Origin of the sequence: Rossellomorea sp. GCM10028870, from assembly GCF_042666755.1 — a bacterium.
In the GTDB taxonomy this organism is placed as follows: domain Bacteria; phylum Bacillota; class Bacilli; order Bacillales; family Bacillaceae_B; genus Rossellomorea.
Genome location: NZ_JBHTGN010000006.1, coordinates 1 through 115,343, shown reverse-complemented (window position 1 = coordinate 115,343; position 115,343 = coordinate 1). Strand labels below are relative to the sequence as shown.

Here is a 115,343-nt window from a genome sequence, read left to right as displayed (position 1 = left end):
GAGCTGGATACAGCCATCGTTCAAGAGAGATTAAGCACATTTAAAGGAGTTAAACGCCGCTTTTCTGAAAAAGAGGTGGGCACTCAAATCCTGATCGACGATTATGCTCATCACCCGACTGAAATCAAAGCAACCGTGGATTCTGCAAGACAGAAATATCCTGAAAAAGAAATCATTGCTGTCTTCCAGCCTCACACATTTACACGTACGCAAACCTTCCTTTCCGAGTTTGCAGAAACCCTGAGTCTAGCAGACAAAGTGTACTTATGTGAAATCTTCGGTTCCGCAAGGGAAAATCATGGGAAACTTTCGATCAACGATCTTGGAAGCAAGATTGAAGGATGCGAGATTATAGATGAACAAGATACGACTGCCTTACTCAAACATGAAAACGCAGTGCTGATTTTCATGGGAGCAGGAGACGTACAAAAGTTCCAACAAGCGTATGAAAAAACGCTGGAGGAACAGGTAGCAGAAAATTAATATGGAAAAACCGGTTCTTATGGGAGCCGTTTTTTTCTATTTTGTAAGGTTGAATTGATTATGATAGGGAATTTAACTGTTTAAAAAAGCGGTGTTTTTAACAGGCAAAAAAAGGCTGAAATTCAACAGGCAAAAAATGAGTTGAATTTAACAGGCAAATATCCCAAGAATTTCAACAGGCAATCATTCTCAAGTGTTCAACATCCAATCAGTCGGCCCTCCAAAGATTCACACTACAATAAAAAGCCACCGTCATGATTCATGACGGTGGCTTTTCCGTTTACTTCAAATTCTCAGGATTCAGCACATCTAGTTCTTCAATGACAAATCGACCGTCTTTGCGAATTAATACATCATCGAAATAGATCTCGCCTCCACCATACTCAGGACGCTGAATCATCACCATATCCCAGTGAATGTTCGAGTGGTTTCCATTATACGCTTCTTCGTAGCATTCACCCGGTGTAAAGTGGAAGCTGCCATCAATCTTTTCGTCAAATAAGATGTCCTGCATCGGATGCTGGATGTATGGATTCACACCAATGGCGAATTCACCTACGTATCTTGCCCCTTCATCCGTATCAAAGATTTTGTTGATTCGCTCAGTGTCATTTGCAGTAGCTTCAACAATCTTACCTTCTTTGAATGTCAATTTTACATTTTCGAACGTAAATCCGTTATATGGAGATGGCGTATTGTAAGAAATCACGCCGTTCACCGAATTCTTCACAGGTGCACTGTACACTTCACCATCGGGAATGTTCAGGCGTCCCGCACATTTCACTGCAGGAATGTCCTTGATTGAGAATGTAAGGTCCGTCCCTTCTCCGACAAGGCGGACTTTATCCGTTTTGTTCATGAGTTCGACCAGGTTATCCATGGCACTGTCCATTTTGCTGTAGTCCAGGTTGCAGACATCGAAGTAGAAGTCTTCGAAGCCTTCTGTACTCATATTGGCGAGCTGTGCCATCGAAGCAGTCGGATAGCGGAGCACGACCCACTTTTTCTTAGGGACACGAATTTCTCTATGTACTTTTTTACCAATTGTATTTCCATGGATCTTCATCTTTTCGTCAGGTACATCCGATTGTTCACTGATATTATCACCTGAGCGCAAACCGATATACGCATCCATCTGTTCCATGACATTCGCTTCAAAGCTTGCAATCATGTTGTATTGTTCTTCTTGGGCACCCATCAATAATGCGCGGTCTACTGCGTGATCTTTAAGTGACACAAAAGGATATCCCCCGGCTGCATATGCTTCCTTAACGAGTGCTGTCACTAGTTCCCGTTGCAAGCCGAAGTTTTCGATCAATACTTTCTCTCCAGGCTGTAACTGCACGGAATATTGAATTAAATTTTTTGCCAGTTTTTCAATGCGTGGATCTTTCATGTTATCTTCCCCTTTGTATATAGTCCATTTTATTGTACCCTAAAACATGATTTAATGGATGCGATAAACAAAATGAGAAAAGCTAAAAGAAGAAATATTTTTTATTTTTTCATGCAGGAGAATTCATGAGAAAGGAAGAAATACTAGTATAATGTTTATTTGTTTATGATAAGGGTAAAGAATTTCTATACATGGAGGTGTGGCATATGGAAATAATTCTTTATCTAAGCGTGGCTGTAATAGCAGTTGCATTTTTTATTTTAGTTATGAGTGTAATGAAAACATTGAAGTCTCTAGGCTCAACTTTAGACAGTGTTTCAACTACATTGACCGGCCTTGAGAGTCAGCTTCAAGGAGTAACAAAAGAGTCCACAGAATTACTACATAAAACAAACCTATTAGCCGAGGATATCCAGAAGAAATCTGAGGATCTGAACACTGTTGTTTATGCAGTAAGAGATGTAGGGCACTCCATCCAGAACCTTAATAACTCGGTTAAGAAAGTAAGTACTTCCATTTCAACTGAACTTGAACGGAATCAAGGGAAGATTTCACAGGTTGTTCAGTGGGGAAATGCTTTCATTGAGTTAAAGGACAAATGGAAACAAAAACAGGAAAAACAGCCAACTCAACCTGATGAAGCTGTTCAAAACCAAACACCAAAAGAAGTTCGTTCTCAAGAAAAATTGATAAAAAGAGCAAGATCTTATAACAATTAGAGAGGGGAATTTTAAAATGACACAACAGTACAATCAAAACCAGAACCAGAACCAAACAAATGACAGCAACAACATTAATTCAAAGGACTTCATGATCGGAACACTGATCGGAGGAATCGTAGGAGCGGCTACAGCTCTACTACTGGCTCCTAAATCCGGTAAAGATCTTCGTCATGATATTAACGAACAGGCAGGCGTCCTGAAAGAAAAGACAGGTCAGTGGAAAGACACGGCTGTAGAAAAGAGCAATGAACTTGCAGCGGTTGCGAAAGAAAAATCTTCTGCCCTAACAAAATCAGTACAGGAGCAATCCAACAATGTGGTTGGCAAGCTGAAAACATACCGCTCTAATAATAACGAGCTTCAAGAAACAAATGATGAGCTGCAAGCTGTTGCTGTAGGTGAAACAACACCTGTTGAAGAAACAGAAGATGTGAATCAAAAGCTCGAAGAAACAAAAAAGGCGTTTGATGAAACTGAAAAAACATACAATCAATAATAATTGATTCCAGGGGCGGTGAAGTGATATGATTACTTCACCGTTTTTTTGTTGCAATTAAAAGCCAGGAGGCATCCGTTTGTCTCTTGTCTAATAAAGCACATGTATGAAAGGGAGTATGAATCTCATGCAAAAGATTGAAACCGTTCAAGAGTTTGAAAAGCTTTCTGAAACAAGTTCCCGCTTCTTTTTTATGAAGCACAGCTTAACATGTCCGATAAGCTCAAATGCTTTCAACGAATACCAAGCTTTCTTAAACAAGCATGAAGAAGAAGACGGCTACTATTTAGCCGTTCAGGAATCAAGGGAGCTATCCAGTCATATTGCTGAGAAGTACGGCATTAAGCATGAATCGCCGCAAGCCTTTCTTTTTATTGAAGGGAAACCAGGCTGGAATGCTTCACATTGGAATATTACTGAGAATGAATTAAATAAGTTGTAGGGGAAAGGACTCTGTTTTGACAGGGTCTTTTTTATTTTATGTGTACTTACTGATGATTTCGTTTGGGATTCCTAATAATTTTTGGTAATTCCCTCCCATGTGTTTATTTTCTATAATACAGGGAATTTACTCTATAAGAATAAAAAATTATCTAAAGTAAACTAGGAGGAACGATTCATGACACAGACTGTACCATATAAAACTCAAACAAGTAATACGACTACGAAGAACGGCACTTCCGGTGAGAAGAACGGTAAGTTATTAAAAGGCATGGTTGTGGGAGCTGTAGTAGGCGGCGCAGTGGCTATGCTTGATAAAACAACAAGAAAGAGAGTATCTTCGAGAACATCAAACGTGAAAGACTCTACGATGGGGATGGTGGCAAAGGTAAGAGAAAATCCATCGGGAATCATGAACGACTGGCAGGATCGCCTTAAAACGGCATCTACTGTATTAAAGGAAGCGATCAACGATGCACAGAGCCTTTATGAAAAGGTGAATGATGATGTGATTGATCAAGTGAATCAAGTAAAAGAAGATTCTTCTGAAATTATAGCCACTACCAAAGAAGCAGCAGAAGAATTGAAGGATATTGGTGGGAAAGTGAAAGAAGCGGGAGAAGAAGTGACAGGCGACTCGACCTCTTCTGTAAACGGCACTCAGCCTTCAACAAGCTCTATTTCTACAGATAATAACAATATCCATCCAACTAACCGTACGAGCAGCTTACCTGGCCAAGTTGGATCGTAAACAAAAAAACTGGCGTAAATGCCAGTTTTTTTCTGTCTGATAGTCAGCGTGTCCCTTTAGGCCACACGATTTCGAGTTCATCCCCCTGTTGGATTTCCTCATAAAAGGTGGTTTCCTCCCCATTTTTCAAGAGTACGAAGCTCCCATTCGCATGAGAAGGCATATTGACTTCAACTGAATTAAACAAGTCTTGGAAAATAAATGAGCTCATTTGTTGTGCTTCTATTTCAATTGTATCACCGGATAATAATCGATCATCCATTTTAAGATTAATCCCATTGCGATAAACCCGGCTGCTCTCTTTCATAAGTTCTACTTTCTTGCCGTTAAAAGTAATCAGGATAGTGGACCCCGGGGTGAGCTGTTTCTTGATGAGAAGCTCCTTTACCGTTGGTGTGGAACCAGGTTTGAATGAAACGATATCATTCTGCTGAATCCTTGATGAAAGCTTCGCCTCAATACCGTTTATGAATAGCTTTCCGCTATAGGCAGGGAAGAACGTTTCTTTTCCATTGATGGAAATATGATAGGGCTTTGTGCATTCTACCCATTCTTCATACCCAAAATGCTTTAACACGTCGAAGAGTGATTCCGTTAATTCGATTCGAATAGAATCACGATCCTGAATGGTATCATCAAGGGATGCAGGCTGATTGTTTCTGTATACGAGTGGAGTAACTACATAATTGTCATCGCCAATGACAATCTGTTTAGAAGAGGACGTGTCAATCAGATCACCGATGGTTACCCTGGGTTGAGTTCCGTCATTTCCTCTATAAACAGAAATAATATCGTTATTTTTAATGTTTTCATCAAGTGCACTAGGCAGACCATTTTTTCAATGAGGGGCGGGTGACCGTGACCTCCTGGCAAAGATATATCTTGACCATTGACTGATACAAAGAATCCACTTCCCGGTATCCCGTGCCATTTACTCAACTTTAACCCAGCAGCCAAAATGCAGTCACCGACCGTTAAGTCCTTTACTTCAAACAATCGGACAGGTTGATTGTTCACGTGAGCGGTGACGTATTGAACAGGGGCTTGTTTAGCAGCAATGGCAATTCCAATCGGGGTAACGAGGTCAGGTCCTTTCGTTACTTCATCCAATATGGTTATATTCTGAATCGCCTCTACGCCTCTTACAGCGACCCGATTATGAGGAAGCTGCAGGGATGCTGCCAATCGGTCGGGCAGTACAGGTGTTAGGCTGCCTCCTCCTACAAGCATGACAGCTTGTGGGGGCTTTCCATTGTTCAAACGGAGAATCTCCTTTGAAATCTCTTCTGCCAACCGATTCACAGCTGGTGTGATTTTCTCCACCACCTCATGTGTAGGATAACTCGTTTCAAAGCCAAGAATATCGGTAACAGTAATCAGATCTCTGGACTGAAGCTCCCTCTTTGCCTGTTCCGCTAATGGAAAATCCAACAATAATCCATGACTGAGGGCTTCCGTTATTTCATCCCCGGCTGTCGGGACCATCCCATAGGCAATGACAGTCCCCATATTGGTGATCGCGATATCCGATGTTCCTGCTCCGATATCAACGAGGGCTACATTGAGTCGTCTCATGGATTCTGGAATAAGCACATTAATGGCAGCGATGGGCTCTAATGTCAAAGCATCCATTTCAAGGCCGGCGCGATTGAGTGCCGCAATCAAGGATTCAACCACGACACGTGGGAGGAAAGTCGCGATAATCTCGACGGTGGCTTCATCCCCTTGCTGATCGATGAGGCTTCCGATTTCTTCACCATCCAAACGGTAAAATAGGACAGAATAACCAACACAGTAATAGTGGTAGCCCTTCGTATCATTTTCATTTTCTGCAGCTAATGCTTGAGCTTGCTGGACAGCACTTAACTCCAGATGGAGGATATCGTTTTTTTGAAGAAGGGGTTTTCCTTTAATATTTGATGAGCAAGATGCTATTTCCGTTTTCAGAGCTCTTCCGGCTGCTGCGACACACACTTTATAAAGGGGGCCATGTTTCTTTTCCAAACGCGCTTTAATGGAGTAAATGACCTCTGATACAGCAGGAACGTCATGAATCTGACCATCCAGCATGGCTCTCTTTTTATGCTCTTCTACTAAAATATCTGAAACTTGAAATATTCCGTCTATTTCTTCTAAAATAATCCCGACGACCGACCTGGTTCCGATATCTAATGCAAAAATTTTTTGCTTATTTTTCAATTAGTGTTCACCCACTTTAGCCTATTCTCATACAATACTAAAATACTTTAGTGCTTAAAAGCGTCTAATTAATAAAGAATTTTATCGTGACATTTTAGATATGTTCTATTATAATAAGTTTCAATATCAAAAATGTATCATACTTTCTTAAAACTATAACAGTTTTTACGTATGAACAGGATAAAAAAAGAAAGGGTGCTGTATTGTGAGTAATCAAGAGCTCGATCAATTACGAAAACAAGTCGACGAGATGAACCTAAAACTATTAGACACCATTAATGAACGTGCTAAACTAGTTCAGGAAATCGGGCGTGTCAAGGAGACTCAAGGAGTATACCGCTATGATCCTGTTCGCGAAAGAGGCATGCTAGATCTGATTAAAGAAAATAACAATGGTCCATTCGAACATTCTACCATTGAACATATTTTTAAAGAGATCTTTAAAGCCGGTTTAGAGTTGCAAAAAGACGATCACCGTAAAGCATTGCTTGTTTCCCGTAAAAAGAAACCGGATGATACGATTGTCAATATCAACGGAGATTCCATTGGTGATGGAAAGCCTCATTTCATTTTCGGTCCATGTGCCGTTGAATCTTACGAGCAAGTGGCTGAAGTGGCGAAGGCCGTTAAAGCAAAAGGACTTAAATTGCTTCGAGGCGGGGCATTCAAACCTAGGACTTCACCTTATGATTTCCAGGGCCTCGGGATTGAAGGCTTGAAAATTCTTAAAAAAGTGGCGGATGAATATGATTTAGCTGTCGTAAGTGAGATCGTTAATCCAGCCGATATCGAACCTGCGCTGGAATACATTGATGTGATTCAAATCGGTGCGAGAAATATGCAAAACTTTGAGCTGTTAAAAGCAGCCGGGGCAGTGAAAAAGCCCGTATTGCTTAAACGCGGTTTAGCTGCAACGATCGATGAGTTCATCAACGCTGCCGAATACATCATTTCACAAGGAAATGGAGACATCATCCTTTGTGAACGTGGAATTCGTACGTATGAAAAAGCAACAAGAAACACATTGGACATTTCGGCTGTCCCAATTCTTAAGCAAGAAACGCATCTACCGGTATTCGTGGATGTAACACATTCGACTGGACGTAGAGATCTATTGCTCCCAACGGCAAAAGCAGCACTTGCCATCGGTGCAGATGGAGTAATGGCCGAGGTTCATCCTGATCCTGCCGTTGCCCTATCCGATTCAGCTCAGCAAATGGATTTAGATCAATTTGATCATTTCTACCAGGAGCTATTAAAAGGCAGAACGATCGAAGTATAATGTATATAAGAGAAGGGTTGGATCCTATTCATGGGGTCCAACCCTTTGTTTTTGATTTTCGAAAGAAAAATACGAGTTTTTACGATCACTTTAGGCATTTTTTAAAGTAATGTCCTTTTGAAAGCCCAATTCTTTGTTTGGGAGTAGCGAATTACCTGAGTTTTTAATTGAAACATCGAATCTTCATTAGGGATATCGGTGAAAATTTTATTTTAACGGAGAAATTCTGGTTTTAACGGCGATATTTCAAATGTAACGGCGAAATCTAATTATTACATCGGAATTCAGATTTTTAACAGCGAACCCCCAAATATATCATCGAAATCTTCAATTTATCAGCGAAATCCCAAATATATCAGCGAAATCTTCAATTTAACAGCGAACCCCCAAATATATCAGCGAAACCCCCAACCAGTGACCCGGCAAAATACCCTCTGAAGATTCGTCCTATGCTTGTTTTCTCCACTAAACCTCCCCCGCTTCTGCAAGCTCAAGCTATTATGAACTTTTTATTAAGATAAGGCGGAGTCGTTGCAGGAATATAGAGACTATCGTATGATTATCTAGGTAATTGCAGATAAATAACCTATATACATTGAAAAAAACACTAACGTGAATATAAATATGTGCATTTTTTAACAAACTATTGTAATCGCTTTTTTCTTTAGGTTTATTTAGTGTAAAATAAGATAAATGAGTAGAAGAGTAAAGGAGAGTTAATGATGAACGTTACAATATATGATGTAGCAAGAGAAGCAAATGTTTCCATGGCAACCGTTTCACGTGTAGTCAACGGAAATCCTAATGTAAAACCGGCAACAAGAAAGAAAGTACTGGAGGTCATAGACCGCCTTGGATACCGTCCGAATGCTGTAGCAAGGGGACTGGCAAGTAAGAAAACAACAACGGTCGGAGTCATCATTCCGGATATCTCTAATATTTTCTATGCTGAATTGGCACGTGGGATTGAAGATATCGCAACGATGTACAAATACAATATCATCTTAAGTAACTCGGATCAAAATGCCGAGAAGGAACTTCATCTTCTTAACACGATGCTTGGAAAACAAGTAGATGGAATCCTGTTTCTTGGAGGTCACATTTCCGAAGAGCATGTTCAGGAATTCGAACGTTCTCCGGTACCAATCGTGTTAGCGGGGGCAGTGGAAGAAACAAACAAGGTTCCATCTGTTAATATCGATTACAAAGCGGCTTCTTATGATGCTGTTACGGAATTATTAGAAAAAGGGCATAAACGGATTGGATTTGTAAGTGGTCCTTTCCACGATACGATTAACATGAAGTTTAAGTTGGAAGGGTACCGAGAGGCCCTTGCCAAAGCCGGAGTGGAATATAGTGACGACCTGGTTGTTGAAGGTGAGTACACATATGATTCAGGACTTGAAGCATGGCAGAAGTTTTCTGAGCTTGCGGACAAGCCGACCGCTGTGTTCGTCGGAAATGATGAGACGGCCCTTGGAGTCGTTCACGGTGCCCAGGATCAAAACGTGTCCATCCCCGATGAAGTTGAAGTGATCAGCTTCGATAACACAAGACTGGCGCTTATGGTTAGACCACAGTTAACTTCCGTTGTTCAGCCTTTATATGATATCGGGGCTGTAGCGATGAGGTTATTAACGAAATATATGAACAAAGAAACGGTTGAAGAATCAACAGTTGTTCTTCCTCATCGACTTGAACATCGTAACTCAACAAAATAAGAAGTTTGTCGATATAAAAGATAAAGACAAACAGAACTTATTTTTGTAGGGAGAGTCAAAATGAAAAAGCTTGATGTTCTTACACCAATCGGGGTTGTAGTTGGGTTTCTATTCGTCGCTTTCGCCATCATTACGAACGCAGGTATTACAGGCTTCAGTTCCTTCATAGATCTGCCTTCCATGTTTGTTGTGATAGGCGGGTTGGTCGCTGCCATGTTGGTCAGCTTCTCTATCAAGGAATTGAAGCAAATGGGGAAAGTGATGAGAGAATCCTTTCGTGACGAGGAATACGATCTTCAAGGTCTCATTCGCACGTTTGTGACACTTTCAGAAAAAGCCAGACGTGAAGGCCTTCTCGCATTAGAGGCGGAAGTGGAAGAAGTGGAGGATCCTTTTATTCGAAAAGGTGTCCTGTTAGCAGTGGATGGCATTGAGCAGGACGTGATCGTAGATATAATGAATGCTGAAATCATCGCTTTAGAAGAGCGACATCGTAAAAATAAAAGTTTATTGGACAAGGCGGGGGAGTATGCACCTGCCTGGGGAATGATCGGGACCTTGATTGGTCTCGTTCTGATGTTAAAGAATTTAAATGATCCAACGTCATTGGGCCCGAATATGGCCATTGCCTTATTAACGACTTTATATGGATCGATCCTTGCAAATCTTGTCTTCCTGCCCATGGCATCCAAATTAGCGATGAAAACAGAGAAAGAAGTGTTTATGAAGCAAATCGTGATTGAAGGTGTTGTTGGAGTACAATCTGGTCAAAATCCAAAACTATTAGAAGAGAAACTAAGAGTGTTCTTATCTAATGAGGAACTGGAGATGTACTCGAGCAGGAAACAAGAGGAGGCTTCATTCGATGAAGCGTAGACGACAACAAGCGTCTCAGCCCACGGGTGCTCCAAAATGGATGGTGACCTTTTCTGACCTCATTACTCTTATTCTCGTATTCTTTATTTTATTGTTTTCTATGTCACAAATAGATATTGTGAAATTCAGGGCCATCGCTGATTCCTTTCAACAGCGTCAAATCCTCGAGTTTTACCCATCTGTCATTCCATTCGAGAACCCTTCTGGTGAACCTGAAATGGAAATGGAGAAAATGCAGCCTCAAAGCAGTGAACAAGCCGACAAAGAGTTAACTCAACTTTTAGCGGATATTCAGAGCTACTTAAATGAAAACAAATTAAGTGACGTTGTAGTTGCCACAAGAACCGAGAGAGGTGTCGTACTGGTTCTCCAGGAGCAAGCTCTATTTGCCTCAGGTGAAGCAACGGTCCTTGAGGACGCTTATCCGTTCTTAAATAAAGTGGGGGATCTTTTATCCAGAATCCCAAACTTCGTGAAGGTAGAAGGACATACAGATAATCGTCCAATCGGTACATATCGATTTCCATCAAACTGGGAACTCTCCTCTGCAAGGGCAAGCAGTGTAATTCGATACATCATTCAAACGGAGAACCTGGATCCGAAGCGCTTTATCGCCGTCGGATATGGGGACACACGGCCAATTGCCCCGAATGACACCAGGGAGAATCTCCAAAAAAACAGACGGGTCGAAGTGATCATTACAGACCCTGCTTACGAAGAACAATAAAAACCAAGGGCTTCTCAGTGGTGATGAGAGGTCCTTGGTTTTTTGTTGATTTGTTTAAAAAGCCGCCTCTTTTTTTCGATTAACTGCTAGGCTTTTTCCTCAGTTGCTGTCGGATGGAGTATAGGGCTTTTTCAACAGTTTGTTTATTTTTTTCCGTGATTTCCCCTTTTCGCGGAATCGGCTTGTATATGTCAGGTCTATCCCACCATTCAGATGGCAAGGTGACACCTGCCTTACTCTGCCAGCGTTCCGTCCACTTCCCAGGGAAGGAAGAGGCGAGGTCCATTCGACCGGTCATCTGCATCCAAATCATGCTCCATGCCCTTGGGACGACTCTCCAAATGTCATAGCCGCCCCCACCAACGGCAATCCATTTACCATCGCAATACTCATGAGCAAGCTCATGGGCGATACGAGGGATTTCCCTGTATATATTCATAGTAGCTGAAAGGTGGGTGAGGGGATCATAATAATGGGCATCTGCCCCGTTTTGAGTCAAAATGACGTCGGGCTTGAAGAATTCAATGACTTCACGGAAGGACGTTTCGTAGGCTTCGAGCCAAGATTCATCCTCTGTAAAGGCATCGAGGGGTATATTGAAGGAATACCCATATCCTTTACCGTGACCGCGCTCATTAATATTACCTGTCCCTGGGAAGAGGTAACGTCCCGTTTCATGGATGGACAGGGTACAAACGTCCGGATCATCGTAAAAGGACCACTGAACGCCATCTCCGTGATGAGCATCTGTATCGACATACAGGACCCGCGCCCCATATTTTTCCTGCAAATAGCGAATCGCCACTGAACTGTCATTATAAATACAGAAGCCGGATGCTTTTCCTTTGAAGCCGTGATGCAGACCACCGCCGAGATGGAGGGCATGCTTCGCTTTTCCCGTCATGACATAATCAACGGCCGTCAACGTTCCGCCCACTAAATAAGCACTTGCTTCATGCATTCCTTTGAACATTGGGGTATCTTCTGTACCAATACCAAACCCTTCTGCCTGATCTTGAGAGAGTTGGCCGACACTCGCTCTTTTGACGGCGTTTACATAGTTGGGATCATGATTAAGAAATAGTTCTTCGTCGGTAGCCATTCGTGGGGGGACAATTTCATCTGATTGAAGAGCATTTACTTCTTTGAGTAAGTCCATCGTCAAGGTCAATCGGGTTTGATTGAAAGGATGCTCATCAGAGAACCGATACTCAAGGAGTTCATCTGAATAAATGAAGACAGCATCTTTGGTCATGATGAGATTCCTGGCATGTTTGGCCATAACACGTCATATCCTTCTTTCTTGAGATCATCGATCACATTCATCGGATTCATCGTTCTTACGCGGAACACAAGTATTTTAAAGTTTTCGTCCTTTTTATCCGGATACACGAGGACACTTTGAATATTAGAGTTATTTCTTCTGATGATACCGGCCACTTCATAGAGAATGCCAGCTTTATGTGGGACTTTCACTTCAATTTGAGAGCCGGGTTGGTGGGCTCCCGTCAGTTGAATGAGAGTGTACAGCAGGTCTGTTTCAGTTATGATTCCTACGAGCTTTTTTTCCTTCAGGATAGGCAGGCAGCTGATTCGGTGCTCATAAAAAAGAGCGGCAACCTCTTCTACGAAATCCAATGGATGACCTGTGATCACATCTTTCTTCATGATCAACTTAAGAGGATTCTGTAACTCACTAGTAGAGGAGTCATCATGAAAAATAGATGGGGTACCGTCTTTTACATCACGGTCACTCACGATTCCGATTACTTCCAGAGCATCATTCGTAATCGGGATATGCTTGATTTTCTTCTCCCGCATTAGTTTTATGGCTGTTTCAATTGTATCGTCTGCCTTTAATGTTTCGACTTTCGTTTTCATGATTTCTTCTACAATCACGTTCTCCACCCCTTTAGAAAACTTGTCAGAACTCCATTAATACATAAAACGATTCATAAATCTCAGCTGATCAAATCGTTGGATGGAATCTGAATCCACTCTTTTACCGATTCTCGCCATTAAACAATTGGCTGGATGGGAGCTGATTTCAGGGTCATCAGTTGCGTAATACTCCAAACCGCCAGCGTTCATCATCTTTTCCATCACCTTACGATATTCCCATACGTTCAAGCCGGTTCCTTTAAGGTCCCAATGCCAATAGTATTCAGTCGTAATGACAATAAAATCTTCCATATGATCATCCATCATGGAAACCCTTAACAGGTTTTTCCCGACGGAAGCCCCGCGGTATTTAGGGATGACCTCGATTGCTCCAAGCTCGATAAGATTCTCCATTTTCCCTTGAGACCAGCGTTCAAGAGGATCAGGATATAAATATGTAACATACCCAACGATCGTATGATTGTCTCTCGCAATCAGAATTCGTCCTTCTGGTAAACCGGCAATCTCAACAAGGGCTTTATGTTGCTGAGCAGGAGGTCTGAAAGCGACCAAGTCTTCGTGAAAATCAAGACGTGCCAATTCTTCAGCGGAAATCGGGCCTTCAATGATGAGATTCCCTTTTGTTGTCTTTAATTCTGTTGCATTATAGGTTTTTTTCAATTTCATCTGGACACCACCTAAAGATATTCCTCAAGTACATTATACATGAAATGAAAAAATGTATAGCGCTTTCACGAAATTTTCAGACGTCTGCAGAGGAAATATTATTCTGCAATACCTATATAGAGCAGGGGTTTGAACCGTTTTTGTCCTAAAAATACTAGGGAGAACTTTATGGCAGATTTTTTAAAAAATTGAGAAAATATTAAATTTATACTATAATAAGATTGTAATTTCTTACATAAGGGGGATGCGGTATATGAAAGTGGAAGCGTTACCAGTGACAAAGGGAAACTATAATCTTGAGAGCTATGAAAATACGTATGAATCATTTGATTGGAAAGATGTTGAAAAAGAATTTTCATGGGCGGAAACAGGACGTGTTAATCTGGCTCATGAAGCAATCGACCGACATGCAGTATCTTTCAGGAAAAATAAAGTCGCTCTTTATTACCGAGATGCAGAACGTGATGAAAAATATACGTACTCTGATATGAAGAAGATGTCGAACAAAGCAGGAAATGTATTGAAGCGTTTTGGGGATGTTGAAAAAGGTGACCGTGTCTTCATCTTCATGCCGAGATCACCGGAATTGTATTTCTCCGTATTGGGTGCGATCAAGCTGGGTGCCATCGTAGGTCCTCTGTTTGAAGCATTCATGGAGGGAGCCGTCCGTGATCGATTAGAGGATAGTGAAGCAAAGGTACTGATCACGACTCCTGAACTATTAAAGAGGGTTCCGGTAAGTGAACTTCCGAACTTAAAGCATGTGTTTCTAATTGGGGATGAGGTACAGGAGGACGATGTTCATGTTGACTTCCTATCAAAATTTGCTGAAGCGAGCGATAAACTGGCAGTAGAATGGGTAGACCGGAACGATGGGTTGATCCTTCACTATACATCAGGGTCCACTGGAAAACCAAAAGGGGTCCTTCATGTCCATAACGCTATGATCCAACATTATCAAACTTCCAAATGGGTGCTCGACCTTCAGGAAGAGGATGTGTATTGGTGCACAGCTGATCCGGGCTGGGTCACAGGGACTTCATATGGAATCTTCGGCCCGTGGCTGACAGGTGCCTCGAACGTTATTGTAGGGGGACGCTTCAAGCCTGAGAACTGGTATAAAACGATCGAAGACTATGGAGTGACGGTTTGGTACAGTGCTCCAACGGCTTTCAGGATGTTGATGGGTGCCGGGGATGAAGTCGTGAAACAATTCGACTTAAGCTCTCTTCGCCATATCCTGAGCGTAGGTGAACCACTGAATCCGGAAGTTGTGCGCTGGGGAATGAAAGTATTCAATCTCCGCATCCATGATACTTGGTGGATGACGGAAACAGGCGGTCAATTGATCTGTAACTATCCGAGCATGGAAATCAAGCCAGGTTCCATGGGGAAACCATTCCCGGGAGTGAAAGCAGCGATTGTGGATGATCAAGGAAACGAAGTGCCCCCATACCGCATGGGGAACTTAGCGATCAAAAAAGGCTGGCCGTCCATGATGAACCAGATCTGGAATAATCCACAGAAGTATGACTCATACTTCATGCCTGGTGACTGGTATGTTTCTGGAGATTCAGCTTATATGGATGAAGACGGATATTTCTGGTTCCAGGGCCGGATTGATGATGTCATCATGACGTCTGGAGAACGAGTAGGTCCATTTGAAGTAGAAAGCAAGCTTGTAGAACATCCGGCAGTCGCCGAAGCAGGTGTTATTGGAAAGCCTGATCCGGTTCGCGGCGAAATCATCAAAGCGTTCATCGCTCTTCGCGACGGATATGAAGTGACAGATGAGCTAAAAGAAGAGATTCGTCAATTTGTTAAAAAAGGATTAGCTGCCCATGCGGCTCCTAGAGAAATCGAATTCCGAGACAAACTTCCGAAGACACGAAGCGGAAAAATCATGCGCCGAGTATTGAAGGCATGGGAGTTAGACCTCCCTACCGGTGATTTAAGTACAATGGAAGATTAATAGGTGGAAGAACCCCCGCTCGTGGAGCGGGGGTTCTTTTGTGGGTGCTTTTTTGGTTTGGGCGAGGGAGGGAACAAAAAAACGAGCGAAAAGTAAATACTTTCGCTCGTTTTCAACTTGTATCTAGTTCTGCTCAGCAGGTGGATCAGGCTCAGTCGGTGGCTCGGTTGCGCCGCCACCGTCACCGCCTCCATCGTCTCCACCGCCGCCATCACCGCCTCCATCATCAGATGGAGGTGGCGGTGGTGGCTCAGGCTTGTCTGGTTTAGGAGGGGGATCGGCTGGTTTATCACCAGGCGGTTTCGGATCCGTTGCCGGTTTTTCAGGCTTTGGCTCAGCCTCCGGTTTTCCGATTTGTACAGTATTGGAAGGTGCAGATTGTCTTCCGGCTACGTCTACGGAAACCACATAGAAATCACCATTTCCAACGGAAACTGAATAACTTCCGCCAGACTTGACACTGCCGACCTTGCCGCCAGATTTACTATATACACGGTATCCGACGACATCGCTGCTTGCGGATGACGTCCAAGTGATGGTATTTCCATTAGCACTTGCTTTTACCGTACCGGGAGCTGATCCGTCGTCAGAAATTTTATTTTCTGCAATCAGAACATTTTTGAATCGATTGTCACCTTCCGGAATGAGTTTGTTTGGATCTCCAGGTACAGAACCAAATACATTCTTCACAAAGTCAGGATTCAAGATCACTCCCGGCTGTGAAAATTCTTCCGGCGTATTAGGCAGAGCTAAATATTTCTTTCCGTTAACCATGACATAACGGCTCATTAGTAAGCTGTCATCGGTTTTGGTCGGTACATATTTAGCGTTGAATAAGTCACTTTTCACTAACCCGGCCTGACTGCATGCTTCTGATGGCAGCAATCCGGAAATGGAGCAGAAGGATCTCCTTACAATGCCTTCCGGTGCTGTAAACGAAGCATCGGGATCGATCAGCTCAGGAGCCAAGTCCCTCGTATCATTCAATAAGTATGACCATAAGCGGATATTACGTAATCCATAATGTCCATACTGTGCCCGGGATCCCGGTGTATTTAATGAAGAAGGTGTGTCATATCCGAACCAGGTTCCGAAAGTGATGCTCGGATTGGATGCGACAAACCAGTGATCCTTGTAATCCTGACTCGTTCCGGATTTCCCGGCCCAGTCTGAACCAAAGTTCAGGAATTTCTTCGCATAACGCCCCGTACCTAGTGAATGATCCAGGGTATCTCTCATCATATCGATGGTGAGGTAAGCAGTCTGCGGACTGAACACATCCACCGGTTCTACTTTATGCTCGTAAACCACATTGCCTTCTTGATCGACAATTTTATCAATCATGTAGGCATCAATGAATTTTCCGCCGTTTGCAAAAGTGGTGTAGGCATTTACGTTTTCTTCGACTGTTACACCACTTGTCGTGGCTCCCAGTGCAAGTGACAGGTTATTATCATATCGGCTGTTAAGTGATGAGAATCCCATTTTCAGAAGGAATTCTTTAAATGGATTTCGGTTATAGATATTGGCATATGTTCTTACTGCAGGTAAGTTCAATGATTCTGCAAGTGCATGTCTTGCAGGGAAAAGTCCGCGTTCATTAAGCGAGTAGTTTTCAGGCGTCCACCCATTGATGTTTACACCAACGTCAGGAATAGGGGATCCAGGTGAAATGTATCCGTATTCCAGTGCCGGGGCATACGCAAGTAATGGCTTCATGGTGGACCCGTTCGATCTCAGTGCCTGAGTGGCATGATTGATTTGTTCCGTTTTAAAGTCACGGCCGCCGATGAAACTGATGATGCGTCCCGTCTTATTTTCAATCATGATCGCTCCGACCTGAACCGGTTCCTGTACTTCCACTTCTTCTCCTGTTTCAGGGTCCGTTGCCGTTACAAACTTAGAAGGACCATACATTTCATAGGCATCTTTTGTTTTCTGCATTTGATCATAGATTTTTTTATTGATGGTTGAATGAATTTCATATCCGCTTTGACGGACATTACGATCCGCGAGCGTGCGGTATTTTTCTTCAAGCTCATCATTGTTTTCAAGGTCTTGTTTTGAATATCCGTCTTTCTCAGCCAGTACATCCGTCATAATATCCACTGCCCTGCTTTCCAGTTCAGCTGTCAGCCATGGATATTGTTCGCTCGGTGATGGTTTAGCCTTGATGAAATCTTTCGACAGGTCATAGGCAACAGCATCATTGTACTCTTTTTTCGTAATGTAACCTTCCCGGTGCATTCTGTAGAGTACAGTGTTTTTACGGCTCATTCCGGCTTCCAGATTCTCTTTCATTTCTCCGTTATTCGTGAATGGAGTGTAAGAGAAAGGAGCTTGTGGAAGTCCTGCAATGAAAGCAGATTGAGGCAAGGTTAAATCTTTGGCGTCCACTCCGAAGATCCCTTGAGCAGCCGATTGGACACCGGCGATATTCCGACCGGAAGAATTACGACCAAGAGTCGCTACATTCAGATACGCTTCCAGTATTTCGTCTTTCTCAAAAAATCTTTCTAAACGTAAAGCAAGAAGAATTTCCTTCGCTTTTCGTTCAAAGGATACTTCATTCGTCAGAATTTGGTTTTTGATCAGCTGTTGAGTGAGTGTACTTCCACCTGATTGGGTAGAGGAATTGGTGAATTCCTGAAGTACGGCACGCATGATTGCCTTGGGTACGACACCGTTATGATCTTTGAAGTATTCATCTTCCGTTGCAATGACAGCATTCCGCAGGTCTTCGGAGACATCTTTAAGCTTTACTTCTTCGCGCTCCAAGTCCGTCCGGAGTTTTCCCAGATAGACATTATCAGCGAAGTAAAGCTGCGACGTTTCTTCATAGTTGTAAATGTCCTTTTTCATTTGGTCATAAGGACGAATCGGTTCTTCCTTCACGAGAGAAGCGAAATAACCGGCTCCGACTCCTCCTGCAAATGCAAAGCCTAATACAAATAGAACGACAAGTATCAGGGATAGGTTCCAAAATACTCCGTATGTAATTCTAGCTCGTTTTTGAAATCCAGTATTTGAAAAGAACCTGATTGCAGGATCTAGTTTTTCAAGTAATTTGTTCCATTTTTCCTTCATATAATCATTCCCCCCAGAACATTCCCATTATAGCATATTTACGAGAGAGCTGTCGTAAAAAGTCAAATAAAAGGGTTGTTGGTCGGGCAGTATTTTTAGTAGGTTTATTGACTATTTATTTAGAATGTGGTAAAAACCTTATATAGCGAATGATTGATGATCTGGCTTCTTAGCTGGATGTATGAACTTAAAAAATGAATGTGTGATCGCAATGAGAGGAATAAGTAGTCTGCCTTCCCTGTTAAAAAGAGAGTCAGTGGTTGCTGTAAACTGACACAAATGGCAGATGAATTACATCCTGGAGCTTTTGCTGTGAACCTTTAGTAGCAGCAAACGGTTAAAGCCGTTATCTTTAATGAGTGAAGGATGTAATTCCTTAAATTGGGTGGTACCGCGCGACAGCGTCCCTGCATATTTGCAGGGACTTTTTTGTTGTCTTTTTTCGGGTATTGCCGTGCGTGTTTTACAAAAAAGGAGGAAAAAACATGGATTTGATAAAAGATTTGGAATGGCGTGGAATCACGTATCAGCAAACGGACGCTGAAGGGTTGAAGGACCTGTTGAATAAAGAAAGTATCTCCATTTACTGCGGGATTGATCCAACAGCAGACAGTATGCATATCGGGCATCTCCTGCCATTTTTAACACTGCGACGCTTTCAGAATCAAGGGCATCGTCCTCTCGTGTTAGTGGGGGGAGCAACTGGCCTGATCGGTGACCCGAGTGGGAAAAATGAGGAACGTAAATTGCAGACAATTGAAGCGATTCAAGGGAATGTAGCGAGCATTAAAGTGCAGCTCCAAAGCATTTTCGATTTCGAAGGGGAAAATGGTGCAGTGATGGTGAATAACTATGACTGGATCGGAGCAATGGATGTTGTTACATTCCTTCGTGATTTCGGTAAGCACGTGGGTGTGAATTACATGTTGGCGAAAGATACAATTGCATCACGCTTAGAATCAGGTATTTCGTTCACTGAGTTTACGTATACCATTCTGCAGGCGCTGGACTTTAATCATCTATACGACAACTACAATTGTAAGCTCCAAATCGGTGGAAGTGATCAGTGGGGAAATATCACGACTGGCCTTGAATTGATCAGACGTACCCATGAAGAAGAAACGAAGGCATTTGGTTTCACGATTCCACTCGTAACGAAAGCGGACGGAAGTAAATTTGGTAAAACCGAAAGTGGGGCGATTTGGTTAGATCCGAAGAAGACATCTCCTTACGAGTTCTACCAGTTCTGGATCAATGCGGCCGATGCAGATGTAGTGAAGTACCTGAAATACTTTACATTCCTTTCCCATGAAGAAATCGATGCATTGGCTCAGTCCGTTGATACGGAGCCACACCTACGCAAGGCGCAAAAGGCGTTAGCAGAAGAGATGACTAAGCTCATTCACGGTGAGGAAGCACTTGACCAAGCAATCCGCATTACACAAGCTTTATTCAGTGGTGATATCCAGTCTTTATCAGCTTCTGAAATTCTGGAAGGATTCAAAGATGTTCCTTCTTTTGAACAATATAAAGGAGAAGAAGTCGGATTAATCGATCTGCTCGTCAATGCAAAAATCTCGCCTTCCAAGCGTCAGGCACGTGAGGATGTTGGGAACGGTGCGATTTACATCAACGGTGAGCGTATCACGGATCTTCAGCATGTGATGGGCGAAGGTGACAAAATCGAAGGACAATTTACCATCATTCGCCGCGGAAAGAAGAAATATTTTAGAATTCAGTACGTATAATACTAGTATTGAATCTGACAGTGCGGTATCCGTTCCTCTTTTTGGAGCGGGTACCGTGCTTTTTTGTGTCCGGAAGGGGGATTTGAAAATATATTGTATTAATTGAAAATAAAAGTGCCATTTTTGAAAATATATCTTGAAAATTGAAAATAAACAGTCCATTTTTGAAAATATATCTCAAAATTTGAAAATAACTTCATAAGAAACGCTTCTCCTAATTCCATCACATACGTAAAACAGATGTGAACTCTTCGATTTTTACTAATAAATGTTCAAACAACTAAAGAAGTTAAAAAAAAACACTGCCCATAAAATGGACAGTGTTTTTCTCACAAAGATTAACGAGAGTAGAACTCAACGATAAGAGCTTCATTGATTTCAGCTGGTAATTCAGAACGCTCAGGAACGCGAGTGAATGTACCTTCTAATTTGTCAGCATCGAAAGTTAGGAATTCAGGAACAAAGCTGTTCACTTCCATCGCTTCTTTGATGATGTCAAGGTTAAGTGATTTTTCACGAACTGAGATTGTTTGACCAGGAAGAACGCGGAATGAAGGGATGTCTACGCGAGATCCGTTCACTGTAACGTGACCGTGGTTAACAAGTTGACGAGCTTGACGGCGAGTACGAGCAAGACCTAAACGATAAACAACGTTATCCAGGCGGCACTCAAGTAGCGCCATGAAGTTTTCACCGTGTTTACCTTGTAATTTGCCAGCTTGGTCAAATAGGTTACGGAATTGACGCTCAGTTACTCCGTACATGTGACGAAGTTTTTGCTTCTCTTGAAGTTGTAAACCGTACTCAGAGATTTTTTTACGTTGGTTTGGACCATGTTGTCCAGGAGCGTAAGGACGCTTTTCTAATTCTTTACCCGTACCGCTTAGAGAGATTCCAAGACGACGAGATAATTTCCAGCTTGGGCCAGTATATCGAGCCATGAATGACTCCTCCTTTATTGTTTTTATTTTGTTGTAAAATAAAAACACCTGTGAATAAACAATTATGTGCATTTTGTTTTCATGTACCTTCGCCCTAGCAGCAGAGGGTTACAAGATACACCTCAAGGTTAGAGGAACAAAATACGATCATAAAGGACTTCACTGAAGCTGCATTATTTTACACAAAGAATATTATATGATGCGAGAGAATAGAAGTCAAGTAAGTATTTTGGATTCGTAGATTTATGCAAAGGTGATCGGCTTAAATAGTCCATAAGTCATTTCTTGTGCTATAATAAAACTTGGAAAATATGTTAAATAGGTGAGTGTCGTTGAAAGAATCAAAAAGAGAAAAAACCCTTCGATTTGTATTGATCGGCCTGTGTATATTGGTTGTTTTAGGAGGGTTTGTTTATTCTTCTAACTCGAGAGAACACGTGATGGTTCCTGAACAACCGATCCATGCGGAAGTATTATCTGCAGGAAACGGAGAGCGGAATCCCATCATTGCTGTAGCGAAGATGGCTCAAGACCAGCCTGTCCTTATTATGTATGAACTTGATAGAGGAAATCAGTATTATTTTAAGGTAGTACATAGTGTGTCGTTAAAGAAAACCGTGAAAATGTTAGGGCTCACAAAAGATAAAAATGGGATCTGTGTCCAATTAGATAAGAAACAATGGGTGTTATTTTCGGAATCTTTAGAGGTTTTACAAGAGAAAAAGGATGCTCCTTCTTCAATGATTTCCAGTCAACACCCCTTTGAATATAATGAGCGTGACCAGTTGATAGACATTTCCTTTAATGAAGACAAAGACCCGATTCAATTGGATCTGTCAGATCGAAAAGCAGAACCTGTACAAGTCCATTCCTTAGCGGTGGATCAGTCATTATGGCTCGTTGTACTACAAGAAGATTTGGTACTGGCTCAGGGCCAGCGATGATAATAGTTTCACAAACCTTTTAGGTGTGGGTGAGAAAAATGTATGTAATTCATCATTCTTTACTTGAATATAAGTCAAAGCTTTTTGATTTAATATATGAAGAAATGTCAGCAGAGTCGGGGCATTCTGCTCAATTGCAAAAGTGGCTGACGATTATCAAAGACTGCCTTGATATTGATCGGGCATTTTTATATTTTTATAGCGAGTCTGCCTATTTCTTATACCACCCCGGTCACAATAGGGATGTTCCTCTCACTCTTGCTGAAACAAAGGAGGAATACATTCTTCCTCCTGTTATGGTCGAGGAAGAGGAACATTTCACCATTCGTTTTCACTTTACGAATAAAGATGGCAGTCCTTTAGCGATTCTTTTAGTAAAGAGGGAGGATCGGAAAGAAAAGGTGGATGAAGGCTGGCTCCATGCCTTTTGGGAAGCAAGCAATCAGTTTTTACAGCATACAGGTGGAATCCAGACCGTACTCGAAGATGAGAAACGGTACAGGGAATTATTTAAAGTAACAGAGATCTTTCACTCCACTAGGGATGTCCATACGCTTCTCGTACAGATCATTGAAACGCTGAAGCAAGTGTTCCCAATTGATGAATTTCACTTGTTATTGTCTAACGACCGGTATGAATTCGGGACTCTCCCCATTAAAAACTTTGACTTTGATCGTGCCAATGAGTCTGCCATGCAGGCATTTGTGAATGGGAATATTGAAGTCGGTGAACAGAATGTCCTATATGCACCTTTAAGAGGGAAGCAGGGAATCTATGGGGTGCTTGAGGTGAAGTCAAAATCCAATGCAACCTTCACGGACCAGAAGATAGAGTTCATTCGTTTGCTTGCCTATACGACAGGGAGCGCTCTTGAAAATGCCAAGCTCTATGAACAATCTAAACGGCTCATTACCGATCTGCAGCTTATTAATGAAACCTCCCACCAATTAAACTTGAATTTGCGTTTGACGGATACGGTTATGTTTTTAAAGAAGCAGATTAAACGTTCCTTTCAAGCATCAGCGATTGGATTTGTACTCCATCAAGAAGGGGAGTATAGAATCCTGGAAGAAAGCTCTTCTGTTTTTTTTGAAGAAGAAGGGGAAAAGTACATCTCTTATGTAAAGGAGAGAATCGAGAAGGAACGGGATGCGATCTTTTTAGGAGATGTGAGCGATCGATTTGATATGGGGGCGGCCTTTCCATCCGTCATGGCCGTGCCCATGATTCAGAATGAAGCCCTGCTAGGGTTTTGCGTAGTGTTACATAAAGAACCATACATGTTTTCATTTGATATGTATAAGCTGCTTCAGTCCTTTATCCATCACTCGACCCTTGCGATAACCAATGCAACCCTTCGTGAAAAGCTTGAGCATATGGTCATTACCGATCATATGACCAAACTATTCGCACGAAATTTTCTCGATGAGGAAATGGAATCTTCCATGGGTAAGGATTCATTGGGAACCTTCCTGTTAATTGATATCGATGATTTCAAAGCCATTAATGATAATTACGGACATCAAATTGGTGATGAAGTCATAATAGGGGTGGCGAACCTGATTAAAGGAATCGTAAGTCATCATGGATTTGTTGCCAGATGGGGAGGAGAGGAATTAGCGGTCTATTTACCTTCTCTTGATGTTGAGGATGGATTGGTGATTGCTCAACGCATTGTCGAACAGATTCCTATAAAAACGGATCCTTCCGTAACCCTGTCCTGTGGATTATCCACTTGGAGAGGATGGGATAACCAGTGCCCCAAATCTGTGAAGGAATTAGTAAAAAAAGCAGATGATGCACTCTATCATGCAAAGAATAATGGTAAGAACCAGGTTGTGAAAGATTGTGATGGAATGATCATGGAATAATGTTCTTCAACAAGCCGGAGTCGATATGGCTCCTCCGGCTTATTCTTATTGGGGGACAACCGTTGATAGCCCTTTACCACTTTAGTGTAACCGCTTTCTTTTTTGTCGTGGTTATCATATTCTAGAATAGTAGTTACTTAGACTTAAAGGGAATACTGGGAGGAATACTATATGAAAGAAGAGAAGCGTTTTGAAACAAGGGTGATTCATGAGGGGTATGCATCATCCCGGCATTTTGATAGTTTAGCGCCACCTTTATATCAAACTTCTACTTATACCTTTGCAAATGCGAAACAAGGGGAAAATCGATTTGCTGGTGAAGAGGAAGGATATATATATTCAAGATTGGGAAATCCGACAGTATCGATTCTGGAAGACAGAATGGCATCGTTAGAGGGTGGCGGGGCTGCCCTTGCCTTTGGTTCCGGTATGGCAGCTGTATCCGCCGTGTTATTTTCCTTAACCAAATCAGGAGATCATGTCCTATGCTCTCAAGGGGTTTATGGCTGCACGTTCGGCCTGCTTCAGCTGCTTCAAGAGAAATTTTCCATTCAACATGACTTTTCTTCCATGAGTACAGAAGAGGAAATCCGTGAGAAAATCACGGAACAAACGAGCTGTATCTATGTTGAAACACCAATCAATCCGACTATGCAGTTAATCGATCTTGAGCTTGTCGTGAAGGTCGCCCGGGAAAAAGGAATTCCAGTAGTGGTCGATAATACATTCTGTTCTCCTTATTTACAACGACCATTGGAACTGGGATGCGATATTGTCATTCATAGCGCGACGAAGTACATTGGCGGTCATGGAGATGTGGTCGCGGGGCTCGTTGTGGGATCACAGGAGAAGATGGCAGAAATTCGCATGACGACACAGAAGGACATTGGAGGAATCATTTCTCCTTTTGATGCATGGTTATTATTAAGAGGGTTAAAAACGTTGGCAGTGCGGATGGATCGTCACTGTGAAAGTGCTGAGAAGATTGCAGGTCTTTTAGCCGAACATCCGGCAGTAGAAACCGTCATTTACCCTGGCCATTCCAATCATCCTCAACATGAGGTAATGAGGAAACAAATGAAGAAAGCCGGAGGAATGATTTCCTTTACGATAAAAGGTTCGAAAGAAGAGGCCCAGAAGCTTATGGATGATCTGGAGATGATCAAGATTGCCGTGAGTCTGGGGGATGCGGAAACATTGATCCAGCATCCGGCGACCATGACTCATGCAGTCGTACCAGAGGAGTCTAGAAAAAGCATGGGAATCAGTGACACGCTCCTAAGGCTTTCCGTAGGATTGGAAGCACCGGAGGATATATGGGATGATTTATCGCAGGCGTTGGATAAGGCATAAGGGAAAAAGGAAGGAACCGGGTTGGCTGGTTCCTTCCTTTTTAGTCATGTGTTGTAATAGTGATTAGTGTACAGCTGATATTCACAATTTGGCACAACAAATGGTGAAAGTGGCACAACAAATGGTGAAGGTGGCACAACACCCGCCAAATTGGACAATATCCCGTACTCTTTCGTATATCAAGCCATGAACACCAGTCCAAATTGAATCATTCATCAAAAAAATGGATATGATAAAGCTCTTTTCCAATCTAAATAAAAAAAGGCCTTTCAGGTTATGAAAAACACCTGCAGGGTCCTATCATCATGTTCACGTATTAAAGGTGACGCATTAGTTCTTCCACAAAGATTTCCAGATACTTCTGATCCTCTTCATCAAATCTAGCTTTTTCCGGACTATCAATATCCAGGACTCCGATCAGTTTTCCTTCTTTCACAAGAGGGATGACAATCTCTGATTGAGAGGCTGCATCACAGGCGATATGTCCCGGGAATTGGTGGACATCATCGATCAGAAGCGTTTTTTGTTCACTTGCGGATGTACCGCAAACGCCTCTTCCTAATGGGATTCTCACGCATGCAGGCAGACCCTGGAATGGTCCTAATACCAATTGTTTGCTTTCTTCTTCATATAAATAAAAGCCTACCCAGTTAATACGGTCCATGAATTGATTTAAAAGGGCGGAAGCATTGCTTAAATTCGCTATTTGATTTGGTTCACCTTCTAATAAAGCTTTCAGTTGTTTCGTAACAAGACCAAAGCCCTGTTCCTTTGTACCTTGATATTTTTCTGCTTTAAACACCAACAACTCCCCCAATTCTACAAAATGTGCGTTATTTCATGTCCGTTTGTTCCCCGAAGCCTTCTATACAACAAATCCTGTCGAGAAATACTTAGAGGAAATCCACATGAAAACACGAATTCTTTGAGTAAACAAACTATAATAGAAACATCTATTGAACCATTTTTAGCATATTTCATCCTAACCTTCAATGATTAAGATTTTTTCATCATAAGATTTTTAATAGATTGAACCCTCGTCACTGTTTTTTTCATAAGCCTATCATATTTGAAAGAAGGGGAAATATGAAAAAACTAGATACCTCCATACCGACGAAAGAAGCTATTTTTCAAGCAGCCGTGTATTTGTTTTATGATCATGGTTTTGATGGGACCTCTGTCCGGGATATAGCAAAAAGAGCGAATGTAAACCCTGCTACCATCTACTATTACTTTAAAGGGAAGCAGGGAGTATTAGAAGCATGCTTTACTCAATTCTTTGAACAGTATCTGCGCTTTCTTCAGGAAGAAGTGGAAGCATTGAACTATGTAAGTGCTGATTTATGCTTAAAGCGGGCAGTGTACAAAATCTTGAAATTCCAAAGTGAACATCATCAATTATCCAGGTTCATCTGGAGGGAAGTTTCGATTGATTCACAGGTTGTGCGTGAAATCATTTCTTCTTATCTAATGAAAGAAAGATATTATATGAAGCGATTGTTTGAACAAGGGATGAAAGATCATGCCCTGAAGAAGCAGCCTGTCAGCTTTTTAGTGATTCAGCTCAAGTCCATGCTGACGATGCCGTTTCTCAATAGCCAGCAATTAAGGGAAGTATGGCAAATGTTTCCTCAGGAATATTATTTTATCGATCAATACTACAAGAATATTGATCAATGGATTGATTTATTACTCGTTTCAGAAGCGAAGGAAGTCATGAAGAAAGAGCTGATTATCTAGGCATGCATAACCCAAAAAGAACTCTTCTCGTCAGGTAGAAGAGTTCTTTATCTTTTATAATTGCATCTCTGCCCTACCTTGTTCTATACCGGCAGCTGTATGGGCATCAGACCCGTAAACGGTTTTGATTCCCAAGGAAAGAGCTTGTTGAATGATTTCTGTTGGGGGATAGGGCTCACCACAGAAGGGCTTCACCAGGCCAGCCCCATTATAATCCAATTCCAGATTTCTCGATGCTATTTCTTTTAATATCAAAGAGGTTTTCTCTGAAAAAGCATGAGAGGCAGGATACAGCTGTTGAAATTTCTTTACGAGGGTCATATGACCGATCCGTTTAGGCTTATAGGGTCCTAAGTCAGCTCTGATAGAATTTAATACTGTATCATAATAGCGTTCGTAAATCGCATCGACGGATCCGTAATGCTCAATCATAGACTTGAATACATCAGGACTGAAGTCAAGACAATCCCATCTTCCCTTGTGCTGCAAAAAATGGACAGAAAGAATACTATCATCCAATCGAGGACCGTAAGCACTTAAAAATTCTGCTGTTTCTTTCTCAAATCCTGCAATGTAATCTACTTCTAATCCTGAACGAATCGTGATTTTATCTTTATATTTCTCCTTAAGGATATCCAGAGTTTGAAAGTATTCTAAAAGATGCGATGGATCCATTCCGCTATCCTTCTCGGGTGTTGTATCTTCAAAGCCCTGGGGAAGTGGAGCATGCTCCGTAAATGTTATAGTAGAATAGTTTATAGTGAGCGCTCTTTCGATATACATTTCAAATGTATCGTCACTTCCATGGGGACAAAAAGGAGTATGGATATGCCCGTCCACTTTTATCATAAGTCTTCACGTCCTTGTATATTAGTATGAATAAGCACTGATAAATCAAATGATTGATTCCTTCAATTTCCCATGAACAACGAAAAGTAATATTAAAAATACATATAAAGAAGTCAATTTTTCCTTGAATTTGCTGAAAATGACTTTTATCACTGAAAAATTAGAAATTAATAGTCAAAAATTGTCGTTAACATGGTATCATTATAGCAATGAGAATTTATTAATGAAACATTCAAATTGATATAGATGTCTACTGAATAGTTGAACAGGGGGCTTAAGATGCAATACGTCATCGCTGGAATAATACTTATCTTAATCATATTCCTTATTGGTTTTATCTCTAGAAAAAAATATTACGCTGAAATTGATCGTTATGAAGCTTGGAAAATAGAAATTATGAACAAGCCGGTTTCAGATGAACTCTCCAAAGTGAAACAATTGAATATGACGGGGCAAACAGAAGAATTGTTTGACGGTTGGAGACAGGGATGGGATGAGATTGTTGCTGTGCAGCTTCCTGATGTTGAAGAACTACTATTCGATGCAGAAGAGTACACCGATAAATTTCGTTTTACTAAAACAAAAGCGACACTATCCCTGATCGACAAGGTTCTTACGGAAACGGAAGAGAAAATCGGGGAAATACTATCAGAATTAAATGAGTTAATTGGTAGTGAAGAGAAGAACCGTGAAGAAATTCAATCTCTTCAGGAAGAATATCGAGACAGTAAAAAACGGTTACTTGCGTATCGTCATACATATGGTCAAACAGCTAAGTACATAGAGAATATCTTAGATAGGCTCGCTGAACAAATGAATCAATTCAATGAATTGACAGAGCAGGGGAATTATCTGGATGCGAGAGAAATCGTGCTTAGCCTGGCACAGGAAATGAAAGATGTTTCCTACAAAATGGAGACGATTCCTAAGTTGATCACCGATTGTGAAAATCTTTTACCATCTCAGTTATCGGAGCTGGAAGCTGGATACGTAGAGATGAAAGATCAAGGATACATGCTTGATCATATTGAAGTCGGGAAAGAGGTTGCATCCCTGAAGGAAACCCTGCTCCACTTCAATAAAAATCTTGAAGAGCTTCAGGTAGAAGAGGTAGAAGAAGGAATTCAGGAAATTAAGGTGAAGGTCGAGACCCTTTACGATTTATTGGAAAAAGAAGTTCATGCCAAGCACTTTGTCCAACAGTATAAAGATCAAACGACTGAAGGATTGATCAGGGCGAAGGAAGATAATGAAGACATCCAATCTGAAGTAAGCTTAGTGAAACAAGGCTACCATCTTCATGATGCAGACCTTGGTACACCGAGCGAAATAGAAAAGAAAATCATTCAGCTTTCAAAGCGCCACGAATTGTTGATGAATAAAGAAGAATCGAATGTCACAGCATACTCCATTTTAAGTGATGAGTTAAAGGAAATCCGAAATGGCCTGGAAGAATTGAATCGGGAGCAAAGTGAGTTTTCCATCTACTTACAAAACTTACGTAAAGATGAATTGGCTACCCGTGAGAAAATCCAGGAGCTTAAGAAAAAAGTGTCTGAAGCAAGCAGAATGATTTCAAAGAGTAATGTTCCAGGATTGCCTGCAGATTACAAAGAGCTTCTCGATGAAGTCCATCGGAAGATTGAGCAAGTGAATGCCAGTTTAACTGAGAAACCTTTGAACATGAAGTTTGTACAAGAAACATTATTGGGTGCAGAAGACACTGTCGATCATTTCTATTCGAAGACACGAGATTTAATCGAAAACGTCCTTCTATCGGAGAAAATCATTCAATACGGAAATCGCTATCGCAGTAAGTACAGTTCTGTCAGAGATGGCCTTCAGTCTGCTGAAGAAGCCTTCCGTGACTATGATTACCGAAAAGCATTAGAAGAAGCCGCAACAACGATTGAAAAAGTAGAGCCAGGTGCTCTTAAGAAAATTGAGAAAATGATGGATGTTCATGAAAAATAATAATCTGCTCGACTGACTCACATATAAAAAGGACTGATTTAGAAGATTCATTCTAAATCAGTCCTTTTTCATGTTTACCATCCAGCTCCGGGGCTAGAGGCGACAAGCCCCGGGAGCGGCTTTAACTGGCTTCAATCGTCCGCTTTGTTTGTCCAACAAGTGCGGCAATCACGAATCCAATTATTGCACCGATCATCGCTGGTACTAACCAGCCGATTCCTTGTGCATAGAAAGGAAGGAATTCAAGTGATTGACTAATGGCTGTCACGTCGACTCCAGCGGTTTTGATGCCATCAATTAAACTGATCAAACCTGTTGGAATCAGGGCTCCCACGTAGACGAGAGAATAGCCGTTAAATCCGTTGTGCATGAATGACAGTAAGATCAATACGATTGCCAATGGATAGATGAAGATGAGTACCGGTAATGATACCGCAATCAGCTGAGTCAACCCAATATTGGCAATAATCATACTAAATGCAGACATGATGATCACTAATTTCGGATAGGATACAGGGAGAATCTTCGCGAAATATTGTGAACATGCAGAAACAAGTCCAACTGACGTAGTGATACATGCAAACGTAATCGCGAGTCCCAAGATGATCGTTCCCGATGAGCCGAATAAATGACTCGCCGCTGCAGATAGGATGGCGCCGCCGTTTTCCTGTGTTCCGATGGAATCTGTACTAGTTGCGCCAATGTAACTTAAGGATAAATAAACAAGTGCTAATCCGATAGCAGCGATCACCCCTGCAATGATCGTAATGCGTGTCAGGCTTGCTTTACTCGTCACACCACGGTCTTTAATCGAATTGATCACCACAATCCCAAACACTAAAGCAGCGATGGTATCCATTGTTAAATATCCTTCAATGAATCCCTTGAATAAGGGTCCATCCTGATAAGCTGGGTTCGGTGCCCCGAAATCCCCCATAGGTGTTACAATACTTTTCACTACCAGGATCGTAAGGATCACGATAAGGGAAGGGGTTAAAATCTTTCCTATTCTGTCTACGAGCTTAGAAGGATTCATAGCAAGCCATGCTGTCAATCCAAAAAAGATAATCGTATAAACGAGTAAAGGAATACCATATTTCGCAACATCTTCAGGTAAAAACGGGATTACTCCGATTTCATAAGCAACTGTTCCCGTTCTCGGTATCCCGAAAAATGGTCCGATGGCCAGGTACATCACGATTGTAAAAACCAGCCCGTATAATGGATGAACACGATTCGCAAGTGTTTGAAGGTCTCCTCCCGATTTGGCAATGGCGATAACGCCTAATAAAGGAAGCCCCACTCCAGTTATAAGAAAGCCGATAATACCTGTCCACACATGTTCTCCGGCTTGCTGCCCGAGAAATGGCGGGAAAATCATATTACCTGCTCCGAGGAAAAGAGCAAATAGCATTAATCCTATCGTGAAGATTTGGCTAAATGATAGCGCTTTCTCTTTCATATATACCCCTCCGTTTGTAATCGTTATCATAAGCAAAAAATATCTTATCATAAGATTGTAGAAAAATGTCGAAAAACTAAATAATCTTACAATTTAGTATATTTAAATAACTTCTGTCGTTATTTCCTTTATGATTCTCGCAAAAATTCTGTCATTTTTCAATGATTATTTTTGGAAATTGCAAAAAATTATAGAAAATTAGTATTACTACAATAATATCTTTCCCTGCATCATGAATATCATTTGGGTTCGGGATGATTTATGGTAAGATTAGTGATTGAATATGACTGCTGCGGGTTTCGCAGGTCACCACAGTAAAAGAGGGTGGAATCTTGATTTACTTAGATAATAGCGCTACAACCAAGCCATATAAGGAAGTACTGGATACATTTATTAAAGTGAACGAAAGTTACTATGCCAATCCTTCTTCCATCCATTCTTTTGGAGGGCAAATTGAGAAATTAATTCAGCAGTCCAGGGAACAAGTGGCTTCTTTATTAGATATAAAAAAGAAAGAAGTGTTTTTTACCTCTGGCGGCACAGAATCAAATAATCTGGCGATAAAAGGGACGGCTTTGCAATACGGTCACAGAGGGAAACATATCATTACGACAAAAATAGAGCATCCTTCCGTCCGGAGTGCCGTTAAGCAATTAGAAGAGCTGGGGTATTCTGCGACATATCTCGATGTTGATGACCAAGGCAGAATTCAACCTGAAAAAGTAAAAGAAGCGATTCAGGATGACACCATCCTTGTATCTGTCATGCAAGTGAACAACGAAATCGGAAGTGTCCAGCCTATCCGGGAAATAGGGAGGCTGCTAACGGACTATCCCAAGATCCTTTTTCACGTTGATGCTGTTCAAGCATGTGGGAAGGTCCCACTTATTCTCCACGAAAAGCTTATTGATTTATGCAGCATTTCCGCTCATAAAATTCATGGGATTAAAGGCACGGGAATGCTTTTCGTGAGGGAAGGACTTGAGCTTTCGCCGATCATATCGGGTGGGGAGCAGGAAGGTAATCTCAGAAGCGGTACGGAAAATACAGGTGGAATCGTCTCATTTGCAAAAGCATTAAGAATGCACCTGGCGGAAAGTAAACAGAAACTTCCTTTAATGGAAGAAAACAGACGGTATTTAAGAAGAGAATTGGAAAGCATGGAAGGTGTCTCTGTTCATACACCGGTGAGCGATCATGCCCCTCACATCCTTAACTTTTCTATAGAGGATTTCAAAGGTGAAGTGGTCGTTCATGCATTAGATCGACATGAGGTGTTTGTGTCGACAACAAGCGCCTGTTCATCAAAGCAAAGTAAGCCAAGTCAAACGCTTCTATCCATGGGTGTATCAGAGAATCTGGCGAATAGTTCCATTCGAATCAGCTTGTCTTTTCACAATACAATGGAAGAATGCCGACAATTCATACAGTTATTAAAGAAAGAAATAGCCCTATTACAAAAGACAATGAGGAGATCACGATGAATTATAATCGCATACTAGTAAGATACGGTGAAATTTCAACCAAAGGTAGAAACAGAAAGCAATTTACGGCTAAGTTACGGGAAAACATATTGGAAGCATTGAAGGATTTTCCGACGATCACGGTTTCGGCAAGCCGCGACCGACTGCATATTCAGTTAGGTGACGAGAACGGGGAGGAGATTATTCCAAGATTGGAGAAAATCTTTGGGATTCAATCGTTTAGCCCGGTTGTAAAAGTAGCACAGGATATTGAAGAAATTATGAAAGCAGGATTAGCTCTCGTTCAGAAGAGCTTCGAACCTGGAAAAACGTTTAAGGTGTCTGCCCGCAGAGCGGATAAAAAGTTTTCAATGGATACAAATGAATTGAATTACGAAGTTGGTTCTTACATCCTCCGCAATATGGACGGTCTAAAGGTCGATGTGAAAAAACCTGATATCAACCTTAACGTAGAAGTAAGAAAGGAGGGTGTCTATCTTTCATCCGAAACCTATCAAGGCTCAACGGGGATGCCGGTCGGCGCAAGCGGGAAAGCGATGCTGATGCTTTCAGGAGGTATTGATAGTCCGGTTGCCGGTTATTTAACGATGAAAAGAGGCGTCGAAGTAGAGGCCGTTCATTTCCACAGCCCGCCATTTACGAGTGAACGTGCCAAGCAAAAAGTAATCGATCTTTCCAAGAAGCTGTCTGCATTCAGCGGGAAGGTAAAATTGCATATCGTTCCATTTACGAAAATACAGCAAACCATCCATGATCAGGTTCCTGAAAATTACACCATGACTTCAACGAGACGGATGATGCTCCGGATTGCAGATCAGATTCGCCATAAGAACGAAGGATTGGCACTTGTTACCGGGGAAAGCCTCGGTCAGGTAGCGAGTCAGACCTTGGAGAGCATGCAAGCCATCAATGATGTCACAAACACACCGGTGCTGCGACCTCTCATCGCCATGGACAAGTTGGAAATCATCGATATCGCTCAAAAAATCGATACACATGACATTTCAATTCTTCCTTACGAGGATTGCTGTACGATTTTCACTCCACCTGCACCAAAAACAAGACCTAAAAAAGAAAAAGTGGAGTATTATGAAAGCTTTGTTGATTTCGACACCCTGATTAAAGACGCAGTGGACGAAACAGAAACCATCACGATTGATGGATCAACAGGTTCAAATGTAGAAAAAACATTTGACGAACTACTCTAAAATTTAGGATTATTTACCAACTATTTTCATTGCATGAAGCCATGTGTTTTTACACAATCTATATTCAACAAGGAGGTGAAAACACATGGCAAACAGAAGTTCAAATCAATTAGTAGCTCCAGGAGCTCAACAAGCAATCGACCAAATGAAATACGAAATCGCTTCAGAATTCGGAGTTCAACTTGGTCCAGATGCAACAGCACGCGCTAACGGTTCTGTAGGTGGTGAAATCACTAAACGTTTAGTTCAAATGGCTGAACAACAAATCGGTGGCGGATACGCAAAATAATTAAATACAATGGCTACAAGGAGCGAGACTCTCTCGCTCCTTTTTATTTTTTTCTTTTTGGCTCTGTTAAAGTCTAATGTTGTTTTTTACTATGATGAAAGAGGATGGGATAAAAGTGTTTTAGTCTAAGTAAAACACGACAACAAACTTTACGAAAAGAGCCTTTTTCTTTGCAAGATGATGTTTTTTGATCGGATGTTGAAAATCATTCCCTGATTTATGGGTAGTTTGTCGAAAATCCTCACAATTTGACTATAAACGAAATATAAACAAATAATTTAAAAAATTTAAATTATTTTGTATAATAAAGAAGTAGTATCGACAAACAAGGGGGAGTCATAATGAAGAGGGAAGAACTCATTGCACCGGAAAAGTACAATTTAGTAGAAGAAGTAGAGAAGTTTGCAAGTGATCAGGAAAAGCTTGCGATCAAGTGGGAAAACGAAGAAGGAACAAAGGAAGAAATTACATACACACAATTATTGAAAAATGTAAATAAGATTGGAAACGTTTTCTCGGGGGAGAACCTTGAAAAGGGGGATGTCATCCTGGTCATGGTTCCACGCTTAATCGAAGCGTACGCCGTGTATCTTGCAGCCCTTAAGTTCGGACTCGTTGTGATACCAAGCTCGGAAATGCTTCGGACAAAAGATCTGGAATATCGTATCGATCACGGGGATGTGAAAGGGATTGTAGCGTATTCTCCATTTGTTGAGCAGTTTGAAAATGTAAGGGGAATGGAGAATCTCAAGAAGTTCGTCGTGGGAGAAAAGCAGGAAGGCTGGATTGCAATAGAAGAAGAAATGAAAGTAGCCTCTGAAGAGTTAGCATTCGCTGATACCAAAAGGGACGATATGGCATTCCTTTCATACACGTCAGGAACGACTGGAAATCCTAAAGGGGTTGTCCATACACACGGATGGGCATATGCTCACTTAAAGACAGCGGCCCGTGAATGGCTATGCATCGAAGAAGGAGATACGGTTTGGGCAACGGCAGGTCCGGGTTGGCAAAAATGGATTTGGAGTCCTTTCCTATCTGTGCTTGGGTCTGGAGCTACAGGACTCGTTTATCAAGGGAAATTCGATCCTAATAAATATCTCCAAATGCTTCAGGACAATCGGGTAAATGTTCTGTGCTGTACACCAACAGAGTATCGCTTGATGGCTAAAGTGGATAACCTCGGAACTTATAAACTGGATCAATTACATAGTGCGGTATCGGCAGGAGAGCCGTTAAACAGGGAAGTCATTGATGCCTTTAAGAGGCACTTTAATATAGAAGTACGTGATGGATATGGCCAAACAGAAAATACGCTCCTCGTCGGCATCATGAAAGGCATGGAGCTGAAACCGGGCTCAATGGGGAAACCGACTCCAGGCAACAGAGTCGAAATCATCAACGAGGAAGGGTATCCATGTGAAGTCGGAGAGGTTGGTGATATAGCGGTTCATGTAGAAACACCTGCACTCTTCAAGAATTATTATAAAGATCCAGAACGGACTGCGATGCAATTCAGAGGGGATTACTACATTACAGGTGATAAAGCGAAAAAGGATGAAGACGGCTACTTCTGGTTTGAGGGACGCGGTGACGATATTATCATCAGCTCCGGTTATACCATTGGACCTTTCGAAGTGGAAGATGCCCTGGTCAAGCACCCATCCGTTCAAGAATGTGCCGTTGTAGGAAGTCCAGATGAAGTAAGGGGCCTGATCGTGAAAGCCTTTGTCGTCCTGCGGGATGATGTGGATCACCAGGATCCGGAATTGATTCCGGCCCTACAGCAGCATGTTAAAGACTTAACAGCACCTTACAAGTATCCACGTAAGATTGAATTTGTGAAAGAATTGCCGAAAACAACTTCTGGCAAGATCAGGAGAATTGAGCTAAGACAAAAAGAAATGAGTTCAGTTAAAAACTAGACAGGAATAGGGAGCCAATAGGGCTCTCTATTTTTTATGGGGACTATACACCTTTCCCCTTTCAGAATCTTCCTATAATATGGTACATTTGAAAAATAGACTTTTTATGAAGAAAGGAAAAACATCATGGGCACTTTATGGAAAAACGGAATCATTTACACAATGGAAAACGAAGGACATCATGTTGAAGCAGTTTACACGGAAAATGGAGTCATCAAAGGGCTTGGCTCATCCGACGAACTGGAACAGAATGAACAATTCACGATTGAGTCCGTAGTAGATCTTGGGCAAAAAGTGATGTTCCCGGGGTTTGTCGATAGTCATATGCATCTGATCGGTCATGGAGAAACGTTAATGAGGCTGGACCTTTCCAGTATGAATAGTAAGCAGGAAGTGCTAGAGGCAATTAAAGAGAAAGCAAAGGGCCTTGAGAAAGGTCAATGGGTCATTGGCGAAGGCTGGAACGAAAACCTCTGGAGTGATGCAGAGGTTTTAACAAAGCAGGAAATCGATGAAGTCGTACCGGATCATCCCGTCCTTCTAAAACGTATTTGCCGTCATGCCATGGTGGTGAATTCACCCGCTTTAAAAAATGCAGGAATCGATGAAGGCACTCCAAATCCTTCTGGAGGATTAATTGAGAGAGACGACAGTGGTGCACTAAACGGTTTGTTAAAGGATAAGGCTCAGGATCTGATGATCGATTCATTACCCCCAATCTCATCCGAATATCTGGTAGAAGCCCTGACAAAGGGGATCGAAAGCTGCTGGGAAAACGGATTGGTCGGTGGTCATACAGAAGATTTAAGTTATTATGGAAACTTTAAGAAAACGTATGATGCATTTGTAAAAACGATCACCGAAGGCAAGAAAAAATTCAGGTCTCACCTACTGGTTCATCATGAAGTGATTGAAGATTGGAAGGAAGATGGACACCACTTCCAGAGCGGCAATCAATATATTGAATTCGGTGCCATGAAGATCTTTGCTGATGGCGCTTTAGGCGGAAGGACTGCCCTGTTAAGCTATCCATATGCCGATGATCCAAGTACGACCGGTGTCAGTATCCATACAAACGAAAAACTTCTTGAGCTTTTGAAGAAAGCTAGAAAGTACGATCTTCCGATTGCCGTTCATACAATTGGTGATCAGGCTTTTGAAAATGTAGTGGATGCCATCATGGAAGAGCCCTCTCACTTTGGAAGACGGGATCGACTCATCCATGCACAAATCCTGCGGAAAGAACTGATCGAGAAAATAAAGGATCTTCCGTTAATACTTGATATTCAACCCAGGTTTGTCGCGTCGGATTTCCCTTGGGTCATTGATAGATTAGGTAAAGAAAACATGAAATATAACTATGCGTGGAAAACCCTGCTTGAAGAAGGCATTCCATGTGCCGGTGGATCTGATGCGCCGATCGAACCGATTAATCCGCTGTGGGGAATTCATGCGGCGGTTACGAGAACGAATCCATTGGACCCTGACAAAACAGTATATCGCCCGGAAGAAAAACTGACAATGTATGAAGCTATTTCCCTGTTTACAAAAGGAAGTGCCTATGCCTGTCATCATGAACAGGACAGAGGCCTCATACTCGAAGGCTATACAGCGGACTTTACCGTTTTAGACATCGACCCCTTCAAAGTGGATGCCGATCAATTATTAAACAAAGTGGTAGATATGACGGTTGTAGACGAGACCATCGTTTATAAAAAAAATAAATAATCATTGCCCCCAAAACTTTTCATGGATATAATGGAGATATTTCGGAAATAGAAATAGTTTTGGGGGTGTTTTTATGAAGCACGATCAAGCTGGAATCGTCTATACAGCTTTTTCTTATTTTTTATGGGGAATTCTCCCGATCTATTGGAAATGGTTAAATCATGTATCGGCAGATGAAATCCTTGCTAACCGCATTTTTTGGTCCTTTTGGTTTATGCTCTTATTCTTAGTCGTCAGTAAACGTTGGAAGGACTTTCAGGCATATATAAAAACATCGCTCACGAAAAAGAAGCAGCTGTTTGCCCTGCTGCTGGCTTCTTTATTGATTAGTACAAATTGGTTCATTTATATCTGGGCCGTCAATACAAATCAAATGGTGGAAGCGAGCCTCGGGTATTATATCAATCCCCTAGTCAGTGTGCTATTAGGGGTATTCATCCTGAAGGAGAGCTTGTCGAGGGCTCAAATGGTCTCCTTTGGATTGGCGGCGATCGGGGTTCTGATCCTAACGATATCCTACGGTGACTTCCCATGGATCGCTATTGGTCTAGCATTCTCCTTCGGCTTATACGGATTAGCCAAAAAACTCATCCAAGTCGAATCATCCATCGGACTGACCCTGGAAACCATGACCATAGCGCCATTATCACTACTCTACCTCGGCTACATGTTCAATGAAGGATCCCTGTCCCTTTTCCATGTATCATTAGGGACGGACCTCTTATTAATGGGTGCCGGTGCGGCAACAGCCATCCCTTTATTATTCTTTTCAAAGGGTGCTCAACAAATCCCGCTCTACATGGTCGGATTCCTGCAATACATTGCCCCGACCATCACGTTGATACTCGGCATATGGGTCTATAATGAAACCTTCTCATTCACCCATCTCATTTCGTTTACGTTCATATGGCTCGCACTAACGATTTTCACCGCTTCCAGAGTGCAATACGCCAGAAAGCGAAGACGTGAAGCGAGATTGTCCGCTTGATAAAATGCGAAACGCTCCAGCATGTGCTGGAGCGTTTTTTATAGGGACGGACCTTGCACTTGTTCACAGGTAATAGGGACGGACCTTGCACTTGTTCACAATTTGGCACAACAAACTGCAAAAGTGGCACAACAACCGATCAAAGTGGCACAACACCCGGTCAAACTGCCGCAACAAGAAACTTATTACACAATAATAATGCTAACGACTATCTTAATCGTTAAGAAATCCCCAACTATACGCAGACTCCGTTAAAAAAGCTCGCATATGATCAAAAATAACCCCATTCTTATCTATCAAGTACATAAATTCGTTCATAACGTCATTCTAACCACTTAGTAATGGATTCTTATAAAAACGAACGCTTCACTTTCTCCCAGAAGGAATTATCTTTTAATTTTACCGTTTTAATGATTTTATCGCTTAACTTCGCTTCGACTTTTTCCACGTGTTGAATACTGAGAGCCTCATTATCCATCCCCATTGCAGGGTAGTCATTACCGTCCTGAACGATCTTAAGGACCAAGCGGCGCTTATCGCTGAGAATGAAGGAAGACCCGAGGGTACGGTAGCGGTTATTATTCAAGGATGCCATCTCACTTACTTGAATACAAGGCAGCATCGGATCCACCACTGCTCCGCTGACCGATTTATTGTAAGCAGTACTTCCCGTCGGAGTTGCAATGATCATGCCATCTCCCCGGAACGTTTCGAAATGATTATCATCGATGAATACGTCCATGACAAAGGTTTTGATGATGCCGGAGCGGATGCTGAATTCATTCAAGCAATGGAAGGAAGTTTGGTTATCGACGGTTACTTCGATGGTCGGATATTTGCGTACTTCGATTTGCTCCGTTGTCATCGCTTCAATCATTTTAGACGTATCGTCAATATGGAAATCGCAATACATACTCAAAGTGCCACCTGTTGAAATGCCTGCATACAAGCAATCCTGCCTGAAGCCGGTTTGGCGGACGGCTTGAAGAAACGTTCCGTCCCCTCCGATACTGACGATGATGTTCGCTGTCTTTGGAGAATCGACAATGTTGAAATCATAACGCTTGGCAAGCTCGTATAAATGGTCCAGCTTTGCCTGCATCCCTTCCTCATGTAAGGCATAGAAATAAATATTTCGACGGTTATTCATCGTATGTACCTCCCTGAAATAAAAAATAAGATAATTTTTCCCATTTCCATGAAATTTTGCTAGAATCTAACTTAGTGAATATTCTATCATGTTTTTACATGAGAATGATATTCATATCCTTACATAAGATAGGGTAAACAAGGGAGGAATATACAAAATGAATGCAAAAAGATGGACGGCGTTAGGTATTGCTGTTGGGCTATTCTTTGTTTCTGTCGTAGTCAATTTCGCTACATCTGCGGCGACCAGTGATTTTGATAAAGCATTTGAAGATATGTTTGGTGGGACGGAGAATGCTTTCGGTGAAGAAGTGATTGAAGAAGGAAATGCACAGAAACGAATCGCTGTTTTAGAAGTGGAGGGTGTGATTCAGGATACGGGAGGGGCTACATCCTTATTTGAAAGCCCTGGATACAATCATGAACTATTTATGAAAAAGCTTGATGCGGTTCAAGAAGATAAATCTGTTAAAGGAATTATATTGAAAGTGAATTCCCCGGGTGGCGGAGTAGTGGAGAGTGCTCAAATCCATTCGAAGCTTGTAGAAATTATGGATAAAACCAAGAAGCCGATTTATGTTTCAATGGGAGGTACAGCGGCTTCCGGAGGTTATTACATATCGGCTCCAGCTACGAAGATTTTCGCCAGCAAAGAAACACTGACCGGTTCACTCGGTGTCATTATGCAAAGCATCAACTACTCAGAATTAGCAGAGAAATATGGGGTCGATTTCGTTACCATCAAAAGCGGACCATATAAAGACATCATGAGCCCGACCCGTGAAATGACGGATGAAGAAAGAAAAATAATACAGTCGATGATCGACAATTCCTATGAAGGCTTCGTGGATGTCATTGCGAGTGGACGCGATATGTCTGAAGCAGAGGTCAAGAAAATTGCAGACGGAAGAGTATATGACGGCATCCAGGCGAAAGAAGTCAATTTGATTGATGAATTCGGCTATGTAGAGGATACCATAGAAGCCATGAAAAAAGATCATAAGTTAAAAGGTGCTCAAGTATTTGAATACACTGCAGGCGATCCTTTCTCCGAATTCTTCAGTATGGGTGCAAAGAAAATGATCGGGCAGGACATGGAAGCAGCGGCATTGATGAAGCTGCTATCGAAACCAAATTCTCCACGATTAATGTACCTATACTCTGAATAAGGAAGGGTGAATGAAGTGAGTGACACACAAGATCGTTCTGTATTAAATGATGAGGAACGGGAGCGAATCGAAATTCATTCGCCATCTCCGCATCAATCAGGATCCATGAATCACGATGGATATTACTTAGCAGGATTCTGGATAAGGTTTTGGGCATATTTACTGGACCTTATCGTGATTGGAAGCATTACACGATTAGTCGTGAATCCAATCTTTAAATTAATGGATATTTCCCTTTCAGAGGGCTCGATGTTTGCTCCGATTTCGATCTTAACGAGTATCGTTTTTTATGGATATTTTATTTTAATGACGAAATACTTCAGCCAAACGATCGGCAAAATGGTGTTCGGCATTAAGGTGATCGATTTAAAAGGCCTGAAGCCTTCGTGGGGAACGATTCTATTTAGAGAATTGATCGGTCGTTTTATCTCTACCACGATTTTCATTCTCTATGTGGTTGTAGCCTTTACGAATAAAAAACAAGGGATACATGATCTGTTTGCCGACACGACGGTGGTTCAGGAAAAGAAGAAGCTGGAGTTTAAGCCAGCTCTGTAAATAATTGTTGTTTTGAAACCAAACCTGCTTATATGGGTTTGGTTTTTTGTTTCTAATTAATGTGAAAGGATGCATGGAATTAAAAAATCGATGCAATTAATTGGAAAGAGACGCAATTACGTAGGAGAACGACGCAATAAATCGGAAAAAGACGCAATTACGTAGGGGAACGACGCAATTAATCGGAAAAAGACGCAATTACGTAGGAGAACGACGCAATAAATTGGAAAACGACGCAATTAAGTAGAGGACGACGCAATTAATCGGAAAAAGACACAATTCCAAAGGGGAACGACGCAATTAATCGGAAAAAGACGCAATTACGTAGGGGAACGACGCAATAAATGGGAAAAAGACGCAATTAAGTAGAGGAACGACTCAATAAATCGGAAAAAGACGCAATTCCAAAGGGGAACGACGCAATAAATCGGAAAAAGACGCAATTACGTAGGGGAACGACGCAATAAATCGGAAAAAGACGCAATTAAGTAGAGGAACGACGCAATAAATCGGAAAAAGACGCAATTACGTAGGGAAACGACGCAATAAATCGGAAAAAGACGCAATTAAGTAGAGGAACGACGCAATTAATCGGAAAGAGACGCAATTACGTAGGGAAACGACGCAATAAATCGAAAAAAGACGCAATTACGTAGGGGAACGACGCAATAAATCGGAAAAAGACGCAATTCCAAAGGGATACGACGCAATTATTAAAAAGGGGATGTCCCATTTACCCTCGTGGGACCCAATAATCATTCAATGACCGGAACAAATACAATATCAAAAGTGATTTCTGCAAATAAAGCTCTCTTTATCCCGTTAAACAAGCCCCTTCCCCACACAAAATCTCTCCCCCTTAGTTTATTTTTTCAGGCAAAGGCCATAATAAGAGGTTGAAGGGTGTGAAAATATGAGTTGGTGGATTTGGGCATTAATCATCGTTATGGCACTTATTATGTTTATTTTATTTGTTCTCATTATTACGAAGCTGACCGTTACTCTCTCTTTGTACCACGGGAATGACAATGACCATTTCAAAGTGAAGCTGAGGGCATGGTTTGGCTTGCTAAAATATACAATCGATATCCCGTTAGTCAAACTCGATGACGATGGTCCGAATATCGTGTTAGAAGAAGAACAGAAAAGAGGCAACGAAAGCAATCCATCAAAGACAAAAGCTTCTAAAAAGAAAATCACTCCACAAGATTTTATAGATAGTTTGTATGATACGAAGGAGATCATCATACATGTTCAGTCACTTCACAGAATCATCCGGTCATTTCTCAAAAAGGTCAAACTGGATCATGTGCAGTGGAAAACGTTATTCGGCACTGGCGATGCAGCTTCAACAGGGACGTTAACAGGGACGATATGGGGGATGAAAGGGAGTATCATCGGGATTCTGAGCGGTTATGTGCGCCTTCAATCCATGCCCGTCATAGAGGTGACTCCGATGTTCCAGCACGCTGTGATCCAAACGCAATTTTCATGTATTATCCAGTTTCGGATAGGGAATGCTATCCTAGTAGGTTTCAAGATACTTCGGTACTGGAGAGGCGGTATGGCTAAGTTCAAGACAAAGCCCCTTTCCACACTTTCTGGAGAAAAACATTCAGTTTAATAAGGAGGTCTTTATATGTCAGAACATCCTATTGAAGGTCTAATGACCACGGCAATGGAAAATTTAAAAGAAATGATCGATGTGAATACGATTATCGGTGATCCCGTTGAAACACCCGATGGAAGTGTCATCCTGACAGTATCAAAGGTTGGCTTTGGATTTGCTGCAGGTGGAAGTGAGTTTATCATTGATGGTAAAGGAAAAGAGGATGGTGGCGGAAAAGGCGGAGACGGCGGCAGTGACAAATCATCCCCTAAACAGCAGCCATTCGGTGGAGGTAGCGGGGGCGGTGTCTCGATCACTCCGATCGCATTCTTGATCGTCAGCTCAAAAGGAATCAAGATGCTTCACTTAGATGAAAGCACTCACCTGATCGATCGCCTGCTGGATCTCGCTCCCGGTGCCATCGAAAAGATTCAGGGTATGATGAAAAAGGACGATAACAAGCAGGACAATAATAGTCAGGGTAATCACAATCAAAAACTTGATCTGTAAAAGATGGAGAGCTTACTCGAGTATGAGTGAGCTCATCTTTTTTTTGAAAAGAACCCCTATGATTTGCTTTACCGTATCGTTTTTCTGTACTATAAACATGTACATATTATTATGGAGGAGGAACAAATAATGGCAAATATTACGTTTAAGAACAATCCTGTCACTCTATTAGGTAATGAGGTAAAAGTAGGGGACAAAGCTCCTAACTTCACAGTATTAGCTAATGATTTATCGGAAGTCACACTGAATGATTCCAAAGGCAAGGTGCGTTTGATCAGTGTCGTTCCTTCCATCGATACAGGTGTTTGTGATGCACAAACACGAAAATTCAATGAAGAAGCAACAAAGTTTGATAATGTAGAAGTATTGACGATTTCCGTGGATCTTCCATTCGCTCAAAAGCGCTGGTGCGGGGCAAACGGTATCGAAAATGTTCAAACTCTATCCGACCACCGCGATCTTTCTTTCGGTGAAGCATTCGGCGTACACATCCAAGAACTACGTCTGCTTGCCCGTGCAGTATTCGTAATCGACAGCAACGATGAAGTGACGTATGTGGAATATGTAAGTGAAGCAACAAACCACCCGGATTATGATGCTGCCGTTGAAGCAGTGAAGAACGCTAAATAATTTTGTATTAACTGCACATTTTTTAGACATGCTGACCTCATTATCGGAAGGTCAGCATTGTTTTTTTTACAAACTCCTGGGACAAAGGTAAAATAGATGAATGAAATTGTGATAAAGGAATGAATGCCGATGATTAATTCGCCAGTCGAATCATTATTTGGAATAATCGATGAAACTGCTACACTGCTGCAAGAGGAACTGGCATGCAGTTATTTAGAAGCCGTTGCAGAAACGGGAGAAAACCTTTTTCAGGGGGACGTCCTGCAAGAGGAAGTCAGTGAACTGACTAAGAAACGCCTGAACAAGAAGTATGATGAAGTGAGTCTTTCTCAGCTTGAGAATGAAAATATCCGTAAAGCCTTTCAATTCGCGATCTTAAAAGGAATGAAAGAAAACGTTCAGCCGAATCATCAAATGACCCCGGACTCTCTTGGTTTATTTATCAGCTATTTAGTCAATAAATTCACCCGAGGTATGGACAAACTTACCATCCTGGACCCGGCGATCGGAACAGGAAACCTCCTGACGACGGTTTTGAATCAAATGCCAGGAAAAGAAACACAATCCATCGGGGTGGAAATTGATGAAGTATTGATCAAGCTCGCATACGTGGGGGCCGATCTTCAAAAACACCCATTACAGCTCTTTAATCAGGATTCAATCGAACCTCTGTTCATCGATCCTGTAGACCTTGTGTTATGTGACCTGCCAATTGGCTATTACCCGAACGATTTACGTGCACAGGACTATGAACTGAAAGCAGAAGAAGGCCACTCGTATGCCCACCATCTGTTTATGGAACAAAGCCTGAAGCACACGAAAGACGGAGGATACCTTTTCTTCATCGTGCCAAATGGACTATTCGAATCTCCATACAGCACACAGCTGCAAACGTATTTGAAAGAAAAGGCTGATATCCAAGGCTTCTTACAGCTGCCACTTTCCCTATTCAAAAATAAAAACTCAGCGAAGAGCATCCTGGTCCTTCAAAAGAAAAAAGAAGGCCTACAGCCTCCTAAAGAAGTATTGCTTGCTCAGCTGCCAAGCTTATCGAATCAAAGAGCCCTGCAGGACATCATGTCTAAAATCGATCAGTGGCTTGCACAGAATAAACAATAATATTTTACAGGACTGCCTCTTGGCGGTCTTGTTTTTTTTGTGTGTTTTACTCTTCTTCTTTTACGGGTATGAAGGAAACGAGGCATTCGATTTTGGGTCATCGACCGATATACGGATTTATCAACCTTTATAGGGATATATCGATCGTTATGCACGATTCGACAAAATTTGCACAAGCCCCTATCATCCATCTCCCACCGTTACTTCAAATTCTAACTTTTGCGAAAATATTTAATTTAACATGAAAACGATGTCATTTCAAGCTTTTTCTTGAAATAGATGGTAGTCAGTGATTTAATGGGGAATTGAGAGATAAAAAATGATTCAATGAACAGAATAAATAAGAGTCAAGAGATCGAAAAACAAAAGGAGCGATACAACGTGGCAAAAAAAGTGATTGCAATTAATGCTGGAAGCTCTTCTTTAAAGTTTCAGCTTTTTGATATGCCTGAAGAAACGGTCATTACCAAAGGTCTGATTGAACGTATCGGGTTGAACGATGCGGTTTTCAATATAACAGTGAATGATGAGAAGCGTGAAGAAGTAACAGATATTCCGAACCATGAAGTAGCGGTTAAAATGCTGCTTGAAAAGCTGACAGGCTATGGCATCATCAACTCACTTGATGAAATCGATGGAATCGGTCACCGTGTCGTACACGGCGGAGAAGTCTTCAATGATTCTGTACTGATCACAGACGAAGTCATTACGAAGATCGAAGAACTATCTGATTTGGCGCCTCTTCATAACCCTGCAAACTTAACAGGTATCAAGGCATTCCAAAACGTGCTTCCGAATGTTCCTGCGGTTGCAGTATTTGATACGGCGTTCCATCAATCCATGCCGGAAAGCTCATTCTTATACAGCCTTCCTTATGAGTATTATGAAGATTTCGGAATCCGTAAATATGGTTTCCACGGTACGTCCCATAAGTATGTATCTCAGCGTGCAGCTGAAATGCTTGGCCGTCCGGAAGAGCAAGTGCGCCTGATTTCTTGTCACCTAGGTAATGGTGCAAGTATCGCGGCAATCGAAGGCGGTAAATCAATCGATACGTCAATGGGCTTCACTCCTTTAGCAGGGGTTGCCATGGGTACTCGTTCAGGTAATATCGACCCGGCCCTTATCCCGTTCATTATGGAAAAGACAGGATCAACGGCTGATGAAGTATTAAACATCCTTAACAAGAAATCCGGTATGCTTGGTGTATCCGGGTTCTCAAGTGACCTGCGTGACATCGAACAACAGGCATCTGAAGGGAACGAGCGTGCGGAATTGGCTCTGGAAGTGTTCGCAAACCGTATCCATAAATATATCGGTTCATATGCATCCCGCATGTATGGTGTAGATGCAATTGTCTTCACAGCAGGTATCGGTGAAAACAGTACCCTTATCCGTGAAAGAGTTCTTCAAGGACTGGAATTCATGGGCGTATACTGGGATCCTGCACGTAACAAGGTCCGCGGTAAAGAAGCATTCGTCAACTACCCGCATTCACCTGTAAAAGTCATGATCATTCCGACAAACGAAGAAGTCATGATTGCACGTGATGTAGTGGAAAAAGGGAATATCTAATGTAAGCAAACAGGGTTGCCTTGATGGTGACCCTGTTTTTTATATAGGGAAAACAAATAACAGAGTATTCAAAAGACTTTCCTGGTGAGAAAAGAATTGTCGTCTATATATATGGTATACTATACGTAAATTACGGAATGTAAGGAGTGGGAGAAGTGAACTGGTCTGAACGAGATAAACAAGTATGGCAATCCATCAAAGCCTGGAAAGAAGAATTATATGAATACGAAGCGAATGATTTAGAACATACATATGTCAAATGGCTGGATTACGCATTTGAATCAATCCCTGAACATGTTCAGGACCAATTTTTTCAACGCCTTGATGGCTGGTTGTTTCACATGCATTCTCTTATTCAAGGCTCACAGATGCAAAACGACGCCCGTGAGCGCATCCTTGTCACGGCAAGAGCCTTTAATCAGGACGTTCAAACGGTTGAAGATCTTCACTTTTTAACGATTGATCAGCTTCACTACATAGCGGAACAGCATGCTGGCCGTCACCGGATCTATTCATTATTTCAAGGGGGGGTTACGGGAACCGGGGGGCTGGTGGCATTGGGCTCGGATTTGCCTGCCATGGCCGTCATCAATATCCGTTCGGTTCAGCTTATTGCCATCACCTATGGTTTTGATGTACAAACTCCTTTCGAGATGATGACGTCACTGAAGGTGTTTCATGCCTCGACACTTCCTTCCCGACTTCGTGCACTTGCCTGGGAAGATCTAATGGAAGATCTGAATAAAAAGGATTCTAATTACTTTTATGATGGATCAGAACAGCTGACAGACTACACGTGGCTGGAAGGGCCCATGAAACAAGCTCTGAAAGGGTTAGCCATCACAATGTTTAAAGGGAAGAAGTGGTCCGGGTTACCTCTTGTCAGCATCGCCATAGGGGCAGGGGTCAACTATCAGCTTTCGAGAAAGATCACTGATTTTGCGGAAAAATACTATCAATACCGTTATTTGCGTCAAAAGAAGAATCAATAAAAAGAAAAGGGGACGATGTGGACACATCGTCCCCTTTTCTTTTTTTAGCACTGGGTTTTTTCCGGGTTGGTTCGATACCAAATCCATAAGTCATTGATTTGTGATGCTCTTTGAGAGATCTCGCCATTAATTCTACATGATTTGTCAAAGTCCTCTTCCTGAGACAATTCTCCTTGAAGTTGTTCAATTTCAACTTCAATTTCATGAATTCTGTCAGGAATGGCTCCTCTCACACGCTCCCATTCCAGTAGAACAGATTCTTGTTCCTGTGACGAATAGGCATGCCATTCATTCGTGAGATATGGAAGATGTATTCTTAATCTTGAATTATATACGAAAAAATCTTTCACCATAGATTGTGAACTCCTTATGATTCATTCTACATTCATCCTACAATATTTCTCCTTATAAGCCCAGTACAAAGCGGATTGTGAAATCCTCTTATAAAATATTTATACAAATTCATGAATAAGTATTGATGATTCTCTGATAAACTGCTAATATAAATTCATCCTAAAGAATAATTATTCAATATATATAGATTAACAGGAGGAGATACGGATGAATAAAAAAGTGGTATTAGCCTACTCAGGTGGTTTAGATACGTCGGTTGCGGTTCAATGGTTAAAGGAAAAAGGATATGAAGTGATTGCATGTTGCCTGGATGTTGGAGAAGGAAAGGATCTGGATTTCGTTCAAGCAAAGGCGTTGAAGGTAGGAGCTTCAAAAAGCTATGTCATCGATGCGAAAGAAGAATTTGCGAATGAATATGCCCTTCTTGCATTACAAAGTCACGCTCTATACGAAGGGAAATATCCACTGGTATCTGCTCTTTCAAGACCTTTGATTGCGAAGAAACTTGTGGAAATCGCTGAACAGGAAAATGCTACAGCGGTCGCACATGGATGTACCGGAAAAGGGAATGACCAAGTGAGATTTGAAGTATCCATCGCTGCATTGAATCCTTCCTTAGAAGTGATTGCACCGGTTCGTGAATGGAAATGGTCACGTGAAGAGGAGATTGAATATGCGAAGGATAAAGGGATTCCTATTCCAATCAATCTTGATTCCCCTTATAGCATCGACCAGAATTTATGGGGAAGAAGCAATGAGTGTGGAGTTCTTGAAGATCCGTGGGCCGCTCCTCCAGAGGATGCCTATGATTTAACGTCCAGTATCGAACAATCACCAAACGAAGCGGATGTGGTCGAGATTACATTCTCGCATGGAGTACCTGTTGAATTAGATCACGTCGCATATCCACTTCATGAGATCATTTCCAAACTGAATGTCATCGCTGGTAAGCATGGGGTCGGACGTATCGACCATGTGGAGAATCGCCTGGTCGGGATCAAGTCCCGTGAAGTGTACGAATGTCCAGCAGCCGTCACGCTGTTAAAAGCTCATAAGGAGCTGGAAGATCTCACGCTTGTGAAAGAGCTTGCTCATTTTAAACCTGTGATCGAGAAGAAAATGACGGAATTGATTTATGAAGGATTATGGTTTTCCCCACTGAATAAAGCACTGAAAGCATTCCTTGATCAAACGCAGGTGTATGTGAATGGTGTCGCACGTGTGAAATTATTCAAGGGGCATGCGATCGTGGAAGGAAGAAAATCACCGAATTCTTTATATGATGAGAAACTTGCGACTTACACAAAAGCGGATGAATTCGACCATGATGCTGCCGTTGGATTCATTCAATTATGGGGTCTGCCGACAAAGGTTTCAGCAATGGTCAATGCTGAAAAGAAGGAGAAAGTGACTCTATGAGCAAGCTCTGGGGAGGACGTTTCACCAAGAAGCCGGAAGAGTGGGTGGATGAATTCAACGCATCCATCTCTTTCGATCAGGAGCTCGTTCTAGAAGATATTGAAGGCAGCATCGCCCATGTAAAAATGTTGAAAAAATGCGGGATCCTGACTGACAGTGAAGCAGATCAAATCCTGGACGGACTTCATGTACTCTACGAAAAGGCCGAAAAGAATGAACTTCAGTTTTCTGTCGAGTATGAAGATATTCACCTGAATTTGGAGAAGCAGCTGATTGATCTGATCGGAGAGGTCGGCGGTAAGCTTCATACAGGTAGAAGTCGTAATGACCAGATCGCGACCGACATGCACCTATTTCTAAAGAGACGCGTTGAGGAAATCGTTACACTAGTTGAGGATCTTCAGCAGGCAATCATTGTTCAGGCAGAAGAAAATGTTGAAACGATCATACCTGGGTATACTCATCTTCAGCGTGCCCAGCCGATTTCCTTCGCCCATCACCTTATGTGTTATTTCTGGATGATTAACCGGGATAAGGAACGACTTGTTGACTCTCTTAAAAGAATCGACATATCCCCATTAGGCGCAGGGGCACTGGCTGGGACGACATTCCCGATTGACCGGGAATTTTCAGCCGAGCTGCTTGGCTTTGGGGCATGCTATGAAAACAGTCTGGACGCCGTAAGTGATCGTGATTTCATCCTGGAATTCCTGAGCAACAGCTCGATTCTGATGACCCATCTATCCCGTCTGGCTGAAGAGATGATCCTTTGGTCCACAGAAGAATTTCGCTTCATCGAGCTAGATGACAGCTTTACGACTGGAAGCAGCATCATGCCTCAAAAGAAGAACCCTGATATGGCGGAGCTTGTCAGAGGGAAGACAGGAAGAGTGAATGGGAATCTTATTTCCCTTCTTACCGTTTTAAAAGGCTTGCCTCTTGCATACAACAAGGACATGCAGGAAGACAAAGAAGGTATGTTTGATACCGTTAAAACGGTGGTGGGATCCCTGAAGATTTTCACTGGAATGATCTCTACGATGAAAGTGAACACGAAACAAATGGAGAAAGCGGTAGGGAACGACTTTTCCAACGCGACGGAACTTGCCGATTACTTGGCGACGAAAGGGATTCCGTTCAGACAAGCCCACGAAATCGTCGGGAAGCTGGTTCTCTATTGTATTGAAAAAGGCTGCTACCTGAAGGATGTTTCTTTGGAGGAGTATGGTGAGTTTTCTTCATTGATTGAAGAAGATATTTATTCGATTTTGACTCCGTATTCGGCGGTTGAAAGAAGAAAGTCTTATGGTGGTACCGGGTTTGAACAGGTGAAGGTTCAGATTGAGAAGGGGAAATCTCCTGTGAAATCCTTCAGTACTCAATCTGTGTAAAAAAAGAGCCGTTGAATGTAGAGTCTATCTCCATTCAACGGCTCTTTTGGTTATGATAATAATTCCTCTTCTAATTCTTCTGTCCGAACTACGAGAACATCACAATGGGCAGCTCTTGTAATATGCTCGGACACACTTCCGATAAGGAATCGTTCGACGGCGTTGAGTCCGGTTGCGCCGCATATGATAAGGTCTGCTTTGACGTTCTTCGTTGCTTCTCTGGGGATGATCACTTTCGGGGAACCGTACTCGACATAGGTTTTCACTTTTGTTAACCCTGCTTCTGCAGCATCTGCTTTGTACTCATCTAACAATTCTTCAGCATACTTGATAGCTCTTTCTCCTACTGTGCGATCATAGGATTCGATCGCCGCAAAGGAACGGGTATCGATGACATGAATCAATGATAATGTTGCATCATTACGTTTAGCGATGGCAATCCCTTTTTTGAACGCCCATTCTGCTTCTTTGGATCCATCAACGGCTATTAATATGTTCTGATATTTTAAACTCATTGTTATCCCCTCCTTACCCTTATCATACTATATTTTTCCACTCATATCTGTAGCTAATTTTCGAACAATAAAAGGGAAACGACTACTTATTTATAAGGGGGAATCGACATGAAGAAGAGGGATCCGAAAGAGCAGTTTTCATATGACGAGCAGGCAAATGAACAGGTGAGCCAGCAGATCATGGATTCTTATACGAGCGGGGTCATTGATACGGAGAATGGTCAATATAGTACGTATGAGAATGAAGAGAATAAGAAGTAGGTAGTAAAGATACCTATTTTCTACAAGCTTTCATGCTTAGTTTAAAATATGTGGAGCTGAATAAAGGCAGTCGAGAGCAAGCAGGATATTTTCCTGCTTGCTTTTTAATGGATGTCATGGACTGATTTTTCTTATATCAATAAGAGAATGTTATGATTGTCCTTTCAGTTTTAATATTATTCGAAAACCCCTTTTTACAGTAAAATGAAGAGTAAGTGATGGGAAAATATGTTATACAGGAGATTCTACTTTGTTGTATAAGGGAGCTACAATAATGAAAGCAGTTATTCAAAATGAGTTCGGAAAATCAGATGTACTTGTATTCGCTGATGTGAAATGCCCGGAAATAACGGATGATGAAGTGTTGATAAAAACCGCATTTACCAGTGTGAATTATGCAGATATCAAGTCACGGAAAGGTACTAAAGTAGAGGGGAACTTCCCCTTCACTCTTGGATTGGATGTTACGGGAACCATTGTGAGGGCGGCAAAATCGTCTACCTTTTCCGTCGGTGACCGTGTCATCGCCTTTCCCATAGGTGGCTCATACGCAGAATATGTGAAGGCAAATCAACAATTGGTGTTCAAAATCCCTAACAGTCTTCCTCTTGAACAGGCTGCTGCCATGCCGACCGTATCAATCTTGTCTTACCTTCTCTTACATGAAGTCGGTCAAGTGAAAAAGAGCGATACGATCGTCATCCATAGTGCTGCCGGTGGCGTAGGTTCTATGCTTGTACAACTAGCAAAACTTGCTGGGGTAGAAACGATCATTGCAACAGTGGGGAACATTCGGAAAGAAAACTATGTGAAGAACTTAGGTGCAGATTTCGTTTGTACATACGACTCTTTTAAAGAGGAAGTCCTTACGAGCACATGTGATCAAGGAGCAAATGTCATTTTCGATTCAGTAGCAGGTGAAGTCACTTCCAGGAGTCTCGAGTGTTTGGGTCTATATGGAACCCTTGTTCAATTCGGCAACAGCAGTGGAAAAGCCGGTACCTTTAAAACAAGCGATGTTCATAGTTCCTGCAGAAATATAAAAGGCTTCAGCTTAGGAACGACCAGGAAACATCGACCGGGACTTTTGGCTCCTGTTGCTGATCAGGTAATAAAGTTATTTGCCTCCAAGAAAGTCATCCTGCCCGTCGCACAGATCTTTGAATTGAGAGATGCAGCAAAAGCGCATGAATTGATAGAGAGTCGTGATTATGAGGGGAAAGTGCTGATTAAGGTATAAATCCTTGCTGAGAAAGATGTCTCAGGTTAAAAGATCCGTTACCCTTGAAATTTCTTAGTAGGGAGTTAGAATGATGATGATTAAAGTGATTACGTGTAAAGTGAGCGAGGAAAGGAAGGAAGATTTTTTCGAAGAACAGAAAATTTGGAAAGCGCTGAGTCCGCTGAACGGATTTTTGGGTCAGGTTGGTGGGTGGAGTGATCAGGACCCTTCTACAGCCTGTATTTTTGCTTTTTGGGAAAATGAAGAAGCCTATCAGTATTTTATGGATAATGTACATGACGAAATCCTTCTCCATTCAAATCAATCGAGTACCTATAAGTCTATAGATGTATCATTATATGAGGAGAGTTTTACGGTCCCTGGTTCGGAAAAAAAGATAACTCATGTTTTAGAGAAAGCTAAATATGTTCGAGTGGCCAGGGCACTAGTGAAACCTGGACATGCAGATCATTTTATTGACATGCAAAAGACGATTTGGAATCCAGGAATGAGCGCAGCTGAAGGGTTTCTTGGGGGATCGTTTGCTATTTCTAAAAAGAGAGTGAGAGATTTTCTGGTGTTTACCTGTTGGGGAAATGAGAGATTCCATCAAAAATATGTGGAAAAGCATTTTCCAGCTTTAGTTAAGGAAACCAAAATGCAAACCGATGTGCAGGAGATTATGGGGGAAGAAGTTGTACTTGAAGAAGCGTGGCGAGTACTTCCCTTCAATAATGGTGGTTAATCTATCATAGTGATAAACTCGCCAACCTTTAGTGTGATGTATAGTACAATCTACCAATTTATAAGTAAAGGAATAACTAAAGAGTCTACCCGAAGACGTTATCTAATATTGTCTTCGAGTAGGCTTTTTTGTGAACAATGTCCCTACCTCACCCCCGACAACCCCCGATTAATAAACCGGTGCAAGATCCCCGCCATCTCTTCAGGCGTCTTATCCATGCCATTCTCCACCCAGTTTTTAATGACGTGAATGCTTCCGCTTACCATGAACATATTGATGTATTCATAGGTTTCTTGATCGATCCTGCTATCGGTGATCCAGTTTTTGAAGATGAATTCATGGGTGATGATCATGCCTTTTTTGAGAAAGTACATATCGCTGTTCTCGCTGAGAAGTGCCTCGCAGATGTCGCTTTTGTCGGCGATGTATTCGAATAGTTTTTCGGTCATTTGGAGGGCTTCTTCTTCTTTTGAAAAGTTGTATTGGCTCAGTGTGACGGTCAGGTCCTCGATGAATTCTTCTTCGATTGCTTCGAGCAGTTCGTATTGATTTGAGTAGTGGGCATAATAGGTGGATCGGTTGATGTCTGCTGTTTCGCAGATTTCTTTGATGGTGATGCTTGAGATTGATTTATCCTGCAGTAGTTTCAAGAGGCTGTCCTTTAAAACCATGCGTGTATATTTTTTTCGTCGGTCCATTTTTGAATTCAAAGATCAACGTTCCTTTCATGCTTTTTGTGAGATATCCAACACACAAGAATGATGTGTTGAGTATTGAACATTCCTTATGCAACTGTCCGTTGAATATCCAACACGGTGTTTATTATAATGATAAGGTGAAAATGTGAGAGATACAAGTGAGGTTGAGAAATGATAAATTTAGCAGCATGGATCATAAAGCATAAGAAAGCTGTGTTGATTGCGTTTATGCTGGTGACGATCCTGTCAACGGTTGCGCAGTTTTTTGTAAAGGTCAATTATAATATGGTCGATTATTTGCCCGATGATGCCCAGTCGACACAGGCCATGGACATCATGGAAAAGGAGTTCACGGGTGACGTTCCTGATACGCGGGTCATGGTTACGGGTGTGACGATACAGGAGGCACTCGAATTTAAAGAAAAGCTGGAGAACATTGACGGAGTATCGGATGTGATCTGGCTGGATGATATGGTCGATCTGAAGACGCCTTTGGAAGTGGCGGACAAGGAGACGGTCGAGAATTACTATAATGATCAGAATGCGCTGTTTTCCATCAGTGTCGCTACCGGCGATGAGGTCCGGATCACCGATGAAATCTATGAGCTAATCGGTAGTGATGGTGCGATTGCCGGTGAAGCGGCCAATACGGCAAGTTCTCAGAAAATGGCCGGAAGTGAATCGATGTACGCAGGGATGTTACTGGTTCCCCTCATTATTTTGATTCTGGTCGTCTCAACGACTTCGTGGATCGAACCGCTGTTCTTCCTGACTGCGATCGGGGTGTCGGTCCTCATCAACCTGGGAACGAATATCTTCCTTGGGGAGGTTTCCTTCGTCACCCAGTCGGTTGCTCCGATCCTGCAGCTGGCGGTGTCCCTGGATTATGCGGTATTCCTGCTTCACAGCTTCTCCGATTACCGGAAAGTGACGGATGATCCTGAAGAAGCGATGAAGCTTGCCATGAAGAAGTCGTTCCCGGCGATCACGGCAAGTGCGGCAACGACGTTCTTCGGATTTATCGCCCTTACATTCATGGAGTTTCAAATCGGATCGGATCTCGGGGTGAACCTCGTGAAGGGGATCGTCCTGAGCTTCATCAGTGTGATGGTGTTCCTGCCAGCACTGACGTTAGTTTTCTATAAATGGATGGATAAGACGAAACATAAGAGTTTTGTTCCAAGCTTCGCGGGTATCGGGAATAAGGTGCTGAAACTGAAGGTACCGAGCCTGATCTTTGTATTTGCCATTTTGGTTCCTGCCTTCCTGGGGCAAACGAATACGTCATTCATTTACGGGTCAGGTGAGCAGCCGGAAAACACCCGTGTCGGGAGTGACTTCAAGAAGGTGGAGGAGACATTTGGTGAGACGACACCGATCGTTCTTTTAGTTCCAAAAGGAGATACGGCCAAAGAAAAGGAGCTCGTGGAGGACATCGAATCCCTTGATTATGTGACTGGAGTCATGGCGTATGTTAACCAGGTTGGCTCTGAGATCCCTCCTGAGTACCTGGATAAATCGATCACCGATGAATTCTACTCTGAAAATTACAGCCGGATCGTCATTAATACGAATCAGGGTACGGAAGGAGAGGTTCCTTTTTCAATCGTAGAGAAGGTGGAAGAAGCGGCGGCGGATTATTACGGGGATAAAGCTCTGGCGCTTGGGGAGAGCGTGACGCTTTATGACATCAAGAATACCGTCAAAAAGGATAATGTGGTCGTGAATGTGCTGACAGTCGTGACGATTGCCCTTGTGCTTCTGTTCAGCTTTAAATCGATTACGATTCCGGTGGTGCTGCTCATCACGATTGAAGCGGCCGTATGGATCAATCTGTCGATTCCATATTTCACGAATACACCACTCGTATTTGTAGGCTACTTGATCATCAGTACCGTACAGCTTGCCGCGACGGTCGATTATGGGATTTTATTCACAGAGGCTTATACCCATTATCGAAAGGAAATGCCTGCTAAAGAAGCAATGGTGAGAACCCTGGATGAGAAGACATTCTCGATTTCGATTTCGGCAGCGATCCTTTCGAGTGTCGGCTTTATTTTGTGGATCACCTCCTCCAATCCGATCGTTGGATCCATCGGTCTATTGATGGGCAGGGGGGCGCTGCTAGCCTTTATCATGGTCCTCTTTGTCCTGCCGGCGATGCTGTTGGTATTCGATAAAGTCATTAAGAAAACAACGTATAAAGCAAATTATTATGAGGAGAAATGATGATGAGAAAAAAACAATTACGCTATTCTGCACTCGCATTGATGCTATTCTTGCCTTCATTTCTTAGTGTACCCGCCCAAGCGGCAATGGAAGGAAAGGTCACTTCGAAGGATGAAGTCGTGTACGCGACATTGGACGCAGCTGGAGACCTGGATTCGATCTATGTCGTGAATACCTTCGAGGTAGCTCGTGCCGGAAAGATCCTCGATTACGGGGAATTCAGCAGCGTCAAGAATCTGACGGATCTGAAGAAGCTTGAGCTGGAGGGGCAGAAGGTTGAAGTGGATGCCCCTGAAGGAAAGTTCACGTATCAAGGAAACATGAAAGAAGATACAAAGTTACCATGGGATGTGAAGGTATCATATAGCTTGGATGGGAAGAAAATGGATCCATCACAACTTGCAGGAAAAAGCGGACATCTAGAAATCAATATCGATACTGCTGAAAATAAGAATGCAGGTACCGTATTTTATGAAAATTATTTATTGCAGGTTTCCCTGAACCTGCCGAATACGTATGAGAACATCGAAGCGGCAGACGGAATGGTGGCGAATGCTGGGAAGAATAAGCAAATCACCTTTACCGTCATGCCTGGAAAAGAGAAAAAGCTAAGCGTGGAAGCGGATGTAGTGGACTTTGAGTTCGAAGGAGTTCAAATTGCGGCTGTCCCTTCCACACTCCCAATCGATACGACGGGAACAGAAAATATGACCGATGACATGTCGGAGCTATCTGGTGCCATCGGGAAGCTAAATACCGGGGTGGCCGACCTGAAAAATGGTGTGTCCCAATTGAACGATGGGGCATCGAGCCTGCGTGATGGTTCGGCTCAATATAAAAATGGCATCAGTGAATTGAACGGTTCTTCGTCTCAAATTGTCGGAGCCTCGAATTCTATCGGCGATGCACTGCGAACCATCAATCAGTCACTGGCTGCGAATCCTGCCGAAATGGATTTATCAGCTTTGAATGAGCTGCCGGCTGGTTTGGCACAATTGGCAGATGGCCTGACACAAGCCGCGAATGGGTTATCGACCCTGCAGAAGAACTATTCTTCAGCCTACGCTGCATTGGACGGTGCGATGGCGGGAATCCCTTCTTCCGAGCTCTCGGAAGAAGAGATTGCCGCATTATATGAAAGCGGAGCGGAGCCGCAGGTAGTGGATAAACTGGTGGAGTCCCATCAAGCTGCGCAAAAAGTGAAGGGGACCTATGCAAGCGTCAAGGAAGCCTTCGCTGCCGTGGAACCAACCTTGAATCAGGTGAGTGGTTCCGTCAACGAGATGAGCGGACAGCTGACGTCTATCTCGAATAATCTGTCTGCATCCTTGAAAGAAACGGATATGAGCGGGTTTGCTCAGCTGCAAAAAGGACTGGGTGAACTGTCCGCCAACTACGGCGACTTCCACTCCGGACTGGTCCGCTATACAAAAGGCGTGGGTCAGTTATCCACTTCTTACGGGAAGCTTCACTCCGGCATTGCTGAACTGGCTGGAGGAACAAACGAATTAGAAGATGGAGTCGCAGATCTTCACAGTGGAACGAGCAAATTGCATCAGGAAACGAAAAACCTTCCTGACAAAATGCAAGAGGAAATCAATAAGATGATGGCTGAATACGATAAATCGGACTTCAAGCCTGTATCCTTCGTTTCCTCCAAGAACGAAAAAGTATCTTCCGTGCAATTTGTGATCAAGACAGAAAGCATTGAAAAAGAAGAAAGAGAAACAAAGAAGGCAGTGCCTAAGAAAGAAAAAGGGTTTTGGGATCTGCTGATGGATTTGTTTAAATAACCTGAGAGTATTTGCTGATTGACACAAAGGTGGTTGGTTTTAGTAACCACCTTTGTGTCATTTTTTTATTTATTTTCAAGGGCACACTCTCGTTAAACGCTGTTCTCATACTACGCGTGGAATGAATTTAAGCTTCAAACAGGTGATTCATACATAACAAAATACTCCTTTGACATACCTGCTAAAGAAAATTCGACAAGGAGGATCAATTATTCAAAAAGAGGATTAATAAATCCAATCTAGGATTAATAAATCTGGAACAGGATCAATAATCCCAAATTAGGATTGAAATCGGCCAGTCAGGATCAATTCTGCGGCAAAGGGACGCCTCATCTGAATGAACTGCCCCAAATCCGTCCCCATTCATCCGTTAAAGAGCATATTCCAGCTGAAAAAAAGACAATCTACATCATAGGTCTCCAGACTGATATATTTTTATGTAACAGGTCAGAGGAAAGCGAAGGCCATCATATGGTACATTCATATCTGCATTCAAAAGAATAAACGATGAAATGGAGTTGAATAGGATTGCGAAAGAAAATTCAAATAATGATAGGCATCCTCCTTATATTGGGAGCATTGATAGCATGGTTCAGTCGTGGAGGAAGTGATACAGTGTATAAAGAAGTCCCTGAAGCAAAACAGTCAAAGGATTATAAACCTGAAATTCTTTGGCCGCGGACAGAGGAAGATAAAGAAATGGCAGGGGAAGCCAGTGGAGTAGCCGTCGATAGTAAAGGGGATATCTTCTATTTACATCGGGGAAGTTCGGAATATGGTGGAGAAAGCTTAATACAAGAACCTGCCCTCATTGTGATTGACGGGGAAACAAAAGAGGTGAAAGACCGTTGGGGAAAGAATATGTTTGCATCCCCTCATGGCTTGGAGATCGATGATGAAGATAATGTTTGGATCACAGATATAACGCTGAACAAGGTGTACAAGTTTACACCTGATGGTCACTTACTGGCCACATTTGGAGATGACTATCCATTTTATATGGAGGCTGCTCTGCGGATAAGGAATGTACTTCCAAATCTTCCAACCGGGATGACTAAGTACACATTTGCCCGTCCTACAGATGTCACCGTTATGGAAGATGGTTCATTCGCCGTAAGCGATGGTTATCGTAATAGAAGGATTGTAAAATTTGATTCTGATGGAAATTTCCTTTGGGAGAAGAATGACCTGGGGAACGGTACGGGTGAATTCAACCTTCCTCATGGAATTTCTCATGATCAGAAAGGGAACTTGTTTGTGGCAGATAGAAACAATGCAAGAGTTCAGGTGTTGAACCAGGACGGGGAATTCCTGGATGCGTGGGAACAGAAGGAAATAGGTCGTCCTTTCGGTGTGGAAGTAGGGAATGATGGAAACGTGTATCTCGTAGATGGCGGTGATGCACTTTATCCAAACACAGGAAGAGGATCACATCAAGTAGTGATAGTAAATAAGAATGGTGAAATCATCAACCGATTTGGAAAGTGGGGTTCAAAAGCCGGGGAAATGAAGGTTCCCCACGATGTCGCGGTGAATCAAAATGGGGATATCTTTGTGGCAGAACTTCAGAATAACCGGCTGCAAGTATTCAGGGTCAAGGAATGATGGTAGAAAAGGGCACAGACGTGTGCTCTTTTTTTATTGCTTTGAAAGGGCTTGCGAAATTTCTGAAATCTATTATACTATTAATTAATTAAATGAATTAATTAATTAATTAGGGGGTTATATTAAATGAATATGGTAAAAGCTTTATTGCTTATAGGGGCATTAATAGGTTTAGGTGGATGTGGACCAGAAGAGTCCTCCTCATCTGTAGACGAAAAAAAGATCAATTCAAAACCTGAAAATCTTATTGTTTGGGAGGATATTGGGAAATCAGATGCCTTGGCACCAGCTATTAAGAGCTTCGAAGAAAAGACGGGAATAAACGTAGAAGTTAAAGAAGTAGAAATGTCTTCTCAAATGAAGGAGAGAATCAGGTTGGACGGACCCGCAGGCACAGGACCAGATGTATTTACCCTTCCTCATGATCAGATCGGACAGCTGGCCATCGAAGGAATTTTGAATCCGATTGATGTGAACGAGAAAATACTTAATCAGTTTACTGATTCTTCTATCGATTCCCAGACCTATGACGGGAAGGTGTATGGACTGCCAAAGGCTGCTGAGACACCGGTGCTGATTTATAATAAGAAACTTATGGGTCAGGCACCGGCATCCATGGAAGAATTATATGCCTTATCTAAAAACACAGAACCAGGCCAGTATGGATTTCTAGCAGTTTGGAATAACCTTTACTTTGGCTTTGGAGTCATGGGAGGCATGGACGGTTATATCTTTGACGACGAGGGTGGAAGTCTCAATCGGAAGGATATCGGGTTAAATAATGATGGTTCCGTTAAGGGAGCGGAATATATCAAGAAGTGGTATCAAGAAGGAATATTCCCTAAAGGATTATTCGGTGAAAATGGTGGAGCCACGATGGAAAGCTTGTTTATAGAGGGAAAAGCATCTGCCGTAATGGCGGGTCCCTGGGCGTTTAATAGTTTCAGAGAAGCCGGTGTAAATATTGGTGTGGCTCCTCTCCCGAAACTGCCAAATGGCGAACCGATGAAGACGTTGATTGGTGTCAAGGGTTGGCATGTCAGCAGCTATTCATCTCATGCCAAATGGGCACAAATGCTGGTCGAACATTTGAGTAGTGAAGAAAATGCCAGAATCCGTTTTGAAACGACAGGAGAAATCCCACCTGTCAAAAGCCTCCTGAATGATCCGCTTATCCAAGATAACCAAGAAGCTAATGCTGTTGCGATTCAATCCACATATGGTGTCCCAATGCCGAATATTCCGGAAATGGGAGAGGTTTGGGGACCGATGGGGACAGCGCTTGAGTTGATCACGTTAGATAAGAAGCCAACGGAAGAAGCTCTTGATGAAGCCGTTAAGACGATTCAATCTTCCATAGAAGCAAATCATCAGTAAGGAGGGAGGCGAATCGATGAATAGTGTCAGAAAAGAAGAACTTGAGACCTGTGATCTTACTGAAAAGCCCTCACATTCTCAGAAACAGTCACCGGGCACAAAACATCGAAGGCTTGCTGCGGTGTTATCGATGATACCGGGGCTTGGTCAATTTTATAACCGGCAATTTGTAAAAGGCTTGATATTCCTCTTGATGGCTGGCTCGTTCTTTATTGCTTTTCATGATTTATTAGATATCGGGCTTTGGGGATTAGTGACACTTGGATCTGAACTGCCCCGTGATCATTCCATATTCTTGTTGATACAGGGAATCATTGCTTTGGTTGTTACGCTGTTGGGACTGGCGGTATATGGCTTCAACCTATATGATGCGTATCAAACAGGTAAAAAAAGGGACGAACGCCGTTCAATAAGCTCAGTAAAGGAGCAATACCGGAATCTGATTGACTCGGGGTTTCCATATATGATGTTAACCCCCGGTTTTCTCCTTTTGTTGTTTGTTGTTGTGTTTCCAATCATCTTCATGGTGCTCCTGTCATTCACGAATTATGACCTTTATCATTCCCCACCTGCCAAATTGGTAGACTGGACAGGATTTCAGAATTTCATTGATTTAGTAAAAGTAGATATTTGGAGGGAAACATTTCTCAGTGTATTTGCCTGGACCATTATCTGGACCTTTGCAGCGACAACTGGGCAAGTTGTGATTGGGAATCTGTTAGCAATCGTGATACAGCAAAAGGAAATATGGGGGAAGAGAGTATTTCGGACCATCTTTATATTACCTTGGGCGATCCCGGCTTTCGTTTCTGTCTTAATCTTCTCAGGTATGTTCAATGAGAGTTTTGGTGCCATTAATCAGAACATCCTTCATTTCTTTGGAGTTGATGCGGTTCCTTGGCTGACTGAACCATTCTGGACGAAGATTGCGTTAATCTTCGTTCAATGGTGGCTTGGCTTCCCATTCATCTTTGTGATGGTGACAGGGGTTATCCAGTCAATACCCGGAGAGTTGTATGAAGCTGCCGCAATGGACGGGGCTTCACGCTTTAGTCAATTTAAGAACATTACCCTGCCTATGATTCTATTTGCGACCGCTCCCATCTTGATTACACAATATACGTATAACTTTAATAACTTCAATGTAATCTATTTGTTTAATGGAGGAGGTCCTGCTGTTTCCGGTCAGAATGCAGGGGGAACGGATATCCTGATATCGTGGGTGTACGATCTGACTATGGCTTCTGCTCAATATGGTAAAGCCGCGGCCATTACAATGATTCTATCAATCATCGTCATTGTGATAGCTTTATGGCAATTCAGGAGAACAAAATCATTCAATGAAGAGGATATGATGTAATATGAAAGCAGCATGGTGGAATGGAATACGAATAACAATGTCATACGCATTTCTCTTTACAGCAAGCATCATCGTGCTTTATCCGGTCCTATGGGTCATTGGAGCTTCACTGAATCCCGGAGACAGTTTAACAAGCTCTTCCATCATTCCGGACAATTTCACGTTTGCTCACTATCAAACGCTGTTTGACCTTGAGAGTACCCCCTATCTTCTATGGTACTGGAACACCATTAAGATCTGTTTCATCACCATGATACTGGCCGTCATTTCTATTGGGCTGACTGCCTATTCGTTTTCACGTTATCGATTTAAAGGGAGAAAAAACGGCCTCCTTTTATTCCTGATTTTACAAATGGTGCCGAACTTCTCTGCTTTGATCGCGATCTATGTCTTTGCAAATATGACGGGTTTGATCGATACCCACCTTATCTTGATCTTGATATATGTCGGTGGATTGATTCCTATGAATACGTGGCTTGCGAAGGGGTACTTTGACACCATTCCCCAATCATTGGACGAATCGGCCACCATGGATGGAGCCGGTCATCTTCGCATCTTCTGGCAGATCATCATGCCATTGGCTAAACCGATACTTGCGGTGGTGGCTTTATTCAGTTTCATTACGCCTTTCACGGATTTCATATTGGCGACGATCCTGCTTAGATCCGAGGAGAAATATACCCTTGCTGTTGGACTTTATCAATTAATCAGTTCACAGTTTGGTAATTCATATACTCAATTTGCTGCAGGAGCTGTACTGATTGCTATTCCAATCAGTATTCTATTCTTCTCGTTGCAACGTTATTTCACTACCGGATTGACAGCTGGAGGAACCAAAGGATAACGGGATTCCATTGGTGATCAATGAGGAAGTCTGATATATTAGTCATATTAACGTTGGAAAAGGAATGGAATCATGGGATTAAAAGGGCAGAATACGCAAAGAACTAAACAATTTAACCGCTCCCTCGTCTTGAAGACGATGTTGAGAAACGGACCGATCTCAAGGCATCAGATTGCTGAGCTGACCAATTTGACCAGGGGGACCATTACGTATATAACCTCGGATCTTTTAGAAGAGGGCCTGATTCAGGAACAAGGGAGTCTCCCGGTTGAGAAGCAGGGGGCTGGCCGGAAATCCGTAGCCCTTACTCTACGGGATGAAGCCGCATGGGTGATTGGGATGCATATTGGGATGAAAGAAATCTCCATCGGGTTAGTCAGTCTGAACGGAAGGGTGAAGGATGTAGTCAGAAGCACACCTTCCAAAGAGTTTACGGTCGATGCCTACCTCCATTTTATAGTGGAAGAGTTAAAGACTTTCATTCATCGGCATTCAGATAATGTGATTACCGGATTAGGAATCGGGGTCAATGGGCCCGTGGATATTAAGAAGGGGACAGTTCTGGGAAACGAAGAGGAAGGCTGGCCGGAAATTCCCCTTTACGACTATTTACAGAACCACTTTTCGTTCCCGGTTTACGTAGACCGTGATGTCAGCTCCATGACGCTTGCAGAGAAGTTGTTTGGTGAAAGTAAGCATTTCGATCAGTTTATGTTTCTCTATGTGGGCCGCAGCCTTGGATCTGGGCTGGTATTAAATGACACACATTTCCGTAGTGGTATATCAGGTGGGGGAGAATTCGCTCACATGACATACCAACCCGACGGACGGCCATGCTGGTGCGGAAACAAGGGGTGTATCAATGAATATGCATCCTTGCAAGCTCTTGCCGAGGAACGGAAGAGTGACTCCATTGAGGAGTTAACACATTCTATCCTAGAAGGAAACGCAGAATCCATCGCTGCCCTGGAGGCTGCAGGAGAGAAGATTTCAGTTCCGTTATCCTCCTTCATCAATATCATTCATGTTCAGAGAGTGGTGATTGGAGGGCCACTGGAACGATATAATAAAGTTCTTGCCGATTTGATCAGCAGGGAAGTCAACAATCAGGCATACGTAGCTTCCTTACAGAAGGTCGATTTCCAGGCATCCAGTCTCGGCGAATATATTGAAGTCATTGGTGCAGGAAGCCTTGCCCTGCTGAATGGCATCTATCAATACAAAAGTTGAACATGCCATGCACGTGTTCAACTTTTTTTACCACTAATAGTTAATTCATTGAATCAATAAAAGGAGAACGAATTATGAACTCATCTATTCAAACAATTGAAAACGTTTCATCCGTTTATCTAGGCAATACCCGCAATGTCCATATCTACCTGCCCCCAAGTTATAAGGTGGGGAGTAAGCATTATCCAGTATTGTACATGCAAGACGGTCAGAATATCTTCCACACTGCATTTAATGGACAATCCTGGAGGATGCATGAGATAGCGGATGAGTTAATTAAACAAGGGGAAATGGAAGAAATCATTATTGTTGGAATAGAGAATCACCCGACTGAACGTTCCAATGAATACAACTTTTATTTTCATGGAGAGGGGGAAGTAGATGTGCCGTTCTCAACCACGCCTTTTTCTGCAAAGGGAAATCAGTATGAAACATTCCTGATTCATGAAATCAAACCTCTTATCGATCAGACGTACCGGACCAAGAAAACCGCTGAATGTACGGCATTGATGGGTTCATCCATGGGAGGAGCGGTCAGTTATCATATCGGCTTTCGTAACCCGGAAGTATTCAGTATGGTTGGCATCATGTCGCCTTATTTCTATTATCATCATAAGGAATTGAAACGAGAGATAAGCCTGGTGAATAAATTTTCAGAGAAAGTCCCATTAAAGAAAATCTGGATGGATATTGGGGCAGAAGAAGGTCCATTAATTGAAGTTGCTCAAGTGGAAGATATGGCAGCACACCTTCTACGATTGGGATACGAGCATGAAAAAGAATTCCTGTTTCAGATTGATCACTCTGGAAAACATACAGAAGATGACTGGGCGAAAAGGGTTCATGCCCCACTGCTCTATTTCTTTGGAACAGAAAAAGGAAAGGCTGTACTGATTGATGTATTAGAAAAGAAGGAGGAAGTAGGATGCTGAGAGAAGCTGTTTACCACCGTCCAAAAGGAAACTATGCCTATCCGTTGGATCACGACACTCTTCAATTCAGGATCCGAACGAAAAGAAACGATGTAGATTCCGTTTACTTGATATGGGATGATCCTTTCCGTGGTGAAGTTGTCGATCACGTGTGGAGCTGGATTCCTAAACAGATCGAAGAAATGAATAAGTGCGGCTCGACAGAATTATATGATTATTGGACAGTGAGTATCAGGCCCCGGGACAAAAGGGTGAAATATTCCTTCGAGCTTCGGGATTCAAAGGAAGTGCTTTATTTCACTGAGAAGGGCTTCTATCCATCACTGGACGAAGCCATTTCTTCGTTCTTCCTGTATCCTTATTTATTGAAAGAAGACGTATTTGCCGCCCCAGATTGGGTGAAAGATACAATATGGTATCAGATTTTTCCGGAGAGATTTGCCAATGGAGACAAAGGGAATGATATTCAGGGAACACTCCCTTGGGGAAGTGAGGAACCAAGTGAACACACTTTCTTCGGCGGGGATTTCCAGGGAGTCATCAATCATCTCGACTATTTGGATGAGCTGGGTATCACAGGCATCTATTTCACCCCCATCTTCAAAGCTCCTTCCAATCATAAATACGATACGGAGGATTACTTAACGATTGATCCCCAATTCGGTGATAAAGAGACATTTAAGCGATTGGTGAATGAGTGTCATAAGCGAGGAATCAAGGTTATGCTGGACGCGGTGTTTAATCACTGCGGCTTCACTTTTCCTCCCTTTCAGGATGTTTTAGAAAACGGTGAGAATTCCCGGTTCAAGGACTGGTTCCATATTGACGATTTCCCGCTACAGACAACACCGGTCCCGACATATATGACGTTTGGATACACCCATACAATGCCAAAGTTAAATACGGCGAATGAAGAAGTGCGCAGTTACCTGCTGGAAGTCGGGAGATACTGGGTGAAGGAGTTTGACATTGACGGCTGGAGGCTGGATGTTGCGAATGAGGTTTCCCATGATTTTTGGAGGGGATTCAGGAAAGAGGTCAAAAAGGTCAAACCGGATCTTTATATCCTTGGGGAGATCTGGCACGATGCCTTACCGTGGCTTCAGGGAGATCAATTCGATGCCGTCATGAATTATCCATATACGTCTCCGGCATTAGACTTCTTTGCGAAAGGTTCCATCACAGCCATTCAATTTGCCAATCAGACAACGGATGCTTATTTGATGTATCCGAAACCTGTCATGGATGCTGCTTTCAATCTGCTTGGAAGTCATGATACCCCGCGAATTGCCACTTTATGTGGCAACGATTCGAGAAAGGTTAGGGCATTGTTTACCTTCTTGCTCACTTCTCCTGGTACTCCGTGTTTTTATTACGGTGATGAAATCGGTATGACTGGAGCGATGGATCCGGGGTGCAGAAAGTGTATGGAATGGGATACAGAAAAGCAGGACCGGGAGCTGCTTACCTTTATCACCGAGCTTATTGATTTAAGGAAAAAGCACCGGGCATTAAGCAGTGAAGCAAGTATAGAATTCATTCAAAGCCCTATTGAGGAGGACGTGATTGGCTACAAGCGAAGCTGTGGGGATGAGACTGTCTTATGTTTTCTCAGCCGTTCAGACAGTAGCAAGTCCCTCACAATGCCTGATGACCTGATTGGAAAAACAGTGGAGGATTTACTGACTGGAGAAAATCCATTAACAGTGGCGTCCAAGATGGAGGTGGAGGCTTTCAGTATTAAAATTTTGAGAATCGTAGATGACAGTAAAAGGAGAAATAACTGATGACTGAAAAAGAAAAAATGTTAAATGGAGAGTACTATAATGCAAGAGATCCCGAGTTGATGGAAATGGCCAGGAAAGCAAGGGTTCTGATGGATCAATTCAACTTCTCCCCTCCAGACCAGGCAGAAAGAAAACAGGAGATTCTGGCCGGGCTTCTTGAAGCAATGGGAGAAAATGTGTGGGTGGAAAAGCCGTTCTACTGTGATTATGGACAAAACATTTCAATTGGAAAAAACACGTTTATCAATTTTAACTGTACTATTTTGGATACAAATAAAGTGACGATAGGGGAGAACGTTCTAATTGCACCGAATGTCCAGATTTATTCGGCCACTCATCCTCTCCGGGCATCTGAAAGAATCAATCTCCATCATGGTCCGGATGAAGCCCCTTACCGCACATTGACTAAGCCAATCTCTATTGGAGATAACGTGTGGATAGGCGGTAATTCAGTCATTTTGCCAGGAGTCACAATAGGAAACAATGCAGTTATCGGAGCCGGAAGTGTTGTGACGAAATCAATACCTGAAAACAGTCTAGCAGTGGGAAATCCTTGCAGAGTCGTAAGGGATATTTAGAAAATGAATAAAGAAACACCATAGTAAATCGGAAAAAGGCTGGGACCAGAGTGTTTTGGTCTAAGGAAAACCCGAACAAACCTGTTTAAAAGTAGCCAGGTTTGTTCGGGTTTTATATTTATTTTCGGGACAAGTAATTCCAGCTGTTTAAGAGGTTGGCTGGAGTGCAGGACGAAGACTCCCCCCAAATAGTGCTGTTTTAAATGCAACCACTCCTTTAGTCCCATTAAAAACCCCTATAGCAAATTGGAAAAACAAGTTATAAACTTTTTTCTATAGAATCTCTTGAACTAAATTCAATATACGTGACCTAAAGGAGTGCCAGCACAATGATTGAAGGCAAAATCATCAGCTTCTACCGTGAAAAGAGACAAATGACCCAGCGTGATCTTGGTATTGGGATTTGTTCAAGTACTCATGTCAGTAAGATTGAGAGAGGATTGACAGAGTATTCGATTGAAGTCCTGAACCTATTAGCAAACCGGTTACAGGTGGATCTAAAGAAAGAAATAGAGACTTATTATTCTATTAAATCAATGCTCCATGATTGGATGAATGCCATTATAATGCTGGTAAGGGGGCTGCATCGGATTACGAAGGTATTTATGCCAAAGGAAAAGCCGTCGTCATTGAGCGTAGTGATGAAGTGGAGTCCTATGATCGAGGGAAGGCAGCCATGGCAGCGGGAGCAAAGCTTCTCATCGTAGTCAACGATGCACCTCAAGAGTTGGTTGAGCCATACAGGAATGTAAATGAGAGTTATGATCCAATTCCCCTTGCCGTTACATCTGTAACGAGTGTGGATGGGAAAGAACTGATTGAAGCTTCACGTACTGGAAATCTGGTCCTGCCTGTTAAAGGGGCTCCAAACTCTCCTTATTCATATGACTTGATTTCAGTCTACACTGATTCTATCCCTGATGGACCACTGGTTTATGCCCCGAAACCGGAGGAACTGGCTAAAGTGGACACTTCCTATCATTCAGATCGGGAGGCTGCAGGAGAAGAATGGCGCTTTGATTTCCGTCCAAACCGTACGGTAGACCGCAAATTCAGGTGGGAACCAATTGAGTTTCCTCATCAAAGGGAAGAATGGATCTCTACGACTGAAGGAAGTTCATGGTATCAAAAAGCTGCCATGACAGGTTCTGATGAAGACTTTTGGGAAATGAGGGATGGGCTAACGGCATATGAAGCAGGTGACCGTTTAGATAAAACCTGGTTTGGTGCAGTGATAAGCCCATCTTTCGGAGAGGGATATTTCTCCCCTTTCCGTGAAAGGAACCGATTCTACTTTAACGTACCAGGTTGGGGCGATTCCGAGGCAGGGCATGCTGGCTCGAACCCCTATACACTTGATGATCAGAATTTAAAATTTTATCAGGGAGATACCCTTATCAAGGAAGCAATAGGACAAGGGCTCTCCACAAGTCATAATAATCCGAGCGAACGTACCCAATATCGACTCGTTTCAGATAACACTCGTAACCCTGAACGTTATGACACATCTGTAAGAACCCATACGGAGTGGACATTCTGGTCAGAGTATCAGGGGTTAGAGGAAACAACAGTACCGCTCATGGAACTTAACTTCAACGTAAAAACAGACATGGCAAATCAAGTAGAAGCCAACAGTACGACACAAATGACCCTATCAGCCGATCATATTGAAGACGCTGTGGGTGCCGGAAACGTGGAAGGAGCTACACTGGAAATCTCCTTTGATGAAGGCCAAACGTGGAAAGCGGTTGATTTGTCAGCTGAAGGTTTACAGTGGAAAGCCAATATCAAACATCCGAATAACCCGGGCGGATCCGTCTCCCTACGAGCAAGTGCATGGGACGATGCGGGCAATACGATCAAGCAGGAAGTCATTAAGGCGTACAGATTAAAGTAGTTGTTAGCTCATTTTATGGTGTTAATCAAATAGACAAAGAAAGGCGGGTAAGGTTGATCCTATGCTCGCCTTTTTGTCATGGAATGGCCAACATATTTAAAGGAAAACAGTAGACAATCAGAGAAAATAATACATGACGGATTCTCTGTGAGAAGGTATTATCTTAGTGTAGCAGACATGATTGCCAGAGGGTGTAGCTATATACCCTCTGACTCAACGATTATAAAGGGGGGCCTTGACGATGAATCTATTATATGAAGTGATTCCGGAAGAAAAGGCAGAATACTGTCGGGACCTGTGCAATGAACTGATGGACTTTCAACAATTAAAGGCTATTATTACTCCAGAACGGTTTGACAGCATGAATTTTGATACCAGGATGCTGCCATCGATCCAAAGTGCGTTACACAATTACATAGTGGTGGTGAAGGATTCTCATAAACATGACGAAATTGTCGCCTATGTGTATTCCAACATATCACCTAAAGAATCGTATTCAAATGACTTTGCCACGTTTTTCGATCTTTCATCGGTTAAGAAAGAGAATGTAGGATGTTTATCCCAATTTTATATTAAAGAGGGGTATCGGCAATTCGGTGTGGGATCCAGGCTTTTTACCATGTCTATGGATTGGTTGAAAACATTCGAGGATGTGGAAGATTATTTTGTGTTTACATCGAATGGGAATCAAGAGGCGTTGGAATTCTATCAGCGGAAAGGGTTCTCGGTTTCTCATGATATCCTGGATGGCTTTATCACGGTTTTACGAAGTCATAGGCGAAGATAGGGCCAATTTTGACTATCCAGTATGTAAAATATATAGTTGAAATCAGATAAGGTTAATCCTGAACGGCATCATTTTAAAGTAGGAGGGAACAAGATGGATGTATTTGCACCATATTTAGCAGGTATCGATAATCCCGACCATCGCAATCGAATGGAGGAAATCCTGAAGTGGATCATGGAGAAATTCCCGCAAATGGAACCAGTGATGAAATGGAATACCCCTATGTTTACTGATCACGGGACATATATCATAGGTATCTCCACTGCGAAGCAACATGTAAGCGTTGCACCCGAGGAAGTAACCATGACGCGTTTTGCCGATGGAATTGAACAAGCCGGCTACAGTGCCACCAAGGGCTTATTTCGAATTAAATGGAAAGACCCTGTGGATTATAAATTGCTTGAGGATATGATTACATATAATATTCAGGATAAAGCAGAATACACGGGATTTTGGCGGAAATAGACAACACTTAGAGTTCATATAAGAAGGAGTGTTCCATGATGATAAAGCCGAATCGTAAGGTGGATGGATTTATAAAAAAAACCAAGACCTGGAAGGAAGAATTTGAGAGGTTGAGAAGCATCCTTCTTGGCTTTGAGGAGCTGGACGAAGAAATCAAGTGGATGCATCCTTGTTACACGCTAGAGGGTAAAAACATCGTGTTAATGCATGGATTTAAAGACTATTGTGCGCTTCTGTTTCACAAAGGGGCCTTATTAAAGGACCCTGACGGGATTCTCATCCAACAAACGGAGAATGTGCAGGCAGCGCGCCAGATCCGGTTCACGAATGTTCAAGAAATCATAGAAATGAAGCCAATCTTGAAAGCGTATATCCAGGAAGCCATTGAAGTGGAAAAGGCCGGTTTGCAAGTGGAATTAAAAAAGACAGAAGAATACACCATCCCGGAAGAACTTCAAACCAAGTTCGATGAAGTCCCTGCCTTGAAGACGGCTTTTGAAGAATTGACCCCGGGAAGGCAACGAGCCTACATTCTTTATTTCTCTAAAGCCAAACAATCCAAAACCCGCGAATCAAGGATTGAAAAATATATGGAGCATATTCTTGATGGTAAGGGATTGAATGATTAATAGGGACCTGTCCCCTCGTCCCACATGAATAATTAGGACGAAAGCAAAATAGGTATATAGAAAGACTGATGGTACAAGTTCCATCTTGTACTGAGCTCTGGATTGGGGCTGATTCTATGTATCGAAACAGAAATAGAGATAGGCTTGTGAACATCGTCATTTTATCGCTCGTTTGCATCCTTATGTTTCATATCATTCGGATTATCCTTCACGTTAAGGTTTACTTCGTGTATAGCATGGGGATGGGCTATCTTTTATTTATTGGACTAATCATCTTCCTGATTATGTTCCTATATTTGAAAAGATGACGGTCCTCAAGGAAAACGCAATTAATAAGATTGCGTTTTTTTTATTTGGCATTTAAAGGGTTTTCACAGGAGTTTAGTAGAATATGAAAAGTGAGAATACAATTTCCGTGAATGGAGGGATTTCACATGAGGAAACTGCTCGTGTTCGGCGCAAGTGGATTAGTGGGGAAGGCGTTGGTGGAAGAGTGCAAAGATTCCTTTGATGTATTTGGGACCTATGCAACCAGGCCGGTAGATCTTCCAGAAGAAAAACAATTTCAATTAGAAATCAGCGATATGGATAAGATGAAAGAAATCGTTCAGTCCATCAAACCCGATAGCATCATTTCATGTCTAAGAGGTGATTTCGATCAACAGCTTGAATTTCATAGGGAGCTGGCATTGGAAATCGAAAACACAGAAAGAGTACTCTATTATTTTTCAACGGCAAATGTGTTTGATGGGGATTCCACGAAGCATCATTCAGAAGAAGACACTCCTAACGCTGAATCACCTTATGGACAGTTCAAAATGGAGTGTGAAAATATGTTGCAGGAAGTTTTAAAGGAACGTGCGGTTATGATACGAATTCCGCAAATATGGGGGAAAAAGTCTCCGAGGTTGGATCAAGTCAGAAGTGGAATTGAGAATAACTCGATCGATGTATACAGCAATCTGGAGTGCAATCATCTAACGGATGAATTCCTTGCAAAACAGTTGAAATACATCATCCTCCATAAACTTTCAGGAGTTTTTCACCTTGGTGCAGTCGATATGATGTCTCAAGATCGCTTTATTAAAGAATTAGTCAGCACTCTTACAGACAAAGAAATAAAATTTCATTATCGTTTGCTTCAAGATATACCAGATACATATCATTTTGGATTGAAGAGCATTCGAAACGATCTTCCAAGAAGTTTGTTGAAGACGAATAGGGAAATGATAGACGATATAGTTAGTCCAGATGGTTCACGATGAATTATCAGAATGGATAAGAATTTTGTGACCTGAGAATAAAATATAATCATAAATTAAATGGAGCAATGGAACATGAAAGTAGAACGATTACTGGCGATTATCATCAAGTTATTAAATACCAATAGAATAACGGCAAAAAAGCTTGCCGAAGAGTTCGAGGTCTCTGTACGGACGATTCAAAGGGATATCGAATCAATTAACCTCGCGGGTATTCCGATTGTTTCGTATAAAGGTTCTAACGGCGGCTATGGAATTCTTGAGGAATACAAAATCAGTACAGGATTATTTAATGATATAGAATATGAATTGCTGCTCACTGCATTAAATGGTGTCTATAAAACCTATGATGATAGACAATTAAAACAAATTATTGAAAAGCTGACATCCATAAAGTCAAATGGGAACGTTCATCAAACTTCACCCGTTTGGTTAGATTTCGGTGGCTGGGGACCGACTGAAAAAAGGAAAGAAAAAATAAATATGATCAAACAATCGATTGAATCCAATAAAGTCATTGCTTTTCAATATATTGATATTAATGGAAGCTATACAGAAAGAGAAATTGAACCTGTTACGTTGATTCTAAAGATCAATAAATGGTATGTGTATGCTTTTTGTAAACTAAGAAATGAATATCGGTTGTTTAAATTAGGAAGAATGCAAAACATGAAACGTACATCTAAACCTATTGAGCAAAGAGAACGAAGCGAACATGAAAGCTTTTACCGGCACAATCGTGAAATGGTTACAATCACACTAAAGTTCACTCAACATGCTTTAAATGAGTTGGAGGATTATTTCGATTTAGATTCTGTAGAATTCGGTGATGACGGGTGGGTTTATCTGACTGAATCATTCCCGGAAGATGAATGGGTCTATCGTATGATCTTAAGTCTCGGCTCCGAAATAGAAGTTCTTGAGCCAGTACATATTAGGGAGATTATGAAAGAAAGAGCAAAGAAAATATATGATAAATATTAAGAAATACGACATAATGGTGTCGGCTTATGTGTGATACGGTATCAATATGAATCAATTCTAATAAATAGGAGGGATCAACATGTCAGTAGTGAATCAATTAGCTTCCCAGCTTAATAGAAATGACGAAGAGCCAAATATTGAGCTGGCACACACGTTAGCTAATGAAGAAAATCATGCGGGTATAGAAGAGGTTATTGAAGGTCTGTCTAGCAAAGATAAAAAGGTTCAACATGACTGTATCAAAGTAATGTATGAAATCGGACAGGTTAAACCAGAACTGATAAGTAAGTATGCCCTGACCTTTATAGAGTTGCTGAAAAGCCGTAATAATCGTTTAGTATGGGGTGCGATGACAGCATTATCAACAATTACTGAGGAATCTTCAGAAACGATCATGGCTCACCTTCACACAATAAAGAGTGCCATGAAAATGGGTTCGGTCATTACCATTGATAAAGGTGTTCTAACTCTTGCGAAGCTCGCGGCGGTTAGTAAGGAAAATAATGATGCGATTTTTCCATTCTTACTCCAGCACCTTGAGAATTGTAGAACAAAAGAAGTGCCTCAGCACTCTGAAAGCACAATGGTAGCTGTTACAGGTGAAAATAGAGAGGGATTTCTGAATGTGTTACGAAAAAGAGAACCCTATTTAACGGCCCCTCAACTAAAAAGAGTAAAAAAAATCTATAAAACCTTGGAAGCGTAATGAGGTTAAATAGTGAGGTGATAAAATGAAAGAATATAAGAAATGTCAGAGTTGTGCCATGCCCTTAAAGAAAATGGAAGACCGCGGTACTGAGAAGAATTCAGAAAGAAGTTCGATGTACTGTAAGCATTGTTATCAAGAAGGGGAATTCACCCAAAAAGACATCACAGTAGAAGAAATGAAGCAATTTGTAAAGAAAAAGTGTATTGAAATGGGTTTACCGAAGTTTATGGCAGGGATGTATGTAAAAAATCTTCATAAATTGTACAGGTGGCAATAGTCATTATACACTCATGTAAAGAGGATGTTAGAGGGTGCAGCGTCTCTGATGAGTTTAAATATAACCGGCTGTCTTTTTAGTTGGAGTAACTAAACGAGGTGAAAGAGATGGTTAGAAGAATATAGATTGCCTCCTCAATTTGATTTGTATTAAATTTTGGAGGCTAACTAATTAAGCAGGAGTTGGAAATAGTATGAAGCAAAATAAGTATGATGATGTGAATTTTTTTTCTGAATATAAAAATATGGAACGTTCCGTTAAAGGTCTTGAAAGTGCGGGAGAATGGCACGTATTAAAAGAGCTTTTACCCGAACTCCGAAATAAGAGTGTACTTGATTTGGGATGCGGTTTTGGCTGGCATTGTCGCTATGCTCGGGAACAGCAAGCAAAATCTGTTATCGGAGTGGATATATCTGAAAACATGCTTCAGCAAGCCCGCGAAATGACCAATGATCCTTTCATTTCTTACATTAAGATGCCAATCGAAGACATTGATTTTTCTGATTCCCAATTTGATGTTGTGATCAGTTCATTGGCTTTTCACTATATTGAGTCCTTTGCAGCAATCTGTAAAAAGATCTATGATAGTTTACAGCCGGGAGGTTCTTTTATATTTTCAGTTGAACATCCAATGTTCACTTCCCGAAAGGAACAAGATTGGTATTGTGATGACCAAGGGAATCGTTTACATTGGCCGGTTGACCGTTACCAATTAGAAGGCATACGTGAAACAACGTTCCTGACCGAAAATGTTGTAAAATATCACCGGACATTTTCTACTTATGTCAATGACTTACTAAATGCAGGCTTTAATATAAGGAAAATGAAAGAACCAGTTCCCTCTAACGAAATGTTAGAAACTGTGCCTGAAATGAAAGATGAACTCCGCAGACCTATGTTCTTGATCATCTCAGCAGAAAAGTAATGCGTATCATCACTCTTACAAAATGTAGGGGCAATTTTCGCCTTCCCCTAAAGGATCTTCTAGCGGAAGGGTATGCAAGCTTTCTTCCCTATAAGCAAAGAAGACTCGTCAATTGACGAGTCTTCTTTGCTTATATTTGCTGTCAAACTCTATAAGTATATCATTATAGCTTTGGAGATCGGTTTAAGCACCTCAAAAAGGACCCCCATACCACTTCTTTCTATGAAGTCTTGACAGATTCACTTGATACCATCTTTGAAGGGACTCTGATCCCGGTTTCTTTGATCATAATGTCAGGCTTGGACTTGAGAAGAGAGAACAATACACATCCTGCTATAACAATGACACTGCCGACAGCTTGTAGCCCATTCATCTTTTCCCCGAGAAAAACAAAGGCCAATAAGGCTGTGAACACAGGGTTGAAGTTCAAGAACAATCCTGAAGTACTCGGCCCCAGGTTATTCACCCCGATATTCCATAAGACCATGCATACAACCGTGGAAATCACGCCGGTATATAAGATGGACTGCACGAAAGAGGCATCAACATTTGTCACCAGGAAAGTAGAAAGGTTAAAAGGAAGAAGGATGAGAAGGCCAAATAGTCCTGAGTATAAAATGGACATCATGGGAGTGACGGTCTTCATTGCCCACTTACTGCAAACGGAATAGATTCCCCACATCACAACCGCAGCCAGCATATAGAGATCCCCTTCATTAAATTGCAAGGAATAGACCATCTCCACTTTCCCTTTGGACAGGACGAGCAACACGCCAAAGAGTGAGATGAACATGGATGACAGTTGAAATGCGTTCATCTTTTCCTTCAGAAAAATAAAAGAGATCCCGGCAATGGAGAACATATTTAACGTAGAGATCAGGCCCACATTGGTGGCAGATGTCTTTTCCAAAGCCATGAATTGCAGTGCCTGAAAAAGGGCTACCCCCGTCAGGCCCATGAAAAATAAGGGCAGGATCGATTGAATGGGTGGAACCAGCTTCTTTTCTTTCCACCAGACAATCGGGAACAGACAGACGATGGCGATTGCCCACCTTAATATGGTCAACGTTCCCGGGGATGCATGTTCCACAAGGGTTTTCCCCACGATGAAATTGCCTCCCCAGAGAAGACTTGTCAGTAACAACAGATAATAATATTTCACGTCATTCAGCCCCTTTTCGAAGAGCCATTGTGCACAATGACATTGTCTATAAGAATAATTTTAACATTTTCCTGATAATACAAAAGAACTTATTGTATAATGATTATTAATCGAAATATATGAAAGTGTAATAGGGTTTTAGGTTATAAAAATTCATATATACATAGTTTTATCAGTGGTTTTTGGAACAATTGAAAAGGGTGGATGGAGCATGGAGACGATTGTAAGCAGGGTTTTGGACCAAATGGATCTAAAGCTGTTGGATTTGCTTCAAAAGGATGGGCAACTCAGTAATCTGGAACTGTCGAAGCGGGTCAATTTATCAGCACCCGCCGTACACGCAAGGATCAAACGGTTGGAAATGGAAGGATATATCAAAAAGCAGGTAGCCATTCTCAACCATGAAAAACTGGGATTTGACTTGTTATGCTTCGTATTTATGAGCACGAATGAACATCGTACAGAAAAACTGGAAGCTGTTGAGGGGACATTGGAATCAATGGAAGAAGTCCTTGAATGTCATTGCTTGACCGGGGAATATGATTACCTCTTAAAAGTGGCATGCAAGGATCGCAAGGGATTGGAACTCTTTATCAGAAGGCTGAATGAAATGGGGATCACCAAGATTCAGACAAGCTTGGCGTTGAGGGAGATCAAGGATTCTACGGTGTTGCCGATACAGGGATAATGAGGGTGACCTTCAGATCTTACGGGTTAGTGATGACCATCTCACCTTCGCCATTTACAATCATTTGAGTTGTTAGTGTAGAAGAGCGAATAAATGAATGGCGTATTGCCAAATAATAATAGTAAGGATTGACAAATTTAACCTGTATCATTTACATTTGTTGTAACATATATTGGATCACTTACATTCCATGACGAGAACGAGTAGGTATGGAATCTGTTCTACAGAGAGTTGGCGATTTGGTGGAAGTCAACGTTCAGATCATATTGAATATCCTCTCCGAGAAGCAAAGCTGAAGGTACTTTAAGCTTTGACGGGTTTCCGCCGTTACAAGGAACGCGTATGATTGTACGTTGCATGAGCGCTGTCACGTAAACTTGAAATCGAGTTTATGGATAGAATCAGGGTGGTATCGCGGGTTATAACTCGTCCCTAACATAAGTTAGGGGCGGGTTTTTTTATTTACAAAAAAATAGAGGGTGATGACATGAAAAAGGTGAATGTAAACGAAAAGGCGGTCGAAAGAGAGCAGCGGATCCAGGATTTCTGGAATTCGAATCATATTTTTGAAAAGTCAGTGACAAACCGTGAAGGGAAAAAGTCGTTCGTCTTCTATGAAGGACCTCCGACTGCCAATGGGCTTCCACATGCTGGTCACGTTCTGGGGCGTGTGATCAAAGATTTTGTCGCAAGGTATCAGACCATGCGTGGATATCAAGTCAAACGTAAGGCAGGCTGGGACACACACGGTCTCCCGGTGGAATTGGGCGTCGAAAAGAAAATCGGCGTGTCCGGTAAACAAGAAATCGAGGAATACGGTGTTGAGAAATTCATTGAAGAATGTAAAAAGAGTGTTTTCGATTATGAGGGGCAGTGGCGCACCTTTACGGAGGCAATCGGATACTGGGTTGATATGGATGATCCCTATGTAACCCTTCAGAACAATTATATCGAAAGTGTCTGGCACATCCTTTCGAAGATCCATGAGAAAGGGTTGCTCTATCAAGGGCATCGGGTCGCGCCTTATTGCCCGAGCTGCCAAACCTCCCTCAGTTCCCATGAGGTGGCTCAAGGATATAAGGATGTAAAAGATTTATCCGCGACAGCTAAATTCAAGGTGGAAGGGAAAGAGCATGAATACTTTCTGGGCTGGACGACAACACCTTGGACGCTACCTGCCAATGTGGCGCTCGCCGTCCATGAAGACGTGGATTACGTGAAAGCCAAACGGGGTGAAGAGACGTATATCCTGGCAAAGTACCTTGTGAACGATGTGTTGGGAGACGACTTCGAGTTGGTCAGTGAGCATAAAGGGTGCGAATTTGTAGGGGTTTCGTATCAGCCGCCGTTCAACAATCTCACGCTCGACCGCGGGCATGAAGTGATTTCGGCATCGTTTGTGACCGATGACAGCGGAACCGGGATTGTTCACCTGGCTCCCGCTCACGGTGAAGATGATTACAATGCCATCAAAGAAAGTGGATTGGATTTTGTCAATATCGTGGATGAGAAGGGTTGTTACACCAGAGATTTCAAGCCTCTAGAAGGAGAATTCACAAAGGACAGCGACGTGAAGATCATCAAAATGCTCGCGGATAGCAACCTTCTCTTTTCCAAGGAGAAGTATGAACACAGCTATCCACACTGCTGGCGCTGTGACTCACCACTTCTCTATTACGCAATGGAAGGCTGGTTCATCAAGACAACGGCCGTAAAAGAGACCATCTTAAAGAACAACCAATCCGTCGAGTGGTATCCGGATCATATGAAAGAAGGAAGGTTTGGGAAATTCCTTGAAAATATGGTGGATTGGAACCTGGGGAGGAACCGTTACTGGGGGACTCCGCTGAACGTCTGGGTTTGCGGGGAATGTGATCATCAGTATGTCCCGGGAAGTATCCAGGAGCTGAAAGAACATGCGAAAAGGGGTTGGAGGGACAATCTTGAACTTCATAAACCATATGTCGATGAAGTCATCGTGGAGTGTCCGTCCTGTTCTCATGAAATGAACAGGACGAAAGAAGTCATCGATGTCTGGTTTGACAGTGGTTCGATGCCGTTTGCACAGTATCATTATCCATTTGAAAACAAAGAGTTATTTCATCAGCAATTTCCTGCAGATGTGATTGCCGAAGGGGTGGACCAGACGAGGGGCTGGTTCTACAGCTTGTTGACGGTTTCCTCCCTCCTCACAGGGAAAGCCCCATATAAGCGCGTATTGTCACTCGGACACATACTGGATGAAGACGGACGTAAAATGTCTAAAAGTAAAGGAAATGTCATCAATCCAATGGATCTCGTTGAGAAATTTGGGGCAGATGCTCTCAGATGGGCATTGCTTGCAGATAGTGCCCCGTGGAATAACAAACGCTTTTCAGAAAACGTCGTCGGCCAGGCTAAATCGAAGCTTGTCGACACGCTGAATAACGTTCATTCCTTTTACACCCTGTATGCAGTGATTGATGGTTTCGAACCTCATAAACACGAGGCTGGAACTCCTTCTCTACTCGATCAGTGGATGTTATCACGATTGAATTCGGTTATCAGAAACGTAACGGACCATTTAGATCAATATGACTTTACCGCAGGAGCAAGAGAATTATCCATCCTGGTTGATCAGGTGAGTAATTGGTATATCCGCAGATCACGTGAACGCTTTTGGAGCGAAGGGTTGAATGAAGATAAACTGGCTGCGTTTCATACATTGAATCGAGTATTAGTCAGTGTAAGCCGATTGCTGGCACCATTCACTCCGTTCATTGCAGAGGATATCCATATAAACTTGACCAATGAAAGCGTCCATCTGGCTGATTTTCCTAAAGTAAATCAGGAAGACATCAATCCAGCATTGGAAACGGAAATGGATCGCGTCTTACAAGTAGTCGAACTTGCCCGATCTGCCCGTAATACGACGAATATTAAAACAAAGCAGCCTCTATCCAGGCTTACGATAGTGGGAGCAAAAAATGATACAGAATTACTTAGGAAGTATGAATACATCATTCAAGATGAAATCAATGTAAAGAATGTACAATTGCAGGACCAGGCAGGAGATTCCGTGCAATATGAATTAAAGCTGAACTTCCCGACTGCAGGTCCGAAACTCGGTAAGCTCGTGGGCCTTGTGCAGAAACATTTACAATCGTTAGATCAGGAAGAAGCAAGCAAGGTTGTAGAACAAGGCTATCTTGACTTTGAGTCTCCAACTGGAGAAAAGGTTTCAGTGGAGAAAGATGATCTCATCGTTCATCAAAAGACACATCAAGGGTTGGAAATGGTTTCAAACTCAACTTTCAGTGTTTTCCTGGATACGACCATCACAGAAGATCTGCGTAAAGAAGGGAAGGCCCGTGAGCTTGTTCGAGCCGTTCAGCAATATAGAAAAGAATTGAACCTGTCTGTAGAACAGCGTGTGCACCTTGTGCTGGATGTCAATGATTCAATGAAAGAGGTAGTGGAGAAATTTGAAGATTTACTGCAGGGCAGTCTCTTGATCAAGAGCATGACGTTTGAGAAATTAGAAAGCATGAAGACAGTCGAGATTGATGGTGACAGCATAGGGATATTTGTAGGAGTGTAATTATTCACATAACCGTTTTAGGGCTTATCCGAATTTGGGTAAGCCCTTATTTTGTCTTGAGATGTGAATGCTCAGAGATAAATAAGTCTGAGGTATTGTATGGTGATCGCCTTATCTACTTCTGATTATACCCTCGTTCTCCATACGGCTGCAGTTTCTCCAACCACTTTTCCTCCAACTCCTCCAGAGCTTCTTTTTCAGTCACAAATGGATCATCATTCTTTTTCAGTTTTTCCAACAGCTCGAATGTAAAAGCGTCTTTCCCGTACTGGTTCCATTCGGTTTGTAACCCTTTGCTGGTGGTGAATCCATTGTTTTCAAGCATGAACTTGATTCCGTTCAGGGTCTTCAAGTTTTTTGTGCTTCCGATATAGATTTTATTGTTTTGCTGATTTACGATTTGAAAGACACCTGCTTCAATCGGTGTTTCTTTATATTGTTGTTTTAACTCTCTTTTACGATCCATGTTAAGACCTCCTGTTCGTTCTTTACTTCTTTAACCAGTACTTGCTTCCGTCGGATTTACGGTCTATAAACCCATATTCAATGAGATATCTTCTGATGAGCACATAATCGTCATAAATGTCTTTTAATACATGATTTAATTCCTTTTCATCGTACATATCGTTTTTCTTCAACTGTTTCGAAATCTCACGAAGAATGACCAGCCTTTGCTTTTCCTTTGGGGGGAATTTCGTCAATGCCCCGTCAGAGAAGTACTTTTTCACGATCTGCTCCTGTTCGGTCTGTGTAATATTGTACCGTTCGTCCACCATGGTGGCTGTCTTATGAACAGGGACAAACGTCGGGGCATTATCGTCTTTTTCTTTCAGCAATTCCATCATCGCCAGGAAGGTCTTGGCCTGACGCTCCTTTTCTTTTAATGCAAACCGGTGATGGCGGATAGTGGACGCACTTCCGATATCCAATTCTTCCTTGATTTCTTTGTCATTTTTCCCTTGATAAAAGAGGGTCAATAAACGTTTTTGGTGATCGGTAAGACCCGTGAGCTTTTTATCCATTCCAATTAAATAATCGAATACAGATAGGTGCGTACGTTCAATATGAACGCCCATAAATTTTTCAGCGAGGTAAAATTTATCTTCGTAAGGATAGACCATGCCTTTTTCAATGATCTCTCCGCACATAAGACAAATAAAGGAATCTTCTTCTTCTATAAAACCTCTTTTCATTTCTTCCAACGAGGCACTCCAAAACAAGTTGGAAAGCTCCATTCCTTAACACGCCCCTTTCTTTTTATCTTCAACGAAATTATTATACAAACAAATTTTAACTATGTTTGTTACTTTATAAACATAATATAAAATTGTTTGTTAATTGTCAAATGAAATGGTGATGTTCATCCATTTGAGTATTAGGTGATCACAGTCTCCAAATAGATCAATCAGCAGACTTACCCAAAAATCCAATCACAGTGTGGACCTGATGCAAAGGGCGTGGTATCTTCAGATTATCAAGGTATGAAAATCTCTAAATTGAATGGAACGGAGGCCGAAGTGGATGAACGACGTGACGAACATTCAATGTGAAAATATAACAGATGATATCATTCAGGAATACCAACAAAAGGGCTATAAGATGGTATTCCAAGAATATGTGATGGAACACTCCTTAACTGATATCCCCAAAATCGAAGCACCTTTTCCTTTGATTTTCAAAAGTTGGTCACCATCATTGAAAGAACGATTTTATGAAGTTTACGAGGCTTCATTTAAGCACCGTCCCGGTTTTCCCGGGTGGACGAGGGAGAAGTGGGTGGAGTGGATATCGTCCGGTTCTGATTTTCTAGCGGAACGGTCCTATATCGCGACTGTCAATGACCAGGCGGTAGGGTTCATTGCGACCGATCAGGAGACTGATACAACCGGGTATTTTATTCAAGTGGGTGTAATTCCGGAGTGGCGGGGAAAAGGGGTCGCTGCTGTATTGATTTGCAAATGCTTAGAAGACCTCCGTCATGATGGAATGAAATCCGCCGCCCTTCACGTGAATCAAAACAATCCCCGAGCCATAAAGCTTTATGAACGTATAGGATTCAAGACTGTGCGGAAAAGAGGCACGTTTGGATTGATATCTTAGGGTATCCAGAATGGAAGGATACGCTTATTTTTGCTGTAGTTTAAGGAGAGAATAATGAGAGTAGAATCTAAGTCTTTCAATTGTGTTAGAAATAAGATTGAAATCAAGAAATAAGTGGTGTACGATAAAAAGAATATTTTAAGGATTGCCACTCGGTAGAAAGAAAAAATGAGATACCCATGCAGCGAACTATATGATTTTTTCACAATAGGTAAAGAAATCCTGCATTCGTTTTGTGGAGAGGTCTTTTTTTCATTTAAGGAGGAGGCCGACATGCTACATTACATAAATGGACTAGCGGACTTTTTCTGGCAGCATGATATTTATTTCCGGATCGTAGTGAGTGCGGTATTGGGATTCGTCATCGGATGGGACCGATCAGCGAAGAACAAGCCCGCTGGATTAAAAACATATACGTATGTGTCAGTGGCATGTACGTTGATCACGATCGTATCGATTGAAGGCGCAGAGATGCTCAGTCAGCCGGATAGCGGAAAAATGATGGATCCCTTCCGTCTGGCTGCCCAGATCGTATCAGGGCTCGGGTTTCTAGGTGCAGGCGTGATCCTGAAAGATGGACTGCGGGTGAAGGGACTCACTTCCGCTGCGATGATCTTCTACGTGGGGGGTGTCGGAATCGGAATTGGAGCAGGGTTTTATTCGATTGTCATCTTCGCCACCCTCGTCACTTTCATCATGACGAGGGTTGGAAATTTCTTTGAAGAACGGGAGATCAAAGCCATGAGCCTGCCGAAGATGCGGAAGAAAAACGAGGAAAAAGATGAGAGATGAAGCTTGCAACTCGAGTGATGAGGTTTCTACTTGATGGGGGCACGAAAATGGGGTAAGACCCTCAGCGAGGTGAAGTAGATTACTATGATCCAAAAGAGCTTTGCGTTAAGGAAGATCAAGGTTTCTACTGTGTTACCAATACAGGGGTAAAACTAAAATCGTGCGGAAAAAAACTACTATGTTATTGAACGAATAAGGCAATGGCCAGGTGTCTCTGGCCATTGCCTTATTTAGCTTGTTATTTTAGGTATTCTCCTTAAAGTATAGTATTTCGACAACTCCTCATACTACCTTTAGGGAGGATGAAGGATGCCTAAAATAGAAATGTGCCTAAAAGAAAATATAGAACATATAAGGAATACCTTTCACGACACATCTGACCTTATCGTAAGAAATTTAAAGTCTGGCTGCGAAGGTTCCCTTGAAATGAATATTGTCTATTTGGACGGAATTATCGATACGGATGTTATTCAGGATTATGTGGTCAAGCCGTTATTAGAACCATTTGAGACTGAAGGTTTGACTGAATCACTCATCGATCAAATCATTGAAAGAATAGTTGAATCGGCAGATGTGAAAACGACTACTCAGTATCAAGAATTGACCAATGGCATCGTACAAGGAAGTACAGTCTTATTAATTGACGGGTTTCCAGAAGGCATCATAATACCATCTCCTAAGTGGGCAGAAAGAAGCGTCGAAGCGTCAATTGGAGAACGTTCAGTAAGAGGTCCACAAATTGGATTAACAGAAAAGATAAAAACAAATATCAATTTGATAAGAGGTTCATTAAAAACGCCGGATTTGTGTGTGGAAACAGTAGAAATTGGCACCAATTCACCAACATCTGTTTCCATCTTATATATAGATGGTACTGTCGATAACGGGATATTAAAAGAAGTCAAAAAGAGGATACATAGCCTTACCGTAAAGTACGTCCTGAGTGAAAGAGTAGTAGAGGAAGTACTAGAAGGAAAGCCAAAAACATTTTTTTCCCGGCTAAGACATTCAGAACGAATTGACGGGGCAGTTTCATCCTTATTTGAAGGAAGAGTGGTAGTGATGGTGGACGGGTACCCTTTCGCCATCATTGCTCCTGCTTTATTTATTGATTTTATTCAGGCACCCGATGATTACCACATATCAATGGGCAGATTCACCAGCCGAATCATCCGTTTTATCGCCTTTCTATTAGGAATATACCTGCCAGCGGTTTACATAGCATTAGCAAATTTTCATAAAGATGACATACCCACCAAGATTTCAAAAGCTATCATTTCTGACGATGAGATATTGCCAACCTTTTGGGAAATCGCCATTCTTTTATTCTTGGTCAGAATATTAGTAGACGTTTCGTTTCGTCTTCCGCAAAGTGCAGTCATATTGGTGTCTTTAATCGGGACCATCGTCATTGGCGAAACGGCGGTCACCGCCAAATTAATCCACCCCGTCAGTCTGATCGTCATAGGGATAACCGCTCTTTCCAGTTTCTTGGGAGCAAACAGAGGACTGGTGGGACCTGATGCCACCTTAAGGATAGTATTTTTATTAACGGCTAACTTTTTTGGTTTTAATGGAATCATCATTGGGACAACCATTCTAATGTTGTATATGGTGAGTCTGAAATCGCTCGGAGTTCCTTATCTTTCTCCTATCATTCCTTTTAAGATGCAGGAATTAAAGGATACGTTTTATCGAGAAGATTTACAGAGGCTTACTAATAGCAAGCATACTTATACTAAGGATGGTGATTGATCAATAGCAATAACCCTTTAATGTGCAAATTGCAATGGAAGGATAGGATCAAGACCATCCTGCGGTCAGTAGAATATCAAGGGTTTTTAAGAGGTACTATTAGGATACGTCCATTCTCAATACAGCTGTCGCAGCTGTATTTTTTTGTAGGGAATTCAATCGTCAAAGGGATATTGGATATGATTGTTTTGTAAAAAAAATGAAATCCCATTGCCAACTTTTAGTTAATATTGTATTATTGTGAATAATCAGACATATATATTAGACAGGTTATCGTCTAAGGGTAGAGATGCGGAGAATCCCTGTGACCAATGAAATGCATGACATTTATTTGTGATGCAGTTTATTGTTCATGGGTTTTTTTATGAAAAAAAGGGGAGGAATGGGCATGAAAAACAAGTTTTTATCATTCGTAATAGTGTTGATGGTTGTTCTTGCCGGATGCGGCAGCAGTGATACTGCCGGGGGTGAAACGACGGAAATCGATTTCTGGTTCCCGGTTGCGGTTGGCGGGGATGTAGCGAAGATCGTTGATGGGTTTGTGGCTGATTTCGAGAAAGAGAATCCCGAAATCAAAGTGAACGCGAAATATGGGGGCAGTTATGCTGAGACGATGACCCAGGTCATGGCATCGGCCCAGGCAGGAAATTCACCTGAGCTTGCTGTGTTATTCTCCATCGACCTTTTCACATTGCTTGAGAACGACTTGATCGAGGAATTGACGCCGATGTTCGAGAAAGAGTATTTGAATGATTTCTATGATGGTTTCATGGCGAATTCTTCCATCGATGATAAGGTGTACAGTTTGCCATTCCAGCGCAGTACCATCGTCCTTTACTATAACAAGGACGCCTTCAAGGAAGCCGGTTTGGATCCGGAAGCACCACCTGAAAACTGGGATCAGCTGGTGGAATACGGGAAGAAGCTGACGAAAAATGGAGGCAAGGATCAGTGGGGTCTCGAAATTCCGAGCACCGGCTACCAGTACTGGATGTTCCAGGCTTTAGCCCTTCAGACTGGAGACAACATCATGTCTCAAGATGGTAAGGAAGTACATTTCAATGCACCATACTCGAAAGAAGCGATGGATTTCTGGTTATCCCTTGGAAAGGAACATAAAATCATGCCGGAGGGAGTCATTGAATGGGCGACGGTTCCTTCTGACTTCCTGAGTGGAAAAACGGCGATGATGTACCATACGACAGGTAATCTGACGAATGTGAAGAACAATGCGGACTTTGATTTCGGTGTTTCCTTCCTGCCGGCGAACAATGAGTATGGTTCCCCTACCGGAGGAGGAAACATCTACTTGTTCAAAGATCTTCCAAAAGAGAATAAGGAAGCGGCCATCAAGTTCATGAAGTTTCTTACAGAGCCTGAGCGTGTTGCCCAGTGGTCAATCGATACAGGATATGTAGCCACAACCGAATCAGCTTATGAGACCGACTTGTTGAAGAAGTATGTAGAGGAATTCCCACCTGCACTGGTTGCCCGCGAGCAGCTCGAGTATGCAGAAAGTGAACTCGCAACCTATCAAAATGGTGAAGTGCAGAAAATCTTCAATGACCATATTCAATCGATCCTGACGGGGCAAAGCCCGGTTGATGAAGGGTTGGACAATGCACAGAAGAAAGCGGAAAAAGTATTGGAGCCTTTTCAGTAATAAGATAGTGATCGAAGAGTGAATGGAGTGAGGCTCAGGTGGGCTTTGTGCTGACTTGAGCTCCTGCTCCTGCTTCACAAGAAAGGTGGGGCCGATCAATGACAACGAAACAAAGAAAACTCAGCACTGGGGCGAGAAATAATCTGTTTGCCTACGGGCTGCTGTTTCCTTCTTTCATATTTTTGAGTTTGTTTACGTTTTACCCGACGCTCAAATCGATCCAGTTAAGCTTCTATAGTGGCCCGATGACCAGGCTGCAATTTTCGGGCCTTGAACAATATAAAGGAGTTTTCGAGGATGAAATATTCCGGAAGGTCATTCTGAATAATATCCTCTTCATGATCGGTACAGTGCCGACAAGTTTGTTCCTGGCGATGTATCTTGCCATCTGGCTGAATAAAAAAATGGCCGGAAGCTCTTTGCTTCGTACGTCATTTTTCTACCCGACGATCGTTCCGTTGATTGCGGTGGCAAATATTTGGCTTTTCATCTACACCCCGCAGTATGGATTGCTCGATAACTTTCTGCATATGTTCGGACGGGATGACACGAACTGGCTGGGGGATCCAAACACCGTCATGATCGCGATGATTGTCATGATCATCTGGAAAGATGCCGGTTTCTTCATGATCTTTTATCTGGCAGGTTTGCAAAATCTACCGAGGGACGTGTATGAAGCGGCTGAGATGGAAGGGGCGAAACCGTTCCAGATGTTCCGTCATATCACCTTCCCACTGCTGATGCCTACGACGCTGTTCGTCATGATCGTGGCGATTACGAATTCATTTAAAAACGTCGACCACCTGTACATCATGACCAAGGGTGGACCGGATAATGCCAGCAATCTATTACTCTACCATATCTATGAAGTGGCATTCACGAACTGGGATTTAGGTAAAGCAGCGGTGCTGACCGTGATTTTGATCGTCATCATGCTCGGAATCACAGCATTCAATTATTTGTACCTTGATCGGAAAATCCATTATTAAGGAGGGGAAGATTCGATGAAAAAATTGAACTATGGCATCATCATTTTTTTAGGGATACTTTCATTCATCCCCCTCCTTTGGGTCATCATCACCTCTTTCTCTCCCGGGAATCAAGTGATCAACGGAGGCTTTCCGTTCTGGGTCTCGAATCCAACGGTTGAAAACTATGTCAACGCGTGGAAGACTGCACCATTTTTGCAGTATTACTTCAATACATTCGTCATCGTTTTTGGGGTGTTGATTGTCCAGTTAGTCACCGTTACGCTTGCGGCATATGCGTTTGCACGGGTGAATTTCAGAGGGAAGAATGTACTGTTCATCCTGTTCCTGCTGCAACTGATGATTCAGCCCGAAATCCTGTTATTCCCGAACTATCAGGTAATCAGCCAGCTTGGGCTTGTCAATACAAAACTCGCCGTCATGATGCCATATTGGGCTTCTACATTTGGGGTATTCCTCATGCGCCAAACGTTCAAGCAAGTCCCGTTCGATCTTGATGAAGCGGCAAGAATGGACGGATGTAAATGGTATCAAACACTGTGGCATGTATATATCCCATCGGCGAAACCGACCTATATCGCATTTGCCCTGGTATCGGTCAGCCACCATTGGAGCAACTTCATGTGGCCGTTGATCATCACGGATTCTGTCGAGTCCCGGCCGTTGACCGTCGGACTTGCCCTCTTTGCACAATCATATGAAACGGGAGCGCAGTGGGGAATGGTCGCAGCCGGTACGGTAATGGTCATCATGCCTTTAGTGCTCGCCTTCTTCCTTTTTCAAAAACAATTCGTATCAAGCTTTATGCACTCAGGAATTAAATAGGAGGGGATCTGATGGACATTCATTTCTTAGGAACGGGGAGTGCCTATCCTGGCTCCGAACGCGACAATACATCAATCTGCTTTTCGAATGATGACTATCATGTGCTGGTAGATGTCAGCGGCAATCCTTGCCGGAAGCTGAAGCAGCTGCGGGTGGATTTAGGGGAGCTCGATGCAGTGGTGTTCACCCATTTTCATATTGACCATATTTATGGATTGCCGTCCTTGCTGTGGGGGATGTGGCTGGAAGATAGGAAAAAGCCATTAAGGATCCTTTGTGATGATCGGAATGAGAAAAAACTGCAGGAATGGCTGTCAACGATGGAAGCAGATCAGTGGCCGATTGCTTTTACCATTAAGGTTGAAACCTTTGACGGTGATCGTGAAGATGATCTTCTGTCTGGTGGTGGGATGACGTTTTCCTGCTTTAAGGCCCTTCATTCTGTTCCTACTGTGGGGCTTGAAGTGCGATGTGCCGGCCGGGTCGTCGTATATTCGAGCGATACGGAAATCAACGCACGAATCCGACAGTATGACCATATTGATATGTTAATCCATGAAGCGACTTCTGCCCGGAATATGGCAGGGAACCACAGCAGTCTCGTTGAAGTTGCAGAGAACTATGATATGGATAAGATCGGGAAAGTCGTTCTCGTCCACTTATCCGACCAAGAACCTTATGAAGAAGAGGTGGCAAAGCTTGACACTCCAAAGGTCATCATCGGTGAAGATCTGATGACACAACGGGTATAAATGAATAGATACAAGGATAAAGATCAGGAGATTCCTTGAGTATGGCGAAAATCCAATTGTTCAATTGGAGAAATCGTCATGCTCAAGGAATTTTTTTAATTTGAAGGAGGGGGACAGATGAAAAATCTGAAAGGATATATTTTTGACTTGGATGGCACCGTATATCTTGGCAAGCAATTAATAGAAGGAGCAGACACCATCATCAATTCTCTTCTCGATGAAGGGAAGAAGGTACTGTTCCTCACAAATAAGACGATTGAATCCCGACAGCGTTATGTGGAGAAGTTGAACGGCTTCAATGTCAAGGCTACCCTTGAGAACATTTTGAATCCGACACTTACGTTGATTGACTATTTACGTGAACATCATCCAGATGCCACATTGTATGTGATTGGTGAGCAGCCGATTAAGGATGAGCTGACACTTGCCGGATTCAGGGAAGGAATGGCGCCATCAGAGGTGGATGTCGTCGTGCTCTCATGGGACCGGGATTTTCATTACGACCATTTGAATTTTGCTTATCAGGCGATCAAGCTTGGTGCGAAGATGATCGCGACCAATCCGGACAGAACCTGTCCAGTAGAGGTTGGTGATGTTCCGGATTGTGCCGGGATGATTGGTGCAGTGGAAGCCGTTGTGGGGAGAAAGATTGATGTCCAGATTGGAAAGCCTTCTAAGCTGACCATTCAGGCAGCTCTAAAATTATTGGAACTAAAGCCGGAAGAGTGCGTGATGATCGGCGACCGTCTTGAGACGGATATCCGGATGGGCATCGAAGCCGGGATGAAAACGGTCCTCGTTCTCAGCGGGGTCACGACCGAGGGGGATTTGAGGGGAACGGTTTGGACGCCGGATTATGTGCTGCCTTCAGTCAAGGGGCTGTTATCGGATAAAATCATATAAGGAAAAGAGAAGCTGTTATGCCGGGCACCCAAGCAAAACAACGAGCTTGAACGTCAAACCCGTTGTTTTTTTATGTAATCAACACCTTTTTGTGTTTCCACCATAAATCAACCCACAAATATTTGTGGCTCGAGCACGTTGTTTCCCAGCTGTTATTCCCGGTATAATTTTCTTAAGATTTACATTTCTTCGTTTAATCACCTCGCACTTGAGGTAACAGTCACTATAAGGAGGTGTTGTAATCATGGAAGCAATCAGTAAGCGTTTTTTCTTGTTTCTTTCTCACAATAAGGCGATGGATAAGATGGCCAAACGGTGGGGGTCAAGATTTGGGGCTAATAAGCTTGTAGGGGGAGAAACCTTTGCACAAGCGATTCCATTGATTACGCAATTGAACGAGGAGGGATTCCAGGTAACGGTCGATCATCTTGGTGAGTTCGTCGATTCCACATCGGTGGTCCGGGAGAATGTCCAAGGATGTATCCAGAGTATCAGTGCGATTGCCTATCATGGGCTGGAAACTGAGATCTCTGTGAAATTGACTTCCCTGGGATTGGATATCAGTCAAGATCTTGTCATGGAAAACATGGAGTTGATTCTCTCGAAAGCGAAAGAAAGCGGAATCACGGTCACCCTCGATATGGAGGATTCCTCGAGGTGCCATGCCATCCTTGACGTTTACAAGAAGCTCCGTCAAAAGTACGACAATGTGGGGACGGTGATCCAATCCTATCTATATGTCTCAGAGCAGGATGTGGATGATCTCAATCAGTTCTCCCCTTATTTGAGGCTTGTGAAGGGTGCATATAATGAATCGGGTAAAGTGGCGTTCCAGGAGAAGAAGAAGGTGGATGAGAATCTGAAGCATCTCATCAAGAAGCAGCTCTTGAACGGCCATTATACTGCGATCGCAAGCCATGATGAAGCGATCATCGATTACACCATCGGATTAGTAAAAGAACACAATATCCCGAATGACAGATTCGAGTTCCAAATGCTTTACGGCATGCGGAATCAACTGCAGTCCGACTTACTGAAAAAAGGATATACCGTCCGCATTTACCTGCCATATGGCGAGGACTGGTTCGGGTATTTCATGCGACGCCTGGCGGAAAGGCCGGCAAACATCGCATTTGCATTAAAGGGAATCTTCAGCAAGTAACATCCAGACAGAATGAAATCAGAAAGGAATGTGAAGAGAATGAGTAACGGAATTTACAACATCCCAAAACCAACAAATGAGCCTGGCAATACATATGCCCCAGGTACGAAAGAAAGAGAAACGTTAAAAGCTGAATTAGAACGCCAAGCTGGTATCGAGGTTGAAATCCCGGTCATCATCAATGGCGAGAAAATAAAGACCGATACAGTGAAACAAGTGGTTATGCCGCACGATCACAAACATGTATTGGCTACTTATTCACAAGCAGGTGAAAAAGAGCTTCGCGATGCAGTGGAAGCGGCAATGGCTGCGAAAGATTCTTGGTCCAATATGCCATGGCAGCACAGAGCATCGATCTTCTTGAAAGCTGCGGATTTGATCTCTGGTCCATACCGCGACGTCATCAATGCGGCCACAATGTTAGGACAATCCAAAACAGCGTACCAAACGGAAATTGATGCTGCACAAGAATTAGCGGATTTCTTACGCTTTGGCGTTGATTATGCAAACCAAATCTATCAAATGCAGCCAGATAGCATGAAAAACATCTGGAATCGTTTAGAATACCGTGCGTTAGATGGTTTCGTATTAGCTATCTCTCCGTTTAACTTCACAGCAATCGGTGGAAACCTGCCGTCAGCTCCTGCCATCATGGGGAACGTAGTTGTGTGGAAACCGGCAACAACGGCTGTACTATCAAACTACTACTTCATGCGAATCCTGGAAGAAGCTGGACTGCCTAAGGGCGTTATCAACTTCGTCCCATCACGTGGTTCACAAGTATCAGATGTGGTGTTAACAGACCCACGCATGTCCGGATTCCACTTCACTGGATCAACAAGCGTGTTCCAGACGATTTGGAAGACAGTCGGGGAAAACATCACAAACTACAAATCGTATCCTCGTTTAGTTGGGGAAACAGGCGGTAAAGACTTTGTCTTCGCTCACGAAACAGCTCAAGCAGACAAAGTTGTCGCTGCACTTGTTCGTGGTGCATTCGAATACCAAGGTCAAAAATGTTCAGCAGCTTCTCGTGCTTACATCCCTGCAAGCATGTGGGAAGAAGTGAAAAATGGTGTCGTGGAAGAAACGGCGAAGCTTAAAGTAGGGGATGTAAGAGACTTCAGGAACTTCATGGGTGCGGTCATTGACAAAGCTGCCTTTGATTCGATCACAAGCTACATCGACTATGCGGCTGATTCTGAAGAAGCTGAAATCATTGCCGGTGGTACGTATGATGATTCAGTTGGATACTTCGTTCAACCGACTGTCATCGTAACAACGAATCCAAACTTCAAAACGATGACCGAAGAAATTTTCGGACCAGTATTAACGATTTATGTATACGAAAATGAACAATTAGAAGAAACACTGACTTCAGTGGATACAGCTTCCATGTATGCATTAACGGGCGCAATCTTTGCGCAAGATCGTGAAGCGATCATGCACTTGGAACGACGTCTTTCCGGTGCAGCTGGTAACTTCTACATCAACGATAAACCAACTGGTGCCGTGATCAACCAACAACCATTCGGTGGTTCACGCGGTTCTGGTACAAACGATAAAGCAGGCTCTATTTTCAACATGATTCGTTGGACCAGCCCTCGTATCATCAAAGAAAACTTTGCTCCAACAACAGATATTGTCTATCCGTTTATGGATGAAGAATAAATCGAACACGATAAGCTCTCCCGATCAGGGGGAGCTTTTCTTTTTTTATTCGGGGATTTAACGCTATAATAGGAATCATAAACACTCGTGGAAAGGTAAGATTCCTATGGAAGCAATTGATGTAATCCTCCAAACCGAAGATATTCATAAAGCGACGGAATTGATCAGCTCAAAACTGGGCAATCCCGTCATCATTGAAAATAAAAATTTCGAACTGATTTCATACAGTTCCTCTTCTAATAAGTTCGATCAAACACAGCTAAAGACGATCCTTACAAAAAAATGTCCGGTCTTCATCATCGATCGACTGAAAAAAGAGGGAATCGTACACCAGCTCGAGAAACATACGGATCCGATCCGGGTGCAGGCGATGGAAGAGTTAGGATTTCACCAGCGCGTCGTCATTGCCGCAAAATACCTTGGAAACACGATGGGGTATATTTGGGTTCAGGAATCCAACCGTCTTCTGGAAAATGAAGAGCTCGCATTCATTGAAGAAATCTCTTCACATCTTGGAAACCTGATTAACGATATGTTCGCAAAGGTCAATATCAAACAGGATAGAAAAGAAGAAGTACTGTGGCATCTCCTGCAGCACGAATACGGAAGTGAAAGCCAGCTGCGCCATGATGCTTCCCTCGTCAAGCTGACCCTGCCGGAACGGTTCACGGTAGCGGTGTACTCGATCGCATCGTCGCAATATAAGTCCATGCTCGATCAACTGGAGAAGTTGGTCCAGGAATCCAGCTTCACCACAAATATTTATTCACTGCGTACGGAATATCAGGTGATCCTCGTTCTCTACGGAAAGGCAGACACACCGTTATCTTCCCTGGAACTAGCCAGAGATCTCGTCGAAAAGGTGAAAGAACAAACAGGCGAGGAAGATTTCTACAACTTCCTCATCGGGATCGGGAAGGAATACACCACGCTATATCAAATGCGAAAGAGCTTCTTGGAAGCGTCAGAAGTCATTGAGACGGCTAACTTCATCAGCCCGCGCCCCGAATCGATGCCCCGGGAATTTGCTCAATTGGGCATTTACCGGTACTTGCCAACGCTCTATGAGAAAAACACTTCAAAGGACTATTACAGTGATGACCTGTTGTCATTGATCAAGAATGATGTCAAAAAACAGACAGACCTTCTTAAGACACTCGAAGTATACCTGGCGAATGACGGAAAGGGAAAACAGACTGCTAATGAATTGTTCATTCATCCGAACACGTTGAATTATCGGATCAAAAAAATACAGGAACTGACTACGATTGATTTTAATGATTTTAATATGAAGGTATATCTATATACTGAATTACTTCTACTGAATAATGTTGAAGCGTATTATCAGCGGTATAAGGATGCTTTGAAGGGGATTTGATTCTGGTATGTGACAATTCCCGTGCAAGATTTCGCTTTCCTCGGGCGGATGGCAAGTCTCCTCGTCGCTGCGTGAGTTGCGCTCCTGCAGGGGCTCACCTATTCCGCCTTCCCCTTAGGAGTCTTCGTCTTGCACTCCAATCAACAGCGAGAACCTGCAAAGTGCATTTTATGTGCTTTTGAAAAACAATAAAAAATCCGAGCGAATTCGATTTTCATTAAAGAATTTCGAATCATCGTTCGGATTTTTTGGGGTTATAACTCTTTTGTGCTAGTGGGAGGCACAGTTCAGTCTCTACTATTTCCTTTCGACCATCACCCGGATTCATCCATGAAAGTATAGTAAGAAATGTCCCGGTTTTGACAAGTGAGTTGTCAATTCGCAACGTTCTTGAAGAGATTAGCCACTTGTTTGAAATTGTGTGATAAACTTGTAAATATTGGATATTGCATTTTCGGGCAAGATAATTGAAAAAATAGGATTGAAAGTAAAAAGAAAGTGAGTGAGGTATAAAATATGGACTTATTAATCTGGATAACTATTGGTTTTATAATAGTCGGATTTACTGCGCTCAATTCTATAAAAACAAGTATGGAAAACCAGCTCGCTTACATAATATCAAATTTGGAAGACGAGGAGAGTTCAATTAAAGCTAAGTCCATAATTTGGTGGATCGTGAGTGCCGCAGCTTGGGGAATTGTTAGTATGATTCTTATTGTTTGGTGTTTTCATAATTACATTGGATAATTGTTGGTTGTAGATGTATTTAAAAAATTATATTTGTAGGATGATAAGTCAATGATGGGAATAAGTATAGCGACGAAGTGGGAATATGATGCGACATTGGAGTACTTTAGCGTAAAAGAAAACGAACGTTTCGGTTATCCTTATGGCGAGTATTTCATGAGAACAATAAATGATGCTGAACTTGTTTTTTATAGTACCGGTGTAAGAAAAGTAAATGGTGTTGGTGGTAATCAGTATATGATTTCTAAATTTAATTTAACGAAAGTAATCGTTGCTGGAACATGTGCAGGAATAGATGATACGTTCAGTAATTTGGATATTTTTGTACCCGATAAAGCCGTTCAATATGATTGCACTGTAAAAGAAATTGAGCCTTTTATTAAACAATCTTTCATAGTCGATATTGATCTATCAAACTATGGAAATGATTTTTATACCGGAACTATTGCCACCGCTGATAAAGCAGTAGTGATGTGGAAGGACTATTTAGAACTGAAAGAAAACGAAATAACAATAGCCGATACAGAAGCGGGTGCAATTGCTTATATCTGTAAGAAGAATGATGTTGAATGCATTATCATTAAAGGAATATCTGATTTTCCAACAGATGAAAGAACCTCCGATAAGTTCGAATCGAACATTGAACAAATGAATGTTTATTTAGAAAACACACCAAAGGTGATGAACAAAATATTTGGCGAATATCTAAAAATATTTATTTAAATAAATTTAATAAAGGCAGGAAAGTTGCGGCGGAATACTTTACTTACAGATAAAAATGGTGAATGGACAAAAAAGACAAAGTGGTGTGTTAGTGCAATAAGAAAAAGGGCTTAGAGGTGGATATTCTCTAAGCCCTTTTCTGATGTGAAATTGCTACTCCATCCCCTTATCATCCTTCATCAACTTCTTCATATCGATCATAAGCATCCGGTCCATCGGATAGGTGGTCGTATAACGATATTTATCAGCACCGGATTCAAACACGACGTAGAGCTCTTTTTGTACTTCCACGATTCCCTCAGGCATCGGAATGGCTTCTATGCTCTGACGCGGTTTTGCCGTGTGGCCATCAAGGAACCAGAGAGGTACTTGCTTTCCATCAATGGTTACATGGGCATGAGGGTCTTCTTTTAACGGGTATTCATATCGGTACAGCACGCTATCGTTTGCTCTTCCATAGGAGGTACTGAGAGTGACGCCATTCCTTGCAGCCTTCTGCATGATGGCTCCCTGGACTTTTCCTGTCGTAGAAAGAACGTAATCCGGCACCGCGTCATGGTCAGGAGATCCATTCCAATGCTCTTCACTAAGCATGTCGTTGTTCCGTTCCAAATCAAAGCCGATCATCCAGGCGTAATGCATTTCCCCATCCCGGTTCTCAATATGATGAGATGGATCGGTCGGGTAGGCGTTTGCCTCATAGAATTCCCCGACCCAGAGGATGCCTTCATCATATACGGTATAAGCGGCTTCGACCGGTAATGGAATCTGTCTTGTGAACTGGATTTCCCCGTTATTTTCTGCCTGTACCATGTCGCTTAAATTAAAACTGAATAAGTGATTCTCGGATGCCACCCAGCCGTGATCACGACTAACGGTCACACCGCCTGCATGACCGGTATACGGTGTGCCGTCCGTATTGTAAAGGACAACGGACTTCACCACCTCTCCCGTCTTTCGGTCTGTTACGGTAATGGTACCAGGCCGAATCCCATCATCGACGTAGCTGACGGTAAGCAGCCAGTCTTTTTTTGCATAATAGGTCAATCCTTGAGGCACGAGCCCTTGGGAAAGTCCAGCGATCACCGGACCGTCCGAACTGATATCCCACAAACCTTGGTAGGCAGGATCTTTTTCATGTTCCCACCGTTCCAGCTGGGTGATGATCTGGTGTTCAGGAGTGACTAGTACAGGATCTGATTTTTCCGATACATTTCCTGATGTATCCTCCGCGCTCACTTGTAACGTGTATGTTTGATTACCAACTAACGTATAGAGCGTAAATGATGTCTGGGATGGATCTATGGAGAATTCAAGTTCCCCATCTTTGTAAATGTGATAACGGTATAGATCTGATTCAGTTGAAGCGTCCCAGGTCAAAACGGCATCACCGTTCCCCGCTGATGCCTCAAGGTTGGTCGGTGTTTCCGGTGCTTCTTCATCTGACACGGGGCGATCCGGTGCTTGATCTTCCACAACCCATCCCGGTGTCGGATATTGGCCGGCTGCCAATTTTTCCATTGTCCGGGTATTATCCTTTGGATAGGAATAGGTGACGGTTTGTTTTAGAGAAACGTCCTCTCCAGAGTATTCGGCTCTGACGACTTCGAGTCCATCAGGGTCATAAACGGTCAGTGTATTGCCGCCGTTGACCAGGCCGGCGATATCCCCGAGGACGATCGTATCCTCTTCTTGAAGATATTTGCTACTGTACGAATAGAAATAGTTATAATTGAATGCTTCCTGGGAAATAGGGTTGATGGCTGTATTTCTAGTCCAAATCACCACTGTATCCCAAGGCTTTAGTATGTGAGTGTCCCCGATTTCTTCATCCCAGTTATAGGAAGCGAATCGGTACCCTTTCAGGTCGATTGGGTCCGGGCTGTTGTTATAAAGCTCAAAATATTCGAAGGCATCATAGCCTGCATAGTTATCGGTGTTCGGAATCAATTCGGTGATCAGTAGGTTGGGTGTCGGTACGTTTTCTGTCGGTCCTGTGACGAGTGGTGCTGTAGCTTCCGATTCGTTTCCGACTTGATCGAGTGCCGTTACCTCGAAAGAGTACTCCCTGTTCAATTCCAGAGGGGAGATAATCAAGCTCTTCATGTCAGGGGCGACTGTACCGTAAAATGTTCCATTAATGTAGACGCGGTAACCTGCAAGATCACGTTCTGTATTGGCGTTCCACAATAACTTGACATGATCACTGCCTGGAGTTGCTTTCAGTCCGGTTGGGGTAGCAGGGGCTTCACTGTCCACGACCTCCTGTGGGACAGCCCGGACTTCTTTTGTGGCCGGGGATTCGTTTCCTTCCGGGTCGACAGCCGTCACCCGGAATGTGTATGCCTGACCATTTTCCAATCCATCCATGATTGAAGTGGTCGTGTCCGTTGAAGTGGTCGTTCCATCAGGGTGGTAGATCGTATAGGAGACTGCACCTTCTGAAGCTTCCCACTCAAGGGTGATTGATTGGTTGGCGGGTGTTGCAGTCAGGTTGGTTGGTGTCGCAGGACCAGTCACTTGTTCACTCAACAGGCTGGCAGGAGTCGGTTCTTCATCGTTTCCGAGCTTCTCCATTGCAGCTGAGATAGTGGCCTTGTAAATGATACTTCGGTTAGTGATGCCATCAACTACCCCATCATTAATGAGCGCTGTACTGAGAATATTGTCCTCCGCATCCGCAATCCCTACCTGGCGAAGGCTGCTGTCATGCAAACCCTGACCGGATGTCGTCAGCTTGATTTCGTATACGTCATCGGGAGTGAGATACATGTCATAGTTGGAGTTGAAGTCCCACAGCGGTACATCAGGATAAGCGAATTTCTTTAACCAGAGGACCAGGGATTCTTTCGGCTGGATGATTTTGTCGTCGATGGGCCATCGGTTAGCGGGGCTTGAGAAGTTACTAGTGAAGTATTGGAGCTCATAATCTTGTAGATTGATTGCTTCTGAGGTGGTGTTATAGATTTCGACGTACTCAAAGGGCTGACCGGTGCCTGCGGATTTGGTGACGATTTCCGTGATGACAAGAGGCGGATTGGTTTCTTTCGCGTTTGCGCTGTGAGCATGAAGCAATAAGAGTCCTGCGATTCCTAAAGCAAGAAGGACGGCTATACGGGTGATAGATCTGTTTTTCAACTTCATTTCCTCCTTTTAAATGGTATTTATGTATAAATGAAAAGAACCCCATGGCAATGGAGTGCACGATCATCGTACACACGAATTGACACAGGGTTCTCCTCATCTCTACCCGCTATATAATCTTACTAACTCCATCATACAATGGGGGATTCAGAGTGGCAATGCACATTCTGTAAAATTTAGAATTTTTAGATATATCATTGAAATGGTTGGCTGATTGGTGTATGATAAAAGGAATATTAAGAGGAATGAAGCTTGGTAGGAAGAGGAGAAGAGATCACCTATGAAGCGAACTGTATGGTTTTTTCACTATGGAGTGGAGAAATCAGGCATTCGTTTTGTGGCGCGATCTCTTTTTCATTTAAGGAGGATGGCGGCATGGCGCATTACATGAATGAGGCAACGGAATTTTTCTGGCAGCATGATATCTATTTCCGGATTTTGGTGAGTGCTGTATTAGGGTTCATCATCGGATGGGACAGGACATCGAAAAATAAACCAGCCGGGTTAAAAACATATACGTATGTATCGGTGGCCTGTACATTGATCACGATCGTCTCCATCGAAGGGGCGAATATGCTCAGTCAACCGGACAGCGGAAAAGTGATGGACCCGTTTCGTCTGGCGGCGCAGATCGTATCGGGACTCGGTTTCCTTGGAGCGGGCGTGATCCTGAAAGATGGATTGCGGGTGAAAGGACTGACGTCAGCTGCGATGATTTTCTACGTTGGGGGAATCGGGATTGGTATCGGAGCCGGGTTTTATTCCATTGTCATCTTCGCAACATTTGTAACCTTCATCATTACGAAAATAGGAAACTTCTTTGAAGAGCATGAAATCACGTCATTTCCTCTTCCATGGACACGGAAAAAAAGTAAGACAGAGGAGGAAGAAGAAAAGGTTGGCACGTAAATAAAGAGTGAGCTCAACTCCCAGTGGTTGAGCTCTTTTTTTGGTTAAACATCCAGATTCCAGAGCTTCGGATCACCTGAAGAAATGGCGAGGGCACCGGCTCTTAGTCCATTCAGAATATCTTCCTTATTACTGATCAGGCCACCAGCGATGATGGGCAGCGTAGTCATGGCCGTCAGTTTGTCAATGATGGACGGCATGAGACCAGGAAGGACTTCAATCGCATCCGGCTTGCAGTTCTGTGCGATATCAATTCCTTTGTCAAGGGCATTGCGGTCGATAAGAAAAAGGCGCTGGATCGTCATCAATCCTTCTTCCTTTGCATATTTGATCAGGTTGCTCCTCGTTGTGATGATGCCAGCGGGCTTCCAGATTTCTGCTATGTATTTAATGGCACTTTTCGTGTTGGACAGCCCATCGATGAAATCAATATGTATGAACGTGGTTTTACCGGCTTCCTTCAGCTTTTTTAAATACCCTTCCATTGTAATCAAACTGCCGGTTAGGATGAACACGATGTTGGCGTTTGACTGTATGGCTTTGTCGAGGTCCTTTTCTTCCTTGATGGAAGCGATGACCTGGGATTGGACGATGTCGATAATGTTAGGTTTCATGGAATTGGCCCCTTTTAATAATCTGAATATTGTTTTTTCTTTTAGTATAGCATAGTTGTTTGGGGATTCTTCTTTAATGGAGGCGATGATCTGAGAATTGACGATATATTGGTCGCTCCTTTAGAGAGTGTGGGTCGTACCTTTATAGGTGAATATATTAGACTGCCTGTTAAAAGATGACTAGCACAATTATCGGTAGTGAGATCCGGTTAAGCATCAGAGCTAATCAATAGACGGAAATATTCCGCTTAAATTCGCCATGACGATTAAAAAAGGTTGAAATAAGGGGACATATTCCGCCTATTGACTCTAAAAGTACAATAAGAGGTGATTTTTTTTTGTATAACCGGAAAACCTCCGCTTATTTCCCCTCAAATCTAGTTCCAAACTGAATGTAACCGGAAAATCTCCGCTTATTTTTCTTTATCGTAGAGTGTGGCAGATTCCGATTCTATCTTCTTCTTTCGACTAATCTCAATTTCTCTTAAAGCCAAAAAGTAGAGTAAGGACCGTCCCCGGTTTGTCCAACATAATACAATTAATTCAAAAACCGGATTGACAAACCAATTATAATCATTTACCATTACCCTAATGCTAAAACGCATCATAACTTTAACTTAATAAAGCGATATCTTCTTATCCAGAGAGGTGGAGGGACTGGCCCTGTGATACCTCGGCAACGGGTTCTTATGAATACCGTGCCAATTCCATCAAGTCATGTGACTTGAAAGATGAGAAGAGCGGGACATATACATATTTTTGTGCCTCTCTTCTTATGAAGGGGGGCACTTTTTTATTTGAGCCATGATCGTCAACAAGAAGTATACATAGCGAAAGGAGCAAGTCTTATATGATCAGAGTTCAGAATGTTACGAAAGTATTCGAGACGAAGGATGGCCCATTCACCGCTTTGAAGAATGTTTCCTTCGAAGTGAAGAAGGGAGAGATTTATGGCGTGATCGGATTCAGCGGGGCGGGAAAAAGCACGCTTGTCCGCTGTCTCAATTTTTTAGAGAAACCATCATCAGGTGATATTTTCATAGAGGGGCGCAGCCTGAAAGATCAGTCAGCAATCGACCTGAGACAGGAGCGTCACCGCATCGGGATGATTTTTCAGCACTTCAATCTGTTTCAATCCCGGACGGTGGCAGGGAATATCGCCTATCCTCTGAAACTTGCAAAATGGCCAAAAGAAAAGATCAGCGAGAGAGTAAAGGAATTGCTCGCGTTTGTCGGACTTGAAGATAAAGCGAAGCATTACCCGGATCAACTGTCAGGAGGGCAGAAGCAAAGGGTGGGGATAGCAAGAGCCCTGGCGACGTCGCCTTCGATTCTACTCTGCGATGAAGCAACATCCGCACTTGATCCTCAGACGACGGAATCGATTCTGAATTTATTAAAGAGAATCAACGCGGAGTATGGCATTACGATTGTGATGATCACTCACGAAATGGGGGTCATCCGGGAAATCTGCGATAAGGTCGCGGTCATGGAAAATGGAGAAATCGTTGAAGAGGGAAGCGTCTTCGATATCTTCTCCAACCCGCAGACCCCGACGACGAAAAACTTTGTGAAGAGTGTCATGAATGATCAGCTGCCGGCATCGGTTCTCGACAAATTGAATGACAGCAAAGAAGGGCGCATCTGCCGCCTCATTTTCAAGGGTGATTCGACGGGCACGCCGATCCTTTCCGAAACGGCAAAGAAATTCGATGCCCACATCAATGTGTTATTCGGCCAGATCACGGAACTCCAAGGTAAGCCGTTCGGGAATCTCATCGTACAGATCATTGGCAGCAAGAAAGAGACGGAAGAGATCCTGGATTATTGGAAGAACAGATTATTCGTAAGCGAGGTGGAGAAGCGTGCAAGTTAACTGGGAATTATTCTGGCCAAGAATTATTGAAGCGACATGGGATACCGTGGCGATGGTGTCATTCTCCCTTCTATTTGCAACGTTGATTGGGCTTCCCCTCGGCATCATCGTCGTTGTCACGCGGAAGGGGCACTTACTTGAAAATAAAGTCGTCTTTTCCGTATTGAGCAGCATCATCAACGTATTTCGTTCGATCCCGTTCATCATCTTGATGGTGGCCATCATCCCCTTTACAAGATTGGTAGTGGGCACATCGATCGGAACGGCGGCAGCCGTGGTACCGCTTGTCGTATTTGCAGCACCGTATATTGCAAGACTGGTAGAGAGCTCGCTCCTTGAAGTGGAACCGGGTGTCATTGAAGCGGCGGAGTCCATGGGGGCAGGGCCGTGGCAGATCATCTTCGGGATCCTCATTCCGGAAGCACTGAGTACACTGGTCCTGAATATTACGATCGCGACCATCGGACTCGTCGGAGCATCGGCCATGGCCGGGGCAGTCGGAGGCGGTGGACTCGGGGACCTCGCCATTGCTTACGGATATCAGCGATTTGAAACATCCGTCATGATCGTGACCGTCATCATTTTAATCGTGATGGTGCAGGGACTGCAGACAGCAGGGAATACATTATCAAAAATCATCAGGAGACGTTAGGAGAGAGGAATATGAAAAAATCAATCAGCCTGGCAAGTATCGCCATTCTATTAATCACCCTTATCTTGAGCGGCTGCTCGGGAGACAGTGCATCCGGCTCAGGTGAAAAAGAAGTCGTGAAAGTCGGAGTGAATGGATCTGGGGTGCCGATTTGGGAGTATATGAAGGAGAAAGCAGCGAAGGAAGGGATTGAAATCGAGATTGTGGAGTTTGCCGATTACGTGAGACCGAACCAGGCGCTGGCCGATGGGGATATCGACCTGAACGCCTTCCAGACGATTTCGTATTTTGATTCATTCGTTGAAGAACATAATCTGGACCTTGTACCGATCGGCTCGACGATCATCGCGCCGATGGGAATCTATTCGGAAAAATATCAATCGGTAGAAGACTTACCGAAAGGCAGTAAAGTAGCCGTTCCTCAAGAGGCGACGAACCTTGGCCGTGCCCTTCTCCTACTGGAGGAAGCAGGCTTGATACAACTGAAAAAAGGATTTGATCAGTCACAGGGTCTCGAAGCCATTAAAGAAAACCCGAAAAACCTTGAATTCACACCGGTCGTCGCTGCCCAGACACCGAGGGTACTGCCGGATGTGGCGGCATCGATCATCAATAATGGTGTGGCGGTTGAAGCTGGGTTCATTCCGGTTGATGATAGTATCTATATCGAAGGGGCGGAATCCAAGCCGTTCATCAATATCATAGCTGCCCAGGAAAAAGAGAAAGACAATAAGACCTATAAAAAGATCGTTGAGCTCTATCAGGAAGATGACGTAGCGGAACATATCAAGAAAACATACAAAGATTCCCTGATCCCGACATTCGTGCCGGTCAGTGAATTGCATTAGGAGGGAAAAGAGATGAGTCAACCAGCAGCGATTGCCCATCGTAAGAACAACATCCTCTCGGCAGTGGATCAACTGGCTGTGAAACTCGTGTCGACCAGCCATCAGATCCACGACAATCCTGAAATCGGTAACGAAGAGTTCTTTGCTTCAGAGACCTTGACCACCCTCCTTGCAGCCAACGGATTTTCCATTGAACGGGGAGTGGCGGGCCATGAGACTTCCTTTGTGGCACGCAAACATTCAGGAAAAGAAGGGCCGGTCATCGGCTACCTGGCTGAATATGACGCCCTGCCTGGACTCGGTCACGCCTGTGGTCACAATATCATCGGGACGGCAAGCTGCGGGGCGGCCATCGCCCTGTCGTCCGTACTCGATGAAACAGGAGGGGAAGTGGTCGTGTTCGGGACTCCTGCCGAGGAAGGCGGTCCGAATGGAAGTGCGAAGGGCAGTTTTGTTAAGGCGGGCTTGTTCGAAGGAGTGGATGCCTGCATGATGGTCCATCCGTTCAACAGGACAACACAGACAGGGAAAACCCTTGCGGTGGATCCACTTGATTTCGAATTCAAAGGAAGATCTGCCCATGCGGCAGCTTCCCCTGAAGACGGCATCAATGCCCTTGATGGTGTGATCCAGCTGTTCAACGGCATTAACGCCCTTCGCCAGCACGTGACCGATGATGTCAGGGTCCACGGCATCATCACCCACGGCGGGGACGCACCCAATATCGTCCCTGACTATGCAAAGGCCCGATTCTATATACGGGCTGCCACCAGGGAAGCGTGCAATGAAGTCACGCAGAAGGTGAAAGCGATCGCTGAGGGATCGGCACTTGCCACGGGGACAGAACTGAATGTCATCAAAATCCAAAATGAAGTCGATCACTTTCAGCTCAACCGCCGTTTCGATCAAGTATTCCAGCGCTCCATCGAGTCACTGGGGGAATACTTCGACGATACAGAACGAAAGGGACTCGGTTCCTCCGATGCCGGTAACGTCAGCCGGGTGGTCCCGACCATCCACCCCTACATCAAAATCGGCCCCGAATCCCTCGTCGTCCACACGAACGAATTCAGGGAAGCGGCTAAATCCACCGAGGGTGACCGTGCGCTTGTGATCGGAGCAAAGGCACTTGCGCTGACAGGGTATGAACTGCTGACGGATAAGGGGCTTTTAGAGGAAATATGGGAAGAGTTCGGTTCAAGTAAATAAAGACGAAAAGACAGCCGAATCAGGGCTGTCTTTTTTTGTGTGAAAGATGCGGCGGTTAATGGAGAATGTTCCAATGTTTAACAAAAACACTAAAAGGATAATGAACAAATGAGAGATTGTATCGTAGAAACGAAAGAAAGGAGAATGACATGAAAAAACGACTGATAGCAGGTAATCTTCTTTTCGCACTCTCCATACTGGGAGCATGCGGTTCAGAAGAGGCCGAACCCGAAGATAATACCTCAGGCGATACGGCAGAAATGAGTAACCAGCAGGATTCGAAGGAAATGGACGAGCCGGCAGCCGAACTTCTCGACAGTGAAAAGCTGCAGGAACGAATCCAAAAGGGAATGGATCTGGATTCCTATTCTGCTGAACTGACAGCGATGGAGGAAAAAGGAGAAACCACCCTCGTCAAGAAGTACAACTTGACAGGGAATGAAGAAATAAAAGCACAAATCCTCCAATCGTCAGACGGATTTGTCGCAGTTGAAACGGATGGCCTGGAAGTGACAGATGTTTCAAACTTCAAAACCATGCAGGAAGTCGAGGATCATCTGAAAGAGAAGAATATGGAAGAAGATATGAGCGAGTAAACGTTCCTATCATTAAAAGAGCATTCGATAGTTTTCTTAGTGAAATCCGAACTAATTTACCTTAAGGGAGTCAAATTAGTTCGGGTTTTTTATCGTTTATCGAAAGAAGTAAAGAACGAGCTCCTTCTTTAAGAAGGGGGCATGTTATTGCCTTCATTATAGTATAAGCTTTAACATTTTCCTTGCTTAATTTTTATGGGGGGATTCCATTAAAGGGCCATTTAGTTGAACAAGAGTATTGCTCAAAATCATAAAATTTGAAATAATTGGTATTATGAAACATTCAGCTATAAAACTTTAGAGGGTGCATTTATGGAATTTGTTATCACTAATGAACAAGTTAAACAAGAATTGGAAAAGCGTTGGGAGACCGAATTTAAAAAAACTACTGTTTCTTTTTCTACCCCCCAAGAGATAATTAATTTTATTAATGAAGAGTTTCCAGTGTGGTCAAAAATACTGGAAGATCAACAACGGTCAAATTTGACAAATAAGATAAAACAATTTGTAAATCATAGTACAAACTCACACCAAGCCACAACTAACGTTAGGGAGTTATATAATCTCCTTGTTAATCTCTCTAATAACAAGGAAATTATATATTCAAAATCACCAGAAGGAAAACTAATAAACAAGCTAGATTCGATAGAAGCTAAAGGATTCCATAAATACATAGCAAATAAGCCATTTAATACGCGTAATGAGGATCTCGATAGTAGGTTAATATATGGGGCATTTTTAGCAATTCTATTCGAAAAAGGGTTTGTAAAAAAGAAAGAAATTCAAGGATTATTAGAATCACCGGAAGATATTTTCAATGATTATCAATCGGATTATGAAAATGAAATCGATTCTTTAAAATTGAAAAAGGAAGAGTTAGAGGAAAAAATTAAAAATCTTCAAAATTTTCTTAGTAACATAGAAGAAAAGACCCTCGGTGATATTAGTACATTAAATAATGAGTGGAAAAAGGAAGTTGCTGAATTAGTAAGTCAGAAGAAGACAGAAATTGAGACTTTAGAGGCGCAATATTCAGAGAAACTAAAGTTAAGTGGACCAACCCAGTATTGGACAGAACTTTCAAAGACTTATAAGACACAGGGCATTATTTGGTCTTCGATTTCTCTAATTATTGGATTAGGATTAGGGTTAATAATTTGGGATTATCATCACATCTTAACCTTTCTGACACAACAAATGTAACTAATACTTTACAAAAATATTTAATTGTGGGCGTAGCCACTTCAATTGGTTTTTACCTTTTAAGTCAAGGAGTCAAGATTACAATGAGTCGGTTTCATCTTTCTACAGATTACGAAGAAAGGGCCCAACTAACTAATGTTTATCTCGCATTAATAAATGCAGAAGAAAATTATCCTACTGAAGAAAAGCAGATTATTTTACAATCTATTTTTAGTAGATCAGAAAGTGGATTGATAAAAGGTGATTCAGGACCTGTAATGCCGAATAATTTTTTGACACAAATACTTAAAAACACAAAGTAGAGGGTTTCCAACTTTAACAGTTTCCATGCAGCCATACTTCATTTTTCCTTTATTCTTTAATGGAAGGTTTGTATCAGGGCTAGAGAAAACTAAGTAGGTGAAGAAAAGTGAGTAAAGTTATAGAAAAAATTGAAGAAATAGATGTAGGAGAAATAGGGATAGCTATATATTCTACAGTAGAAAAGAGAGAAAAATTCTCCTTGAATAGTGAGATTGAAGTCCCTCTTGCATCATCTGCAAAAGTAGCAATAGCATTTTGTGTAGCGAAATGGGTAGATGATGATTTGGTAAATTGGGATGATATTATTGAAGAAGTGTCATTTAATCCAGCTGAAGATAGCAAAGAAGTTTATCCTCATCTACAAAACAGACAAACGCTCCCTTTGAGAGAAGCGGTTGAAGTGATGATTGCTTGCCACGATAGTTATATCGCCAGATGTATTGTTGATTTTTGTGGTGGTTGGGAAAAGTTAAACAAGTTCATCAAGTCTTACTATCCTTCAATAAGTGTTACTGAAAACCCAAGGGATATTGAAAATAAGGCTCAACTAAATGAAATGCTTGATTTGATGATTCATATATATCAGGGGTACCAAACACAACCTCTCTTATGGACACCAATCGTAAATGGTTTGGTTAGACAAAAGGGAGATATTAAAAAAATACCCGCACACCATCTTAACCATATGACAGGTGGATTAGAAAATGTTGTTGTTGATATAGGTGTAATTGGTGACTTTAATCAACAGCCTTATATCTATGCACTAGGGGCGGTTAATTTAACTAATAGATTAAGCAATCAGGTTGCTGACAATAAGATTATTGAAGCTATGGAATTGCTTTATGCTGAATATTTAAAACAGTAATCAGCTTTAATCTTACATACTGGATAAGCAGCCACCCTTTGTTCAAGTAAAGGGCAGGTTAACGGAGTAATTTGAATCCAAAGTGACTCGGCTTCCGTCTAATTTAGAAAGGAAAAACAAAGAAAAAACTCAAGAGAATTGAAGAGGTGGAATGAAAAGATGAACAAATACGGTCTATTATCAGTATTAATGGTACTAATTAGTGCAACTGTGTTTCTGATACTAAGAGGACCAAACGCTGATTTGTCGTTGGCGATTACCATTTTGGGAATTCTTTCAGTATTAGGAATCGTTTTTGCTGTCATTTCTAAAAAGTGGTTATCAGGGATTATAGGCGTATTGACGAATGGAGCAGTTCTTATTTTTGCATTTTTCTTATTATTAGCAAAGGGGATAGGCGGTTAAGTCAATACAATTTCTTTAATTTTCTCAGGTAATAAAAAGCTAAATGGATAATTAGGGGGAGATTGTTGTATGAGGGATTTATTGGGGGATGCGGTAACATCTTTGGAAGTCTTAGGTGCCATTGTGATCTTGTTTTTTGTTCACTTTTTGTTTACAAAGTTTAAAAAAGTGTTAATTACTCCCTTCGTCGTGATGCTTCTCGGTTACATCGCTTTTATTATAGGGATTGTCTATATTAGAGGTTGGACTGGAATGGGGTGGATGGTTTGGGGAAATATCATAATGGCCATTGGACTTCTTTTTTACCTTGGATTGGAGATATTTTGTATTTTCCGCAAACGGGCGTATAAATGGAAATCAGCTAAATGATTTTCATTTATACCAATATAAATATGCCAGCTAATAGAAGATAATCATTCCATTAACGGGGGCCTTTGCTGAACAAGCAGCCGCCATTTGTTCAAGTAAAGGACAGGAATGTTGAACAACGTTGATTAATGGAGGGATTAGATGAGGGAAGGGAAACAAAGATTATATCTCAATATGATTTTTGGCTCAGTTGGATTGTTATTGGTTGCTTTAGCAGCAATGAGATATATTGCAGAAGGACTCAATAGTGGTAATAACGGTGGATATCTAATAGTATTATATGGTTTTATATTTACAATGAACTATGTTAATTTCCTTGAAGAAAAAGCTGGAGTAAGCAAAAAGATTACGTGGATTAGAGCCATCATCTCCATAATTTTGTTATTTGTAATATCATATTATTTATTTTTCTAGTTATTATACATACGGGGCAATAACGGAAAATCAGCTAACTTGATCCGCCTATTACTCTTATTCAATTATTGGGCAGGTTAGTGGAAGAAGTATACACTCACTTAATACAAAATGTTACAATTTGGTAGAGGTGAAATGAGTGAATATTTTTCTTTTTGTTATTGTTCACATATTGGTAGGATTAGCAATAATTTATTTTTATGGAAAATTACCTAAAGTACTTACTGTTTTGCCATATGTGTTTTTATCTATGAGTTTTCTTTATTGGGGAACAGTAATTATAAATTCATTGTTAAAGTAAATGGGGCGTTTGCTGAAAAAGCAGCCGCCTCTTTGTTCAAGTAAAGGTTAATGGAATAAGTCTGAAACTTATGCTGATGGGGTTCCGTCTAATAAGTAAATTGTTTTCAAGATAATTAGGAGGGATAATTATCGAGATTTTTAAAAAAGTAAATTATATATTCGCTATCATTGGAATTGGGTTGGCAGTCACACATTTTTTTATTAAATCCGTTGAATTGCCCACATCTATAGCGCTTTCATTTTTATTAGTGTTTTTCCTGCTGACAGGATTTGAAAAATTTAAGAATAGAGAAATTAAAAGTGGCTATTTTTATATAGGTACTGCTGCTATTACGTCACTAGCGGTTCTAAAAGATTTATATGTAACCTTATTATAATGAGCACTTAGTGCTTCCAGTAAAGGGGGCAATAACTGAAGATCAGCTAATTGATCGCCAGCTACTGCCCTTCTTCAATTATTGGACAGTTTAATGCAAGAAGCATTGCAGGAAATAATATACAATAAATAGAAATACTTATAATAACAAAATAAATGAGGAGATAATACTTATTTGACCATTCTAACTCTGATTTTAAGTTACTTAATAGGATCAATTTCATTTGCTTTAATGATCGGTAAAGTGTTTTATAAGAAAGATATTCGTGATTATGGTAGTGGAAATCTTGGTGCAACGAATGCTTATAGAGTTTTAGGCATAAAAGCAGGAGTACTTGTTGCAATTGCAGATATATTAAAAGGTACACTTGCTTGTTTACTTCCAATAATACTTAGTTCTACGATTAACCCTATTGTTTGTGGCTTATTAGCTATATTAGGACACATATTTTCTATATTTGCTAATTTTAAAGGTGGAAAAGCTGTTGCGACAGCAACTGGAGTTTTTTTGTTTTTGACACCTTTAGGTGTTTTGGCTGGTTTTGTTGTGTTTGTACTAACTTTGTTACTTACAAAGTATGTATCACTAAGTTCTATGTTGGCTAGTATAGCATTATTTATCTACAGTCTAGTATTTGAAGATAAAGTGATCATAGCACTTTCGCTACTAATAAGCGTAACAATAATCATTCTTCATCGGCAAAATATAAAGAGAATTCTAAATGGAACAGAGAACAAAATATTTTAAAAATATTGAGTATATTTGTTAAGTAAACGGGGGCGATTGCTTTACAAGCAGTCGCCCAATGTTCAAGTAAAGGGCAGGATAATTCAACAACCAATTTAAAGAAATTATGATATCAACTGTTAAAAGTCAAGAAAAAAGGAGAAGGAGAAATGGCTAATGAATTTATATTAACCTTTATTTTCACTTTCCTTGTAGTAGTTTTAATCAGCTTTATATTAAATACATACTTATCCAAAGGTAAAGCAGGCAAGAAAAAAGGATATTCAATTTTACTGATTCAAAGTTTTATAATCTCAGTTCTTCTTACTTGGGTTATGTAGATGTTATTAAGCTAAAGGGGGCTTATCCAGAATAAGGATAAGCTTCTTTTCGTTTAAAGTTTTTCTTGAGAAAGGTGCTCGATTTTGAAATAATTGGATATATATAAGGTCTTATTCTATTCGGAGGTCAGAAATGGAGAAGCCCAACAATAAAGATTCATTTAATATTCAAAATAAATATAGACAAAAAATCAGGAGGAAAAGAAAATACAAAAATAAATTTGAAGTAATAATAATAGCTATCATTTTCTTAACAATAATAATATTAAAATGGCTTGACTAAATGATCTTAGAATTCATTTTCGGAAACGAAAATTATTCATTTAAAAAGGCTAATTGCTTTGTTGAAGTAAAGGGCAGTTTAATGGAATAGACATGCTAATCGGCGCAATCCAAATGGATTGCGCCATCATTTTGGATAAATTGATACTGTCTATTCAAGGGGCTACAGGTATTAGAAAGTAATTGCAAATAACAGACAATATGTTACAGAAATGTAATAAATGTAATAAACAGTGGGAGAACATCGATTATAAGGTCTTCTGAAAAGTGTGAAAATCACTATTCATGGCCTTCTGTTTAATAAGAGTATAAGAGCATTAAAATAGGATTTGTGATTAATTATGAAGCTATTACGTAGGTTATAGAAGATGTCTGAGGTGTTATTAACTCATAGTTCTCTGATTGAAATAACACTAATGTAAAATTGTAGAAACAATGGAACGAGTTCCCTTTAGTATAATTAAATTATCATTAATTGTTAGGAGTGTTTATTATGACTGAAGCCATAAAGGATTATCCAGGTTTATTAGAAATGTTAGATTCTCTATTAAGAGATCCATCTTTGTTTTGGGATGAATTTTATTCCGACCGAGATAAAAAGGTTCCAATTTTCAAAAATACACCTGATGAAAATTTAGTTTCCTATCTACAAAAAGGAATAGTCAAATCAGGGAAAGTATTAGATCTTGGATGCGGAGCAGGAAGAAACGCAATATATTTAGCCGAAAATGGATTTGAAGTAGATGCAGTGGATTTGTCGAAGATTTCACTAGAATGGGCCAAAGAGCGATCGGACGAAAGAGGTCTCGCTATTAATTATATTCATGAAAATATATTTGAATTGAATGTGCAAAAGGGAGAATATGATTTCATTTATGACTCTGGCTGTTTTCACCATCTAGCCCCCCACAGGAGAATTACCTATATTGAGTTATTGAAGAGAGGTCTAAAAGAAAAGGGTCTTTTTGGAATTACATGTTTTGCTGTTGGGGGAAATTTAGGAGGAGCTGATTTAACTGATATAGAAGTGTACCAAAAAGGAACTTTAATGGGTGGTTTAGGGTACACCCTAGATTCATTAACAGATATTTTTAGCGACTTTAAGCAGTTAGAAATGCGAAGGATGGTCGAAAGTAGTGATGGGAAGACTTTTGGTTCATCAGATCTTATAGCAGGTTTGTTCATAAAATGAGTGAAATAGTAGAAAAATTAATCAGAGAAGTTGAGAGAGAATGTAAACATTTGTGTAGTTTAGTCAATATTCAACCGTTTGCTTCAGGTGTGGAGAATTGTGTGTTTATTGGACAAACTCATGAATGGGGTAAGGTTGTTATTAGAGTACCTTGGCACACAATGAGTAAGAATCAGGCAAAAAGAATCGATTCTAGAGAAGGACTAGAGAAAGAATATAAATTAACGATGTTTTGTTACCAAAATCGGTTACCGGCTCCTAAAATACACCTTTTTCATAAAGGGGAAGAAATGGATTTCATCATTCAAGAATATGTACCTAGTGATACTGACATTAATCCCCCTTTATATGAGGTAGGAAAGCTTGTAAAAAAACTACATCAAATTAAAGTTCCTCTAAACTTTTTACCTAATGCACATAGTGTTTTATCAGAGCGAATCACCAGAAACTTAAAGAACTTCAATTCCATTTTTAATCAATCCATTCTATTGCCAAACAAGCACGAACTGATGAAAGTATTTCAATCGTTTCCGGCAAAGAATAACTTATTGCATATGGATATAAGACCTGAAAATATTCTATTTAAGGATCAGCAAGTAGTCGGTATTTTTGATTGGACAAATGCCTTAATGGGGGACCCAGTATTGGAATTGATGAGAATTAATGAGTACGGTTTCTTGAGTGATGGATTTATTGAAAGTTATTATGATTTTGAGAATAAAGTTAACCAAGTACCAGACTTGGTAAGGTGGCTGTATCAAATGGATACCAGTCTTATGCTTACTCTTATATTTGAAGAGTTGGATGAAAAAGCTCAAGGAAGTCGTGCATTGAAGCGCTTCGCTAACCTTCATGGGGAAATTATAAAGGCTATATAATTTTGCTTCTTCCATTAAACCAGCTAATAGTTTGTCAACATTTTTCAATGAAAAGTTCAGAATAAACATGTTACACTAAATTTGGGCATACCAAATAGCCTTCCACTATGCTTGTTATGGAAGGTTTTGTATTAAG

General features: G+C 42.1%; 104 protein-coding genes, 1 pseudogene, 1 riboswitch and 2 other annotated features (1 of these 108 running past the window's edge). Of the genes and pseudogenes, 86 read left to right on the top strand and 19 right to left on the bottom strand.

Annotation, left to right across the window (positions count from 1 at the left end):
• A protein-coding gene (gene murC, locus ACFQWC_RS21095; RefSeq protein ID WP_299739351.1) for a UDP-N-acetylmuramate--L-alanine ligase crosses the window boundary here: on the top strand, positions 1–483 show its final stretch. 834 nt of this gene lie to the left of the window's left edge; 483 of the gene's 1,317 nt are visible here — the last part of the coding sequence; its start codon lies off the left edge, out of view; its stop codon occupies positions 481–483.
• Positions 484–763: 280 nt separating this feature from the next.
• Here the strand turns inward: murC and ACFQWC_RS21090 are convergent, their stop codons facing one another.
• Complete coding sequence (locus tag ACFQWC_RS21090) at positions 764–1,879, bottom strand: aminopeptidase (protein ID WP_299739349.1); 1,116 nt, start codon at positions 1,877–1,879, stop codon at positions 764–766.
• A 206-nt stretch (positions 1,880–2,085) separates the two neighbouring features.
• Here ACFQWC_RS21090 and ACFQWC_RS21085 point away from each other — a divergent pair, with 206 nt between their 5' ends.
• The 4 genes from ACFQWC_RS21085 (at position 2,086) to ACFQWC_RS21070 (ending at position 4,289) form a co-directional block, all read left to right on the top strand.
• Positions 2,086–2,598 carry a DUF948 domain-containing protein gene (locus ACFQWC_RS21085; RefSeq protein WP_299739347.1) on the top strand — a complete coding sequence of 171 codons (513 nt, stop codon included), beginning with the start codon at positions 2,086–2,088 and terminating at the stop codon, positions 2,596–2,598.
• 16 nt (positions 2,599–2,614) lie between these two features.
• Positions 2,615–3,097: a YtxH domain-containing protein gene (locus ACFQWC_RS21080; RefSeq protein ID WP_299739346.1), complete on the top strand. Its 483-nt coding sequence runs from the start codon at positions 2,615–2,617 to the stop codon at positions 3,095–3,097.
• A gap of 127 nt (positions 3,098–3,224) precedes the next feature.
• Positions 3,225–3,539 carry a bacillithiol system redox-active protein YtxJ gene (gene ytxJ, locus ACFQWC_RS21075; protein WP_299739344.1) on the top strand — a complete coding sequence of 105 codons (315 nt, stop codon included), beginning with the start codon at positions 3,225–3,227 and terminating at the stop codon, positions 3,537–3,539.
• Positions 3,540–3,716: 177 nt separating this feature from the next.
• A complete protein-coding gene (locus ACFQWC_RS21070; protein WP_299739342.1) occupies positions 3,717–4,289 on the top strand; it encodes a YtxH domain-containing protein in 573 nt (190 codons plus the stop codon).
• 43 nt (positions 4,290–4,332) lie between these two features.
• On the opposite strand, the pseudogene ACFQWC_RS21065 reads toward ACFQWC_RS21070, so the two are convergent.
• Positions 4,333–6,488, bottom strand: a pseudogene (locus tag ACFQWC_RS21065) (cell division FtsA domain-containing protein).
• Positions 6,489–6,693: 205 nt separating this feature from the next.
• Here ACFQWC_RS21065 and ACFQWC_RS21060 point away from each other — a divergent pair.
• From ACFQWC_RS21060 to motS, 4 genes are all read left to right on the top strand, one after another.
• Positions 6,694–7,770, top strand: coding sequence for a bifunctional 3-deoxy-7-phosphoheptulonate synthase/chorismate mutase (locus tag ACFQWC_RS21060; protein WP_044339452.1), 1,077 nt, complete (start codon positions 6,694–6,696; stop codon positions 7,768–7,770).
• 722 nt (positions 7,771–8,492) lie between these two features.
• A complete protein-coding gene (ccpA, locus tag ACFQWC_RS21055; RefSeq protein WP_299739682.1) occupies positions 8,493–9,491 on the top strand; it encodes a catabolite control protein A in 999 nt (332 codons plus the stop codon).
• A gap of 60 nt (positions 9,492–9,551) precedes the next feature.
• Entirely contained in the window at positions 9,552–10,367 is an 816-nt protein-coding gene (motP, locus tag ACFQWC_RS21050; protein WP_299739334.1) for a flagellar motor protein MotP, read from the top strand.
• Positions 10,357–11,094, top strand: coding sequence for a flagellar motor protein MotS (motS, locus tag ACFQWC_RS21045; protein WP_377109021.1), 738 nt, complete (start codon positions 10,357–10,359; stop codon positions 11,092–11,094). Before motP ends, motS begins: the two co-directional genes overlap by 11 nt.
• Positions 11,095–11,173: 79 nt before the next feature.
• Here the strand turns inward: motS and ACFQWC_RS21040 are convergent, their stop codons facing one another.
• From ACFQWC_RS21040 to ACFQWC_RS21030, 3 genes are read right to left on the bottom strand one after another with little or no spacing between them, the layout of a single operon-like run.
• Complete coding sequence (locus tag ACFQWC_RS21040) at positions 11,174–12,349, bottom strand: acetoin utilization protein AcuC (protein ID WP_377109020.1); 1,176 nt, start codon at positions 12,347–12,349, stop codon at positions 11,174–11,176.
• Positions 12,346–12,993 carry an acetoin utilization AcuB family protein gene (locus ACFQWC_RS21035; RefSeq protein ID WP_299739328.1) on the bottom strand — a complete coding sequence of 216 codons (648 nt, stop codon included), beginning with the start codon at positions 12,991–12,993 and terminating at the stop codon, positions 12,346–12,348. Before ACFQWC_RS21035 ends, ACFQWC_RS21040 begins: the two co-directional genes overlap by 4 nt.
• A gap of 36 nt (positions 12,994–13,029) precedes the next feature.
• On the bottom strand, positions 13,030–13,662 hold the full coding sequence (locus tag ACFQWC_RS21030; RefSeq protein ID WP_299739326.1) for a GNAT family N-acetyltransferase: 633 nt from the start codon (positions 13,660–13,662) through the stop codon (positions 13,030–13,032).
• 253 nt (positions 13,663–13,915) lie between these two features.
• Here ACFQWC_RS21030 and acsA point away from each other — a divergent pair, with 253 nt between their 5' ends.
• Positions 13,916–15,634 (top strand): acetate--CoA ligase, encoded by a 1,719-nt coding sequence (gene acsA / locus ACFQWC_RS21025; protein WP_299739324.1) that lies wholly within the window; start codon positions 13,916–13,918, stop codon positions 15,632–15,634.
• A 123-nt stretch (positions 15,635–15,757) separates the two neighbouring features.
• Here the strand turns inward: acsA and ACFQWC_RS21020 are convergent, their stop codons facing one another.
• Complete coding sequence (locus tag ACFQWC_RS21020; protein ID WP_299739322.1) at positions 15,758–18,721, bottom strand: transglycosylase domain-containing protein; 2,964 nt, start codon at positions 18,719–18,721, stop codon at positions 15,758–15,760.
• A 202-nt stretch (positions 18,722–18,923) separates the two neighbouring features.
• Positions 18,924–19,133 (top strand) — a binding site (T-box leader).
• A gap of 73 nt (positions 19,134–19,206) precedes the next feature.
• Here ACFQWC_RS21020 and tyrS point away from each other — a divergent pair.
• Positions 19,207–20,469, top strand: coding sequence for a tyrosine--tRNA ligase (tyrS, locus tag ACFQWC_RS21015; protein WP_377109019.1), 1,263 nt, complete (start codon positions 19,207–19,209; stop codon positions 20,467–20,469).
• Between the two features lie 338 nt (positions 20,470–20,807).
• Here the strand turns inward: tyrS and rpsD are convergent, their stop codons facing one another.
• Positions 20,808–21,410 carry a 30S ribosomal protein S4 gene (gene rpsD, locus ACFQWC_RS21010; protein WP_377109018.1) on the bottom strand — a complete coding sequence of 201 codons (603 nt, stop codon included), beginning with the start codon at positions 21,408–21,410 and terminating at the stop codon, positions 20,808–20,810.
• Between the two features lie 332 nt (positions 21,411–21,742).
• Between rpsD and ACFQWC_RS21005 the strand changes: the two genes are divergently transcribed.
• The 3 genes from ACFQWC_RS21005 (at position 21,743) to megL (ending at position 25,578) form a co-directional block, all read left to right on the top strand.
• Positions 21,743–22,354, top strand: coding sequence for a hypothetical protein (locus tag ACFQWC_RS21005; RefSeq protein WP_377109017.1), 612 nt, complete (start codon positions 21,743–21,745; stop codon positions 22,352–22,354).
• 38 nt (positions 22,355–22,392) lie between these two features.
• Positions 22,393–24,225 (top strand): sensor domain-containing diguanylate cyclase, encoded by a 1,833-nt coding sequence (locus ACFQWC_RS21000; RefSeq protein ID WP_377109016.1) that lies wholly within the window; start codon positions 22,393–22,395, stop codon positions 24,223–24,225.
• 171 nt (positions 24,226–24,396) lie between these two features.
• Positions 24,397–25,578, top strand: coding sequence for a methionine gamma-lyase (gene megL, locus ACFQWC_RS20995; RefSeq protein ID WP_299739309.1), 1,182 nt, complete (start codon positions 24,397–24,399; stop codon positions 25,576–25,578).
• A 316-nt stretch (positions 25,579–25,894) separates the two neighbouring features.
• Here megL and ACFQWC_RS20990 read toward each other — a convergent pair whose 3' ends face one another.
• Positions 25,895–26,380, bottom strand: coding sequence for a GAF domain-containing protein (locus ACFQWC_RS20990; protein ID WP_299739305.1), 486 nt, complete (start codon positions 26,378–26,380; stop codon positions 25,895–25,897).
• A 284-nt stretch (positions 26,381–26,664) separates the two neighbouring features.
• Here ACFQWC_RS20990 and refZ point away from each other — a divergent pair, with 284 nt between their 5' ends.
• The gene (refZ, locus tag ACFQWC_RS20985) at positions 26,665–27,318 is read left to right on the top strand and encodes a forespore capture DNA-binding protein RefZ (protein WP_377109015.1); all 654 of its coding nucleotides are present in this window, start codon (positions 26,665–26,667) and stop codon (positions 27,316–27,318) included.
• A 54-nt stretch (positions 27,319–27,372) separates the two neighbouring features.
• Here the strand turns inward: refZ and hisJ are convergent, their stop codons facing one another.
• On the bottom strand, positions 27,373–28,167 hold the full coding sequence (gene hisJ, locus ACFQWC_RS20980) for a histidinol-phosphatase HisJ (RefSeq protein WP_377109014.1): 795 nt from the start codon (positions 28,165–28,167) through the stop codon (positions 27,373–27,375).
• 279 nt (positions 28,168–28,446) lie between these two features.
• Here hisJ and ezrA point away from each other — a divergent pair, with 279 nt between their 5' ends.
• A complete protein-coding gene (ezrA, locus tag ACFQWC_RS20975) occupies positions 28,447–30,141 on the top strand; it encodes a septation ring formation regulator EzrA (RefSeq protein WP_377109013.1) in 1,695 nt (564 codons plus the stop codon).
• A 121-nt stretch (positions 30,142–30,262) separates the two neighbouring features.
• Here the strand turns inward: ezrA and brnQ are convergent, their stop codons facing one another.
• Positions 30,263–31,603, bottom strand: coding sequence for a branched-chain amino acid transport system II carrier protein (gene brnQ / locus ACFQWC_RS20970; RefSeq protein WP_299739297.1), 1,341 nt, complete (start codon positions 31,601–31,603; stop codon positions 30,263–30,265).
• A 332-nt stretch (positions 31,604–31,935) separates the two neighbouring features.
• Between brnQ and ACFQWC_RS20965 the strand changes: the two genes are divergently transcribed.
• From ACFQWC_RS20965 to rarD, 6 genes are all read left to right on the top strand, one after another.
• Positions 31,936–33,087: a cysteine desulfurase family protein gene (locus ACFQWC_RS20965; protein WP_299739295.1), complete on the top strand. Its 1,152-nt coding sequence runs from the start codon at positions 31,936–31,938 to the stop codon at positions 33,085–33,087.
• A complete protein-coding gene (gene thiI, locus ACFQWC_RS20960) occupies positions 33,084–34,295 on the top strand; it encodes a tRNA uracil 4-sulfurtransferase ThiI (RefSeq protein WP_377109012.1) in 1,212 nt (403 codons plus the stop codon). Before ACFQWC_RS20965 ends, thiI begins: the two co-directional genes overlap by 4 nt.
• A gap of 85 nt (positions 34,296–34,380) precedes the next feature.
• On the top strand, positions 34,381–34,584 hold the full coding sequence (locus tag ACFQWC_RS20955) for an alpha/beta-type small acid-soluble spore protein (protein ID WP_044339433.1): 204 nt from the start codon (positions 34,381–34,383) through the stop codon (positions 34,582–34,584).
• A 341-nt stretch (positions 34,585–34,925) separates the two neighbouring features.
• A complete protein-coding gene (mbcS, locus tag ACFQWC_RS20950; protein ID WP_299739290.1) occupies positions 34,926–36,509 on the top strand; it encodes an acyl-CoA synthetase MbcS in 1,584 nt (527 codons plus the stop codon).
• A 126-nt stretch (positions 36,510–36,635) separates the two neighbouring features.
• The gene (locus ACFQWC_RS20945; RefSeq protein ID WP_377109011.1) at positions 36,636–38,237 is read left to right on the top strand and encodes an amidohydrolase; all 1,602 of its coding nucleotides are present in this window, start codon (positions 36,636–36,638) and stop codon (positions 38,235–38,237) included.
• Between the two features lie 73 nt (positions 38,238–38,310).
• Positions 38,311–39,225, top strand: a complete 915-nt coding sequence (gene rarD, locus ACFQWC_RS20940; RefSeq protein ID WP_299739286.1) for an EamA family transporter RarD — start codon at positions 38,311–38,313, stop codon at positions 39,223–39,225.
• 349 nt (positions 39,226–39,574) lie between these two features.
• Here rarD and ACFQWC_RS20935 read toward each other — a convergent pair whose 3' ends face one another.
• Positions 39,575–40,375, bottom strand: coding sequence for an NAD kinase (locus ACFQWC_RS20935; protein WP_299739284.1), 801 nt, complete (start codon positions 40,373–40,375; stop codon positions 39,575–39,577).
• A gap of 157 nt (positions 40,376–40,532) precedes the next feature.
• Here ACFQWC_RS20935 and sppA point away from each other — a divergent pair, with 157 nt between their 5' ends.
• The 8 genes from sppA to ACFQWC_RS20895 all read left to right on the top strand — a co-directional run bounded on the left by sppA (position 40,533) and on the right by ACFQWC_RS20895 (position 48,536).
• Positions 40,533–41,543, top strand: a complete 1,011-nt coding sequence (gene sppA / locus ACFQWC_RS20930; protein ID WP_341356829.1) for a signal peptide peptidase SppA — start codon at positions 40,533–40,535, stop codon at positions 41,541–41,543.
• A gap of 105 nt (positions 41,544–41,648) precedes the next feature.
• Positions 41,649–42,101 carry an RDD family protein gene (locus ACFQWC_RS20925; protein ID WP_299739681.1) on the top strand — a complete coding sequence of 151 codons (453 nt, stop codon included), beginning with the start codon at positions 41,649–41,651 and terminating at the stop codon, positions 42,099–42,101.
• Between the two features lie 913 nt (positions 42,102–43,014).
• Positions 43,015–43,725 carry a DUF2953 domain-containing protein gene (locus ACFQWC_RS20920; RefSeq protein ID WP_299739280.1) on the top strand — a complete coding sequence of 237 codons (711 nt, stop codon included), beginning with the start codon at positions 43,015–43,017 and terminating at the stop codon, positions 43,723–43,725.
• A gap of 15 nt (positions 43,726–43,740) precedes the next feature.
• Entirely contained in the window at positions 43,741–44,220 is a 480-nt protein-coding gene (gene ytfJ / locus ACFQWC_RS20915) for a GerW family sporulation protein (protein ID WP_044339424.1), read from the top strand.
• A 129-nt stretch (positions 44,221–44,349) separates the two neighbouring features.
• On the top strand, positions 44,350–44,850 hold the full coding sequence (gene tpx, locus ACFQWC_RS20910) for a thiol peroxidase (protein WP_149157128.1): 501 nt from the start codon (positions 44,350–44,352) through the stop codon (positions 44,848–44,850).
• A gap of 129 nt (positions 44,851–44,979) precedes the next feature.
• Positions 44,980–45,969: a class I SAM-dependent methyltransferase gene (locus ACFQWC_RS20905; protein WP_377109010.1), complete on the top strand. Its 990-nt coding sequence runs from the start codon at positions 44,980–44,982 to the stop codon at positions 45,967–45,969.
• Positions 45,970–46,350: 381 nt separating this feature from the next.
• Complete coding sequence (locus tag ACFQWC_RS20900; RefSeq protein WP_341356828.1) at positions 46,351–47,544, top strand: acetate kinase; 1,194 nt, start codon at positions 46,351–46,353, stop codon at positions 47,542–47,544.
• A gap of 155 nt (positions 47,545–47,699) precedes the next feature.
• Positions 47,700–48,536 (top strand): EcsC family protein, encoded by an 837-nt coding sequence (locus tag ACFQWC_RS20895; protein WP_299739272.1) that lies wholly within the window; start codon positions 47,700–47,702, stop codon positions 48,534–48,536.
• 44 nt (positions 48,537–48,580) lie between these two features.
• Here the strand turns inward: ACFQWC_RS20895 and ACFQWC_RS20890 are convergent, their stop codons facing one another.
• Complete coding sequence (locus tag ACFQWC_RS20890; RefSeq protein WP_377109009.1) at positions 48,581–48,889, bottom strand: hypothetical protein; 309 nt, start codon at positions 48,887–48,889, stop codon at positions 48,581–48,583.
• A gap of 208 nt (positions 48,890–49,097) precedes the next feature.
• On the opposite strand from ACFQWC_RS20890, the gene ACFQWC_RS20885 reads away from it, so the two are divergent.
• Together ACFQWC_RS20885 and argH are read left to right on the top strand one after the other, a co-directional pair.
• Complete coding sequence (locus ACFQWC_RS20885) at positions 49,098–50,309, top strand: argininosuccinate synthase (protein WP_299739270.1); 1,212 nt, start codon at positions 49,098–49,100, stop codon at positions 50,307–50,309.
• The gene (gene argH, locus ACFQWC_RS20880; RefSeq protein ID WP_377109008.1) at positions 50,306–51,700 is read left to right on the top strand and encodes an argininosuccinate lyase; all 1,395 of its coding nucleotides are present in this window, start codon (positions 50,306–50,308) and stop codon (positions 51,698–51,700) included. The genes ACFQWC_RS20885 and argH overlap by 4 nt, the downstream gene beginning before the upstream one ends.
• Before the next feature lie 50 nt (positions 51,701–51,750).
• On the opposite strand, the gene ACFQWC_RS20875 is transcribed toward argH, so the two are convergent.
• Positions 51,751–52,215 (bottom strand): universal stress protein, encoded by a 465-nt coding sequence (locus ACFQWC_RS20875; RefSeq protein ID WP_299739266.1) that lies wholly within the window; start codon positions 52,213–52,215, stop codon positions 51,751–51,753.
• A gap of 108 nt (positions 52,216–52,323) precedes the next feature.
• Here ACFQWC_RS20875 and ACFQWC_RS20870 point away from each other — a divergent pair, with 108 nt between their 5' ends.
• The 3 genes from ACFQWC_RS20870 to ACFQWC_RS20860 all read left to right on the top strand — a co-directional run bounded on the left by ACFQWC_RS20870 (position 52,324) and on the right by ACFQWC_RS20860 (position 54,443).
• Positions 52,324–52,476 (top strand): hypothetical protein, encoded by a 153-nt coding sequence (locus ACFQWC_RS20870; RefSeq protein ID WP_377109007.1) that lies wholly within the window; start codon positions 52,324–52,326, stop codon positions 52,474–52,476.
• A gap of 274 nt (positions 52,477–52,750) precedes the next feature.
• A complete protein-coding gene (locus ACFQWC_RS20865; RefSeq protein WP_377109006.1) occupies positions 52,751–53,716 on the top strand; it encodes a quinone oxidoreductase family protein in 966 nt (321 codons plus the stop codon).
• Between the two features lie 73 nt (positions 53,717–53,789).
• Positions 53,790–54,443 (top strand): YdbC family protein, encoded by a 654-nt coding sequence (locus ACFQWC_RS20860; protein WP_377109005.1) that lies wholly within the window; start codon positions 53,790–53,792, stop codon positions 54,441–54,443.
• Positions 54,444–54,586: 143 nt separating this feature from the next.
• On the opposite strand, the gene ACFQWC_RS20855 is transcribed toward ACFQWC_RS20860, so the two are convergent.
• On the bottom strand, positions 54,587–55,153 hold the full coding sequence (locus ACFQWC_RS20855) for a TetR/AcrR family transcriptional regulator (protein ID WP_299739259.1): 567 nt from the start codon (positions 55,151–55,153) through the stop codon (positions 54,587–54,589).
• A gap of 159 nt (positions 55,154–55,312) precedes the next feature.
• Between ACFQWC_RS20855 and ACFQWC_RS20850 the strand changes: the two genes are divergently transcribed.
• The 20 genes from ACFQWC_RS20850 (at position 55,313) to ACFQWC_RS20755 (ending at position 76,811) form a co-directional block, all read left to right on the top strand.
• Entirely contained in the window at positions 55,313–57,370 is a 2,058-nt protein-coding gene (locus ACFQWC_RS20850; RefSeq protein ID WP_341356824.1) for an efflux RND transporter permease subunit, read from the top strand.
• A gap of 2 nt (positions 57,371–57,372) precedes the next feature.
• On the top strand, positions 57,373–59,163 hold the full coding sequence (locus tag ACFQWC_RS20845) for a YhgE/Pip domain-containing protein (RefSeq protein ID WP_377109004.1): 1,791 nt from the start codon (positions 57,373–57,375) through the stop codon (positions 59,161–59,163).
• 528 nt (positions 59,164–59,691) lie between these two features.
• Positions 59,692–60,768, top strand: a complete 1,077-nt coding sequence (locus tag ACFQWC_RS20840) for a peptidyl-alpha-hydroxyglycine alpha-amidating lyase family protein (protein WP_377109003.1) — start codon at positions 59,692–59,694, stop codon at positions 60,766–60,768.
• A gap of 126 nt (positions 60,769–60,894) precedes the next feature.
• Positions 60,895–62,145, top strand: coding sequence for an extracellular solute-binding protein (locus ACFQWC_RS20835; RefSeq protein WP_377109002.1), 1,251 nt, complete (start codon positions 60,895–60,897; stop codon positions 62,143–62,145).
• Positions 62,146–62,275: 130 nt separating this feature from the next.
• The gene (locus tag ACFQWC_RS20830) at positions 62,276–63,505 is read left to right on the top strand and encodes a carbohydrate ABC transporter permease (protein WP_377109063.1); all 1,230 of its coding nucleotides are present in this window, start codon (positions 62,276–62,278) and stop codon (positions 63,503–63,505) included.
• Between the two features lie 37 nt (positions 63,506–63,542).
• On the top strand, positions 63,543–64,349 hold the full coding sequence (locus ACFQWC_RS20825) for a sugar ABC transporter permease (protein WP_377109062.1): 807 nt from the start codon (positions 63,543–63,545) through the stop codon (positions 64,347–64,349).
• Positions 64,350–64,421: 72 nt separating this feature from the next.
• Positions 64,422–65,579, top strand: coding sequence for an ROK family transcriptional regulator (locus ACFQWC_RS20820; RefSeq protein ID WP_341356821.1), 1,158 nt, complete (start codon positions 64,422–64,424; stop codon positions 65,577–65,579).
• A gap of 74 nt (positions 65,580–65,653) precedes the next feature.
• Positions 65,654–66,511, top strand: coding sequence for an alpha/beta hydrolase (locus tag ACFQWC_RS20815; RefSeq protein WP_377109001.1), 858 nt, complete (start codon positions 65,654–65,656; stop codon positions 66,509–66,511).
• On the top strand, positions 66,505–68,298 hold the full coding sequence (locus ACFQWC_RS20810) for a glycoside hydrolase family 13 protein (RefSeq protein ID WP_377109000.1): 1,794 nt from the start codon (positions 66,505–66,507) through the stop codon (positions 68,296–68,298). The genes ACFQWC_RS20815 and ACFQWC_RS20810 overlap by 7 nt, the downstream gene beginning before the upstream one ends.
• Positions 68,295–68,876: a sugar O-acetyltransferase gene (locus tag ACFQWC_RS20805; RefSeq protein WP_299739673.1), complete on the top strand. Its 582-nt coding sequence runs from the start codon at positions 68,295–68,297 to the stop codon at positions 68,874–68,876. Before ACFQWC_RS20810 ends, ACFQWC_RS20805 begins: the two co-directional genes overlap by 4 nt.
• Positions 68,877–69,205: 329 nt before the next feature.
• The gene (locus tag ACFQWC_RS20800; protein WP_377108999.1) at positions 69,206–69,583 is read left to right on the top strand and encodes a helix-turn-helix domain-containing protein; all 378 of its coding nucleotides are present in this window, start codon (positions 69,206–69,208) and stop codon (positions 69,581–69,583) included.
• Positions 69,478–70,773, top strand: a complete 1,296-nt coding sequence (locus tag ACFQWC_RS20795) for a PA domain-containing protein (protein WP_377109060.1) — start codon at positions 69,478–69,480, stop codon at positions 70,771–70,773. The genes ACFQWC_RS20800 and ACFQWC_RS20795 overlap by 106 nt, the downstream gene beginning before the upstream one ends.
• Before the next feature lie 241 nt (positions 70,774–71,014).
• Positions 71,015–71,560 (top strand): GNAT family N-acetyltransferase, encoded by a 546-nt coding sequence (locus tag ACFQWC_RS20790; protein ID WP_341356818.1) that lies wholly within the window; start codon positions 71,015–71,017, stop codon positions 71,558–71,560.
• Positions 71,561–71,653: 93 nt separating this feature from the next.
• Positions 71,654–72,025: an iron chaperone gene (locus tag ACFQWC_RS20785; RefSeq protein WP_377108998.1), complete on the top strand. Its 372-nt coding sequence runs from the start codon at positions 71,654–71,656 to the stop codon at positions 72,023–72,025.
• A 38-nt stretch (positions 72,026–72,063) separates the two neighbouring features.
• Entirely contained in the window at positions 72,064–72,654 is a 591-nt protein-coding gene (locus ACFQWC_RS20780) for a YdeI/OmpD-associated family protein (RefSeq protein WP_341358015.1), read from the top strand.
• Between the two features lie 434 nt (positions 72,655–73,088).
• Positions 73,089–73,919, top strand: coding sequence for a sugar nucleotide-binding protein (locus tag ACFQWC_RS20775; RefSeq protein ID WP_377108997.1), 831 nt, complete (start codon positions 73,089–73,091; stop codon positions 73,917–73,919).
• Between the two features lie 72 nt (positions 73,920–73,991).
• Entirely contained in the window at positions 73,992–74,900 is a 909-nt protein-coding gene (locus ACFQWC_RS20770; RefSeq protein WP_377108996.1) for a helix-turn-helix transcriptional regulator, read from the top strand.
• 79 nt (positions 74,901–74,979) lie between these two features.
• On the top strand, positions 74,980–75,606 hold the full coding sequence (locus tag ACFQWC_RS20765) for a hypothetical protein (RefSeq protein ID WP_299739228.1): 627 nt from the start codon (positions 74,980–74,982) through the stop codon (positions 75,604–75,606).
• 25 nt (positions 75,607–75,631) lie between these two features.
• On the top strand, positions 75,632–75,886 hold the full coding sequence (locus tag ACFQWC_RS20760; RefSeq protein WP_299739226.1) for a zinc ribbon domain-containing protein: 255 nt from the start codon (positions 75,632–75,634) through the stop codon (positions 75,884–75,886).
• Between the two features lie 193 nt (positions 75,887–76,079).
• Positions 76,080–76,811 (top strand): class I SAM-dependent methyltransferase, encoded by a 732-nt coding sequence (locus tag ACFQWC_RS20755; RefSeq protein ID WP_299739224.1) that lies wholly within the window; start codon positions 76,080–76,082, stop codon positions 76,809–76,811.
• A 220-nt stretch (positions 76,812–77,031) separates the two neighbouring features.
• Here ACFQWC_RS20755 and ACFQWC_RS20750 read toward each other — a convergent pair whose 3' ends face one another.
• A complete protein-coding gene (locus ACFQWC_RS20750; protein ID WP_299739223.1) occupies positions 77,032–77,973 on the bottom strand; it encodes a DMT family transporter in 942 nt (313 codons plus the stop codon).
• A 211-nt stretch (positions 77,974–78,184) separates the two neighbouring features.
• Between ACFQWC_RS20750 and ACFQWC_RS20745 the strand changes: the two genes are divergently transcribed.
• Both ACFQWC_RS20745 and ileS read left to right on the top strand, forming a co-directional pair.
• Positions 78,185–78,661 (top strand): Lrp/AsnC family transcriptional regulator, encoded by a 477-nt coding sequence (locus tag ACFQWC_RS20745; RefSeq protein WP_299739221.1) that lies wholly within the window; start codon positions 78,185–78,187, stop codon positions 78,659–78,661.
• Between the two features lie 181 nt (positions 78,662–78,842).
• Positions 78,843–79,098, top strand: a binding site (T-box leader).
• A 50-nt stretch (positions 79,099–79,148) separates the two neighbouring features.
• Positions 79,149–82,241, top strand: a complete 3,093-nt coding sequence (ileS, locus tag ACFQWC_RS20740) for an isoleucine--tRNA ligase (protein ID WP_377108995.1) — start codon at positions 79,149–79,151, stop codon at positions 82,239–82,241.
• Between the two features lie 115 nt (positions 82,242–82,356).
• Here ileS and ACFQWC_RS20735 read toward each other — a convergent pair whose 3' ends face one another.
• The gene (locus tag ACFQWC_RS20735) at positions 82,357–82,707 is read right to left on the bottom strand and encodes a GIY-YIG nuclease family protein (protein ID WP_377108994.1); all 351 of its coding nucleotides are present in this window, start codon (positions 82,705–82,707) and stop codon (positions 82,357–82,359) included.
• A gap of 22 nt (positions 82,708–82,729) precedes the next feature.
• Entirely contained in the window at positions 82,730–83,476 is a 747-nt protein-coding gene (locus tag ACFQWC_RS20730) for a DUF2087 domain-containing protein (protein ID WP_377108993.1), read from the bottom strand.
• A gap of 286 nt (positions 83,477–83,762) precedes the next feature.
• On the opposite strand from ACFQWC_RS20730, the gene ACFQWC_RS20725 reads away from it, so the two are divergent.
• The 13 genes from ACFQWC_RS20725 to ACFQWC_RS20665 all read left to right on the top strand — a co-directional run bounded on the left by ACFQWC_RS20725 (position 83,763) and on the right by ACFQWC_RS20665 (position 97,701).
• A complete protein-coding gene (locus ACFQWC_RS20725; protein WP_377108992.1) occupies positions 83,763–84,341 on the top strand; it encodes a GNAT family N-acetyltransferase in 579 nt (192 codons plus the stop codon).
• Positions 84,342–84,614: 273 nt separating this feature from the next.
• Entirely contained in the window at positions 84,615–85,133 is a 519-nt protein-coding gene (locus ACFQWC_RS20720) for an MgtC/SapB family protein (protein ID WP_299739212.1), read from the top strand.
• 309 nt (positions 85,134–85,442) lie between these two features.
• Entirely contained in the window at positions 85,443–86,888 is a 1,446-nt protein-coding gene (locus ACFQWC_RS20715; RefSeq protein ID WP_377108991.1) for a spore germination protein, read from the top strand.
• A 382-nt stretch (positions 86,889–87,270) separates the two neighbouring features.
• Positions 87,271–88,551, top strand: coding sequence for an ABC transporter substrate-binding protein (locus ACFQWC_RS20710; RefSeq protein ID WP_377108990.1), 1,281 nt, complete (start codon positions 87,271–87,273; stop codon positions 88,549–88,551).
• A 98-nt stretch (positions 88,552–88,649) separates the two neighbouring features.
• Positions 88,650–89,540: a carbohydrate ABC transporter permease gene (locus ACFQWC_RS20705; protein WP_377108989.1), complete on the top strand. Its 891-nt coding sequence runs from the start codon at positions 88,650–88,652 to the stop codon at positions 89,538–89,540.
• 15 nt (positions 89,541–89,555) lie between these two features.
• Positions 89,556–90,365, top strand: coding sequence for a carbohydrate ABC transporter permease (locus ACFQWC_RS20700; RefSeq protein ID WP_377108988.1), 810 nt, complete (start codon positions 89,556–89,558; stop codon positions 90,363–90,365).
• Between the two features lie 11 nt (positions 90,366–90,376).
• A complete protein-coding gene (locus tag ACFQWC_RS20695; RefSeq protein ID WP_341356806.1) occupies positions 90,377–91,117 on the top strand; it encodes an MBL fold metallo-hydrolase in 741 nt (246 codons plus the stop codon).
• A 117-nt stretch (positions 91,118–91,234) separates the two neighbouring features.
• Positions 91,235–92,020 carry an HAD-IIA family hydrolase gene (locus ACFQWC_RS20690; protein ID WP_341356805.1) on the top strand — a complete coding sequence of 262 codons (786 nt, stop codon included), beginning with the start codon at positions 91,235–91,237 and terminating at the stop codon, positions 92,018–92,020.
• A 244-nt stretch (positions 92,021–92,264) separates the two neighbouring features.
• Positions 92,265–93,182: a proline dehydrogenase family protein gene (locus tag ACFQWC_RS20685; RefSeq protein WP_299739200.1), complete on the top strand. Its 918-nt coding sequence runs from the start codon at positions 92,265–92,267 to the stop codon at positions 93,180–93,182.
• 39 nt (positions 93,183–93,221) lie between these two features.
• Positions 93,222–94,853 (top strand): L-glutamate gamma-semialdehyde dehydrogenase, encoded by a 1,632-nt coding sequence (gene pruA, locus ACFQWC_RS20680; protein ID WP_044339391.1) that lies wholly within the window; start codon positions 93,222–93,224, stop codon positions 94,851–94,853.
• Between the two features lie 106 nt (positions 94,854–94,959).
• Positions 94,960–96,231 (top strand): PucR family transcriptional regulator, encoded by a 1,272-nt coding sequence (locus ACFQWC_RS20675; protein WP_341356804.1) that lies wholly within the window; start codon positions 94,960–94,962, stop codon positions 96,229–96,231.
• 516 nt (positions 96,232–96,747) lie between these two features.
• A complete protein-coding gene (locus ACFQWC_RS20670) occupies positions 96,748–96,978 on the top strand; it encodes a hypothetical protein (RefSeq protein WP_341356803.1) in 231 nt (76 codons plus the stop codon).
• Between the two features lie 51 nt (positions 96,979–97,029).
• Positions 97,030–97,701, top strand: a complete 672-nt coding sequence (locus ACFQWC_RS20665; RefSeq protein WP_341356802.1) for a 5'-methylthioadenosine/S-adenosylhomocysteine nucleosidase family protein — start codon at positions 97,030–97,032, stop codon at positions 97,699–97,701.
• Between the two features lie 153 nt (positions 97,702–97,854).
• Here the strand turns inward: ACFQWC_RS20665 and ACFQWC_RS20660 are convergent, their stop codons facing one another.
• Positions 97,855–100,839 carry a lamin tail domain-containing protein gene (locus ACFQWC_RS20660; RefSeq protein ID WP_377108987.1) on the bottom strand — a complete coding sequence of 995 codons (2,985 nt, stop codon included), beginning with the start codon at positions 100,837–100,839 and terminating at the stop codon, positions 97,855–97,857.
• Between the two features lie 393 nt (positions 100,840–101,232).
• On the opposite strand from ACFQWC_RS20660, the gene ACFQWC_RS20655 reads away from it, so the two are divergent.
• Positions 101,233–101,754 carry an MgtC/SapB family protein gene (locus tag ACFQWC_RS20655; protein WP_082051291.1) on the top strand — a complete coding sequence of 174 codons (522 nt, stop codon included), beginning with the start codon at positions 101,233–101,235 and terminating at the stop codon, positions 101,752–101,754.
• A gap of 44 nt (positions 101,755–101,798) precedes the next feature.
• Here ACFQWC_RS20655 and ACFQWC_RS20650 read toward each other — a convergent pair whose 3' ends face one another.
• Entirely contained in the window at positions 101,799–102,368 is a 570-nt protein-coding gene (locus ACFQWC_RS20650; protein WP_377108986.1) for a glycerol-3-phosphate responsive antiterminator, read from the bottom strand.
• A 633-nt stretch (positions 102,369–103,001) separates the two neighbouring features.
• Positions 103,002–103,106: riboswitch (SAM riboswitch) on the top strand.
• A 112-nt stretch (positions 103,107–103,218) separates the two neighbouring features.
• Between ACFQWC_RS20650 and ACFQWC_RS20645 the strand changes: the two genes are divergently transcribed.
• The 15 genes from ACFQWC_RS20645 (at position 103,219) to ACFQWC_RS20575 (ending at position 115,207) form a co-directional block, all read left to right on the top strand.
• Entirely contained in the window at positions 103,219–104,244 is a 1,026-nt protein-coding gene (locus tag ACFQWC_RS20645) for a methionine ABC transporter ATP-binding protein (protein ID WP_377108985.1), read from the top strand.
• A complete protein-coding gene (locus tag ACFQWC_RS20640; protein ID WP_299739167.1) occupies positions 104,234–104,896 on the top strand; it encodes a methionine ABC transporter permease in 663 nt (220 codons plus the stop codon). Before ACFQWC_RS20645 ends, ACFQWC_RS20640 begins: the two co-directional genes overlap by 11 nt.
• Before the next feature lie 11 nt (positions 104,897–104,907).
• Positions 104,908–105,744 carry a MetQ/NlpA family ABC transporter substrate-binding protein gene (locus ACFQWC_RS20635; RefSeq protein ID WP_377108984.1) on the top strand — a complete coding sequence of 279 codons (837 nt, stop codon included), beginning with the start codon at positions 104,908–104,910 and terminating at the stop codon, positions 105,742–105,744.
• Positions 105,745–105,756: 12 nt separating this feature from the next.
• On the top strand, positions 105,757–106,953 hold the full coding sequence (locus ACFQWC_RS20630) for a M20 family metallopeptidase (protein ID WP_377108983.1): 1,197 nt from the start codon (positions 105,757–105,759) through the stop codon (positions 106,951–106,953).
• Positions 106,954–107,102: 149 nt separating this feature from the next.
• Positions 107,103–107,549 (top strand): hypothetical protein, encoded by a 447-nt coding sequence (locus tag ACFQWC_RS20625; RefSeq protein WP_377108982.1) that lies wholly within the window; start codon positions 107,103–107,105, stop codon positions 107,547–107,549.
• 312 nt (positions 107,550–107,861) lie between these two features.
• On the top strand, positions 107,862–108,752 hold the full coding sequence (locus ACFQWC_RS20620; RefSeq protein ID WP_377108981.1) for a DUF6161 domain-containing protein: 891 nt from the start codon (positions 107,862–107,864) through the stop codon (positions 108,750–108,752).
• A gap of 26 nt (positions 108,753–108,778) precedes the next feature.
• Complete coding sequence (locus tag ACFQWC_RS20615; RefSeq protein WP_324748486.1) at positions 108,779–109,054, top strand: DUF6161 domain-containing protein; 276 nt, start codon at positions 108,779–108,781, stop codon at positions 109,052–109,054.
• Positions 109,055–109,161: 107 nt separating this feature from the next.
• On the top strand, positions 109,162–109,920 hold the full coding sequence (locus tag ACFQWC_RS20610) for a serine hydrolase (protein ID WP_324744912.1): 759 nt from the start codon (positions 109,162–109,164) through the stop codon (positions 109,918–109,920).
• Positions 109,921–110,079: 159 nt separating this feature from the next.
• On the top strand, positions 110,080–110,325 hold the full coding sequence (locus ACFQWC_RS20605; protein WP_377108980.1) for a hypothetical protein: 246 nt from the start codon (positions 110,080–110,082) through the stop codon (positions 110,323–110,325).
• Positions 110,326–110,394: 69 nt separating this feature from the next.
• Positions 110,395–110,694 carry a hypothetical protein gene (locus ACFQWC_RS20600; protein WP_377108979.1) on the top strand — a complete coding sequence of 100 codons (300 nt, stop codon included), beginning with the start codon at positions 110,395–110,397 and terminating at the stop codon, positions 110,692–110,694.
• 141 nt (positions 110,695–110,835) lie between these two features.
• On the top strand, positions 110,836–111,108 hold the full coding sequence (locus tag ACFQWC_RS20595) for a hypothetical protein (protein ID WP_377108978.1): 273 nt from the start codon (positions 110,836–110,838) through the stop codon (positions 111,106–111,108).
• An 854-nt stretch (positions 111,109–111,962) separates the two neighbouring features.
• Positions 111,963–112,535 (top strand): glycerol-3-phosphate 1-O-acyltransferase PlsY, encoded by a 573-nt coding sequence (gene plsY, locus ACFQWC_RS20590; RefSeq protein ID WP_377108977.1) that lies wholly within the window; start codon positions 111,963–111,965, stop codon positions 112,533–112,535.
• Between the two features lie 149 nt (positions 112,536–112,684).
• Positions 112,685–112,855 (top strand): hypothetical protein, encoded by a 171-nt coding sequence (locus ACFQWC_RS20585; protein ID WP_377108976.1) that lies wholly within the window; start codon positions 112,685–112,687, stop codon positions 112,853–112,855.
• A gap of 775 nt (positions 112,856–113,630) precedes the next feature.
• Complete coding sequence (locus tag ACFQWC_RS20580; RefSeq protein ID WP_377108975.1) at positions 113,631–114,329, top strand: class I SAM-dependent methyltransferase; 699 nt, start codon at positions 113,631–113,633, stop codon at positions 114,327–114,329.
• Entirely contained in the window at positions 114,326–115,207 is an 882-nt protein-coding gene (locus tag ACFQWC_RS20575; protein WP_377108974.1) for a phosphotransferase family protein, read from the top strand. The genes ACFQWC_RS20580 and ACFQWC_RS20575 overlap by 4 nt, the downstream gene beginning before the upstream one ends.
• Positions 115,208–115,343: the final 136 nt, after the last annotated feature.

Excerpts from the sequence above, each read along its gene's own strand:
- rpsD (WP_377109018.1), bottom strand. The coding sequence starts at position 21,410 with ATGGCTCGATATACTGGCCCAAGCTGGAAATTATCTCGTCGTCTTGGA.
- ACFQWC_RS20905 (WP_377109010.1), top strand. The coding sequence starts at position 44,980 with ATGATTAATTCGCCAGTCGAATCATTATTTGGAATAATCGATGAAACT.
- motP (WP_299739334.1), top strand. The coding sequence starts at position 9,552 with ATGAAAAAGCTTGATGTTCTTACACCAATCGGGGTTGTAGTTGGGTTT.
- ACFQWC_RS20735 (WP_377108994.1), bottom strand. The coding sequence starts at position 82,707 with ATGGATCGTAAAAGAGAGTTAAAACAACAATATAAAGAAACACCGATT.
- ACFQWC_RS20605 (WP_377108980.1), top strand. The coding sequence starts at position 110,080 with ATGAACAAATACGGTCTATTATCAGTATTAATGGTACTAATTAGTGCA.
- ACFQWC_RS20705 (WP_377108989.1), top strand. The coding sequence starts at position 88,650 with ATGACAACGAAACAAAGAAAACTCAGCACTGGGGCGAGAAATAATCTG.
- ileS (WP_377108995.1), top strand. The coding sequence starts at position 79,149 with ATGAAAAAGGTGAATGTAAACGAAAAGGCGGTCGAAAGAGAGCAGCGG.
- ytfJ (WP_044339424.1), top strand. The coding sequence starts at position 43,741 with ATGTCAGAACATCCTATTGAAGGTCTAATGACCACGGCAATGGAAAAT.
- ACFQWC_RS21090 (WP_299739349.1), bottom strand. The coding sequence starts at position 1,879 with ATGAAAGATCCACGCATTGAAAAACTGGCAAAAAATTTAATTCAATAT.
- tyrS (WP_377109019.1), top strand. The coding sequence starts at position 19,207 with ATGGATTTGATAAAAGATTTGGAATGGCGTGGAATCACGTATCAGCAA.
- ytxJ (WP_299739344.1), top strand. The coding sequence starts at position 3,225 with ATGCAAAAGATTGAAACCGTTCAAGAGTTTGAAAAGCTTTCTGAAACA.
- ACFQWC_RS20865 (WP_377109006.1), top strand. The coding sequence starts at position 52,751 with ATGAAAGCAGTTATTCAAAATGAGTTCGGAAAATCAGATGTACTTGTA.
- ACFQWC_RS20870 (WP_377109007.1), top strand. The coding sequence starts at position 52,324 with ATGAAGAAGAGGGATCCGAAAGAGCAGTTTTCATATGACGAGCAGGCA.
- ACFQWC_RS20955 (WP_044339433.1), top strand. The coding sequence starts at position 34,381 with ATGGCAAACAGAAGTTCAAATCAATTAGTAGCTCCAGGAGCTCAACAA.
- ACFQWC_RS20810 (WP_377109000.1), top strand. The coding sequence starts at position 66,505 with ATGCTGAGAGAAGCTGTTTACCACCGTCCAAAAGGAAACTATGCCTAT.
- ACFQWC_RS20725 (WP_377108992.1), top strand. The coding sequence starts at position 83,763 with ATGAACGACGTGACGAACATTCAATGTGAAAATATAACAGATGATATC.
- ACFQWC_RS20765 (WP_299739228.1), top strand. The coding sequence starts at position 74,980 with ATGTCAGTAGTGAATCAATTAGCTTCCCAGCTTAATAGAAATGACGAA.
- ACFQWC_RS20695 (WP_341356806.1), top strand. The coding sequence starts at position 90,377 with ATGGACATTCATTTCTTAGGAACGGGGAGTGCCTATCCTGGCTCCGAA.
- ACFQWC_RS20820 (WP_341356821.1), top strand. The coding sequence starts at position 64,422 with ATGGGATTAAAAGGGCAGAATACGCAAAGAACTAAACAATTTAACCGC.
- ACFQWC_RS20720 (WP_299739212.1), top strand. The coding sequence starts at position 84,615 with ATGCTACATTACATAAATGGACTAGCGGACTTTTTCTGGCAGCATGAT.
- ACFQWC_RS20920 (WP_299739280.1), top strand. The coding sequence starts at position 43,015 with ATGAGTTGGTGGATTTGGGCATTAATCATCGTTATGGCACTTATTATG.
- ACFQWC_RS20700 (WP_377108988.1), top strand. The coding sequence starts at position 89,556 with ATGAAAAAATTGAACTATGGCATCATCATTTTTTTAGGGATACTTTCA.
- ACFQWC_RS21040 (WP_377109020.1), bottom strand. The coding sequence starts at position 12,349 with ATGACCAAAGATGCTGTCTTCATTTATTCAGATGAACTCCTTGAGTAT.
- sppA (WP_341356829.1), top strand. The coding sequence starts at position 40,533 with ATGAATGCAAAAAGATGGACGGCGTTAGGTATTGCTGTTGGGCTATTC.
- ACFQWC_RS20850 (WP_341356824.1), top strand. The coding sequence starts at position 55,313 with ATGATAAATTTAGCAGCATGGATCATAAAGCATAAGAAAGCTGTGTTG.
- ACFQWC_RS20595 (WP_377108978.1), top strand. The coding sequence starts at position 110,836 with ATGAGGGAAGGGAAACAAAGATTATATCTCAATATGATTTTTGGCTCA.
- ACFQWC_RS20760 (WP_299739226.1), top strand. The coding sequence starts at position 75,632 with ATGAAAGAATATAAGAAATGTCAGAGTTGTGCCATGCCCTTAAAGAAA.
- ACFQWC_RS20635 (WP_377108984.1), top strand. The coding sequence starts at position 104,908 with ATGAAAAAATCAATCAGCCTGGCAAGTATCGCCATTCTATTAATCACC.
- ACFQWC_RS20665 (WP_341356802.1), top strand. The coding sequence starts at position 97,030 with ATGATGGGAATAAGTATAGCGACGAAGTGGGAATATGATGCGACATTG.
- rarD (WP_299739286.1), top strand. The coding sequence starts at position 38,311 with ATGAAGCACGATCAAGCTGGAATCGTCTATACAGCTTTTTCTTATTTT.
- ACFQWC_RS20710 (WP_377108990.1), top strand. The coding sequence starts at position 87,271 with ATGGGCATGAAAAACAAGTTTTTATCATTCGTAATAGTGTTGATGGTT.
- thiI (WP_377109012.1), top strand. The coding sequence starts at position 33,084 with ATGAATTATAATCGCATACTAGTAAGATACGGTGAAATTTCAACCAAA.
- ACFQWC_RS21070 (WP_299739342.1), top strand. The coding sequence starts at position 3,717 with ATGACACAGACTGTACCATATAAAACTCAAACAAGTAATACGACTACG.
- brnQ (WP_299739297.1), bottom strand. The coding sequence starts at position 31,603 with ATGAAAGAGAAAGCGCTATCATTTAGCCAAATCTTCACGATAGGATTA.
- refZ (WP_377109015.1), top strand. The coding sequence starts at position 26,665 with ATGAAAAAACTAGATACCTCCATACCGACGAAAGAAGCTATTTTTCAA.
- ACFQWC_RS20860 (WP_377109005.1), top strand. The coding sequence starts at position 53,790 with ATGATGATTAAAGTGATTACGTGTAAAGTGAGCGAGGAAAGGAAGGAA.
- ACFQWC_RS20815 (WP_377109001.1), top strand. The coding sequence starts at position 65,654 with ATGAACTCATCTATTCAAACAATTGAAAACGTTTCATCCGTTTATCTA.
- ACFQWC_RS20825 (WP_377109062.1), top strand. The coding sequence starts at position 63,543 with ATGTCATACGCATTTCTCTTTACAGCAAGCATCATCGTGCTTTATCCG.
- mbcS (WP_299739290.1), top strand. The coding sequence starts at position 34,926 with ATGAAGAGGGAAGAACTCATTGCACCGGAAAAGTACAATTTAGTAGAA.
- ACFQWC_RS20600 (WP_377108979.1), top strand. The coding sequence starts at position 110,395 with ATGAGGGATTTATTGGGGGATGCGGTAACATCTTTGGAAGTCTTAGGT.
- argH (WP_377109008.1), top strand. The coding sequence starts at position 50,306 with ATGAGCAAGCTCTGGGGAGGACGTTTCACCAAGAAGCCGGAAGAGTGG.
- ACFQWC_RS20780 (WP_341358015.1), top strand. The coding sequence starts at position 72,064 with ATGATAAAGCCGAATCGTAAGGTGGATGGATTTATAAAAAAAACCAAG.
- ACFQWC_RS20890 (WP_377109009.1), bottom strand. The coding sequence starts at position 48,889 with ATGGTGAAAGATTTTTTCGTATATAATTCAAGATTAAGAATACATCTT.
- ACFQWC_RS20690 (WP_341356805.1), top strand. The coding sequence starts at position 91,235 with ATGAAAAATCTGAAAGGATATATTTTTGACTTGGATGGCACCGTATAT.
- ACFQWC_RS20800 (WP_377108999.1), top strand. The coding sequence starts at position 69,206 with ATGATTGAAGGCAAAATCATCAGCTTCTACCGTGAAAAGAGACAAATG.
- ACFQWC_RS20675 (WP_341356804.1), top strand. The coding sequence starts at position 94,960 with ATGGAAGCAATTGATGTAATCCTCCAAACCGAAGATATTCATAAAGCG.
- ACFQWC_RS20670 (WP_341356803.1), top strand. The coding sequence starts at position 96,748 with ATGGACTTATTAATCTGGATAACTATTGGTTTTATAATAGTCGGATTT.
- ACFQWC_RS20620 (WP_377108981.1), top strand. The coding sequence starts at position 107,862 with ATGGAATTTGTTATCACTAATGAACAAGTTAAACAAGAATTGGAAAAG.
- hisJ (WP_377109014.1), bottom strand. The coding sequence starts at position 28,167 with ATGATAAAAGTGGACGGGCATATCCATACTCCTTTTTGTCCCCATGGA.
- ACFQWC_RS20585 (WP_377108976.1), top strand. The coding sequence starts at position 112,685 with ATGGCTAATGAATTTATATTAACCTTTATTTTCACTTTCCTTGTAGTA.
- ACFQWC_RS20790 (WP_341356818.1), top strand. The coding sequence starts at position 71,015 with ATGAATCTATTATATGAAGTGATTCCGGAAGAAAAGGCAGAATACTGT.
- ACFQWC_RS20775 (WP_377108997.1), top strand. The coding sequence starts at position 73,089 with ATGAGGAAACTGCTCGTGTTCGGCGCAAGTGGATTAGTGGGGAAGGCG.
- ACFQWC_RS20575 (WP_377108974.1), top strand. The coding sequence starts at position 114,326 with ATGAGTGAAATAGTAGAAAAATTAATCAGAGAAGTTGAGAGAGAATGT.
- ACFQWC_RS20685 (WP_299739200.1), top strand. The coding sequence starts at position 92,265 with ATGGAAGCAATCAGTAAGCGTTTTTTCTTGTTTCTTTCTCACAATAAG.
- ACFQWC_RS20715 (WP_377108991.1), top strand. The coding sequence starts at position 85,443 with ATGCCTAAAATAGAAATGTGCCTAAAAGAAAATATAGAACATATAAGG.
- ACFQWC_RS21000 (WP_377109016.1), top strand. The coding sequence starts at position 22,393 with ATGTATGTAATTCATCATTCTTTACTTGAATATAAGTCAAAGCTTTTT.
- ACFQWC_RS20580 (WP_377108975.1), top strand. The coding sequence starts at position 113,631 with ATGACTGAAGCCATAAAGGATTATCCAGGTTTATTAGAAATGTTAGAT.
- motS (WP_377109021.1), top strand. The coding sequence starts at position 10,357 with ATGAAGCGTAGACGACAACAAGCGTCTCAGCCCACGGGTGCTCCAAAA.
- ACFQWC_RS20885 (WP_299739270.1), top strand. The coding sequence starts at position 49,098 with ATGAATAAAAAAGTGGTATTAGCCTACTCAGGTGGTTTAGATACGTCG.
- ACFQWC_RS20925 (WP_299739681.1), top strand. The coding sequence starts at position 41,649 with ATGAATCACGATGGATATTACTTAGCAGGATTCTGGATAAGGTTTTGG.
- ACFQWC_RS20875 (WP_299739266.1), bottom strand. The coding sequence starts at position 52,215 with ATGAGTTTAAAATATCAGAACATATTAATAGCCGTTGATGGATCCAAA.
- ACFQWC_RS20650 (WP_377108986.1), bottom strand. The coding sequence starts at position 102,368 with ATGAAACCTAACATTATCGACATCGTCCAATCCCAGGTCATCGCTTCC.
- ACFQWC_RS21080 (WP_299739346.1), top strand. The coding sequence starts at position 2,615 with ATGACACAACAGTACAATCAAAACCAGAACCAGAACCAAACAAATGAC.
- megL (WP_299739309.1), top strand. The coding sequence starts at position 24,397 with ATGAAAGAAGAGAAGCGTTTTGAAACAAGGGTGATTCATGAGGGGTAT.
- tpx (WP_149157128.1), top strand. The coding sequence starts at position 44,350 with ATGGCAAATATTACGTTTAAGAACAATCCTGTCACTCTATTAGGTAAT.
- ACFQWC_RS20745 (WP_299739221.1), top strand. The coding sequence starts at position 78,185 with ATGGAGACGATTGTAAGCAGGGTTTTGGACCAAATGGATCTAAAGCTG.
- pruA (WP_044339391.1), top strand. The coding sequence starts at position 93,222 with ATGAGTAACGGAATTTACAACATCCCAAAACCAACAAATGAGCCTGGC.
- acsA (WP_299739324.1), top strand. The coding sequence starts at position 13,916 with ATGAAAGTGGAAGCGTTACCAGTGACAAAGGGAAACTATAATCTTGAG.
- ACFQWC_RS20625 (WP_377108982.1), top strand. The coding sequence starts at position 107,103 with ATGAAAAAACGACTGATAGCAGGTAATCTTCTTTTCGCACTCTCCATA.
- ACFQWC_RS20655 (WP_082051291.1), top strand. The coding sequence starts at position 101,233 with ATGAATGAGGCAACGGAATTTTTCTGGCAGCATGATATCTATTTCCGG.
- ACFQWC_RS20830 (WP_377109063.1), top strand. The coding sequence starts at position 62,276 with ATGATACCGGGGCTTGGTCAATTTTATAACCGGCAATTTGTAAAAGGC.
- ACFQWC_RS20630 (WP_377108983.1), top strand. The coding sequence starts at position 105,757 with ATGAGTCAACCAGCAGCGATTGCCCATCGTAAGAACAACATCCTCTCG.
- ACFQWC_RS20645 (WP_377108985.1), top strand. The coding sequence starts at position 103,219 with ATGATCAGAGTTCAGAATGTTACGAAAGTATTCGAGACGAAGGATGGC.
- ACFQWC_RS21030 (WP_299739326.1), bottom strand. The coding sequence starts at position 13,662 with ATGAAATTGAAAAAAACCTATAATGCAACAGAATTAAAGACAACAAAA.
- ACFQWC_RS20935 (WP_299739284.1), bottom strand. The coding sequence starts at position 40,375 with ATGAATAACCGTCGAAATATTTATTTCTATGCCTTACATGAGGAAGGG.
- ACFQWC_RS20770 (WP_377108996.1), top strand. The coding sequence starts at position 73,992 with ATGAAAGTAGAACGATTACTGGCGATTATCATCAAGTTATTAAATACC.
- ezrA (WP_377109013.1), top strand. The coding sequence starts at position 28,447 with ATGCAATACGTCATCGCTGGAATAATACTTATCTTAATCATATTCCTT.
- ccpA (WP_299739682.1), top strand. The coding sequence starts at position 8,493 with ATGAACGTTACAATATATGATGTAGCAAGAGAAGCAAATGTTTCCATG.
- ACFQWC_RS21020 (WP_299739322.1), bottom strand. The coding sequence starts at position 18,721 with ATGAAGGAAAAATGGAACAAATTACTTGAAAAACTAGATCCTGCAATC.
- ACFQWC_RS20835 (WP_377109002.1), top strand. The coding sequence starts at position 60,895 with ATGAATATGGTAAAAGCTTTATTGCTTATAGGGGCATTAATAGGTTTA.
- ACFQWC_RS21085 (WP_299739347.1), top strand. The coding sequence starts at position 2,086 with ATGGAAATAATTCTTTATCTAAGCGTGGCTGTAATAGCAGTTGCATTT.
- ACFQWC_RS20755 (WP_299739224.1), top strand. The coding sequence starts at position 76,080 with ATGAAGCAAAATAAGTATGATGATGTGAATTTTTTTTCTGAATATAAA.
- ACFQWC_RS20945 (WP_377109011.1), top strand. The coding sequence starts at position 36,636 with ATGGGCACTTTATGGAAAAACGGAATCATTTACACAATGGAAAACGAA.
- ACFQWC_RS20730 (WP_377108993.1), bottom strand. The coding sequence starts at position 83,476 with ATGGAGCTTTCCAACTTGTTTTGGAGTGCCTCGTTGGAAGAAATGAAA.
- ACFQWC_RS20785 (WP_377108998.1), top strand. The coding sequence starts at position 71,654 with ATGGATGTATTTGCACCATATTTAGCAGGTATCGATAATCCCGACCAT.
- ACFQWC_RS20845 (WP_377109004.1), top strand. The coding sequence starts at position 57,373 with ATGAGAAAAAAACAATTACGCTATTCTGCACTCGCATTGATGCTATTC.